We start from the raw sequence: 115,343 nt of genomic DNA, 5'->3' as shown, positions 1-115,343 counted from the left end.
TTCGTGCTTTCTTTGCTTGCAACCCTCGGCGCGATGACCGCGATTTATCAGAAGGGTTTTCTCGCTCAGGTATTTGCGGTGGATCACCCAAGTGCGATTATCGCCTTCCTGCCAATCATTGTGATCGGTATCCTGTTTGGTTTGGCGATGGATTACCAGCTCTTTATCGCTAGCGGTATGCGCGAAGCCTATGTGCACGGCACACCCGCAAGGCTTGCTGTGCAGAAGGGTTTGCGTCTGGGACGCTCGGTTGTGATCGCCGCAGCTCTGATTATGATGAGTGTTTTTGGCGGGTTTATCTTCAGTGCCACAACCATGATCCGTGCCGTTGGTTTCGGCCTCGCATTCGGAGTTCTTGTCGACGCCTTTGTGGTGCGACTCGTTCTGATGCCAGCACTGGTGCACCTTGTCGGTAGTAAAGCCTGGTGGTTGCCGAAGTGGCTGGATAGGTTGCTCCCAAATCTTGACGTTGAGGGCGAAACCTTAAACCGCCAACACACAGACGCGCAAATGCTTGAAAATACGCATAAAAGTGCGGTAAACTGAACCGTCACGTTTGTGGCAGTTTAACTATGTCCATTAGTTCTAATCGCAGTCCGCGCCTAGAACCCGATTTGTATCCATTCTGGAGAATAATTACATGACCAGCAAGACGACCAAGGCGAGCAACCAGGTAGCCGTGAACGATATCGGCTCTGCAGAGGATTTCCTCGCCGCCGTCGAGCAGACACTGAAGCATTTTAACGACGGTGACATGATCGAAGGCACCGTTGTTAAGATCGACCACGACGAGGTGCTCCTCGACGTTGGCTATAAGACCGAGGGTGTAATCCCTTCACGTGAGCTTTCTATCAAGCACGATGTTGATCCGAGCGAGGTCGTCGAAGTAGGCGACACCGTTGAGGCACTCGTTCTCCAGAAGGAAGACAAAGAAGGCCGCCTGCTCCTTTCAAAGAAGCGCGCACAGTACGAGCGCGCATGGGGCGATGTGGAAGGCATTAAGGAAGTTGACGGTGTTGTTACCGGCACCGTAATTGAAGTTGTTAAGGGTGGTCTGATTGTAGACATCGGTCTGCGCGGCTTCCTCCCAGCTTCACTGATCGAACTTCGTCGTGTGCGCGACCTCACCCCGTACCTCGGGCAGGAGATCGAAGCGAAGATTCTGGAACTCGATAAGAACCGCAACAATGTTGTGCTGTCACGTCGTGCTCTGCTTGAAGAGACACAGTCAGCAAGCCGTTCATCATTCCTGCAGGAGCTCAAGCCAGGTCAGGTGCGCAAGGGTGTTATCTCATCTATCGTCAACTTCGGTGCATTCGTTGACCTCGGTGGTGTAGACGGCCTCGTGCACGTTTCAGAGCTCAGCTGGAAGCACATTGAGCACGCTTCAGAGGTAGTTGAAGTTGGCCAGGAAGTTACTGTTGAAGTTCTTTCAGTAGAGATGGATCGTGAGCGCGTATCTCTCTCACTGAAGGCAACTCAGGAAGATCCATGGCAGGTGTTTGCACGCACCCACGCAATCGGTCAGATCACACCGGGCAAGGTTACAAAGCTTGTGCCATTCGGCGCATTCGTACGCGTCGCCGACGGCATCGAAGGTCTCGTGCACATCTCAGAGCTCTCAGCTGCTCACGTTGAGCTGGCAGAGCAGGTTGTGTCAGTGGGTCAAGAGGCATTCGTTAAGATCATCGACATCGACCTTGACCGTCGCCGTATCTCACTCAGCCTGAAGCAGGCAAACGAGGGTGTTGACCCAGAGGGCACCGAGTTTGATCCAGCTCTCTACGGTATGACCACTGAATACGACGAGAACGGTGAATACAAGTACCCAGAAGGCTTCGACCCTGAGACCCAGGAGTGGAAGGAAGGCTTCGAGGCAGAGCGCGAGGCTTGGGAGCAGGAGTACGCTGCTGCACAGGCACGTTGGGAAGCTCACAAGGCACAGGTTGCTGCCGCTAATGAGCTTGAGGCAAACGTCGCACCTGCAGGAGATGCCGCACCGGCTGCTGAATTTACTTCAGACACCGACGCAGCAGGCACTCTCGCTGACGACGAAGCACTCGCAGCGCTTAAAGAGCAGCTAGAGGGTAACTAATTCCCTAAGCTGTAAGTAGATTTCCCCGCGACTAATGAATTTTGGTCGCGGGGTTTTCTATTACAAGTAATCTAGAAACTATGGTTGTATTTGCATTAAGCGGGGGTATCGGCGCTGGAAAAAGCACCGTCGCTGACATGTTTACTAAGCTCGGCGCATACAGTGTTGATGCAGATGAACTCGCACGAGAGGCTGTCGCCCCCGGCTCCCGTGCGTTAGCTAATATTGCCAAAGCGTTTGGAGACGATCTGCTTTTACCCGACGGATCGTTAGACCGCGCTGCCCTCGGGCAGATCGTTTTTGCATCAGATAAAAAGTTAAAACAGCTTGAAGCAATTGTGCACCCCGAGGTGCAGCGTTTAGGCAGAGAACGCTTCAAAGCGATTGAGAAAAACGATCCGAACGCAATAATCGTGTATCAGGTGCCGCTGCTCGTTGAAGCGCAATTAGCGGGGAACTATGCTGGTAACATCATTCTCAGTGCGGATCCGCGAGTGCGGCTTTCTCGCCTGGTAGAAAACCGCGGTATGAGCGTTGCAGATGCGCAGCGCAGGATCGACGCGCAGGCGAGTGAAGCTGAGCGTCTCGCTGTCGCAGACTGGGTGATCCAAACAGATGTGACACAGGAAGAAACTGCAGCGCAGGTGGCTAGAGTGTTTGCAGAGTTAAAAAATTTGGCCGATCCAATTTAGATTTGCTTGCGCCATCACCGCAATAAGCAGGTAGCTTGCAAGAATCGCAACCCACGACCAGGAAGCTAGTCCCGGTAGTTTTCTGCCAAAAACTCCATGCTTTAAAGCGAAGCTGAGATTTATCCAGAACAGCGGAATAGTTGCGGTCCAGACCACCATGCACCACGGGCAGAGAGTGCCGATGATGAAAATAGACTGAAAGCTGAGCCAGAAAACAAAGCCAATGCCAAATGTGAGGCCGGCAAGGTAGAGCAGCCAGAAAAACCGGTTAAAGCGGGCGCCAGCTAAAAGAGCCGCACCAACAAAAATGGGTGCTGTAAACATCATCAGCCCGAGAATAGTATTTGAGAAACCAAAAACTGAGCCCTGCCATGACTCCATATTTGGGCCACAGGTCACCAAAATTGACAGATCACAGTTGGTCACATATTCAGGATTTTTTAGTTTCTTGATGTATTCAGTAGCCAGCTCAAATGCTGCGAAAAGACCTACTGCGCCAGCAATAATATTGAAAACCGCAAGGGTGCGGACACGTTCGCGAGTTGCCGGAAACTGGTTCATAATTTTAAGTTTATTGATGATTTTCATAAAGAAGGCTTAAGTAGGTGCAATAATAGATTTCAGGTCTTGCGCTACTTGCGTGAATCCGTAAGATTTTTGATCTACTGTGATCTACTAATTGCTACAGTGCGGCCGTTTCTCACACTGAGTAAGTGGGGCAGAGGCGCCGCCGGCAAAGATTTAAGTGCGCTGAAGAAATTTCAGCCGTATGAGGAGTGCACCCACGTGGTGAATAAAACAGAACAAGAAACCGAAACAACTAACTCGCAGTTAGATACTGAAGTCAAGAGCGAGAGCTTAGAAAATACTTCAGTTCCAACAACTGACGCCTTTGGGCAGCCGATCCATTTACCACTTGCAGAAATGAGCGCGGCAGAAAAGTTTTCTGCGACAAAACGACTGCTGTTTGTGGCACCAGATGTGCCGCCGGTGCCACCGCGGCCGAGACGCTCTGGCTTCCGCAAGCTGGATGATGTGCTCGGATCTATTCTGACCAAAACGCAGGACGCAGATTTTGAGCAGAAGAAATTTGAGCGTAATGAGGAGCGCAGCCGTAATCGCGGAGACAGTCAGGCTGCCGACGATGAAGAGAGCGAGACCGGTAATCGTCGCAAGCACCGCAGAGGTGACGCACGTGACCAGCGTAACGAAGAGAAAACACAGGTCAGTGAGCCCCAAAAGGTTAAGGGCTCAACCCGCCTAGAGGCAAAGAAGCAGCGCCGTCGTGAAAACCGCGACCAGGGTCGGCGCCGTTTGGTGGTTACCGAATCTGAATTTTTAGCGCGCCGTGAAGCAGTTGACAGGCGAATGGTCGTCAACACAAAACAGGATCGTATTCAAATTGGCGTGCTAGAGGACAAAGTTCTAGTTGAGCACTATGTTGCACGCTCGAGCGAAGCGTCAATAATCGGAAACGTATACCTCGGTCGCGTGCAGAATGTGCTTCCGAGCATGGAGGCTGCTTTCGTCGATATCGGCCGTGGGCGTAATGCTGTGCTCTACTCTGGCGAGGTTGATTGGTCTGACTACAGTGGCAGCAACAACTCACGCAAAATTGAGAAAGTGCTCAACCCCGGCGATACCGTCCTAGTGCAGGTTACTAAGGATCCGGTAGGGCATAAGGGTGCGCGACTGACGAGTCAAATATCTCTGCCCGGTCGTTTCCTCGTTTACGTGCCAGGCGGAGCAATGAACGGTATCTCGCGCAAACTCCCAGATACCGAACGCGCACGCTTAAAGAAGATCCTAAAAGAGATCGTGCCAGACGGATCGGGCGTGATTGTGCGCACCGCTGCTGAAGGTGCGACAGAAGAACAGCTAACCCGCGATGTGCAGCATCTCACTAAGCAGTGGGAAGAGATCCAAGCACGTGTTGCCAAGGGTGGCGGCCCTGCCGTGCTGCACTCAGAGCCCGATATGCTCATCAAAATTATTCGCGATGTCTTCAACGAAGACTTCGAAGAGCTCATCATCTCTGGCGCTGAAACACACAGCACAATCGCCGGCTATCTTGAGCAACTCGCGCCAGATCTGCTGTCTCGAGTAACACTCTACGACGGTGAACGTGACGTTTTCGATAAATACCGGATCACCGAGCAGATTCAAAAAGCGCTTGAGCGTAAGGTGTGGTTGCCCTCGGGTGGGTCGCTTGTTATTGACCGTACTGAGGCAATGACTGTTATCGATGTGAACACCGGCAAATTCGTTGGATCCGGCGGCAATCTCGAAGAGACGGTGACAAAGAACAATCTTGAAGCCGCTGAAGAGATTGTGCGACAGTTGCGACTTAGAGATATCGGCGGAATTGTCGTCATCGACTTTATCGATATGGTGCTTGAATCCAACCGTGATCTTGTGCTGCGCCGTCTAGTTGAGTGCCTTGGGCGTGATCGCACAAAACACCAGGTTGCTGAGGTTACCTCCCTGGGCCTTGTGCAGATGACCCGAAAGAAGCTCGGACTCGGTCTGCTTGAAACATTTAGCGAACCCTGTGAGGTTTGCGCTGGCCGAGGTGTTATCGTGCAACACGACCCAGTGCAGCACAGAAAACAGGATAATCAGGCTCGCCGGCGTAACGGCAGCAACGGTAACAATAAGTCAGCGCAGAATTCCTCAGAAACAAAGGCACACGCCCTCACCGAGGGTGCGAAGACGATGATTGCGCAAATCGCCGCATCAACAATTTCGCAGACCAGTGATGCTCAAGATCAGGCAGAAGCACAGACGGACGCGGTTGCTGCAGAACAGAGCAGTGATGCTGCTGGGCAGGGCAAAGAGCAGGCGAAGCAAACTGAAACAAGCCAGCCTGTGCAAAAGAAGCGTCGGGCAAAGCGCGTAGAGAAGTCAGACAACCTGATCGACGATCTTGTCGCTGATGTGCAGCAACTCGAAGAGCATAAAAGCAGCCGCAAGAGTGTGCGAGCAGATGCTGATCTTGCAACCCTGGATGCCATCTTTGAGGCCCTGCCAGAGCCTCCAGCGCCCGGCACACGCTCGCGCCGCGTCTCGCGTCGTCTGTCGCGCCCCGCTGACAGCGCTGAGTAACTAAGTGCGACACACGTTGCACGATGTTTGACCAAAAGTCGGGTTTAAGACTAAACTTGACACTTGGTTCTATCGTTAATTCGGTGGATTAGTGGTTTCCCAAAATACGTAGGTATTAAGGGTGTTGGTTCTAGGGCCGTCGAAGACTTAATTCGATTGGTTCATGTATTAAGAAATAGGTATCAAATGGTTTACGCAGTAGTGCGCGCCGGCGGCCGTCAGGAAAAGGTCGAGGTTGGCTCAACCATCGTCACCAACCGCATTGCCGGTGATGAAAAGGGCATTGTAGAGCTTCCAGCTGTGCTTTTGGTTGACGGAGACAAGATCACCACCGACGCTGACAAGCTCGCTAAGGTAAAGGTGACTGCTGAGGTTGTTGAAGATCTGCGCGGTCCGAAGATTGTGATCCAGCGTTACAAGAACAAGACTGGCTACAAGCGCCGTCAGGGTCACCGTCAGGATCTGACCCGTCTGAAGATTACTGGCATCAAGTAAGTTTAGTTTTTAAGGAGCTCATAATGGCACATAAGAAAGGCGCGGCATCTACCCGTAACGGCCGTGACTCAAACCCACAGTACCTCGGCGTAAAGCGTTTCGGTGGCCAGCAGGTAAACGCAGGTGAGATCCTGGTGCGTCAGCACGGCACCAAGTTCCACCCAGGCGCTAACGTTGGCCGCGGTGGCGACGACACTCTCTTTGCTCTCGCAGCTGGAGCCGTTGAGTTTGGCACCAAGGGCGGTCGCAAAGTTGTAAACGTAGTCGCTGCTTAAGAAGCTAGCGATACTCTAGAAGGACGAGCTGCGGCTCGTCCTTTTTAGTCGCAGCAGGCAGAATTTCAGGAGACGATAAGATGGTTACCTTCGTTGACCGAGTCCAGGTTTTTTTCAACGCAGGCAACGGCGGGAACGGTTGTGTCTCCGTAAAGCGGGAGAAGTTTAAACCGCTTGCCGGCCCTGACGGCGGGAACGGTGGTAACGGCGGTGATATTGTGCTCACCGCCACAGAGCAGGTGACCACACTCTTAGATTTTCACAGACGCCCACACCGTGCTGCGTCCAACGGAGCTTACGGCGCCGGAGACTGGCGCAATGGTGCGCACGGTGAATCCTTACAGCTTGAGGTTCCGCCAGGCACTGTTGTGAAATCTGAAACCGGTGCGGTGCTCGCTGATCTTACGGAGCCTGGGGATACCTTTGTTGTCGCACAGGGAGGCCAGGGCGGTTTAGGGAATGCAGCACTCGCCAGCACCAAACGTAAGGCTCCGGGCTTTGCGCTGCTGGGCATTGCGGGCGAAGAGGTGACGCTCACTCTTGAGCTGAAAACTATCGCGGATGTTGCTCTGGTTGGTTACCCGTCTGCAGGTAAATCAAGCCTTATTGCCGCAATGAGTGCGGCGAAACCGAAAATTGCTGACTATCCATTTACAACACTGCACCCCAACCTCGGTGTTGTGGAGCACGGCGGCCATCGCTTCACAATCGCCGATGTGCCCGGTCTGATTGAGGGGGCCAGTGAGGGTAAGGGGCTTGGTCTCGACTTCCTCCGTCACGTTGAGCGCTGTAGTGCGCTGCTGCATGTGCTTGATGCGGCGGCGCTTGAGCCGGAACGCGACCCGGTAAGTGATCTTGATGTAATTCTGCGCGAGCTTGCCGCCTATCCTGTGCCTGAGGGGCAGACGCCGCTGTTGGAGCGACCGCAGCTGGTCGCCCTTAATAAGGTCGATATTCCTGACGGGCGCGATATGGCGGAGTTCATGAAGGGTGAGCTTGAGGAGCGCGGTTATCGTGTGTTCCTAATCTCGACTGTGACCAGAGAAGGCCTGCAAGAGCTCGGTTATGCGCTCGGTGAGATTGTTGAGACCGATCGGGCAGCGAAACTTGCTGCAAAACAAGAGCAGCAGTCTGAGCGGATCGTGCTGCGCCCACAGCCGAAATCTCGCGAAGCCTCATTCACGATTACTGTGGAGGGGGGCAGCTACGGCCCGGTTTACAGGATCCTTGGAGCGAAGCCGGAACGCTGGGTAAAACAGTGCGACTTCACCAACGATGAAGCGATAGGGTATCTCGCAGACCGCCTGAACAAGATAGGCATTGAGGAAGGTCTTGTAAAGGCGGGCGCTGTCGCCGGTTCTACGGTTGTGATCGGCGAGGGTGAGGGCGTTGTTTTCGACTGGGAACCAACCCTAACTTCAGCAGCAGAGGTGCAGGTTGTGGGAGCCCGCGGCACTGACAGCCGCATTGACCAGAGCGATCGCCGCACAAACAAGGAGCGCCGCAAAGAATATCACGAGTGGATGGACGCTAAAGCCGCGATGCGTGAAGAGCTAGAGCGGGAGCGCGAAGCCGGACTGTGGAAGGAAGACTAGCTGTGGCCGATAACCGCAAGCTGCAACACGGAAACCGCATTGTAGTAAAGGTGGGTTCGTCGTCGGTCAGCGGCGAAAACAAACAGCAAATTCCGCAACTAGCTGCATCCTTGGCGCGGCTGCACGCTGCCGGCAGTGAGGTGATACTCGTCTCTTCAGGCGCGATCTCCAGCGGTGTGCCATTTCTGCAGCTGTCTGCAAGACCGGAAGATCTCGCAACTCAGCAGGCGGCAGCCGCTGTGGGGCAGAACGTTCTGATTAACCGCTACCAGCGGGCCTTCGGCTTTTATGACATAGTTATCGGACAGATTTTGCTCACCCCCTCAGACTTCGACTCAGCCGAACGCTCTGCTAACGCTCAAGCAACACTGAATCGTATGCTTGAGCTTGGCGCTATTCCGATCATCAACGAAAATGATTCGGTTGCAACGACAGAAATTCGCTTCGGAGACAACGACCGTCTTGCTTCACTAGTTGCGAAATTGGTAAAGGCGGATCAGCTTGTGCTGCTGAGTGACGTAGCTGCTCTTTACACAGCACCGCCTAATAACCCTGAAGCGCAACCGATACAGTTTGTGCCGTTTGGTGACGACTTAAGCGGTGTGCAGATTGGTGAAGCTAAATCGGGGTGGGGCACCGGGGGAGCGCTAACCAAGGTTGCGGCAGCCAAATACGCGGCAGCGCACGGTGTGCGCGTGGTGCTCACCGATACAAAACTTTTCGCCGCTCTTATAGACGGTGAGTCACACGGCACTTGGTTTGAACCACGTAAAATTTGAGTAGGATTAGGGCATGTGCGAGGAAGCCATCTATCAGAAGCTGTCAGCCGGACGTGAGGCAGCGAAAAAATTTGCAACTGCGTCAACAAACTCTAAAAATGAGGCGCTGAAAAATATTGCGCTCGGCTTGCGTAAACACACCGATGAAATTATCGCAGCCAACCAAAAAGATCTGGCTCGCGCTAAAGATAACGGTATGGCGCAGAGCATCCAGGATCGTCTTATGCTCAACGCTGAGCGGGTAACCGCGCTCAGTGATGCTATTGCTGAAGTAATTAGCCTGCGTGATCCGATCGGTGAAATTGTGCGCGGCTCAACCCTGCCAAACGGCCTGCGGCTCACCCAGGTGCGCGTGCCGTTCGGCGTGATTGGCGCGATTTATGAAGCACGCCCCAACGTCACAGTTGATATCGCCTCGCTAGCAATAAAAAGCGGTAATGCTGTTGTGCTGCGTGGCGGTAGTGCTGCAGAAGAGACAAACGCGGTTCTAATTGACATCATTCAGGACGCCTTAGAAATTTCAGGTTTTCCACGTGCAGCGGTGCAAACCGTTGATGAGTTTGGTCGTGCAGGTGCGACAGCTATGATGCGGGCGCGCGGTTATATTGATGTGCTCATTCCCCGCGGATCCGCAAACCTGATTGAAACAGTAGTGCGTGAGGCAAAGGTGCCGGTGATTGAGACTGGCGCTGGAGTTGTGCACATCTATATTGATAAGAGTGCGAATCTGGAGACAGTTCCGGCGATAGTTGAAAACGCAAAAGTGCAGCGCCCTGGCGTCTGCAACGCCGTAGACACTGTTTTAGTGCATGAGCAGGTTGCCCCTGAGGTTATTGCTGCGATTGAGAGCAGAATCGCTGACCGTGTTGAGCTCTTAGGCGATGCTGCAGCTGTTGCCCTTGGCAGCACAGTGTCTGCCGCCGATGACAGTATCTGGGGCACAGAGCACCTAGCGTTGCGACTTGGTATTCGGGTTGTTTCTGATGTTGACGAGGCGATCGCCCACATCGACCGATATTCGACGAGACACACTGAAGTTGTGCTCGCAGAAGACTACTCTGTCGTTGAAAAATTTATCGCAGAAGTTGATGCAGCAAGCGTGATCGTAAACGCATCTTCCAGATTTACAGACGGCGGTGTGTTTGGCTTTGGCGCAGAGGTTGGCATTTCAACACAGAAACTGCACGCGCGCGGGCCGATGGGAATTACCGAATTGACCAGCACGAAGTGGATTACGCGCGGAAACGGCGATATTCGCCACTGATAGCTGGTGGTTCCCTGATAACATGGGGGAGTTACTATTTACCGATTTCAGATAGGTGATAACTATGAACGCAGTTAGCTTCATTACTGCCGAGGGTGCTGCAGTTGTTAATGAACTCCCGATGCCAGCTATTGTTTTCGGGCTCATTGCTATTGTTGCTTTTATCGCTCTCGCAGTTGTAACTTTCAGCTTCCGCGACGTTGCTAACCGCCACGCAGAAAAGGCTGAGCAGTACAAGCAGAAGTTTGGTGGACAGGCTCCGCACCACCGTTAAGCACGATGGCACACTCGAGGCGGCGCATCGGTGTCATGGGTGGCACCTTTGACCCGATTCACCACGGTCACCTTGTCGCAGCAAGTGAGGTTGCTCACAGCTACGGGCTGGATGAGGTGATATTTGTGCCCACCGGCAGGCCCTGGCAAAAGTCAGGGGTCTCGCCTGGGGAGCATCGCTATCTAATGACTGTGATCGCAACCGCCAGCAACCCACAGTTCACTGTGAGCAGAGTAGACATCGATCGTGCGGGCCCAACATACACGGTTGATACTCTTCGCGATTTGCGTAAACAATTTCCCAATGATGAGCTCTTTTTTATTACCGGAGCTGATGCAATAGCTCAGATATTGAATTGGAAAGACGTCGAAGAAATCTGGGGTTTGGCCCACTTTATCGCAGTTTCAAGACCCGGACATGAACTGTCTTTGAGCGGATTATCCGGCGACAATGTTAGTTTATTAGAAGTACCAGCTATGGCTATCTCCTCAACAGACTGTCGTAGCCGAGTCAAACAGGGGCACCCTGTGTGGTACTTAGTCCCCGACGGTGTGGTGCAGTACATTGCAAAACACCGACTGTATATAGATGAAAAGGCAGATGATGACTGAGCAGAATCAAAACGGCCGTGGGGCGTCTAATGCCCCCAACGTTGGATTAGGTGACGCTTTCAATCCAGCTGCTACAGAGACCGGATCAATTCCAGTGCTGCTTGAGCAGGGCGCTGAGTTAACCCCTGAGCAGCTCGAGATTCTCGAGCAGCTTGAATCAAGCGTGCAGCTTCCAAGTAGCAACCCAGATGGCAGCCCGCTGACACGTCGTCAGCGACGTGAACTGCATACGCAGGAGTTGGATCGCATCATTAGCGAGTGGGAAGCCGAAAACGGGCCTATTCGTGAATACGGTGTGCAGGCTGCGGCAAGTGACGCACAGTTCGATGAAGACGCACTGCCAGCTACAGAAGCTCTCAGCCTGCAAGAGATGCTAGCTGAGGATCCAACCTCAACTGTTGACCCGCAAGATGCTGCGCAGCCTGCAAAAGAAACAGCTGTAGAAGAATCCGCCGTCGATGTGGATGCGGATAGTGCTGCGTCACGCAAAATCTCATTCTGGCCGTTTGGTGGTAAAAAAGAGTCTCACGAAACTGCAGAGGCTGCTGAGACGGAACCAGCGCAGACTGATTCTGTAGAGGTGGTTGCAGTAGAAAATTCTGAGGTCGCAGCAGCGGCTGATGATGCAGAGATCGTTTCTATTGAACAGTTAGACGATGTAACTGCTGCTGAGCTTGAGACAGCAGCAGAAGTGGAAGCTGCAGACACAGTTGAGCCTGCAGAGACTGCTGCTGGTGCAACAGCGCAACCTAAATCTGCGATTGTTGGCGGGGGCCACAGTTTCCCAGATATCGTGCCGTTTGAAGAAGAGTCTGTCTTTGACCCTGAGTCTGATCGCAAGATGTCAGATGCTCCTGAGACGAGCGGTTTTGACACCCTGATCTCCAGAGTTGTTTCTGATGAGAGCTCAGCAACCATCACAAGCGGCACCTCAGCTTTGATACTGCCGAGCATGCCGTCTGGCAGTGATCTTGTTGAGTCAATCAACTCAACCGGGGAGCTTTTTGCATCCGGATCAATTGACCTGCCGCAGGCGCTGGGCGAAACAGGTGCCCACCATTCGCTGCACGGTGTTGACGAAGATTTTGATGCGCTGCTCGATATTGAAGCAGCAGGCGATACCTCTTCGCGCCCGAAGAGCGCGCTATCTGCTGTGTCTTCACGACACGCGCAGGCAATGCCGGCCGTGGAGCAGACCAAAGCAGATTCGAGCAAAAAGCCGCTGGTGTTTGCAATCGGTACCGGCGTGCTCATCCTCGCTTCTATCGCCACTGTCGTGGCCGCATTTAATGGAGTCTTTAGCTAGTAATGCAAAACAGTTCAGCTTTAGCGATGTTAGACATCGCTGTTCCCGCCTCGCTCAAATCTGATGGGCAGGATCCGATCGCTCTTAACGTTTCTGAGGTGTTCGGCTACGCTGACATTTTTATGATCGTCTCCGGAGCTGTGGAACGCAATGTGCAGGCGATAGCGCGCGATATTGAAGACGAGCTTAATGCTGCGGGTTATAAAACTCTGCGGCGTGAGGGGCGCGAGTTAGGGCGCTGGATCTTGCTTGATTTCGGTGATCTGATTGTGCACGTCTTTCACGAAGAAGAGCGTGAATATTATGTGCTTGAGCGGCTCTGGTCTGACGGAGCTAAAATTGATCTCTCAAAGCATTTGCCGGCCGTGTAATTTGTTTTAACCTGCAAAAAGCACTAATATAAATATTTGTTGTTCTACACAGAACAAAAGGGCCTATGGCGCAGCTGGTAGCGCACCTGCATGGCATGCAGGGGGTCACGAGTTCGAGTCTCGTTAGGTCCACAAAATTCTCAAAACGTATAAGCTGTTTTCATGGCTGTGAAACTATCAACTATTCGCGCTTTCCTTGAAGAGCTCTATCCGCTCGACTGGGCTGAAGACTGGGATCGAGTTGGTTTAGTTGCTGGGGATCCGGATCAAACAATTTCGCATATTCGCCTTGCGGTGGATCCAACAGTTGCTGAAGCTAACGCAGCGGCTCAAAATACGGAAACCCTGCTGCTCACGCACCACCCACTGCTGCTGCGACCGGTAAGTTTTCTGACAACCGAAACCGGTAAGGGTGCGGTGATTACCAAACTCATACAGTCAGGGGGCGCGCTGTGGTGTGGCCACACCAACTCTGATCGCTCCCGTGCGGGCACGGTTGGCGCCTGGATTGATGCCCTGCAGCTTAAAAAGGCTGCACCGCTCGTCGCGCCGCAGACAAACGAGCAGGTGGGGGATTCCAAGCTTTTCGGAATGGGGGTTGTGGCAGATTTGCCCGCGAAAACCACGGTTGTTGGGCTTGCGAGGCAGATCGCAGATATTGTTCCTGCAACAGCGCAGGGTGTGCTTTATACCGGCTCGGGTGACCGTGAAGTGGGGCGGATCGCGGTCTGCCCGGGGGCTGGCGATTCACTGCTCGAGACTGTCTCTCAGCTTGATGTCGACGCATACATCACCTCAGATCTGCGCCACCACCCGACACTCGAGCATATCGAGTCGCGAGCTAATGCGCTTGCCGTGCCAGCACTGTTGGATCTGCCACACTATGCGAGTGAGTTTATATATCTTGAGTCGCTCGCAAAGATGCTAAGAAGTGAATTTCCAACTGTTACAACAGAGGTTTCTGCCATTTCGAGCAATCCATTCACCGGACGCGTGGATAAAAGCGTGAATTAAAGGCTATTAGAATTTTCACACAACCTACCTTGATACGAATGGAGAAGAGGAAATGGGTTATATAGGCCGTGATATCGAAAATGATCGCAGAGAGAATGTAGTATTGTTTGTACTCTCATTTTTGGTTGGGTTTGTGACAATTTTTTTGACAATAAAGAAACTAAGAACCGCTCGGAGAGAGCACAACCCGATTGATCCGTTCCTCACAGCAGCGTTTTGGATAAGTGCCGTCTATTGCATAGCAGCGGTATCAATCATCGTTGGTTCTGCCTATATCAGTTTCATAGAACCGCAAATAAGTTAATTGTCGCGCAGCGCATCAACCGGTTCGATTTTTGTTGCTTTCAGCGCTGGGTAGGTGCCAGCAATCAAACCCACCAGCGCACCAACAAGCACTCCGATAGGCGCAGCCCAGGCGGCCAAAATTGGTGTCCACTGCTGCACCACACACACCCCGATTAACGCAAGAATACCAACCACAACGCCGATCAGACCGCCCAGTAATCCGGTGGTGAGCGACTCCAACATGAACTGCGCAGCGATATCACGAGCCCTGGCGCCGAGAGCGCGGCGCAAACCAATCTCACCACGCCGTTCTGAAACCGACAGCAGTGTTACGTTCGCGATGCCTATTCCGCCACCAATCAGCGCAACAATACCAATAGCGACAAAGAGCACATTGATATCTGATTCAATGCCCTCCTGCACAGCGTTTGCAAGACGCGGCGCACCAACTTTGAAACCGTCGGGGGAGTTCGGGTTGAGTGCAATAGGGGCTTGCCGACCAACCACTTCGCCGGCACCAAGATCTATGCGAATGTCAAAGTTGCTTGGGGCACCCATATTGAAGTCATGACGAGCGGTTGTGAGCGGCACAATAACAGCGTTCTGCAGATTTTCCCGCACTTTTACGCTCTTCAAAATTCCGATGACAGTGTAGGCGTTGCCGTCAAGAAAAATCGCTGATTGATTGTTAACTCGGTTGATACCCAGCTGTTCAGCCGCTTTTGCCCCGAGCACAGCCACACGATCACCGCGTGCATCGTGACCGGCGTCAAAAAAACGACCGGTTTCTATTTCACCGGCAACCACATCTAAAAGTGACGGTGAGGCAGCTGTAATGCGTGGTGGAACACGCTGAAGTTCAGCGGGATCAGCAATTTCAACAGCTTTTACAGGAGTGTTTTCTGGCGCGTCGGTAATTATTGCAGATGTGGTTACCCCGGCAAGATCCGCAACTCTAGCCGGCGCATCCCAAGGAATTACAGCAGTTGCTTGCTTCGTGCCGCTACCGCCTGCAGAATTACTGTTAGAGCGCTTCGGCTCAATAGTGACGCGCGTTGCGCCGAGTGAATCAAACTGCTGCGCAATCTGACCGCTGGCTGTTTGCGCAAAACCGATTGTTGCCACTAATGAGGCAATACCGAGAACCGTGCCGAGCAGAGTTATAAACATTCGTGATGGGCGGGCACCAACACCCTCAAAACTCTCGTGAAATAAATCACGGGCACTAATGCGCGGCACAGTACGCCGAGGGGTCTTGGCTTTACGATCCCGTTTGAGGCGAATTTTTTTCATGTTAACTCCGTAAGCAGGCCATCGGCTATCCGAACCTGTTTTTGGGCGGCCTCAGCCACATGAGAATCGTGGGTAATCATGACTATTGTGAGCCCGGATGCCCCGAGCTCTGCAAACAGCTCCATGATGAGTTCAGAATTTCGCCGGTCGAGATTTCCTGTTGGCTCATCGGCTAGCAGCAAGCGCGGCTCATTGGCAATCGCACGGGCGATAGCCACTCTCTGGCGCTCACCGCCAGAGAGTGTTGTCGGGTAGAAATTTACACGGTGCTGTAAGCCGACGCGTTTCAAAGCCTGCCGGGCACGTTCTTCACGCTCTGCACGATTGCGCCCGGCATAGGTGCCTGCCAGCATTACATTTTCAAGCACCGTTCTTTTCGGCATCAGATGGAAAGACTGAAACACGAAACCAATTGCTTCACCACGCAGCGCCGCACGATCATCGTCGGCAAGCTCGGAGGTGTTAATCCCCTCGAAATAATAGGTGCCGGTGCTCGGGCGGTCAAGCAGCCCGAGCGTGTTCAACATCGTAGACTTGCCAGACCCGGAAGGGCCGATTATTGCCAGATAGTCACCGCGCTCAATGCGTAAATTAACTCCGCGCAGCGCGAGCACCTGCGGTGAACCGGCAAACAGTCGGGTGACATCGTCAAGCATCGCGATTGGCCCATCGTAGTCGGGGTTTCCAACCGTGCTCACGGTGTTCATTAGCGGCCCACCACAACCTTAGCGCCTTCTTTAACGCGCTTGTCTGTGCTTGAAATTTCTACAAATCCTTCAGCGGCGAGACCGGTGGTGACCTCGACTAAAGCGGTTTCCATCCCGCCTTTATCTTTCGAGATGAGCAGCTCGATGCGGTCTTCACCGCCTGATCCTGCTGTCACCGCCGCAACAGGCACTGCTAACACTTCAGACTCTGTGGCAGCGATGGGGATCGTAACGCGCACGTTGTTACCGCGCAGCTCGGTTACGTCTTCAGCAGACAAACCTTGCGGCTCTAGCACGACCTGATAGCGGCCGGAAGAGTCACCGCTGTTGGAGTTCTTATCGCCCTCTGATCCCTCATCTTTATTCTCGGTGTTTGCAGACCCCCTGCGCACTTCCTTCACAGTGGCTGTGTAGTCTTTACCGCGATGCACAAAAGTTGCGGTCGAGCCGACGGTGATTGACTCTGCATCCTGTTTGCTCACTGTGCCGGTGATTGACAGAGTCGCGCCTGAGACACTCATGGGGGAACCGCTCAAAACATCGCCACGCTTCACTCGCAGCTCATCGACACGACGCGGCAGATCAGTTAGATAGAGAACTTCCGAAGCCGGCAGGTAGACCATATTTGCTTCAACAGCAAGGCGGTACTGTTCCTCAATATCGCGCAGCAGCCCCTGGTCAACCGGCTCTACGTCCTGTGCTTCTGAATACTGCCGTTCGAGATCGCGGATAGTTTTGCGCCCCTCGAGCCCGCCGTCCGGTGCCTTATAACCGAGATCGCGGTACAGTGCGGCGACCGCTTCAGAAGTCGCAGCGTCGAACAGATTGCTAGTAACATCACCAACGCCATACCCGAGCGATGCAAGAGCCTGTTTCAGCTGCAGCACATCAGGCCCCTGCATCCCGACTTTGAGAGTGCGGTAAGCAGGCAGCTCGCCCGGTAACACTACGACCGGCCGACCCGCAACCTCAAGTGCGAGAGTGCCTGCTTCTAAGAGATCACCAACTTTGGGTAGATTTCCGGTTATGATAGGGCGTTCTTCGCTGCCGGCTGTGTCTAACTCGACAGCAACCGCATCAGCGAATGATATTTCACCGCGAGTGATGATCTTGTTCTCTATCTTCCGAAGTTCGATAGGCGCGCTGATCGGGCCGGCCTCGGGGGCTTCTTTGCGTGCAGCAAGCTCTGCAGGTGACACAATAAACTGCATTATGAGCACACCCGCCAGAAGTGAGGCAAGAGCTACGGCGGCAATTACTGCAACAAGTTTTGAACCGCTGAGACCTTTTTTAGATTTCGTGGTGGGCTCTGTGCTGGCATCCTCATCAGTGGTATTTGTATCTTCGTCAGTGGTGTTGGTATCCAGCTCAGGCGCTTGCTCGTTATCAATCATCAGAAATCTACCCTGTCGCGTTACTTGCTTTTCGAGTTCTTCTCGTTGACGAGAGCTGTTACACGGTTGAGAGTCGCCTTATTCTCGTTGACGAATTGGGTCTGCCGCTCAAACGTTATATCGTAGTGTTTTTTGTGATACCCGATCTTTTCCTTGCAATCCCACTCAGCAACGGCAACCTCTCGCTCGCGCTTTTTAAAGGCCTCTAACTCTTCCGGCGAAGCAGAACTGGTCTCGCCAGAATCATCAGATGCAGCAGCTAGCTCGTTGTATTCCTCCCAGAGAATATCTTGCGCACTTTGGTCACCTAAGTTGTCTAACCCAACATCCGCTTTTGCTAGACAGTCAGACAGCTCTCGGTCGAGATCGTGGAAGGGGTAGTCAGCGTGTGTTTTGTCATACTCAGAGTTAGCTAGTTCACCTATTTTCTCAAGCAGGTCTTTGATTTCAGGATCATCCTGCAGCGCACCAATAGGATCCTGTGACATTTCATCATGCCTTATGCTGCCGTAGCAGCCCTGGTCGTAATCATCCCAGCTTGCCTCGCCAGCTTCAATCGCAGCCATTTGCTCTTCAGTAAGCGAAGGGCCCTGCAGTGACTCGTAGTATGCGTCCCGTTCTGAGTCACTCAGACTGTTTACATAGTCTTGATTGGGATCTACCTGCTGGGCGCCGTCAATATCTTCGTCATTTAAGCCGCCCGGAACTTCGGTGATGCCGTAACCGTGTTTTTCCGCATACTCTCTTGAGTCGTACGATAAATCATCATCAGAAGAGCTGTAATCGTCACTGAAATCCTCACGCTTTGGTGGGTTCGGTGTGTAATCCCAACCCTGATCCTGCATACATGAGGCAATTTTTTCCTCCGCCTTAACCAGCGTTTCGTATGCCTTATCGGCATCGTAATCGTTGGCTGAGTAGATCTCGTTAAAAAACTGGTTTAAAGGTAGCTTGTCATAATCGAGATCGGCGGCGCTGCTAGCGTTGTTCTGTGAACCACAACCGCTGAGCACCAATAGTGATGAAGCGAGAATCGCGATTGTTGGCAGCGCTCTCTTTTTGAAGCTCATTGCTGTCTACTCCTTTGTACGGATGTAAGTGCGTACAGCTATACTAGAGCCGCAATCGTCGTAAATAACCGCAAATAATCAAATTGTTATTTAACATCTGACTTTTGGTTTCTAATCAAGCCCAGCACCAGCGGAATTACAATATATGCGGCCAAAACAACAATGTTGTACCACAGCGGAGCAGGCGAGTCGACGCTCCACCCAGGCTCTACAGCAGCGAAGTTGTCCACATAAGCAGCAATGTCTTGCGTTCGTGGGATCGCCAGCACCTTAGCAAGAGGGTGCAGCGCTTCTATGTAAACCGCAGCCGTGAACAGCAGACTCTCGATAACCATGTAGTAGACCAGCGTAATCGTCATGCCTGAAACAAGACTTCTGAACAGGGCAGAAAAGCCGAAACTTGCAGCCCACATCAAAACAATTGGCAAAATTGCGGCAAGTGCTTCGCCATAACCCCTATCAGCAAATCTAACGTTTGGGGCGATCCAAATAACCAGTAAGCTCAAGGCAACTCCGAGCAGCAGATTCAGTGTCAGAAACGTAAATCCAGTCACAGCTTTGGCGCACAACCACTGCCAACGTTTTTGCTGAGTCAGGAATGCATGAGCGTTAAGACCGGACGAAATATCGCCTCCAACGCTAGAAGCAGAAAACACCGCTGCGATGATCGCGAAGATAAAAGATGATGTGGTGAAGATAGATCCCCATGTTTCAACACTGTCTTCTCCGGCAAACACCGCCGAAAGCACCTGCGGCCCGTAGAGGCTACCAGTTAGCAAAACTGTATACAGAATGGTGGAGCGCAGAGACGCTAGTTTAATAACTTCAGCTTTAATTGCGTTCATTAGATTGTTCATTAGTTTTGGCCTCCGTCTACCTGCGCAGTTGAATACTCTTGGGAGGCGCCGGTTAGTTTTAGGAATGTTTCTTCAAGTCCGACCGTTTGTGTGTAGAGCTGTGTGATGGGAAGCCCATTTGCGAGTGCGAGGCCGGCGATATCTGCACGCGCTGCTGCTTCGTTTTGCTCTTCAGAGATTTCAACCTCAATTTGGGAAGCAGCTTTAGAGCTCGTATTAACTCGATATCCTGCATTTTGCAATAAGGCGGTTAGCCGCACGTGTTCTGGGCACTCGACAATAACCGCAGCGTTACCGGCGAGGAATTCTTGCATGGAATATTCTCCAAGCAGCTGCCCGCGGCCGATTACAACCAGTCGATCTGCGGTGAGCTGCATCTCATTCAGAAGATGCGAAGACACCAGCACAGCCCGCCCTTGGGAGGCGAGGAAGCGGATCGTATCACGCAGCCAGCGCACACCCTCGGGGTCGAGGCCGTTAACAGGTTCGTCCAAGAGCAGATGCTGCGGGTCTCCCAGCAGTGCAGCAGCGAAGTTGATGCGCTGTTTCATGCCAAGCGAGTAGCTTTTCATAGGTTTTTTCGCGACCGCTGTCATGCCTACGAGATCGAGGCACTCAGCAACCCGAGACTGCGGTATCCCGCCGCTCGCAGCCAGTACACTCAGATGCCCATACCCGGAGCGTTTGGGTGTGAACCAATTGGCGTCGAGAATAGCGCCGGCAACTCGCGATTTATTAGGCAACTTCGAGAAATCAGAATCGTAGCTTTTACCGTCAACTGCGCCCGTAAATCTGACAGAACCAGAGCTGGGGGTATCCAGCCCAAGCATGCAACGCATCGTTGTTGACTTGCCGGAGCCGTTTGGGCCGAGAAATCCAGTTACCTGCCCGTCCGGAACCGAAAAACTGAGATCGGCAATCGCCTTCTTGCTGCCGTACGTTTTAGTTAGATTTTCAACTTCGATCATTGTTTAAGAATAAGCGCAACAAGCCTTCCAGCGTAAGGGGGGGCGTGTCGAGGTTTTTGTAAAAATCTGTTACGCTTTCAACAGTTCAAGAGTTGCAGCCTTACAGTACCTGGCTGGCTGCACGACAACCCGAGCTCATTGTTCCGGGTGTCCCAGGGTAAGAACCGGCGCACACGGTGCAGCAAGACAATGAATATCTGCTCATCTCGTGCGTGCAAGCAATGAACAACCACGAAAGCGAGATGAAATGCAGCTCTTCACCTCCGAATCTGTCACCGCCGGTCACCCTGACAAACTGTGTGACCAGGTCAGTGACGCCATACTTGATGCCTACTTGGGTGCGGATCCCACAAGCCGTGTCGCTGTCGAAACGCTGGCCGGTAACGGTCGGATCGTGATCGCCGGCGAGGTGAGCTCTAACGCAGGTATCGACCTTGAGGCAATCGCGCGGAAAACTATTAGAGAGATCGGATACACGGATCCCGCATACGGCCTTGATGCTGCAAACTGTGAGGTGCAAATTTTTGTTGCGCCGCAGTCGCCTGAGATTGGCGAGGGCGTCTCAGTCTCTGCCGAACAACGCAGTGCGACAGCCGAGGATCCTTTCGACCTGCAGGGGGCCGGTGACCAGGGGATAATGTTCGGTTACGCAACAAACGAAACCCCGACACTAATGCCGCCAGCACTCACTATCGCGCACGCGCTTGCTGCGCGCCTGCAAGAGGTGCGTCAAACTGGAGTTCTAGAGTGGCTGCGACCAGACGGTAAAACCCAGGTGACTTTAGGGCTTGAAAATGGTGTGCCAAAGCTGGTTGACACTGTTGTGCTGTCAACCCAGCATGCTGAACATGTTTCCCAAGATGAGATCCGGGAAGCGGCTGCACATCACGTAGTTGCGCCGATCCTGCACGAAACCGGCCTAGATCTGGAGCAGTTAAAATTACACGTTAACCCCTCAGGCTCGTTTATTGTTGGTGGCCCGCAAGCAGACGCCGGTCTGACGGGACGTAAAATCATCATTGATACCTACGGGGGAGCGGCACGACACGGCGGCGGTGCGTTCAGCGGCAAAGATCCATCAAAGGTTGATCGCTCAGGCGCGTATGCGATGCGGTGGCTTGCAAAACATGTTGTTGCTGCGGGGCTTGCCGAGCGAGCAGAGCTGCAGGTGGCGTATGCGATCGGTAAGGCGCGGCCGGTTGGGCTTTACGTTGACACTTTTGGCACCGGTGTTATCTCTGATGAAGAGATTGCGAAAGCCCTGCAGCGCACATTCGATTTGCGGCCGGCTGCTCTGATTGATGAGCTAAAGCTGAAGCGCCCGATTTATGCAAAGACAGCCGCATACGGTCACTTTGGCAGAGAACTGCCCGAGTTCACGTGGGAGCACACCCCCAAAATAGCTGCGTTAAAACAGGCTGCCGCGTAATCTGGAGTTATGGAAACTATTGGGCGAGGTGCGGGGCGTTATGCGCCGAGTCCAAGCGGGCGCCTGCACATCGGTAATCTGAGCACGGCTCTTGTGGCGTGGCTTGCTGCTCGCTCTACCGGCCGTAAATTTTTAGTGCGGATCGATAACCTCGATCGCGATAGAGATGCCGGCGCAGGGCCAGCACAGCTGTCGGATTTAAAACTGCTTGGGCTTGACTGGGATGAGCCTGCTGTGTGGCAGGCGGATCGATCCGCAAGCTATGCTGCAGCGGTTGAGAAGCTTACCGCAGCCGGATTAGTGTTTGAGTGTTTCTGCTCGCGTAAGGATATTCTGCAAGCACCCACCGCGCCGCATGCACCGCCGGGAGCGTATCCGGGCACCTGCCGCAACCTGAGTGCAGCAGAGATCGCGAACAAGCAGGAGCAGTTTGGTGGGCGCAACCCGGCACTCCGTCTGCGCACACCAGCACCGGCCCAAGAGCGCTCGTTTACAGACGCGCTGCTCGGCAGAGTTACAGGCTCTGTTGATGATTTCGTATTGCGACGTGGTGACGGCACCTACGCCTATAATCTTGCAACCGTGGTTGATGATGCCGCAGCGGGAGTGGATCAGGTGGTGCGGGGAGAGGATCTTGCGCTGAGCACTCCGAGACAGCTCGTGCTTTATGATCTGCTCGGTCTAAAAGCTCCTGAATATGCACACGTGCCGCTGGTTTTAAACAAACAGGGTCAGCGCTTAGCTAAACGTGATGGCGCTGTCACCCTGGCAGAGCTGCTTGAGTTGGGGATCAACCCTAGTGAGGTGCTCTCTAAAATGGCAGAATCTTTGGGGCTTAGTAAACCCGGTGAAGTGGTTAGTGCCACACAACTAATTTCACGCTTCGAGTATGCGAAACTTCCGAAAAAGCCGTGGATCTTTGCGGGGTTATAAGCGAAAAGAATCAGCTTTGATTCAGAGTTTGAATAGGTGCTGTTGCAACACCTAAGTGACGCTGCACACGCTGCGCTAACAGCAGCGCCAATAACCCTAAAGCGGTAAACCCAATCGCTAAGAATGCGGGTGAGTTAAAGCCGAACCCGAGGCCGACCATGAGACCGCCGCCGGCGGCACCGAGAGCGTTCGCTGCGTTGAATGCTGAATGCATCAGAGAGCTGCCGATCACCGGTGATTCAGGAGTTATATCCATCATCCATACTGCAACCATCGGGCTGCAGGCGCCGCTAGAAAACGCCATCACGAAAACACCTGCGCCCAAGATGAGTGGATTGTGTGCGCCAAAAGCAACAATCGCGCAGCCGGTGAGGAAAGCAAGCAGTGCAATGCGCATCCAGAAGCGTTTATTGATATCGGCTAACCTGCCGCCGGTCAGGCTGCCGAGTGTTTGACCGAGGCCGACCAATACGAGGGTTGCCGAAACTAAGTGCGCGTCAAGCTGCGCGACATCTGTTACCAGCGGTGAAATATATGAGTACACCGCAAAAAACCCGGCGGTGCCCAACATCGCTGCGATAAAAGCAAGCCACAAAAGCGGTTTTGTAAGCACCCGGAATTGCGATGTGAGCGGCGCATGTGCCGGAGTTTCCTGCGCTGGCACAGTAACGGCGATAGCAATCACCGCGAGCAGAAAAACACCGGCTATTACGCCGAGCGCGATGCGCCAGCCGAAGGTTTGGCCAACAAGAGTTAGCACCGGCACCCCAGCGAGGGAGGCGAGCGGGAGCCCGAGCATGACGTAGCTGACGGCTCTGCCACGCTGGCCCGGCCCCATCATACGTGCTGCAACCAGCGGCGCAAGACCGAAATAGGAGCCGTGCGGTAAACCGGCGATAAAACGCATAACGACAGCGAGCGCAAAGTTATTAGTGAGCACGGTAGCAAGTGTGGTGAGCACGAAGCTAACCATAAAAATAAGCAGCACACGTTTTGGGTTAAAACGACCGGCCAGAATGGTGACAACCGGCGCTCCGATAATTACACCCATTGCGTATGCGCTAATAAACCAGCTGGAATTACCGAGCGCGAGATCGCGATTTGTGATGTATTGCGTCTCTAAAAGATCACTCGCGATCTCAGGCAGGATGCCCATCGGCAGAAATTCCGCAGCGCCTATACCAAAACTGCCTATCGCAAGCGCGATGATAGCGAGTAAAACTGTTTTCCTGTTATTCAACTGGACCAGGCTCCGGTCGCTTTGGCTCCACGTTATCGCCTGAGGAAACTCGGCGAATACGACGGATCACCCACGGCAGCAAATACTCGCGCGCCCATACGGCGTCTTCTTTTCGCGCCTCCCGCCAGGTGCGCACGGGAGCGGGTTCGGGTTTGCGTGCTTCAAGCGAGTGGGGCACGTTAAGGCTGTCAAGGATGCAGATAGCTACGGCATGGTGACCGAGCGGGTTGAGGTGCAGACGGTCTTCTGCCCAGTAGCGCGAGTCGGTAAGTTCGGTGCGCGCCCACAGGTTCACTATTATTGCGTCGTAGCGTTCAGCGACGGTGCGCTGATGCATAGAATACAGTGCGGCACGACTGTAGATAGCTTTAAAAACGCCCTCACTGCTGTCAAATGCGCTAAACAGAACAACAGTCGCTCCGGCTTCGGTGAAACGTTTAACGATGCTCTCTTGCTTTGCGATTATTTCGATAATGTTTGCTTTCGGCCGCAAAACATCATTACCGCCGGCAGAAATGAAAACAAGATCAGGCTTTAAAGCAAGTGCTTTATCAACCTGTTCAGCGATGACCTGATCAATCACTTTGCCACGCACTGCGAGGTTGGCGTATGCCAGATCAGGATTGTGCTTTGCGAGGACGGTTGCGACGCGATCTGCCCAGCCGCGCAAACCACCCGGGGCGGTGTCGTCAGGATCACCCACACCCTCGGCAAATGAATCTCCGATAACCACCATACGGTTCCAGGGGAGACGCAGACCTTCGTTAACCGCAGCTTTTTCTCTGGCGCGCAAAGCTGCTGCGTCCAGTTCTTCCTGATTCGGGATCCGCACCGAATCGGTCGCTGACTGTGTTTTATTATTCGACAAAGCGTCCTCCCAAAAGCACTTAAGATCTGCTTGTGCAGTTTTATTGCTCCCCGATTATTCTAGAGGGGTATGTCTGATCCAATCGACCGCCTGCATCTGCCTGGAACCAGCGCCGCAGAGCACCTTTCACCCTCTTATCCGGAGCGTGCCGCTTGGGGTACGGCGGGAACTCTTAGAGCCTGGCAGGAAGAAGCAATCAGCAAGTATCTAGCTTCTGAACCGCGTGACTTCCTCGTATCGGCGACCCCCGGCGCCGGTAAAACTACTTTTGCGCTGCGGCTGGCTGCGATCCTACGTGCGAAAAATACAGTTAATCAGGTTATCGTGGTTGCCCCCACAGAGCATCTAAAAGTGCAGTGGGCTGATGCGGCTGCCCGGGCCGGCATTAAACTAAACCCGCACTACTCCAATGGTGATGGCTTAAATTACGGAAGCGGCTATCACGGCATTGTTGTGACCTACGCGCAGGTTGCAATGAAGCCAATCCAGCATCAGATCATCTGTGAAGCCGCCGAGACTCTTGTCATTATGGATGAGGTGCATCACGGCGGTGATTCCCTGAGCTGGGGGGAGGGCATCATAACCGCCTACGCCGCAGCAAAACGGCGACTGGCGCTGACGGGCACTCCGTTTAGATCCGATGACGCACAAATACCGTTCCTGCGTTATGCGCGCATGCCCGACGGCACAAAAGTATCTGACACAGATTATGACTACGGCTACGGCCGAGCTCTGAACGACGGGGTTGTGCGCCCGGTAATTTTCATGATCTACGCCGGAAAAATGAAGTGGCAGTCAAGCGCTGGCGAGGTGATGGAAGCACGGTTAGGTGAGGGGAACCCTAAAGACATTACAAAACAGGCCTGGCGCACCGCACTAGATCCATACGGGGATTGGATGTTAAGCGTGCTTCGAGCAGCCGATAAGCGTCTTTCCGAAGTGCGACACCATGTTGAAGACGCCGGGGGGCTTGTAATAGCTGCGGATCACGCAACCGCAAAAGCATACGCCAAACTGTTGGCGGAGATAACCGGGGAAAAGCCGGCGCTAATTCTGTCTGACGACGCGGGAGCATCGCAGCGGATCGCAGATTTTGCAAAAGCCAACACACGGTGGATGGTCGCAGTGCGGATGGTGTCAGAGGGGGTGGATGTGCCGCGGCTAGCGGTCGGTGTCTATGCAACAAATTCTGCTACGCCACTGTTTTTTGCGCAGGCAATTGGGCGTTTTGTGCGCAGTCGGCGCCGGGGTGAAGTGGCAACTGTGTTTTTGCCAAACGTGCCAGATTTAATGCTGCTTGCAAGTCAATTAGAAAAAGAACGCAATCATGTGCTTGATCTAGCCAAAGGGGCTGAGGAGCTGCTTGATGCGGAACAGGTTTTGATAGATGAAGCCAACCGTGAAGAGCAGGCCAGCGCAGCGCTAACAGGCGAGTTTGTGTATAAAGCCTTAGGATCAGACGCGAACTTTGATATGGCGGTCTTTGACGGTCAAGAGTTCGGCGGGTATGCGACAGTCGGCAGTGAGGAAGAGCTGGACTTCCTCGGCCTGCCAGGTATTTTGGAGCCGACTGAGGTGCGCGCGCTATTGCTGCAACGACAGGCGAGACAAGCGCGCCGATCCGCAAGTAAACAGGGAATTAGCGAATTTGCGCCGGAGCGAGCTGAAGCCCCGGAGGCAATTCACAGAACAATTACTGAGCAGCGGAAACTTTTGCACCAGTTAGTCGGGTTGTATGCGCGCAGAACCGGTGATCCGCACGGCGCAGTGCACGCCTGGCTCAGGCGGGTGTGCGGTGGCCCGCAGGTGTCTAAAGCCTCTGTGTCACAGCTGCAGGATCGTATAAATATGCTGCGCCAGCGTTTAGAGGGGTAATCCCGGGTAGGATTTTGATGTGGTCGAAAATCAGGAGTTTGCAGCGGCAAAAGCGCGTGTTGAGGAGCTAACAAAACTGCTTGATGCGGCACGCAAGGCATACTACGCGGACGGCTCATCGCAGTTGTCTGACGCAGAATATGATGCACAGCTTGCCCAATTACGCGACCTTGAAAACACATGGCCTGTGTTGAAAAGTCAGGACAGCCCGACAGAAACAGTTGGTGCGAGCCCCGCAGGCAGCGGCTTCGCAACACACAAACACGCTGAACGCATGTACAGCCTCGACAATGTTTTTAGCATCGCAGAGTTTGAAAACTGGGCGCAAAAAACGAGTGCTGCCGCTGGGGAGCCGATTGCCTGGTTGAGCGAATTAAAAATTGACGGTCTCGCTATCAGCCTCACCTACCGAAACGGGGTGCTTGAAACCGCCGCGTCTCGCGGAGACGGCACCGTTGGCGAAGACATTACCGAGAATGCGCGATACATTTCTGCGATCCCGCAAAAACTTACCGGTGACAGTATCCCGGATTTTTTTGAAGTGCGTGGCGAGGTTTTCTTCACCACAGCAGATTTTAAGCACATTAACGAAAGACAGGAAGAGCTGCAAAAGGCCTATGAAGAAGAGTGGCAGCTTAAGCGAAAGCCGGGAGCAAAAATCCCGAAGGCACCACGCTTTCCACAGTTTGCTAATGCGCGCAACACCGCTGCCGGAACGCTGAGACAGTTAACGACTAACAAAAATGCAACAGAGCTTGCCCTAATGCGTGAGCGGCTTGCATCGCTCAGCATCTACGTGCACGGCATTGGAGCGTGGGAGGGTGAGGTCACCGAGCAGAGTCAGGTATATGAGCTGCTGCACGCATGGGGCTTCCCGGTATCGCCGCACAACCGTGTTTTTGAAAGCATCGCTGAGGTGTCAGAGTTTATTATCCAGACCGGGGAAAATCGACACGCTATTGAGCATGAAATCGACGGTGTAGTCGTTAAAGTAAATGATTTTGCTGTGCAGCGCCGTCTGGGACAGACCAGCAGAGCGCCGCGCTGGGCGATTGCATACAAGTATCCGCCGGAAGAAGTGCACACGAAACTGCTCGATATTCGAGTCGGTGTTGGGCGCACCGGTCGCGTCACCCCGTATGCTGTGTTAGACCCTGTCGAGGTGGCTGGCTCCAGAGTTTCGAGGGCAACACTGCACAATCAAGACGTGGTAAAAGCGAAAGATCTGCTGCTTGGAGACACCGTAGTGTTGCGGAAAGCCGGTGATGTGATCCCTGAAATTCTGGGGCCGGTCTATAGCTCTCGCACAGGGAACGAGCGTGAGTGGCAGATGCCGCAGCAGTGCCCAGAGTGTGACACCCCGCTGACGCAGATGAAAGCCGGTGATGTTGATCTACGGTGCCCGAACGACGAAACCTGCCCGGCGCAGTTGGCCGGTCGTATTGAGTACATCGGCAGCCGCAAAATTTTAGATATTGATGCGCTCGGTGAGGCAGCCGCTCAGGCGCTGACGCGGCCGCTCAACGGGAAACCTCCGCTCACCTCAGGAAAGCGCCTCTTTAGTTTGACCACGGCTGAGCTCTTACCGCTTGAGGTCGGTGTTGTAGACGCTGACACCGGTGCCCCGGTAGTGGATGAAGAAACCGGTGAGCAGCTAGTGCGCAGGCCGTTTGCGAGAATTGCCGGTAGCGGTGAAGAGCCCGAAATTAGCATCACTGCAGCAGGGACTACTTTCGTTCCTAACAAGACAGCCGAGAAATTAATAAAGGGGCTTGCAGCTGCAAAAACGCAGGAATTGTGGCGCTTATTGGCAGCGCTCGGAATCCGGCATGTTGGGCCGGTGACAGCGCGGCATATTAGCGACTATTTTGGTTCGTTTGCAGCGATTTTTTCGGCCACTGCTGCAGAACTGACAGCGGTGGATGGTGTCGCGGCTGAAACTGCGCAGACAATTATTAACTGGTGGGCGGTCGACTGGCATCGCGAGATAGTGACCGCTTGGGAGGCTGCCGGAGTGCAAACAGCAATCGCTGATCATCCGGGGCCTGGCACGCAGACGAAATTAACTGGTGTGCTGGCAGGGCTGACCGTTGTTGCAACTGGGACGCTGACCGGCTACACAAGAGATACCGCACAGGAGGCAATCATTGCAGCCGGCGGGAAGGCCGGCTCCAGTGTCTCAAAAAAGACCGACTTTGTTGCTGCCGGCCCTGGGGCGGGCTCGAAGCTTGCGAAAGCGGAGGAGCTTGGTATTCCCGTGCTTAACGCTGAACAGTTTCACACTCTCGTAACAGAAGGTCCTGCGGCACTCCAGCTGACTGTCGAAGAACTCAGAGACAGCGACGTTAGACTTTAAGTGTTATTTTTCAGAATATAAATCTCAAATAGACAGTGAGAAATATGGCAAACGATCCGGGCATTACCCGCGAAACCGTAGAGCACCTTGCGAGCCTTTCGCGAATTACGCTCACCGATGATGAAACCGAGATGTTCACCGCACAGCTTGGTCAGATCCTTGGCGCAATCGCCAAGGTTAGTGAGGTTGCTGGCGAGGATGTGCCAGCAACAAGCCACCCGGTACCACTGGTAAATGTGATGCGGGAAGACGAAGTGCGTGACGTGCTAACCCAAGAGCAGGCGCTGAAAAACGCGCCAGAATCGGCCGAGGGCAAGTTCCAAGTAACTGCGATTTTGGGGGAGGAACAGTAATGAGTTTAATAACCAACACCGCAGCTGAGCTTGCCGCAAAACTCGCAGCTAAAGAGGTTAGTGCCGTTGAGGTAACCCAGGCGCATTTGGATCAAATCACAGCAAGTGACGACACTTACAATGCGTTTCTTGCGCACAATGATTTAGCACTTCAGGTTGCTGCAGACATCGACAAGCAGCGCCTTAGTGGTGAAAACGTGCCCGCGCTTGCCGGTGTGCCGCTCGCGGTTAAAGACGTGCTGGTCACAACAGATATGCCATCAACCTCAGGCTCGAAAATTCTTGAAGGCTATATGTCGCCATTTGATGCGACTGTGGTTGCCAAGTCACGCACTGCCGGGCTGGTGCCGCTTGGAAAGACCAATATGGATGAGTTTGCGATGGGTTCGGCCAACGAAAACTCAGCCTACGGCCCAGTAAAAAACCCTTGGAACATCGATAAAGTTCCGGGCGGCTCTGGTGGTGGCTCAGCCGCTGCTGTTGCCGCATTCCAGGCACCGCTCGCGCTCGGCAGTGACACAGGTGGATCAATTCGCCAGCCAGCCGCACTCACCGGAACTGTCGGCGTAAAACCGACCTACGGTGCTGTGAGCCGGTACGGCGCAATCGCTATGGCCTCATCACTCGACCAGATTGGTCCGTGTGCTCGCACCGTTGCTGACGCCGCTCTTCTGCACGACGTAATCGCAGGTTACGACTGGCACGATTCAACCTCACTCAAGCACGACTGGCCGCTGATGGCTGACGCTGCTCGTGCCGGCGCAGACCCCACGAGCTTAAAGGGCGTGCGAATTGGCGTTGTGAAAGAACTGCTCAGCGACGCAACACAAGAGGGTGTGCGGCAGCAGTTTGAAGCATCTCTCGCACTCGCTGCAGCTGAGGGGGCAGAAATCATTGAGATTAGTGCGCCACACCTTGAATACGCTGTGGCGGCCTACTATCTGATCATGCCAGCTGAGGTCTCAAGCAATCTCGCTCGCTATGACTCAGTTCGTTTTGGTCTGCGTGTGACCCCTGAAAACGGTGGCACTGTCGAAGACGTTATGGGAGCAACCCGTGCTGCAGGTTTTGGCACAGAGGTAAAGCGCCGCATTATTCTCGGCACCTACGCTCTGTCGGCTGGTTACTACGATGCCTACTACGGCTCAGCTCAAAAGGTGCGCACCCTTGTGCAGCGTGATTTTGAAGCGGCTTTTGAAAAGGTTGATGTGCTCGCCTCGCCAACCTCTAACACCACCGCTTGGAATCTTGGCGATCGCGTTTCAGATCCGATGCTTAATTACCTTAACGATGCAACCACTATTCCAGCGAACCTTGCCGGCCTTGCGGGCATCAGCCTACCTGTTGGTCTCGCGGCGGAAGACGGTCTGCCGGTTGGCCTGCAGCTAATGGCGCCGCAATACGGCGATGATCGCCTGTACCGTGTGGGAGCTGCAATCGAATCGCTCATAACCGAACGTGATGGAAAGCCGTTTTGGCAGCACAATCCGGTGTTTGAGACCGCAAAGGCAGGTGCGTAACAGTGGCTAAAACAAAACTGATGGATTTTGATCGAGCACTCGAACTTTTTGAGCCTGTTATCGGTCTTGAGGTGCACGTCGAGCTCAATACGAAAACTAAAATGTTCTCGGCCGCCCCAAACTTTTTCGGTGGCGAACCAAACACCAACGTCACACCTGTTTGTCTCGGGCTTCCCGGAACTCTGCCGGTAGTCAATCAGGAGGCGGTGCGCTACTCAATCAGTCTCGGCCTCGCACTCGGGTGCGAGATCGCAGAGCACTCCGGTTTTGCGCGCAAAAATTACTTCTACCCGGATATGGCGAAGAACTATCAGATCTCGCAGTATGATGATCCGATCGCACACGACGGTTCGCTCGAGATTGAACTGGCAAATGGACGCGTAGTGCATGTGCCAATCGAGCGCGCTCACATGGAAGAAGACGCCGGTAAATTAACACACGGCGGAGACAGCGGGCGCATTCAGGGTGCCACCCACTCGGGGGTTGACTACAACCGTGGTGGTGTGCCGCTGGTAGAGATTGTGACCCGGCCAATTTTCGGCGGGGAAAAAGATACCCCTGAAATCGCTGCCGAGTATGTTGCAACCATTCGCGAAATAGTAAAAGCGCTCGGCATCTCCGACGCGCGTATGGAACGCGGCAATATTCGGTGCGATGCCAATGTTTCACTGCGGCCGCGCGGCACCGAGCAGCTCGGAACCCGCACCGAAACAAAAAACGTTAACTCACTACGCTCTATCGAACGCGCAGTGCGTTTCGAGATTCAGCGTCAGGCACAGATCCTGTCTGAGGGCGGATCGATAGTTCAAGAGACGCGCCACTGGCACGAAGACACAGGTGAGACCTCACCCGGTCGCCCGAAGAGCGATGCTGATGATTATCGCTACTTCCCAGAGCCGGATCTTGCGCCGCTTGCCCCCAGCCGGGAACTGGTTGCAGAACTCAAAGCTGCGCTGCCGGAACATCCAACCCTGCGTCGTCGTCGGCTGAAGCAAGAGTGGTCGTTCAGCCCGCTAGAGTTCCGTGACGTTCTAAACTCTGGGCTGCTTGACACTATTGAAGACGCTGTTGCAGCGGGTGTTCCCGCACAGACCGCACGAAAGTGGTATACCGGCGAAATTGCACGCATTGCAAACGAGCGCAACGCCGTTCCGGGCGAGCTCATTTCAGCCGCACAGCTCGGCGATGTTGTGCAGTTGGTTGATGCTGGCACCCTCAACGACAAACTTGCGCGCCAGGTTATTGCCGCGATTATCGACGGTGAGGGCAGCGCCGCAGAAATCGTGCAACAACGCAACCTGGCTATTGTCTCTGATGATGGCGCACTAATTAAGGCTGTTGATGAGGCGCTTGCAGCGCAACCGGATGTGCTCCAGAAGATCCGTGACGGTAAAGTGCAAGCGGCCGGCGCAATTATCGGTGCTGTTATGAAGGCTATGCGTGGCCAGGCCGACGCTGCCCGCGTGCGTGAGCTTGTGCTTGAACGCGCCGCCGGTTAAACGCAGCACCAGTAGTTTCGCTAGAGCGATGACAGGATCGACGCCGGCAAAGTCAAAACAGGCCGATAAGGCGTCGATCCTGCACATCGATATGGACGCCTTTTTCGTATCCGTCGAATTGCTTTCCCGCCCAGACCTGCGAAGCAAACCGGTTGCAGTTGCAACAGACACCGCTCGTTCGGTGATCTCAACGGCAAACTACACTGCCCGTAAATACGGGGTTGGCTCAGCAATGTCAGTAGCTGTTGCAAAACAGCGCTGCCCTAATTTAATATTCATACCGCCAGATATGAAGAAGTATCGCGACTTCAGCCGCAGAGTTTTTCATATTTTTGAACGCTACACACCTTTGGTTGAGCCTTTAAGCGTAGATGAGGCGTTTTTGGATGTATCCGGGGCGCAGAAACTGTTTGGCACCCCGCGCGAGGTCGCACAAAAAATCCTTGCTGATATATACCGGGAGACAGGATTAACCGCCTCTGTTGGAATCGCCGCAACTAAATTTGTTGCGAAGATAGCTTCCGGCATTAATAAGCCAAACGGAATAACCGAAGTGCCCGCTGACCGCACCCTTGAGTTTCTGCATCCGCTGCCCGTCTCCAAAATCTGGGGAGTGGGTGAAGTTACCCGTAAAAAGCTGGCCGATCGTGCGATCCACACTGTGGGTGAGCTGGCGGTGGCCGATCCAAAAAGCCTTGCAAACCTCATAGGGAAGGCGCAAGCGCAGCATCTTTTGAATCTTGCTAACGGTATTGATTTGCGTGCCGTGCAAACCGAACGGGTAGAGAAATCCGTCTCTGCCGAGCAAACTTTCGAGCGCGATTTAACGGATACGCGTGAGGTGGAGCGAGCCCTTATTGCGCTTTCCGCCAAGGTGGGCCGCCGTGCCCGCAGACAGGGCGTGACGGGCACCACAATCACGGTGAAACTACGCTGGAGTGATTTCAGCACATACTCGAAGTCGCATTCAATAAAAACCCCTATTAACAGCGGTATGTTAATCGCCCAAGAGGCGAAGCAGCTCGCGCATTCGATTATAGAAACACAGGAGCGGGCTGGTCGCAGCCTAGCGCTCAGGCTTCTCGGGGTGCGTCTGAGCAGTTTAACACCGGCGCATACAGCGCAACCCGCACTCTTTGAGAGCGAGCAGGATCGGTGGCAGAAACTGGATGAAACAGTTGATGAACTGCACGAAAAGTTTGCGCATCTTGGTGTGCAATCAGCGCGGTTACTCAGTGCGCCGCCGCGCTCGGGTGCGCAGCACATTCGAAAGACTGCTGATTAAATCAACCAGCCAGAGGAAAACAATTACCGTATCTCCAACCTCTTGATTAGTTGCCTGTTCGCGAAGTTCTAGCATTTCTTCTGGTGTTGTGACATCAAGTCGTGCAGCCAGGGTTAGAGTGAGGGCGGTGAGCACCCGCGACCACTGGAGCAGCTCTGCATCCGTGAGGGCGATCTGCACCGCACCCACAGCGCACCATTCCTCGAAGTTGCCTAGCTCATCTCTTAGCTCCGGCGGCATATTGACCAGATCTAAAAGCGCAGGATCGACTCGCACGGTCGGTTTTTCAAAGTCGCTGCTGCACTGGAGTTCAAGAGTGTCAGCACTGATAGTGGGGAAGCGATCTGCAAGCGCACTGTCGCTGAGCTGTGCAGCGGTTAGTTGCTGCTGCACCTCGTGTGACACTTGCGCCAACTGAGTTACAAGGCTGCGCTCTGTCTGCTGGCGAAAGCTACTGGCTAAAGCAGCATCGGAGGTGCTGACATCAGGAAATAGTCGGAGCAGGGCGGGATCCTCCGGCGGTTCCTCATTGCCGCCGAGAGCGTATTTTGCAAAAAATGGATCCGGGTCGCTGGGGGAATTTAAGTAGTGATCGAGCAGCAGCTCAAGCTGCGTGGTCAAGCTCGTTAGTGCCTCAACCTCCTGCGGTGTAAAGCCCAAAAGCACATGCCTGGTGCCACGATACATGCGCACTATGGGAGCTCCTGGAGTGTTGCGATGATGCCGTAACCGTGCAATCTCTCTGCAAGCAGCCACGCCTGCTCTTTATCGCCGGTATACAATTCACAGCTTCCGAAATTGTGAGCTTCATTAACGAAACCTGTTATCTCTTTCCGGGTAAACTCCGTTAGCTCTAGCAGCACAGAGAACACATAGCCGTAAACGAGCACAGGACAGTTGTGCATCACAACCCGCCACTGCTTTCCGGCTGCGCCACTCATGCTCTGCGAGCCCTAAACTTTTGCACCAACCAGATGATGAACAGCACCACAAGAACTGCTATAACCAGGTATTTAAAGCGATCCACCCAGATAATAACCGTTTCCCACTGATTGCCCAGCCAGAAGCCAGCGAGAATCCAAATAGTGTTCCAGAGGAGTGAACCGAGCAGTGTGAGCAGCGTAAATTTCATCAGGTGCATTCGCTCGATACCTGCTGGAATAGAAATCAGACTGCGAAACAGGGGCACCATGCGCCCAAAGAAAACAGCTTTATAACCGTGGCGGTTAAACCAAGCCACTGTTTTCTCGACGTCGTTACCGCTGACTAAGGGCAGTTTTTCAAAAATTGCGACGGTGCGATTATGGCCAATAACAGCGCCTATCCAATAGAGGGCTAAAGCACCTATAACCGATCCCGCGGTAGCCCAAATAATTGCTTCTAGGGGAGTGAACAGGGCACCAGGCTGGCTGGCAGTAAAACCGGCGAGAGGGAGCAGCACCTCACTTGGGATGGGGGGAAATAAATTTTCGAGCGCGATACCGATTCCCACCCCGGGGGCACCTATGAGATTCATAAGGTTTACAACCCAGTCAACAATCGGCTGCAACCAGCCGCCCTCGCTGTGCTGGGCAGCTAGCACTAGGAAATGCATAGTGACCTGCGACACTTAAACACCCACACGAATTTCAGCGAGCGTCTGCACGAGCTGATTATCCAGTTCCAGTTCGGCGTATGATCCGTCCGCAATTTTTGTGGCGATACGCTCTCCAATTTCAGAAGTGGTAAGACCCATCTCTTTGCCAGCTAACGCCGGTAGCTTAGCGATTACAGCGGCGGTTGCTCGCTCAATTGCGGCCGCGGCAGCCCCCTCACCAAGATGCCCGAGCATTAGTGCGAGCGCGAGGATCGCAGCCGACGGGTTAGCCAACTGCTGCCCTGCAATATCCGGTGCAGAACCGTGAATCGCCTCAAACATGCTTGGCGCGCTGCCGTCGAGGTTCAGGTTGGCGCTTGTCGCAACACCGAGACCGCCCTGCACAACCGCACCAAGATCGGTAATGATGTCGCCGAACAGGTTGTCTGTTACAACCACATCAAAACGTTCCGGTGTCAGGGGCAGGTGGAAGCACATCGCGTCGACATGCACGTAATCTACTGCAACCTCAGGAAACTCTTGGGCGACTTCATCTACCACCCGCTGCCAGAGCTTGCCTGCTGTCACAAGCACATTAGTTTTGTGACATAGGGTTAGTTTTTTACGCCGCTTGTTGGCCAGTTTGAACGCGTACTCAACCACTCTGCGTGTGCCTGCGTAGGTATTGAGCGACTCTTGCATTGCGGTTTCTTGCTTAGTGCCAGTGTGCACTGAAGAGCCCGCCGCGACGTAGGATCCTTCTGTGTTCTCGCGGACGATCACCAGCTCGCAGCGCTCCGGGTTAAGGTCAGCAATCGGGGTTGGCACGCCGGGGTAGAGGCGGATCGGGCGCACATTCGCCGCCTGATCAAAACGCTGGCGCATTTCGAGAATAATTCCGCGCTCTAGAATTCCGGGAGCTACCCTCGGGTCTCCCATCGCTCCGAAAAATATTGCGTCATAGCCGCGTAGTTCGTCTTCAAATTCATGAAAGAGTCTGCCGGTATTTAGATACTCTGTTGCGCCGATGTCATAGTGCTGTCGTGCTGTTTTAAATCCAAACTCTTTTTCAGCAGCATCTAGCACCGTAAGCGCTGCGCTAACAACTTCTGGGCCGATGCCGTCGCCCGGTAACAGAGCGATTTTATGCTCTCTCATGATTTCGCTTTCTAATCACTATCACTGACTTTTTAAATTTTACGCTTGTGCCCCAATGCCTTTGCGAGCGACAAAGAGAATGAACAGCAGATGACACGCTGCAATAATTAAGAAAACTAGCATTACGGCCGAGTAGCCGGTGACTGTCACGAGCCATCCCGCTAGCAACCCAGCCACAGCCCCTCCAAAAGTGAGCGCTGCGTCGCCCTTTGCTTGCAGCTGTGGGTTTTTTCCGAGATTGTTTGCGGCAAGGGTGGAGGCGCTGCCAGAGATTAGGCCGAAATTCCACCCAACGCCGAGAAGTGTGAGCGCGATCAGCAGCAGATATACGGAATCGCCCGGTGTAAAGAAAATGATGATGCAGCTTATAAGCGAAACACTCGCTGCAGCAAACGCGATTTTCTGCGCCCCAAATGTGTCTACCCAGCGGCCCGTGACTAAAGAAGTTAGGTACATTGCGGCGATGTGCAGGCTGATCAGAATCTGCACCGCTTCCGGATGCATTCCCGCCTCTGCCATATGAGAGGGTGTTACCGCCATAACCCCTGACAGCACAAACATAACTGCAAACATTGTTGTGCCGCCAAACAGCGCAAGCTTGCGGTCAAAGAGCTGTGATGTTGCAGAGGAACGTTTTGCGCCCGTAAACCTAGCAAGGTTCTGCGCTAAGACGTAAGGGTCAGGTCGCATCAGAAGCAGCACAATAATTGCTGCGAAGAGATAGGCTAGCGCGCTTAAAATAAATGGCCCTGCGTACGATGGCAGCTCAAGCGACTGGGTCGGCTCAGCTATCAGTTTAGAGAGGCTTGGGGCTGCAACTGCACCGATAGTGCTCGCAAAAAACGCAACTCGTATCGCTTTGCCACGGTTTGTCGGGTGCGCAAGGTCGCTGCCGGCGTACCTGGAATGCAAGCTTGCCGCGAATCCGGAGCCGTAAACGATTAAGCCGATAAAAAGCAGTGGTGTGCTGGCAAATTTGGCGGCGATGAGCACCAGCATTGCGCCAAGCCCGCCGAGCGCGTAACCGAGCCCGAGACTTAGCCTGCGGCCGCGCGCTTTAGCGAGCAGTCCCAGTAAATATGCGACAACTCCCGCACCCAACAGTGACAGCGCCGCGGGGATGCCAGGTGCGCTCTCTGCGCCGAACAGCTCAGTTGAAAGCAGCGAACCGCTCAAAATAGTTGTTGGCAGCCCGACACCGGAGACTAGCTGGCTCACCATGACCACTTTTAAGGTGTTATCTTGTGCAGCAGAGATTTTTTCTTGTGAGAGATGCTCGGGTCTGCGTTGTTTTGCCATCGGCTACTCCTTTAACCGGTGTATGTGCAAAAACCCCTGGCAGTTTTTACCGCCAGGGGTTTTAACTCGTGCGCGAGGGGGGACTTGAACCCCCACGCCCTAAATGCGGGCACTAGCACCTCAAGCTAGCGCGTCTACCTATTCCGCCACCCGCGCGAGTTGGGATGTGTTGAACACAACAGGTTTAAACATAGCATGATTTCTTCATTAGAGCGAAAAAAGTTTGTTTGTCCGGCGCGTCACAGTTTCCCTAGATAGGCTTAAAGAATGAATGAGCAGTATTCAGAGACCGTCAGGCTCGCGCAGCGGTTAATTCAGTTTGACACTTCTAATCGTGGCGGGGGAGACGCCAACCCCGAGCTACCGGCAGCCCAGTTTATTGCCGCATACCTTACTGACCTTGGTTTACAGCCGGAGATTTATGAGGCTGCGCCGGGTCGCGCAAATGTGATAGCTCAGATCCCCGGTGCCAACCCCGAACTGCCTGGGCTTGTTTTGCACGGCCATCTTGATGTTGTGCCCGCGGATCCAGCCAACTGGTCGGTAGATCCTTTCGCCGGTGAAATCCGCGACGGTATGCTCTGGGGGCGTGGCGCCGTCGATATGAAACAAATGGATGCGATGATGCTGACCGCGGTGGCTGAACTTTTGCGGGCTGGCGAAAAACCGCGCCGAAATATTACACTCACGTTCTTCGCTGACGAAGAAAACGGCGGTGTTTTTGGTTCGGAGTTTATGGTGCGCGAACACCCAGAGGTGTTTGCCGGCAACGGCTATGCGATCAGTGAGGTTGGCGGCTACTCAATATATCTTGGAGATAAGCGCGCCTACCTATTGCAAACAGGCGAAAAAGGAAACGCCTGGATCAAGCTGCGCGCACGCGGCGTTGCGCAGCACGGATCGCGTCTGCCGGTCGATAATCCGATCACAAAACTGGCTGCGGCAATCAGCCGACTTGCCGAAAAAGAGTGGCCGATCACACTCGGTGAAACCACCTCTAACCTGCTTGCTGAGATCGAAAAGCTAACCGGGCCAGGCTCGCCACAGGAGCTTGTGGCACGCACCGGAGCAGCCGCCACCTTCATTGACGCGACGCTGCAAAACACCTGCAACGTGACTCGCCTCAACGCTGGCTATATGCACAACGTCGTCCCAGATGTGGCCGAAGCAGTGATCGATGTGCGCACGCTACCTGGACAGAAGGAAGCAACTCTGGCAGAGATTCAAGAGATTCTCGGGCCGGATATTGAAATGGATGTGCAGTTTTCCGGCATCGATCTTGAGGTGCCGTTCGCTGGTGAGGCGGTCGACGCTATGATTAGCGCGCTGCAGAAGCACGATCCGGATGCGCTTGTGCTCCCGTATCTACTTAGCGGTGGCACCGACAATAAGGCGCTAGCAGAGCTGGGGATCTCAGGTTACGGATTCGCTCCGCTCCTGTTGCCACCTGAGCTTGATTTTCCAGCTATGTTCCACGGCGTCGACGAGCGTGTGCCGCTTGCCGCTTTAGACTTTGGTCACCGCGTGTTGGTAGATCTGCTGCGCGAGTTCTAGAGGCTGTTCCATGAGCATATTTGAGTCTATTATTCTCGGTTTGATCCAGGGTTTGACAGAGTTTTTGCCTATCTCCTCAAGCGCACACCTGCGGGTTGCCGGTCAGGTTATGGGTCTTGGCGACACCGGCAGTGCGTTTACCGCAATCACACAGCTTGGAACAGAGCTAGCGGTGATCCTCTTTTTTTGGCGTGACATCAAACAGATCATCGCAGCTTGGTTTGGCTCGCTGACCGGTCGCGTGCCGCGCGGCGACGCAAACGCGAAACTCGGTTGGTGGATCATTTTTGGATCACTTCCTATCGTGATCTGCGGCCTCCTTTTTGAAGAGCAGATCGACACCACGCTTCGGTCGCTTTGGATTGTTGGCGCAAACCTGATTATCTTCGGCATCATTCTCGGAATCGCTGACCGGATCGGGAAAAAACGGCGTGAGCTTAAGGATCTTAGTGCCGCGCACGGTTTAACATATGGTTTTGCGCAGGCTCTCGCGCTGATCCCCGGTGTCTCACGCTCAGGCGGCACGATCACAGCTGGGCTTTTAATGGGCTACAGTCGGGCTGCTGCTGCCAGATATTCTTTTCTTCTAGCGATCCCTGCAATCGTCGGATCCGGCGGCTATAAGTTAATTAAATCGTTTAGTGAAACTAGCCCGGTGGGAGCGCTTGAAACCTTTATTGCAACAGCTGTTGCTTTTGTTGTGGCGCTCATTATTATTAAGTGGTTTATGCACTTTATTTCGACCCGGTCATTTATGCCATTTGTCATCTATCGAGTAATTCTCGGTGTTGTGCTGTTGATTTTGGTTGCAACAGGGGTGCTTGATCCGGCCGGTGGCACAACTCTCTAGGAAGATATGCGTACTTGGACAGCTCCAGCATTAAGCAAACTGCCCGGTAAGGGTGATCTGCCGCGTCTTTTTAATACCGCTACAGGCCGGTTTGAACATACAACGCTGCCAAACGGTAGAGCAACCCTTTATGTGTGCGGTATCACCCCGTACGATGCCACACACCTTGGTCACGCCTTCACCTACCTAAGCTATGACCTGCTACAGCGCGCGTGGCTCGATGCGGGATACGCTGTCGAGTACGCACAAAACATCACCGACGTTGATGATCCGCTGCTGGAGCGAGCCGCACAAACTCATAAAAACTGGGAGGGGCTCGCAGCAGAACAGATTGGGCTTTTCCGCTCAGATATGTACCAGCTAAAAATGCTGCCACCTCAGCACTACGTTGCAGTTACCGAGGTGGTGCAGCCAATTGCCTACGCTGTTTTAAAACTGCTAAAGCACGGATTCGCGTATGAGGTTGACACCCCAGAAGCTGCGGCAAACGATATTTATTTTGACTATAAGGCTGTTACTGAGCAGGGAGTGTGGCAACTTGGTGATATTACGAAGCTGCTTCCTGCTGAGTATTTAACGCTGGCAGCTGAGCGCGGCGGCGATCCAGACCGCGCAGGCAAGCGTGATCCGCTCGATCCGCTACTGTGGCGGGCAGCGCGAGAGGGTGAACCTGCTTGGGAGTCACCGGTTGGCTACGGGCGACCCGGCTGGCATGTGGAGTGTGCTGTTATTGCCGCTGAGGCGTTGGGCACTCCGTTCAGCGTGCAGGGCGGGGGAGCGGATCTTCCCTTCCCGCACCATGAGTTTTCTGCGGCTACCGCAGCCGCCCTGTATCGCAATCCGCTTGCGCATCTCTACTCCCACACCGCACTAGTGAGCTACCAGGGGCATAAAATGAGTAAGTCCCGTGGCAACCTGGTGTTTGTGCACAAGCTGTTACAAGCAGGGTATAGCGGCTCAGAGATCCGGCTTGCGCTGGCCGCGCATCACTACCGCACAGAGTGGGAGTGGCAGGACGGTGAAATCGACAGGGCGCGTGCCAGACTAGCGCGCTGGGCAAAGGGATTTGCAACAGAGCGGGCGGATCAAACTTCTGCCGCCGCTGTCTTACTGCAGCTGCGCCAGGCACTTGCCAACGATCTAGACACTCCGGTGATGCTCGCCGTGCTCGATGCGGCTGCGGCTACCGGCGTAGATGATCCGCAGACTGTTGTGGCTGCGGTGCAAAACTTGCTCGGTATTGAAATCAACCTCGCTTCAGGAGAGTGAATGCAGAAAGAAAGAAAACCAGCTGCGCTGCTGTGGGATCTTGACGGGACGATTGTCGACTCCGAACAGTATTGGGTGCGGGCCGGTCATGAAATAGTTAGTCAGTACGGTGTTGCGCTGTCTGCCGAAGCTAAGCAGGGGCTGATCGGTAAAAGTTTGTGGGAATCAGCGCGAGTGCTGCGTGAACACGGGGTGACACTGCCAGCCGCAGATATCGTGCAGGGTAAAGCAAATCGTGTGGTTGAGCTTTATCAGACTGCGGGCGTAATTTGGCGGCCGGGAGCGCGCGAGCTGTTGCTGGCCGCACGTGAGGCTGGGATTCCGAACGTGTTGGTGACTATGGCACTGCGTAATGTTGCAGAGGCTGTTGCGGCCGAACTTCCAGAAGGCACATTTGCGGCTATTTTTGGCGGTGATGATTTCCCTCCGGGCGGCGGAAAACCGCTTCCTGCGCCATACCTTGCTGGTGCAGCTGCGGTGAGCGCTGACCCCGGAGACTGTGTTGTGTTTGAAGATTCTGACACGGGGCTCGCTGCTGCCACCAGCGCCGGGTGCGTCACAATTGGCGTCGAACACCTTCTAGACTTAAGCGGCTATCAGTCTCATTTGGTGCTTGATACGCTAGCAGACGTTGATATTGAAACAGTGTCAACATATTTCACAAAACTTCGTCATCTGCCACCAACCCGTGGCGGCCACAGTCTTTCAGAGGTATAAATTATGAGCGCAGTTCGTGGCCCCTTCGTTTTTGGTGACCGAGTGCAGCTCACCGGTCCACGCAATAAGCGATACAGCATCACACTCGTGCCCGAAGGGGAGTTTCACACCCACTGGGGAATGATCCCGCACAAAGATATTGTGGGGCGCGATGATGCGAGTGTTCTGACGATGGAGGGTGGTCAGGAGTTTTTAGCTATTCGCCCGCTGCTGGCCGATTTTGTGATGGCGATGCCGCGCGGTGCCGCAATTGTGTATCCAAAAGACGCCGCCCAGATTGTGTCACAGTGCGATATTGCGCCAGGGCTTAATGTTGTTGAAGCCGGTGTCGGCTCTGGTGCTCTCACCCTGCATCTCTTGCGCGCTCTTGCAGGCAGCGGCAGGCTGCACTCAATCGAACGTCGGCAAGAGTTCGCCGACATCGCTGCTGCAAACGTGACAGCATTCTATGGCGGCAAAGCTCCGAATTGGGAGCTATCTGTGGGTGATTTCCAGGATGTTTTGCCTAAGGTCGCAGAGCCGGGATCGATTGATCGTGTGGTTTTGGATATGCTTGCGCCCTGGGAGTGTGTTGACGCTGCTGCAACCGCGCTGGTTGGCGGCGGCGTATTCATCGCATACGTAGCGACTGTGACTCAGCTGTCGCGCACAGTAGAGGCGCTGCGCGCAAGCGGCGCCTTCACGCACCCCCAGTCATCTGAGACTCTCGTTCGGACATGGCATGTTGAGGGGCTTGCTGTGCGCCCAGATCACCGTATGGTGGGGCACACAGGTTTTCTTGTGACGGCTAGACGCCTTGCGCCGGGTGCTGTGCTGCCTGAGCTGAAGCGACGTGCATCAAAGTCAGAATTTAGTGATGCTGATGTTGATGCCTGGACACCGGGCATGGTTGGGCAGATGGTGAAGAGCGATAAAGTTTTGCGTAAAAAAGCACGTGCCGCCGAACGATTTGCCCAGCAGCGTCAAATAAACCCTGATCCAGAGGTTTGAGGCTAGACTGCAGAAGATGAGCCCCTCGCCACCTCACTCAAATGGTGCAGAGTCACCCGCTGCCGCCATTCTGTTTGCGTTTAAGAGTGACCCCAGGCCGCGCACTAAAGAGGAGATCATAACAGCCTTTCCGACCCAGTTTCTAAAGGGTGGTAAATCATCAGCCGAACAGAAATTTAGCGCTGCAAAGCGGGCGCTGAAAGAGAGCGGCATTGCTTTAAAACTTGATAAAAATAATCGCTACAGCTTAGAACTAGATTCAGCCTTTCTGGGCGAGGTAACTCAATCTTTCACAAACGTGGAAGCTATGGTGCTCTACGCTGCGGGCAACATGTGGTCTGCGCGCAGACGGGACAAAATTAACAGCACTCTGCTGTTTAAGCTCGCTACTTTAATTGGCATACATCAGCCGCGAGCACAGCTGTTGCGGCTGGATAGCGCGATAGATTCGTCTAAATTACAGCCCATACTTGACGCTCTGCAGCACGGCCTGCTGCTTGCGACAAATAGCAATAAGACCCTTATCGCACCGCTCGAGCTCGTAGAAATACTGGGGCGTTGGTGGTTGATAGGAGTGGATCAGGATTCTGCAAAGCTCGATATTTGGGCGGTTCATGAATTGGAGGGTATCGAACCTAACGATCGTGCACAGGCAGCAGAACTGCGCGTCACAGACCTCGAACTGACACAGTTTAAACAGAGTGAACTCTCTCGCCTCATCAATGCGGACCGTATCCACTTGAGTTTGAATCGGCATGATTCTGCTCATCTGCCACTCAGAGAACTAACTGAGAGATGGTATGGCCTAACCGGTCAGGCAAGACCCGTCGCCAATTCTGACGGCTGGACGGACGATAATCTGCCGCAGTTCGACCTGCCAGAGGTCGCGAGACTCATCATCAAAGCGCGTGGCGCGGCACGGGTTGACAGCGGCTCACCAATAGCCACCGCCGTTCAGACTGCACTAGAAAAGGTTGTGCAACAGCACACAGGAGCAGAGCCGGCCGCACCGGCTACCCGGGGCAGCGCATTTTCGCATCGCGCCTCAAGACTTGACGAGTTTGAGCGCATGACGCTTGCTACATCGATTGTGCAAATCGTGGGTCAGAGCGGGGAAATCTCTGTTACACAGCTTGCAAATTTTTTGCAGTTGAGCGAAGAAACAGTAACAAAAATTGCACTCGGTGTAAACTCGATCAGTTACGACGCGATTGACGCAGACACACCAACCGCCTGGTCGAGCGAACGATACCCACTATTTGATGAAACAGATCTCACTGAGAGAGGTATCGTCCGCGTTTCTGGTGAGTTGCTAGACGCCTCTTTAACATTTACAGCTGCCGAACTAGATCTGCTAATTACCGGTATTAAGACCGTGCTTATGCATCTTCCCGCACAGTTTAAAGCTGCGGGTGAGAGTGCGATTGAGAAAATTAGACTTATCTACGACAGCAGATACTCTGCAGCAGAGCGGGCCAATTTTCTATACAGCCTGTCAGAAAATAAGCGTCTTACTGCACTGTCCGCGCGCGAGACTGCACCCGAGCTGTCGCCGTTAAACCGCGATCCGCAGTATGCCAAAAAACTCAACACCGTATTAACCGCTTTGGTGGAAAAGCGCGGGCTCAATTTTAAATACCATAATGGGTCAGCGGTTAAAGACCGGACGGCTCTTATTAACTCGATGTCACTGATTGATGGTGACTGGTTAGCAGACGCCTACGATTTAGCTGCCGGTAAAACGCGTCACTTTTATCTCCATAAAATGAGTGATCCGCATTTCGGTGAGATACTATCCGACGATGATTTAACAGATATTGCAGCCTCTCTTGCCGCAACACGGCAACGAAAACACGCCACAGTGGATATCTTGGTGGCACCCCAAGCCCTGACTTTAATTAAAGAGTTCCAACCCCGGCAGTACAAAACCGTAAAAGGCCAAGAACCTGTCGGCTATGCTGACTGGATCCACTGCTCGGTTGATTTGTGGCGCCCAGAAAATCTTGAAAAACTCGTGTTCAGCGCTCCCGGCCAGATAATAGTGATCGGCAGTGCGGCTTCGCGTGAGCGGATTGCTATGGTTGCAGCGCAACTGCTGCAGACCGTTATTAGAGACGGCGACTAACCTGCGTTACAATCTAGGCGTGGCGAGATCGAAACGGCGAAGCAATCCAGAAGCGCGAATGCGGCTGATGGAGCACATTGCAGAGTTTCGACGACGGCTCATCATCTGCGCAATAACAGTTGCTGTTGCCGCTATCGCAGGTTGGTTTTTAAGCGATATGGTTTGGGATTTTCTGCGCCAACCGGTCAACCAAATAGCCGCCGAAAATGGGCGTCTCACAGCAATTACATTTCGTGATGTGACCGGCTCTTTTGACCTGAAGTTGCGCATCTCAATTTTTATCGCGATTTTTATCGGTTCCCCTATTTGGCTCTACCAAATCTGGGCGTTTTTCGCTCCGGGCCTCACCAAAAAAGAAAAAGCGACAACTATCGGTTTTATCTCTGCCGCAACCCCACTGTTCTTGAGCGGGGCTGTGTGCGGCTGGTACGTGCTGCCAAACATTGTAAAACTGCTCACCAGCTTTAGCTCTAGCGAAGATGCGCTGCTGCTGGATGCGCGCACCTACCTAGATTTTGCAACAAGACTGCTGCTCTCGGTCGGCGTTGGTTTTGTGCTGCCGGTGTTCGTCGTCCTGCTGAATTTTGCTGGTGTCTTAAGCTTCAAAACGATTATTGGAAGCTGGCGCTATGCGGTTATGGCTATTGTGCTTTTTGCCGCTATCACAACCCCCGCCGCCGAAGTTGTCAGCATGTTTGTGATCGCAATCCCGATGGTACTGCTCTATTTCACTGCAGCGCTCATAGCGTATCTGGTTGACCGCCGCAGGGCGAAGCGGTCGGCCGCCGAGTTCGCTGAGTATGAGGGTGTTTAAGAGTGGCGATCACAGAAACCACCGCTGACGCTCGAGATACTGTTGCTGCCTTTCAGCAGAGACTGGGATATCAACTCGATCCTTTTCAAACAGAGGCGTGTTTGCGTCTTGCGGGTGGCAAATCAGTGCTCGTGGCCGCCCCCACAGGCTCGGGAAAAACAACAGTTGCTGAGTTTGCAGTTGCACTATCGCGGCGAGAACACGATCTCGAGATAATTTACACCTCACCGATAAAAGCTCTCTCTAATCAAAAATATCGCGAGCTGTGTGTGACATACGGTGAGGATCAGGTTGCGCTGTTAACCGGCGATGTGACGGTTAACCCTGCGGCGCCAATTAAGGTAATGACAACCGAGGTGCTGCGCAATATTATTTACGCTGACGCTGACAGCCTTAATCGTCTTGCATTTGTTGTGCTTGATGAGGTGCACTATCTAGGAGACCCGTTTCGTGGTGCGGTGTGGGAAGAGATCATCCTGCATTTGCCGCTACACGTTAAGATTGTCGCACTCTCTGCAACAGTGTCTAATGTTGAAGAGTTGGGCGACTGGATTAACACAGTGCGCGGTGATACTGAAGTAATTATTTCCGAGCGACGACCTGTGCCGCTCTATCAGCATGTGCTCACTCCTGACGCTTTCGAACCGCTGTACGTGCACGGCAGGTTTAATCGTGCGCTCGTGCACAAGCTGCCTGCCAAACGAAAACGGAGCAGGGGAGCTGCGCCTAAAAAAATACGCGCAATTCGTCATGCAGATATTGTGCGCGGCTTGGATGAAACCAAGCTCACCCCTGCAATCGTTTTCATATTTAGTCGCCGCGGTTGTGATCAAGCGGTCACAAACTGTTTGTATGAGGGCGTATCGCTAACAACCAGGCAAGAACGAGAAGAAATACGCCGTGTTGCACTCGCTGCAACCGCAGACTTCTCTGAGGCCGAACGTCGTGTGTTGCGCATTCGCACCTGGATTAGGGGTCTTGAGCGGGGGATCGCAGCGCATCACGCGGGTCTGCTGCCACAGCTGAAAGCGGTGGTTGAGCTGCTTTTTCAACAGCGCCTTCTGAAAATAGTTTTTGCCACCGAAACACTCGCTTTGGGGCTGAACATGCCGGCTAAGGCGGTTGTGCTAGAAAAGCTTGTGAAGTTCAACGGTGAGGATCGTGTGCCGCTTACCAGCGGCGAGTACACGCAGCTCACCGGCCGTGCCGGGCGCAGGGGGATCGATGATGAGGGGCACGCGGTCGTGGTTTGGCACGATGGTCTCGATCTCGAAATGCTGCAGGGATTGGCGGGCAACCGCAGCTACCCGGTGAAGTCGAGCTTTAAGCCGACCTACAACATGGCGGTTAATCTTTTGTGCACGAGAACCCCCGATGAGGTTTATAAAACTCTTGAGCGTTCCTTCGCACAGTTTCAGGCGGATCGCGCAGTGGTCGGGAATGCAGCCGAAATACAAAAAATGCGCCAGTCGCTTACCGCATACGAAACAGCGATCGCTAAGGCAAAGACCGAGGCTGAAGCTGCCCGCTGGCGAGACCGGGCGAAAAAGCTGAGACGGCGCGTCTCACGCGAGCAAAACCGCATCTCTGGCAGGGTGAACAGCGTGCCGCGCCGCTTCAAAAAAGTTGTGCGCGTGCTAAGCGAACTGGGATACCTCACCGCATCAGAGAGGGATGATCTGCAGCCTAACGTGTGGGGGCATGCTCTCACTCATATTTATGGTGAGCGCTCTCTGCTTGTTGCCGAAGCGATCCGCAACGGAATCTGGAATGAGCTGAAACCCGCTGAGCTTGCAGCGCTAGTGGGTGCGCTCACCTATGAGCCGCGCCCAAACGACTGGGGAGATAATTACCCGCTAAGCCCCGCCTTTTATGCAGCAACTGATGCCACAGAGCGTCTGTGGGTGCGGATCGACAAACTAGAAGAGGCAGCTGGCCTGCCAGAGCAGTCAGTCCCCGCAGTGTATAAAGCTTGGGTGATGCACGCCTGGGCAGAGAAAAAACCGCTCGAAGAGATTCTTGAGCGCAGCAATCTTACGCCCGGAGACTTTTTGCGTTGGGCGAAGCAGACCGCAGACCTCTTGGGTCAGATAATTAGTGCTTGTGCGGCAGTCGATAGTGATCCAGCTGCCCCAGATATGTATGCACTGGAGGTGCTGGCGAAACAGGCGCGCGGTCTTGTGCTGTACGGCATAGTCGAAAGCGCGGGTCTCTAAGCTATGCGCACTGTGCTGCCAGCGGTTATCTGGGCGGCCATCGCTGGTGTCGGTGGTCTGCTGTTAGATCTCTCTCATGAGGGCACTGCGCTTTGGTGGTTAACCCCTGTCGCAATCTGCCTGCTGCTCTTACCGCTGTGGCAAAAATCTATTGGCGCGGTGCTGTTAGGCGGGTTTAGCGGGGCCGCAACTTTCTGGCTTTTGCACATTAACTGGCTGACTCTCTATCTCGGCCCGATTCCGTGGCTTGCGCTAGCCGGCGTTATGGTGCTGTGGCATTTACTCTTTAGTTTTTTTGCCTCCCGTCTTGTGCGTCTCACCTCCGCAATCGGGTTGCAGGCTGCCGGTGTTGCTGGTTTGTGGGTGGCTAAGGAGCTTGTTGAGGGATCCTTCCCCTACGGTGGTTTTTCTTGGGCGCGCATCTACGCAACGCAGGGGAGCAGCCCGCTGTTCGAAGCAGTCAGCTGGTTTGGGGTGGCCGGTTCGGGCTTTATACTCGTTTTCTGTAGTCTGCTACTGGCGCTCGGCCTGCGCGAGTATTACCTCTCCGGTAGACGCAGACGTAAAGCTTTTTTCTCGCTCGGAAGCGCACTCTGCGGCTTCTTGATATTGGCCTTACTCCCAGTATTTCCGCTTTCTAGCACAGGCTCTTTAAATATTGGTGCCGCCCAGGGTAATGCACGCGCTGGTATCTTTCAGGATCGCGAAAGCGGGGATGTGTTTCGAGATCATCTTGCTGCAAGCTACGGCCTCATCGCTGAGATGACTGGTGGCAACTCCGGCACAAAAGATTTTCGTAACAGTGTTTCAGACGGGCTTAAGCCGAAAGACCTCGACCTTTTGGTGTGGCCCGAAAACGCGGCGGAGTTTCAAGCAACCCGTCGCGTCCCTGTGAGAGCGGCTCTGGCTCAGCTCGCCTCTGAAATAGAAGCACCTGTGCTTGTGGGAAGCATTTTGCAGGAAGCCGATGCTGACTTAACTGTCACAAACTCGGCTGTGCTCTTTAACGAAAGAGGCTGGCAGATTGGGCGTTACGACAAGCTGAACCCTGTTCCTTTCGGCGAATATATGCCCAACAGAGAATTTTTTAATCTATTGGTGCCAGATTTAGTGTCTCTTGTGCAACTGGACTATAAACACGGAGATCTGCCGGCTGCTCTCAAGCTGCCAAACAGCCCCAACACAGCACTCGGCGTCGCGATTTGTTTTGACATGGTGTTCGACCGGCACAGCACGGCTATGCTCCAAGAAAAGGCGCAGGTCTTTATCGCGCTCACAAACAACGCTGATTTTGGAGACACGGATGAAAATGCGCAGCAGGTCGCGCTTATGCGGCTCCAGGCTGTTGCTGCCGGCCGTGCAATGGTTAACGTTTCAACAGTTGGCTATAGCGAGATTATCGACAAAGACGGCAGCGTGTTAGCTCACGTTCCTGCGCACACCGCTGGTGGTATGGCGGCGCAGGTGCCGCTATACGACGGGGCAACGCCGGCGATGATTTTCGGCGGGTTGTTTGCTCTCCTTAGTTGTTTGCTGCCCTGCGGTGTCTTCGGTGGGGCACTGTTCAAGAGAATCAAGAAGGCAGTATCGTAAGACTATTAATTATTTATCACTGTCAGGAGGACATATGAACCCGCTTGCACCAGGCAGCCTTAAAGGAAAGCGTGTTTTGGTTACCGGCTCGTCTCGTGGAGTTGGCGCTGACACCGTCAGCTATTTTGCTGAGGCCGGTGCCGATGTCGTGATTAACTACCGCAATAAGGCTGCGCGGGCTGAAAAACTAGCTCAAGAACTCAGTAAATTCGGTGGCAAGGTTATTACCGCTGGCGCCGACCTCACTGATGCTGAATCAGTGGCACAGCTTGCGAACACTATTAAAACTGAGCTTGGCGGTCTCGATATTCTCGTGCTTAATGCCTCTGGTGGCATGGAGCGCGGCATGGCCGAAGACTATGCGATGGTGCTAAACCGCGACTCGCAGGTGCGCATGCTCGAATCAATGCAGCCGCTGCTTGCAGAGGGTGGCCGTGTCGTCTTTGTGACCAGCCATCAGGCGCACTTTATTCGCACCACACCCACCATGCCTGAATATGAGCCGGTCGCGCTCTCAAAGCGTGCCGGTGAAGACGCCCTCCGTGAACGCATTCCGGCGCTCACTAAAGACGGTATCGAGTTTGTTGTTGTGTCGGGTGACATGATTGAAGGAACAATCACCGCAACCCTGCTTGAGCGCGCAAACCCTGGCGCAATCGAGGCGCGTCGCGAGGGGGCGGGCAAACTTTATAACGTTGCTGAATTTGCGGCAGAGGTTGCGGCGGCGGCTGTTGATCCGGTGCCCGCCGACAATACACGCCTTGTTGGTGACACATCTGATTTTAACGCTGCGTAATGTCGGCTGCGCTGACGCTCTCGCCTGCTCAAGTAACCGCACTGCGTGCAGCGCTTGACAGTGCCGACTATACGCTTGACAGTGTGACGGCGCTCCTTGGCGCAGAAGTATTGGAGTCGTTGCGTGCGGGATCTTTTGCCGGTGCGCTGCATCGCTTCGCCAAACTTCCTGCCTCACCACTCAAAACGCTCTGTGCACTGTTCTATCTCGGGGCACCTGTCACTCGTGATGAGCTGCAAACAACCTTCACACAGCTGACCCCGGAGGAGCTCACAGCGGCCGGGGTGCTCCGGGCAAATAACAGTTATTTTTCTGCCGCAGTATCTTTGAACCCGGTAACTATCGCTGACGGGCACAACCGCGAGTCGGGCGCCTACAGCTGGTGGTTATTCAGCGATTTAGACGATCATCTGCGCAAAGAGGCTGTTTCCGATGACCATGTTATGGGCGTTGGTGGCGCAACTCGATCCCTCATTTCACAGCTTCCACCCCTTAAAGTTGCCACCGCCGCAGATATTGGAACCGGGTGCGGGGTTGTCGCTTTCCACTTAGCAAAACGCGCTGCAAAGGTTGTTGCAACGGATCTTTCTTCACGTACGCTCAACTTTGCGCAGGTAAACGCACAGTTGAATGAGATAGTAAATATCGAGTTTCGTGCGGGGGATCTTTTTGCGCCGCTCGGGGCAGAGCGCTTCGACCTGCTGGCGAGCAATCCACCGTTTGTTATCAACCCCGCAGGGGAGAGCGCGCTCAGCTATCGCAGCACGCAAGAACCGGGAGATGCTCTGGTTGCACGCTTCACCAAGCAGCTTCCGGGTTATCTGAATAATGAGGGGCGAGCGGTTGCCCTCTTGAGTTGGGAAAACTACTGGGGTAAGAATTTTGCGGATCGCCCAACCGCTTGGCTTGAGCAGAGTGTTAAGCAGTTCGGGTCTGCATGGGTTATTGAGAGGGATCGCGTTAACCCACTTGCTTACGCAAAAATGTGGGCGCGCGATGGCGGTGTGCAGCTTGGCACAGCAGCCAGTGAAAAGCTGCAGCGCTCTTACCTTGACGACTTTGAAAAACGCGAAGTATCGACAGTTAGTTTTGGCTCCTTACATCTGCAAAACGGAGGTCAGAAACCCGTTCTGCATGTTGCAGAAGTGCGCTCACCCTACGGGGATCCGCAGAAATTGGGGAGCGCTATTGATGCAGCGTTTCGCACCGGTTCTCGCATTACAGGCTTAAGTGATTCAGAAATCCTCGAAAGTCGTCTGATGCTCGCCGCCGGTGTGAAAGAGCAGCGTTTACACAAGCCGGGGGAGGCAGATCCGCAAGAAATCTGGTTTGCGGCAACGCTGCCTTTTCTACAGCAGTATCCAGCGGGCACAGCAACCGCAGCAATGCTTGGAGCGAGCGACGGGGAGCTGAGTGTGGGGCAGATTGCTGGCGCGCTTGCCGATATTTTTGAGGTAGAGCCCGAAGCTTTAGCAACTGAGCTTTGCACGGTTGTGCGTGAGCTCGCCTACACCGGTCTTTTTACTGTCGCGCCTTAATTTTGCGCGGTAGAATTAGCTAATTATGCGATTTATAGATCTGACCGGAAAAACCGGTGATAAGCAGCGACTGCTCAACAGCGTACCACGTGCTGCACTGGGTGCAACTGAAGCGCAAGAGCAGGTTACTGCTTTGATAAATGCTGTGCGTCTCGAGGGTGAAAAAGCCCTGCGTGAACAGGCGGAACGGTTTGACGGTGTTGCAGGTCACGCTCTTAGAGTGCCTGAAAGTGAAATTACCGCTGCGCTTGACTCGCTCGATCCGGCACTACGGGATGCTTTAAAGACGATGGTGGAGCGCGTGCACGCTGCTTCTCTCGCGCAGATTCCTGCTGCACAAACAGTAAACTTTGGCACTGGAGCTGAGGTGTCGCTGCGGTGGCAGCCGGTTTCGCGTGTCGGCCTCTATGTGCCGGGCGGAAAAGCAGTCTATCCGTCTAGCGTCATAATGAATGCGGTGCCCGCGAAGGCCGCGAAGGTTGAGTCACTGGTTATCTGCTCACCTGTGCAGCCAGAAAACGGTTCTGTGCACCCGACAATCCTGGCGGCGGCGGCGCTCTGCGGTGTCGATGAGGTTTACGCTATTGGCGGCGCCGGTGCAATTGCGGCGATGGCGTATGGTGTGCCTGACATCGGCCTGGAGTCTGTCGATGTTATCACCGGCCCCGGAAACATCTTTGTTGCGGCGGCAAAACGCGCTGTTAACGGCGTTGTGGGGATCGACTCTGAGGCGGGCACAACTGAAATTATGGTGCTCGCAGACAGCACATCAGAGGCGCGTTTTGTGGCGGCTGATCTGCTCAGCCAGGCAGAGCATGACGAAGCTGCTGCTTCGGTGCTGGTGACCGACTCTCAAGAGTTTGCTGCAGCCTGTGCAGCCGAGCTGCAGCAGCAGTTGGCGATAACCGAGCATCGAGAGCGGGCCACCCGCGCTCTCGAAGGGCCGCAGTCCGGAGTGATACTGGTGCGCGACCGACAAGAGATGATCGCAGTAGCAGACGCTTATGCGGCAGAGCATCTCTCGATCCAAACCGCAGATGCTGAGGCACTTGCTTCTGAAATCAGCAACGCCGGCGCAATTTTCATCGGGCCTTACGCTCCTGTGTCTTTGGGTGACTACATGGCCGGCTCCAACCATGTTTTACCGACCGGCGGCACAGCACGCTTTAATTCTGGGCTTGGCGCACACACATTTCTGCGCCCGCAACAGGTAATTAACTACTCTAAAGCAGGGTTGCAGCACGTTCTCGATCCGCTGTTGACCATGTCTGACGCAGAGGGCTTGCCCGCCCACGGAGCAGCCGCAGCCGTTCGCTTTGGAGGCACCAGCTAATGAACTGCCCGTTTTGCCGCAACCCTGATTCGCGTGTGATAGACACCCGCACAACTGACGAGGGCACCCTAATCAGACGCCGGCGCGAGTGTCCAAACTGCGGGAAGCGGTTTACAACTTCAGAAACAGCTGCGCTCACAGTGTTAAAACGTGGGGGAGCGGTTGTGCCTTTTTTGCGCTCTAAAGTGATTGAAGGTGTTAAAAAGGCCTGTCAGGGGCGCCCGGTAACTGAAGCTGAGCTGTCACTTTTAGCGCAGCAGGTTGAAGACAATCTGCGTGCAACCGGTGCAGCGCAGGTTGAAGCAAAAGAGGTTGGGCTTGCGATCCTGCCTTTTCTCCGCAAACTCGATCAGATCGCCTACCTACGCTTTGCGAGCGTCTATGAAAACTTTGAAAGTTTAAGCGATTTTGAGTCTGCAATCGCTGGTCTACGGGCTGAAGAGGCTGCAGAGGGCGTTCAGAGCAGCAACAGTCATACAGAGGATCAACTGACCGAAAATAACAGTTAGAGTCGCACTATGTATCAGTTCATTTTTAATAATTTCTTCCGCCGCATTGACGCTGAAACAGCTCACAAACTGGTTTCTGGTGTGCTGAAAGCACTGCCGCCGTTTGCGCCTGTTTTGCGGCGTTTTACACAGCCGCATCCCGCACTGCGCGTGCGTGCTCTCGGAACTGTTTTTCCGTCACCGTTCGGCTTAGCCGCAGGCTTTGATAAAAACGCTGAAGAGATTATTGGTCTTGGAGCTTTGGGCTTCGGGCATGTTGAGGTGGGCACCCTCACCAAGCACCCACAGGAGGGCAACGAAAAACCGCGGCTATTCCGTCTGGTCGAAGATCGTGCGCTGATAAACAGGATGGGTTTTAACAACGGCGGGGCGGCGGCCGCTGCGCCACGGATTGCGAAAGCTCGACGCAATAAGCACCGTCCGGTAATTGGCGTCAATATTGGTAAGAGCCGCATCACGCCGGTTGCAGATGCGGTTGCTGACTATGTCGACTCAACACAACGGCTTAAGCATCTTGCAGATTACATCGCGGTTAATGTGTCATCACCAAACACTCCGGGGCTGCGCGGCCTGCAGGAGGAGAGCATGCTGCGTCCGCTACTCGAAGCAGTGCACGCCGCTGCAGAATCGGTTCCGGTGCTTGTCAAAATTGCGCCGGATCTAGATGACGAGCAGATTGACGGGATCGTTGCGCTTGCGGCCGAAATTGGGCTCGCCGGAATCATCACCCACAACACAACTATCGCGCGCACCGGCCTAAAGACATCAGATGCAGAGATAGAGCGTATCGGCGCGGGTGGCCTGTCTGGCAAACCCCTTGCGGATCGTTCTCTCGAAGTGCTCAAACGTGTGCGCAAAGCCGCACCGGAAAATGATTTTGTCATTATTTCGGTCGGCGGTGTCACAACCGCAGACGATGTAATTGCGCGTCTTAATGCGGGCGCAGATTTGGTGCAAGGATACACCGCATTTATCTACGAGGGCCCGCGCTGGGCCGCAAAAATTAACCGAGAGCTGTATAAGCGCGGCTGGCGCGGTAACGTCTAATTTAGGTTAGCGCGGGAAGTGACCGCGCTTTACCTGTGGCTTAGGCAGTCGCATGATACGCATTTGCATCGCACGGCTGATTGCGTACCAGCGGTAGCCGCGCTTTAGATTTTCGGCGCCAAATTTCTTGGTTAGGGCGCGCTTTATTTGGATACTCAAGAAAATAGCGTCAACAATAAAGAACGCAATCATGATCCAGAGCGCAAGAATTCCGTATGTTGCGATGTTAGTGGGGAAGAAAGTTAGCACAAGCACTACCAGCATGAACGGTAGTAACAGCTCACCAACCGTCCACCGCGCATCAACATAGTCACGAACGAATTTACGCTGCGGGCCTTTATCGCGCGGAGTGAGGTAGCGTTCGTCACCAGCGGCAACACCCGCACGCACCTTTTCACGCTCAAGGCTGACCGCTTCACGTCTAGCAGCACGAGCAGCTTTCGAGCGATCGCCAACAAGGGGGCGTGCCTTCAGAGCTTGAGCCTGTTTGCGCGTTGGGGTGGGGCGGCCCTTCCCCTGCTGTTTCTTTGCGTTTTCTGGCTTCGGTTCTGCGGCGTTCAAAACACGCTCCTTTGGCTTAGCTATTTTCAGACTTGCTGACTAAAACAGTTTATATAAAAGGACGCTAAATGAGTGCGCTAAATGCGCTCGCTGCGTAGAATTAACACCATGAGTGGCAATACATTAGGGCATCAGGTTGCGCTGACTGACGCAGCCCGCGAGAAGGTTTCCAGCTTGCTTGCGCAAGAGGGCCGTGAAGATCTGCGCTTGCGCATCGCCGTGCAGCCGGGCGGTTGTTCCGGTCTTATTTACCAGCTTTATTTTGATGAACGCCTGCTTGAAGACGACGCAATCGTAGACTACGACGGCGTTGAGGTGATTGTCGATAAAATGTCGGCCCCTTATTTAAACGGCGCAACAATTAGTTTTGAAGACACAATTGAGAAACAGGGCTTCACAATTGACAATCCAAACGCCCAGGGATCATGCGCCTGCGGCGACAGTTTTAGTTAAAAAACTCCCTAGATAAACATTAAACACGCCAATACGGGTAAACTTGTCCTGAAAATCCCCTGAAAGGCGGTAAGCTATCAGGGAGTAATCAGGTTTGAAGAATCTTTCAGCTTGTTCACATCTTGAAAGGTAAGCAGTGCGTTCTACACGTCTTAAGAAATGGGCAGCGGGTGCTGCGGTAGCCAGTGCGGGCATTCTCCTTGCTGGTTGTACACCGAACCAGACCCGGGGCTTCCTTCCTGAAGGATCAGAGGGAGCGACAAATCACACCGACAGCATTATCGGTCTCTGGACCACCTCATGGATCGTGCTGCTTGTTGTTGGTGTCATTGCGTGGTCGCTCGTGATTTGGGCTACCATTGCTTATCGCCGTCGCAAGGGTGAGACCGGTGTGCCTGTGCAGCTGCGCTACAACATGCCGATCGAAACACTCTTCACTGTGATCCCGGTGATTCTGATCATTGGCTTCTTTGCTTTTACCGCAAAAACCCAGTCTGCAATTGAAGAGCCTATTGCAAACCCAGATAACCGCATCGAGGTTATCGGTAAGCGCTGGGCTTGGGATTTCAACTACACCGATGAGAATGTTCACTTCTCCGGTGTGCAGGTGCAGACCGATCAGAACGGCTCACCAACTGCTGACACGATGCCGACTCTCTACCTGCCGGTAAATAAGAGCACCGAGGTAAAGCTCGAGTCGCGCGACGTGATCCACTCATTCTGGGTTGTTGAGTATCTCTACAAGAAGGACATGATTCCTGGTAAGACCAACTACATGTACTTCACTCCAACTAAGACCGGTACATTTGTTGGTAAGTGTGCAGAGCTCTGTGGTGAATATCACTCAAACATGCTTTTCCAGGTGAAGGTGGTCGAGCAGGACGAGTACGATGCATACATCGCGAGCCTTGCAGCGAATCCTGAGAATCAGGGTCTGCTCAGTGTCGACTACAACCCTAATCAGAACCTGCCCGGCACCAGCGCTCCTGAGGGCCACTAGGCATAAGAGGAAATACTGAAATGAAAAAAGGTAACGTAATCGTTTCGTGGTTGACGTCAACAGACCACAAAACAATCGGGTACATGTACCTGATTAGCTCCTTCGTGTACTTCCTAGTCGGCGGCCTGATGGCTCTGGTTATTCGTGCACAGCTGTGGGCACCGGGGCTCGAGGTTGTCGCCACACGTGAACAGTTCAACCAGCTGTTCACCATGCACGGCACAATCATGCTTCTGATGTTTGCAACACCACTGTTTGCAGGCTTCGCAAATGTGCTGCTGCCACTGCAGATCGGCGCACCTGATGTGGCTTTCCCGCGTCTTAACGCTTTCGCGTTCTGGCTCTACACCTTTGGTTCACTGATCGCTGTTGGTGGTTTCTTCACCCCGCAGGGTGCGGCCTCATTCGGTTGGTTTGCCTACGCACCGCTCTCAAGCGAAACCTTCTCACCTGGTATCGGTGGAAACCTGTGGGTGCTGGGCCTCGGCATCGGTGGTTTCGGCACCATTATGGGTGGTGTTAACTTCATCACCACTATCCTGACAATGCGTGCTCCTGGCATGACGATGTGGCGCATGTCGGTGTTCACATGGAACACCCTCATCACCTCAATCTTGATCCTTCTGATCTTCCCTGTGCTTGCCGCAGCTATGTTGGCACTCGCCTCAGACCGCATCTTCGGTTCGCACGTTTACGACGCAGCAACAGGCGGCGCAATTCTCTGGCAGCACCTGTTCTGGTTCTTCGGGCACCCAGAGGTTTACGTTATCGCGCTGCCATTCTTCGGCATCGTGTCTGAGATTTTCCCAACCTTTAGCCGCAAGCCTATCTTCGGTTACAAGACACTTATTTACGCAACAATCTCAATCTCTGCTCTGTCTATGACCGTGTGGGCGCACCACATGTTCGTAACCGGTTCGGTATTGCTGCCGTTCTTCGCGCTGATGACAATGCTTATTGCGGTGCCAACCGGTGTGAAGATCTTCAACTGGATCGGCACCATGTGGCGGGGTAGCATCACCTTCGAGACCCCAATGCTCTACGCTCTCGGGTTCTTGGTAACCTTCATCTTCGGTGGTCTCACCGGTGTTATCCTTGCCTCACCGGCACTCGACTTCCACCTGTCAGACTCATACTTCGTGGTTGCGCACTTCCACTACGTGATTTTCGGCACCGTGGTGTTCGCAATGTTCGCAGGGTTCTACTTCTGGTGGCCAAAGTTTACCGGTAAGCGTTTGAATGAGCGCCTCGGCAAGATTCAGTTCTGGATCCTGTTCATCGGCTTCCACGCTACGTTCCTCGTGCAGCACTGGATTGGTGTTAAGGTTCTGCCACGTCGTTACTACAGCTACCTGCCAGAGGACGGCGTCACCTGGATGAACCAGCTGTCAACTGTCGGATCAGTTTTGATCGCAGTTTCGATGCTGCCATTCCTGCTCAACGTTTACATCACCTGGCGCAATGGTAAGAAGGTCGAAGTTGACGACCCATGGGGTTACGGGCGTTCACTCGAGTGGGCAACAAGCTGCCCTCCACCACGTCACAACTTCAACTCAATCCCACGTATCCGCAGCGAGTCTCCTGCTTTCGACCTGCACCACCCAGAAGTGAGCGGGGTAGAGCAGCCTGCTCCACGACCAGCTGTCACAGCATCACACTAAGAGGTAGGTAAACAATGAAATCGAACATCGTAATTTATTCGGTGCTTGCCGTCTACTTCTTCGTGATTGCAACCCTGTACACCGTGTGGCATATGATCGCCTACAACGGTGAGGTTGAGTGGGCTGGTAGCCTCGCAGTTGCCGGCTCAGGGTTCCTCGCGCTGTTCTACGTTGGCTACCTGACCCTCAACTACCGCAAGCAGGGCGGTCAGCTTCTTGAGGATCAGGCTGAGGCAGATATCGATGACGCAGATCCTGAGATCGGCGAATTCAGCCCTTGGAGCTGGTGGCCGCTGCTTCTCGCATTCGGTATCGCGGTTGTTACTCTCGGTCTGTGCATTAACGGCTACTGGCTCGCATTCTACGGCGGCCCTATTGCACTGCTCGGCGTTGTCGGTCTTATCTTCGAATACTACAGAGGTAACTTCGCGCGCTAAGATGTCAGTATGACTATCACTATTCGCAGAGGCCAGTCTGAAGATGCTAAACAGCTCTTCGGGCTGGCCTCGCAGTATGTAACAGGCCGTGAACCAATCACCATTGACGAATTCACGGTGGCGCTTGATAATGTGCTGCGTTATCGTGAACAAGAAACCAACGTTCTTTTTGTGGCGGAGTATGAAGGCAGGGTTGCCGGATACTCCCTGATGACCGTCTCCCGACTGCTGCACGCACCGGGCCTCACAGCGCATCTGCAGGAGTTAATTGTTGATGAATCTGTGCGCGGTCACGGCATCGGAGATCGCCTTGTAGCGGCTAATGAGCACTACTGTATGGGTCGTGGCGTGCGTCAGCTGTCTGCAATGACTTCGCACATCGGGCGCTTCTACAATCACCGCGGGTTTGAGCCTATCGGGCAGCACTACCGTAAAATTCTGGAGCTCGGCTAAACGCACCACCCTTAAGGCGGGCATCTTCCACAGCATGCCTCAGTGTCTTCGCATGCCATCCAGCACGCAGCATGCTAGCGAGCCCAGCAGCAGCTGTCTCGAGTGAGGTAGGGCTGCCTCTTTGCAGCCCTATAAATACTCTGCACGCTGCCTGATGTCTCAGAGACTTTATGCCACGCCGGATCAAATGCGCGCAAACTACGATTTAGCCGCTTGATTGATTCATATTCAAGATTAGAGAGAAGAATCTTGTGACCTTTTAACCGCCCAGTGTTCCTGCCCGCTTGGGTACCCCTGTCCGGTGACGAGAGGTGGATGGTTGAGACCTTTTACCTAGGTGAAGACACCATGCAAACCGATGCCATCATTGCGATCTGCGACCGGCTTCGCGTTGAGCGCTCCATGGCCTACAAGCGTAGAGCTAAGGCGCTAGAGCATCTGTCCGCCCTTCTCTATGGACGCTAGATCTCTCTTGGGGCAGTCTCCTTCGCCGCATACCTTCGGGGTAGAATGGAGGTATGCGGCGAAGGAAAGGCCCTAAGTCATCGGTAGAAGAATGGTCAGATTTCAAGGGCAAATCTGATCTGTTGCGTTACGCCGTATATTGCGTTCAGGTAATAGCGATCATTTTTGGTGCACTCGGTACACTCTTAGTGGACGTGGCTGCAGTATTCACTTCACGATCGGTACTCGGATTAATCCTGATCACCATTTCTGCTATAACAGCTGTGGGTTTTCAAGTGTGGGTTGATGGACGCACAAGAGAACTCGAGAAACGCCGCAATAAGCACATCACCAACTTCAATGATCACCTTGACGGCATCATTACGCCTCTTTTAAATCTCGCATCCTCCGATGGGGGCATGAAGACTGCAGAAATTTTTACGGATGCAGTTCTAGCTGCAGGTGTTCACTTGTTTCCCGAGGATGGCCTGAGACTGTGCTTGTACCGGCTTGAAGACATCAGCGATGTGCCTCCAGGTGAAAACCTGGAAGGATCGGATCACTACTTGCAACTTATCGGATCCCGTGGTCGACTTGATGTGCCACGCAGGTACTTTATTCCGGGTGAAAAAGCGAGTAACCACGCGATTGAAATTGCACTTGGTCACTCAAGTAGGCCGTTTTCGCTAGTTCCAGAAGATGATGATCGTTTCTCTCGTTACGAAGGCTCGGTCTGGTGCTCGTACATGGAGTTTCCCCTAATCGGTAAGCATCGAAATCTCGGTGCCTTGATGGTGGATTCTCGTGAACGCGTGCTGTGGACACAGGAACATCAAGCGATCGGCCAAACGGTTGCGACGTTGCTCTCACACGGCCTTGACTTGCTGCCAAGTGCTGCCCGTGATGTTGTCCCTGAGTTAACTTCGCTCCAGGGTGTCGAAGGCATCTTGCCGAGCGGCTGGGTAAGCTGAAAGAACGAAGGGAGGACGACCATGGCTGATATTTTCGATGTCTCTAAGGAGATTCTTAAACACTATTCCTATGGTATCTCCACTCGCAAGCTCCAGAAGCTTGCTTATTTCTCTCAAGGATGGGTGCTAGCCTTGACTGGAAAGCCTCTTTTTGAGGAGGACTTCGAAGCGTGGCAGTTTGGCCCTGTGTCTCGCTCCTTGTATTGCCGCCATCGTGGCGCGTACAGCATTACTGACTCTGATCTTCCGCTTGGAGACGCCACCAATCTTAACCGCACGGAATCTGTCATAGTCGGAGCTGTTCTTCGGAACTATGGCTCACTCTCTGGTGACGAGTTGAGTGATATGACACATGCAGTTGGGACACCTTGGCAGCGGATTCGACAGGAGAAGGGGGTACAAGTTGGTAAGGGGTCCAGCGAAATTATCCCTAAAGACCTCATTCAGGCTTACTTCCGTAATATTCTCCGTGTTGAGAGTTAGGTGGACAAAACACGAACGCATTTGCGCTTGCAGGTCGTCTACACTGTAAGCAGTTGAAAATATGTCGAAATCCCCCGCAGTCACTATAGTTCGGGGGATTCAGTATCCCCGGCAGCGTGGGAGGTGATGGATCATGCCGCCTCGACCTGCTATTCCGTGCCGGTGGCTTGGCTGCCAAGCTCTCACCGACACCCGCTACTGCCCTGAACACGTGAAGAGAGGCCGACCGGAACTATCGCCGGTATGAGCGTGACCATGAGATCAACAAACTCTACAGCAGCCTGGCGAAAGATCCGTACCGCCTATGTCGTCCGCCATCTGCTCTGCGAATGCTGCGATGTCAATGGACGTTTGACGCCCCTGTCTCACGGTGGCACCCATGATGAAGACAACCTGATGTCGCTGCTCAACCCGCGCCACTAACGCCAAACTGCGAAAGATGGTGACCGGTGGCGAAACACGGGGGAGTGGTGTGAATCTCTGGAGCCTCTTTCTGTACGTGTAAAATCAGATCTTCGCACCTGATATACGGCATAAGTTATATAAAAGAAAAGGGGGTGTGAGATAACTCACACCCCCGAAATCTTTACCTATTAGTGGTGATCGTGCTTAGCAGCTTCGATCTCACCCTTAGTTGGTGGGACGATACGATCCTCGAAGAAGAACCGGCTAATAGCAGCACGCACACGACGCCCAAACGGAATCTTGCCGTTTGCGTCAGGACGCAGCACCAGCGGTGCGTAGTCGTGGTAGCTGACAAGCTCCCAGCGCTCTGCGTCAGAAACAGGCTCGTGCACCTCAGTGAACTTACCGCCCGGCAGACGCACGATGCGTGCAGATTCGTAACCGTGCAGCGCGATGCTACGGTCTTTCTTCTGCAAACCGAGGCAGATGCGCTTGGTGACAACGAAGGCGAGAATAGGGCCAACAATCAGTGACACCTGGAGCATGTGAATCATAAACTCCAGAGACTGCTGGAAGTGAGTCGCCATCAGGTCGGAGCTAGCACCAGCCCACAGCACAGCGTAGAAGGTAACACCGGCTGCACCGATTGCGGTACGGGTAGGTGCGTTGCGTGGACGGTCAAGGAGGTGGTGCTCGCGCTTATCACCGGTAACCCAAGCTTCAATAAATGGGTAGAGAGCCACAATTATGAAGAAGATACCGATAACGATAAGCGGTGCAAGCATGTTGAATGACCAGGTGTAACCGAACCATTCAGCTTCCCAGCCCGGTGGCACAAGACGTAGCGCACCGTCAGCGAATCCGATGTACCAGTCAGGCTGGGTACCAGCGGAAACCGGTGAAGGATCGTATGGGCCGTAGTTCCAGATCGGGTTGATGCTAAAGGTTGCAGAGATTAGCACCAAAACACCAAACACGATGAAGAAGAAGCCACCAGCTTTAGCTGCGTAAACAGGCAGCACTGGGAACCCTACAACGTTTTCCTGAGTGCGGCCGGCACCAGGGAACTGGGTGTGCTTGTGAATTACCACGAAGGTAAGGTGCAGTGCAATGAACAGAATCACCAGAGCAGGCAGCACCATAATGTGCAGCATGTAGAGGCGACCAATGATATCCATGCCCGGGAATTCGCCACCAAAAAAGAGGTAGCTGAGCCAGGTACCAACAACCGGAATTGCCTTCATAATGCCGTCAATAATGCGCAGACCGTTACCTGACAGCACATCGTCAGGGAGTGAGTAGCCTGTGAAGCCCTCAGCCATTGCAAGCACAAAGAGCACGAAGCCTACCACCCAGTTAAGCTCACGAGGCTTGCGGAATGCGCCGGTGAAGAATATACGCAGCATGTGCAGACCAATAGATGCTACGAACATTAGAGCGGCCCAGTGGTGGAGCTGTCGCACCAACAAACCACCGCGCACTGAGAAGCTGATATCGAGGGTCGACGCCATAGCGGCAGACATCTCAATACCCTTCATCGGTGCAAAGGGACCATCCCAGTGTGTCTCAACCATTGATGCCTGGAAGAAGAGCGTCAGGAATGTACCTGAAAGCAAGATTACAACGAAGCTGTAAAGCGCAACCTCACCGAGCAGGAAAGACCAGTGATCTGGGAATACCTTGCGGCCGAACTCCTTAACGGCGACGCCAACCTTGGTGCGCTCATCAAGATAGTTTGCTGCTTTTGCTGTAAAGCTGGTCTGGCCAGCCTTTTTTTCGAGAGTTACGTTACTCACTTCAGACGCTCCCAGTAGCTAGGGCCAACAGGTTCTTGGAAGTCACTCTGCGCGATGAGGTAACCCTCGTCGTCAACAGTGATAGGAAGCTGTGGCAGTGGACGCTTTGCAGGACCAAACACAACCTTTGCCTGATCAGAAACATCAAACTGTGACTGGTGGCACGGGCAGAGGAGGTGGTGGGTGTGCTGTTCGTAGAGTGCAACAGGGCAACCGACGTGGGTGCAAACCTTTGAGTAGGCGACGATACCGTCGTATGACCAAGACTTGCGATCTTCAGGCTCTTTTAATTCGTCCTTGTTGAGGCGCATAAGCAGCACGATTGCTTTTGCCTTCTCGTCAAGCGGGTGCTCTGCTTCGTACAGATTCTCTGGAATTACATGGAAAGCAGAACCAATGGTTACCTCTGATGCCTTGATTGGAACACCGCTCGGGTCGCGAGCCAAACGCACACCCTTGTCCCACATTGTGTGCTTCAAGAGATCGATCGGATCATACTCCTGTGGCGCCAAGCTGCGCAGCAGGGTAATACCGGGCAGCGGGAAAGCGATTAGAGCACCAATCAGGCTGTTGCGCACCAGGGTGCGGCGGCTGAAACCAGACTCTTCATCTGCGAGTGCAAAAATCTCAGCAGCGGTTTTGCGATCTTCCTCGTTAGTGGCTACCGGATGGCGGTAGTCGATCGATTCACCGTCATGCATTAAGGCCTTGCCCCAGTGCACAGCACCAATACCAATGCCGAGCAGACCGAGTGCCATACCCAAACCAACGAACAGGGTGTGCAGACGTATGTCAAACAGTTCACCTGATTCGATTGGGAAGAACATGTAGGCGAGAACTGCACCGAGGCTACCTGCAATTGAGAGGTAGAACAGTGAGAACACAATGCGCTCAGCTCGCTTAGCCTTCTTAGGGTCGAGATCGGTCACGCGCTTACGATGCGCTGGCAGACCAGGGTTCTCTACCGCGTCAGAGGAAATCACCGCGGTGCCACCATCTTGCGGGTAGGCATCGTGGCTCTGGCTGGCGACAACGGCGCCGTTAATGCCGTCTTTCGCTTCCTTTGCCAATTTAGCTCCTAATTATTTCGGTTAAAAGATTTTTCCAACAGGGGAGAGTTAGTTTGACTTAGAGGTCACCCACACAGTGAGTGCGACAAGCCCGCCAAGCCCAATCACCCAGATAAACAGACCTTCGGCTACAGGGCCGAGAGAGCCGAGCTTGAAGCCACCAACAGAAGTCTCGTTTTCGATGTACTTGAGGTAGCTGATGATGTCAGCTTTATCTTCAGCGGTCAGGTTTGCATCTGAGAACACCGGCATGTTTTGTGGGCCGGTTGCCATTGCCTCGTAAATGTGAGCAGCGTCAACACCCATCAGGCTTGGTGCAAACTTGCCCTGTGTCAGAGCACCACCGGCTGCAGCAACGTTGTGGCACATTGCGCAGTTAATGCGGAACAGTTCGCTACCGCGCGCTGCATCGCCGTCTGCCTGCAGGAATCGTGAGTCTGGAATCTCAGGCCCTGGAGCGAGTGACGCGATGTAAGCAGCCATCTGCAGTGTCTGTTCTTCTGTGAACTGCTTTGGCTTCACCATGCCCTGCGGACCCTGGAAGGCCAGTGGCATACGGCCGGTGCCAACCTGGAAGTGCACAGAAGCAGCGCCAACACCGATAAGTGACGGGCCGTCGTTTGGAGTGCCCTCAGCGTTCATGCCGTGGCATGTGCCGCAGTTTGCAGCAAACAGTTTGCGGCCCTCTTCAATAGTGCTAGCAGAGGTCATATCAACTTCAGCGGTTGCTGATACCTGGTTAATTCCAGCGTATGCGCCACCGGTGATGATTAGACCGATACCGAGAAGTGCCAACGTGGCAAGCGGATGCCGACGTCCTGTTTTCTTAAGCTTTTTTGACTTTGCCATAATCTATATCCCGATCTAAACTGCGCTTACTTAGCGATGTAGATGATCCAGAAGAGGATGATCCAAACGATGTCAACGAAGTGCCAGTAGTAAGAAACTACGACTGCGCTAGTTGCTTCTTTGTGGGTGAAGTTCTTTACTGCGTAAATACGGCCGATTACCAGCAGGAATGCAATAAGACCCAAAGAAACGTGGAGACCGTGGAACCCGGTGGTCAGATAGAAAGCAGCGCCGTATGCGTTGCTAGAAAGTGTCACACCGTGGGAAACAAATGTTGCATACTCAAACACCTGACCGGCAACGAAGATCGCGCCCATGAAGTAGGTCAGGTAGAACCATTCGACGGTGCCCCAGCGGCTGATCTGCAGCGGGCCGCCAAGACGGTATGGCTGGCTGCGCTCTGCCGCCCACACACCCATCTGGCAGGTGATAGACGATGCCACCAGGATCAGCGTGTTAATGAGCGCGAAAATGAAATTGTGCTTCGCTGTTTCTGCCGCCCACTGTTCAGGGGCCATAGCGCGTAGAGAGAAGTAAATTGCAAAAAGACCAGCGAAGAACATAACTTCACTGCCGAGCCAGATAATCGTGCCAGTGGCGACGATATTAGGCCGCTTCACTGCCTGCACGGCTGATTTGGTAGCCATCTTGTAACTTTTCACCTTTTCATATTGGTCGCTGCTGTTCCCGCAAGCCAAAGCAAGCGCTCACAACCGCAACTAAACGGTCTCTGCCATCTTACCTGAATAAATGCCGTGAGTGCAGCGCATTTGCAGGTGGTTTTAATGAAACATTTCAGATTTTGCGTAAAGCGACCCCGTTTAGCGGTGCAGAACTCCTAGAAGTACACCATTAATTAGCGGGTTTTCTGTAAAATTTAGGCATGTCAAACACCGTTGAATCATGGCCAAACATTCTCGAAACACTCCTCGCGGGGCGCGAGCTTGGCGTGTCGCAGGCCGAGTGGGTAATGTCCCAGTTCGTGACGGGGGAGGCGACTCCAGCACAGATCGGCGGCACTCTCGTAGCTCTGCGAAGTAAGGGCGTGACAGCTAGTGAGCTGCTTGGATTCAGCGACGCAGCTCTTGCGCACGCGACACAAACAAAGCTCGGCAGTGACGCTGTAGATATTGTGGGCACCGGTGGTGACAAGGTTGGCACTGTCAATATTTCAACAAGCGCTGCAATGGTTATAGCTGCGGCGGGCGTCCCGGTTATCAAACACGGAGCTAGGGGAGTATCGAGCAAATCGGGCGCGTCAGATGTGCTGGCAGCACTCGGCGGCAGCCACGGCTTAAGCGCCCAGGCGCAGCTTAGTGTTTTTAAAACAGCAAACATCGCCTTCTTAAATGCACCCAATATGCACCCAGGTTTTGCGCACGTTGCGCCTGTGCGCAAAGAGTTAGGGATCCCAACCGTATTTAACTACTTAGGGCCGCTCTGCAACCCGGCAAAACCGATCGCATCTGCGATTGGTGTAGCAAATGCAGAACTTGCACCAAAAATAGCTGAGGTGTTTGCGCTGCGAAAGCAAACGGCTTTGGTGTTCCACGGCGGTGACGGGCTCGATGAACTAACGACAACAACCACCTCGACTGTTTATCAAGTTGCGGGGGGCAAAATTACATCTCTCGAGTTTGATCCGCAAAATGTTGGCATCGGGCGTGCAACAATTGCAGAGCTTCAAGGTGGGGATCCAGCAGAAAATGCACAAATCATGCGAGACACCTTCAACGGCGCGCAGGGCCCTGTGCGAGAAATAGTTGCACTCAATGCAGCTGCGGGGCTAACAGCGTATGAGCTTGCAACAGATGAAAATCTGGGCAGCGCTGATTTCAACGAGCGTATAGCAAGGAATTTGCAGCGAGCCTATGAGGCAATTGATTCAGGCGCCGCACTCAGCACAGTTGACGCTTGGGTGAAAGCAACTCAGGAAAACGATTAAGCGCTCTAAGTCGGTAATCTGCCGCGTCACCGCGAGGGGAGTTGATTTCACTCGCGGTGATAAGCGAACAGCTCCTCAGAATACTTAAACTGACATAATATGTATTATCAACGTAATAGCAGAGTGGCGCGATTAGCAACCCAGATGCAGGCTGCAATTACCGCCGTGTATGCGCCGACCATGATTGCCGCGTCGCTTCTTGTAAAGGCGGCAAAAATTAAAAAGATCAGCGCAACCAATGTGGCAAGGCCAAATAATACGCGCAACAGAAAACGCACCAAGGAGCCAAGCAGCGCAATTTTATTGTCGCCGTGCGCAATTATTAAGCTCCAGAGCGCGTAGCTTCCGATTGTGAGCGCCAGCGCGCCAACCATGTCACTCGGACGATGCCATCCGGCGGTCATCACCTGCAGCGCAACTATGCTCAGACCAAAACCAACTAAAGCTGACATAAAACCACGAATCGCGGCCGGCACAGCAAATATCAGCGCTATCCCGAGCACCGCAATAGCCGTCATATGCCCGCTTGGAAAGGAATTGTGCGTCAGCGCCGCGTCTATTAACACCGGCCTGTCTAGCAGCACATTCTTTAACAGCTGTGACCCAAACAGTGCTGTGAGTGACGCCAGCAGCACCACCAGCGCACGGCGGATACTCCACACCGCTAGTGTGAGCACAACAAGCACACCAAGGCTTAGAAAAACCGATAAGGGTGACACCATATTTATCGGAAAACCGGGATCGGTCTTGTAGTTAGCCGTTTCTAGCACACTCGCCTCGGCCAACTGTCCGGTTCTTGTGAGCACGCCAACATAGTAAGCTGCAAACCCCGCAACACCCGCGATCAACAGGGTGAACGAAGCGGCTAAACGTGACCTGTTAAGCATATTCGTCAAAATCCTATTGCCTTTCGTTGTTGCTGGCGTCGCCCTTACCAAACTAGCCGGATTAGCTTTGATTTAACTGCGACACTGCGCGCAACGACCACAAGCTAAGGCTGGCGGCGTGTGCGACATTGAGTGAATCAACACCGTTTTGCATCGGAATTTTGACAAGCACATCAGAGGCTCCAAGGGCCTTTCTAGATAGACCCGGCCCCTCAGAGCCGAGTAAAAACGCCACTTTCTCAGGCGGATTACTTGCAAACTCCAGAAGATCCACTGCGTTTTCTCTTAGTGCGAGACCGGCGAGCGTAAATCCCATCTTCCGCAGCAGCGGACCCGCCTCCTCCCACCGTGGCAGATGCGCCCATGCGACGTTAAACACGCTCCCCATACTCACTTTTATTGCGCGTCGATAGAGCGGATCCGCACACCCCTCTGTTAGTAATACTGCGTCTGCGCCGAGACCTGCAGCAGCTCGAAATATCGCCCCCACATTTGCATGGTCTACAAGCTGATCCAGCACAACCACAGTCTTTGCATTTTGCAACAGCGGTGTGATCTCAGCAGGTCTGGGGCGATTAAACGTTGCCAATGCTCCCCTGTGCACGTTATAACCGGTAACAGCGGCAAGCTGCTCGCTCGTTCCAAGCACTATCGGAACTTTAGGATACTGCTTTATTAGAGGGGTTAAAGTATCTAGATGTTTTTCCTGCAGCAGCGCAGCGCGCGGTGTCAGCCCAGCCTGCAGCGCACGATTAATAATCTTTTCTGATTCAGCGACAAACACACCGTGCGCGACCTCTGATTTAGAGCGCAACTGCACTTCGGTGAGGTGCACAAAATCTGCAAGCACCGCCTGCGGCGCATCTTCCCATGTCAGAATCGTCATTATTTCAGACTCTGTATGAATTTAATCGCAAGCTGCGCGGCCTCCAGAGGTGCTTCGTAGTGCACCAGGTGCCCGACTCCCCCAACAATATGAATTTGCGCTTTTGGCAGTTTATTAGCCAAGGCTAGCTGCTCAGGCAGTGCAGTAATATCATCTTTTTCACCGACGATGAGCTGTATTGGGAGCGCAGTAGCGCCAAGCTCTTCTCCAACGGTGGTGCTAACGCTCGCTTGAAAGGCTTCAAGCAGCGAGTTTGTGTCGGCGAAATTACTGAAATAAAGGCTGTGCTGCCGGTGTATCCAACCGCGCAGTTGCCGGTCGCGAGTTTTTGCCATAATTTCGCTCATACCGCGCACAATGATGCCATTGCTCAAAAGTTTGTGCGCAATTTTCTGCGGTAGCACAGCTCCAGCCCTGTAATAGGCGATAGCGAGCTTGGTTGCTAGGGCGCGCGGCCCTTCAAGCGCCGGCGCCGAAATCGGGTTAATGAGGGTCAGCGACAGTGGCTGCAACCCCCCACCAACAGCTGCAGCAGAGACCAGTGTGCCAAACGAATGGGCAATTATGTGTGCGCCAGCGGGCGCCACAGCGTGACAGAACTGCTGCAACCAAGCGGCAAACCCAGCTATATCATGGGTGGCGTTCATAGTTGGAGTCTGACCGAACCCGGGCAGATCAGGAACAATAATGCGGTATTCACTCGCCTGTGAGCCGAGTGTTTTGAGTATTCCGTCGACTATCAAATTAAGGCCGTGGTGATCACCGCGGAAACCGTGCACAAGCACTATTGGCACCCCAGTATCAGGGCCGGTTACCCAGGCCGCAGTGGCGCCAGCCCCTGCCATCGGCACATACAAAACTTCAGTTTCCATAACCCTCTCAGTCTAGTAAGTGCGGCTTAGAGCTTTTAAGAGCGAGATAAAGTCATACACCCCCGCGTTACCATAAGTACATGTCACAAAAAGACCTAACAGCGTTTAAAAATTTCATTGCATTCGATACTGAGACAACCGGAATAGACACTGCCGCATCGCGAATTGTGAGCGCCTCAGCAACTGTTTTTGCAGCGGGCGAGGCGCAAACTACCTACGATTGGCTTATCAATCCAGGAGTTCCAATCCCGGAGCAGGCATCCAGGGTGCACGGCATAACAACTGAAATTGCCGAGCGTGACGGGCAGCACCCGGCTGAGGCAATCACAGAGATTGTGGCGCTCCTAAACTCACACGCTGATAAGGGGTATGCGATTCTGGCTTACAATGCGCCGTTTGATCTATCGATCCTTAAAAGCGAAACAAAACGCTACGGCCTTTTACCAGTCAAAGAAAACAGCACAGTTTTTGATCCGCTCGTGCTCGATAAACACTTTTGGAAGTATCGCAAAGGCAAACGCACACTCGAGGTCACCTGCGAGCACTACGGGATTACACTCAGTGCAGCTCACACAGCAGATGCTGATGCGCTCGCGGCGGGCCTGCTGATGCTGGCGATGCTGGAGAAGTTCGGTGACGCAGACGACTTCCCTAAAACACCAGCTGAACTCCATACCGCACAGGTGCGGTGGGCTGTAGAGCAGGCAGCCGATTTTGAGGCCTACCTGCACCGCATAGGCAAAACCGACGCAGTCATATCAGGCACTTGGCCGGTTAAATAAAAAGGTGCGGCGCTCAAACTCTTTGAGCGCCGCACCTGCAACAGCAGCAATAAACTGCTGTCAGCAAAAAGACTTACTGCCCGAAGCCAGCAAAACGCTGGTTGAACTTCTCAACACGACCTGCAGAGTCAAGAATGCGCTGCTTACCGGTGTAGAACGGGTGTGATGCGCTTGAGATTTCAACGTCGATAACCGGGTAGGTTTCACCGTCGAGCTCAATGGTCTTGTCGCTGGTGAGGGTTGAGCGAGTCAAAAAGGTTTCACCTGAAGCCAGATCGCGAAATACGATTGCTTCGTAGCTAGGGTGAGTTTCTTTCTTCATGATGATCCTTCTAAAGTTTGAGTTTGCGCGTGTTTACGCGAAAGTCTAAATAGCGAAGCTAATCGCACCAATAGATTAATATAGCATTTAAATTCGAGTTATGCTGCAGCAACAGCGAAATAACGGTCTGATTCGCTGCTAATTTTTAGCTCAACCCCGAATGCGGCTGACAGATTTTCTGAAGTGAGCACCTCAGAAATAGCTCCCTGCGCCTTGGGCTTGCCGTCTCGACCCAAGAGCAGCATGTGTGTGAAGCCCGGCGGGATCTCTTCCACGTGATGCGTCACCATAATCATGGCTGGGCTGTCGGGCGACTTTGCAAACCCGGAGAGCATCTGCAACAGCTGCTCACGCCCGCCCAGATCAATATTTGCGGCAGGTTCATCGAGCAACAGCAGCTCTGGATCGGTCATTACGGCGCGCGCGAGCATGACACGTTTGCGCTCACCGTCACTGAGGGTGCCGAAAGTGCGCTCTGCGAGATCGGTCAGGTGCCACTCAGCGAGCACACGGTGTGCCCGCTTTTCATCAAGCTCGTCATACTGTTCATGCCAACGGCCAGCCACGCTGTAGGCCGCAGTCAAAACAACATTAAAAACGGTCTCGTCTAGCGGAATGCGTCGCTCGTGTGCGCGGGTCACGATACCGATAGCTGTGCGCAGCTCAAAAATATCTACCCGCCCCAAGCGCTCCCCAAGCACATCTACTGTGCCTGAGGTTGGGTAGTCGCTCACACCGGCAATCTTCAGCATCGTAGATTTACCCGCACCGTTTGGACCGAGAATCACCCACCGCTGTGAGCTGTCTACCGTCCAATTAATACCGTTCAGAATCGCCCGGCCACCGCGCACGTAACGGACGTCGTCAAAATTAATGACTTTAACCATGCAATTTAGCCTACTCTGGCATTCTTAAAGAACCGTGCGGCACGCCTTAGCGTTGAACGCAAATACAATGTTAGATATGAACAAAAACGCGCCACTGGTAGTGCTCGACTGTGATTCAACCTCGATCCGCGAAGAGGTGATTGAGATTATCGCCAAGACCGCGGGATCTTATGAGGAAGTAAAAACTATCACCGATGCCGCAATGCGCGGTGAGTACGATTTTGCTGAAAGCCTGAAAGCGCGTGTCGCAACCCTTAAAGGTGTGCCAGAAAGTGTTTTCGAGCAGACCGCAAAACAGCTTAATTTCAACCCCGGTTTTACCGAGCTTGTCGAAGCAGTGCACGCGCGTAACGGGCATATTGCTGTTGTCTCTGGCGGGTTTCTAGAGGTGCTTGATCTCGTTATGCCAGCGCAAAAGGTCGACGTCTGGCATGCGAATCGGCTGACGGTTGCAGACGGCAAACTCACCGGCACTGTCAGCGGGGAGATTGTGACCGCAGCAACTAAGGCTGACTACCTGAAAAAATGGGCGGCAGAGTTTGGCACTCCCCTGTCTCACACCATTGCGGTTGGTGACGGCGCCAACGATATTGAAATGATGCGGATCGCGGCAATTAGCGTCGGCTATCAAGCAAAACCAGCTGTGCGCGAGGTCGCCGACTACTGTTTCGACGACACTCTCGCACACATTATTCCGCTGCTTGATCGCCTCGGCTAACCGCACAGCTACTAATAGCTAGTGACCCATCCCGAGACCGCCGTCGACAGGGATGACAGCGCCTGAAATGTAGGCTGCGTCGGGGCCTGCGAGGAATGATGCAACACCGGCGATTTCAGAGGCATCACCAAAACGAGCCGCAGGAATGTTTGCTAGATACTGTTTCTGCTGCGCCTCTGGCAGCACCGCAGTCATTTCAGTGTCAATAAAGCCCGGTGCGATCACGTTTGCGGTAATGTTGCGCCCGCCTAGTTCGCGAGTGAGTGAGCGCGCAAACCCGACAAGCGCAGCCTTAGATGCGGCGTAGTTTGTTTGCCCCGGCGATCCGTAGAGACCGACAACACTTGAGATCAGGATCACACGGCCAAATTTTGCGCGCAAGAATCCCATTGAGGCGCGCTTCACGACACGGAAAGCGCCGGTTAGGTTGGTGTCAATCACACCGGTAAATTCTTCTTCGCTCATGCGCATCAGCAGAGTGTCTTTAGTGATGCCGGCGTTGGCCACCACCACCTCAACCGGCCCCCATTTTTCTTCAACCTGTTTAAATGCTGCGTCAACGCTTGCAGAGTCAGTAACGTCAGCTTGCACGGTAAATGCGCCCTCGGGCCCTCCCTCACCGGAGCGTGAGGTAACCGCAACACGATGACCGTCAGCGATCAGACGCTCAGCAATAGCGCACCCAATGCCGCGATTTCCACCGGTGATTAGAACTACTCGGCCAGTCTCTTGAGCCACATTTCCTCCTCTTGTGGGATCAACCATTTTCATTAATGCTAGCTGTTCAAGGAAGGCGTACACTGAATGTGGGAGGTGGTCGTGTCGGAGTCGGTAAATATCACGAGTGTGGGCGTTGATCCTGCCGCAGATCGGGCACGACGCCAGCGTTTTTACCTGCTTTCGATGGCGATCCGCTTTGTGTGCGTTGCGTCGCTGTTTTTTCTGCCGCTGCAGCTGTCATGGTTTGCAATTGTGGGGGCGGTTGTGCTGCCCTATTTCGCGGTTATGATCGCCAACGCTGTCGCGCCAACAGTCGATGATGCTAAATTTCAGACGGTGACGCCAGCTGCGATCACCCCGGAGGCACCCAGTGCCCCAGCAGCGAGCACCCCGCACACTATTGTTGTTGATGCTTTTGCGGATCGGAAAAGCTCAGGTGAACGCATTTATGGGGAGTCTTAAGCGCTGTGATCCGCAATCTGTTTGATGAGAGTCTGCCGCGCTACACCTGTTCGCGCACGAACTGCCTCGCGCACGCAACGGCAAAGCTCCTGTGGCGCAATCCAAAAATTCACAGCAACGGTAAAACCAAAATATGGCTTGCCTGCCCTAAACACCGCGAGTATCTGTTTAACTTTTTAGCGGCAAGAGATTTCCCAGTCGAGATTGAGGAAATTACAGAACTGTGAATCGCGAACAAAATAAGTATGTCGGGTGGCGTTTTCTGTATTCACCACGGTGGATCGGCTATTACGCGATGCTGGTTATTTTCGCGGTTGCCTGTGTGCTGCTCAGTGACTGGCAGTTCAACCGTCGCGAAGAGGCGCGCGCTGAAATAGCCAGAATCGTCAATAACTATGACGCACCCGCAAAAAACCTGTCAGAGGTTTTGCGCCCCGGTGACAGCTTCGACACCGATGACATGAAGTGGTTGCCGGTTACTGTGACCGGTGAATTTGTTGGCGAGCCGCTGCTCGCACGCAATCGCCCCGGCGCTGGCGGCTCTGGCTCTGACGTGGTGCGCGCTTTTCAAGCGACCGACGGCACAGTTATTTTTGTCGATCTCGGTTGGGTCGACTATTCATTAGACGGTGACACCGCAGCCGATTTTGCCGCGCTGCCTACTCCCCCAACGGGTAAAACGCACGATTTAACAATTCGACTGCGCGCGAGTGAACCGCAAATTAAAGACCGGGTTTCAACCACTGAAACTGTTGGCACGCTCAACGTCTCTGACATGTTAGAGGTGGCAAACCGCAAGGGCCCTGCCATTAGTGAGCAACAACTGATAACCGCTGCGTATGGCATGTTTATTGCTGCTCAACCGACTGTAGAGCACGGCGCACTGCCCGACAAACCCGCGCTAGATGAGGGGCCGCATCTGTCTTACGCACTGCAGTGGATAGTTTTCATTGCGATCGCGGGATCCGGGGTGTGGTACGCGGCACGGCAGGAGTTTAAAAACTTTAACCGCGGATCCGCAAGGGTTAAACAGATGGAAGAAAAAGCGCAGGCCAAACAGCGTGCCCGTGAGGCAAAACGCGGTAAGAGCGACGCCGATATCGAAGACGAACTGTTAGACGGTTAAGCAAGCTCGATCAGATCGAGATAGTCTGCAGACCAGATGTCTTCGGTAGCTTCGGGCATAATCAGCACCCGCTCTGGGTTGAGGGCTGCAACCGCGCCCGGATCGTGCGAGACCAGCACCACTGCCCCGGTGAATGTCGCAAGCGCGTTTAGGATCTCTTCGCGGCTGGCCGGATCCAGGTTGTTTGTTGGCTCATCCAGCAGCAACACGTTTGCACTGGAAACAACCAGCGTTGCAAGCGCAAGCCTAGTTTTTTCACCGCCTGAGAGCACCCCAGCCGGCTTATGCACGTCATCGCCGGTGAAGAGGAACGAGCCGAGCACTTTGCGCGCCTCTGTTTCGGTTAAATGCGGCGAGGCAGACACCATGTTTTCAAGCACAGAGCGCTTAACATCGAGTGTTTCATGCTCTTGCGCATAGTATCCAACCTTTAAACCGTGCCCTGCTATCAGTTTGCCGGTGTCTGGCTTATCAACACCGGCGAGGATGCGCAGCAGTGTGGTTTTACCCGCGCCGTTAAAGCCGAGCACAACAACTTTGCTGCCCTTATCGATAGCCAGATCAACGCCGGCAAAAATCTCCAGCGAACCGTAAGACTTTGAGATGCTCTCAGCCATGAGCGGTGTTTTCCCGCAGGGTTGCGGATCGGGGAAACGCAGTTTTGCCACTTGGTCAACCTGCCGCACAGCCTCAAGCCCGGAGAGCATTTTCTCGGCTCTGGCGACCATCTGGTGTGCTGCGGCAGCTTTTGAGGCTTTCGCCCCAAAGCGAGCAGCCTGTTCTTTTAGCGCGCTGGCTTTCTTTTCAACATTGGCCCGCTCTTTACGGCGTCGCTCCTCGTCGGCGGCACGCTGGCGCAGATAGTGCTTCCACCCCATGTTGTAGATGTCGATAACCTGCCGGTTAGCGTCAAGATAGAAGACACGGTTTACGGTTTCGTCTACCAGCTCTACGTCGTGGCTGATGATTATGACCCCGCCTTTATAGCTGCGCAGAAACTGCCTGAGCCAGGCAATAGAGTCGGCGTCGAGGTGGTTTGTGGGCTCGTCAAGGATCATCGTGTCGGCGTCGGAAAAAAGGATCCGCGCTAATTCGATGCGTCGCCGCTGCCCACCCGACAGCTCGCCCAGTGGTTGTTCGAGCACACGATCAGGCAGCCCGAGATTGTGGGCGATCGTCGCCGCTTCGCTCTCTGCCGCATAACCGCCGAGTGTGTGCAGCTGATCCTGCAGCCGACCGAAGCGTTTCATCGCGCGTTCGGCAACCGTCGTATCGCTGCTCGACATTTGCTCTGTGGCTACCGCGAGCTGTTCGTGCAGTGTGCCCAAACCGCGCGCGTCTAAAATGCGGTTGCGTGCTATCTGTTCGGGGTCTGCGGATCGCGGATCCTGCGGCAAAAACCCGAGCTTGCCGCGCACACTCACCCGCCCCTCGCTCGCCTGTTTGTCACCGGCGAGAACTTTAGTGAGGGTGGTTTTGCCCGCACCGTTTCGGCCAACCAAGCCGATTTTGTCACCGGGGTTGACCGTGAACGAGACGTCGCTCATTAACCGTCTGGCGCCAACATCAATCGCCAGACTCTCTACTGAAATCACTAGATTGAAAAACCTAGGGCGCGCATCATGTCGCGGCCGTCATCGGTGATGCGCTGCGGAGTCCACGGCGGCATCCACACCCAGTTGATGCGGAATGCGGCAACAAGGCCGTCGAGTGCTTCAGCAATATCGTTTTCGATAACGTCAGTGAGCGGGCAGCCGGCGCTCGTCAGCGTCATTGACACAACAAGCGCGTCATTTGCTTCATCGTAGGCGAGGTCGTAAATGAGACCGAGGTCGACGATGTTTACCCCGAGTTCTGGGTCAGAAACATTTTTCAGCGCTTCAAGCGCCTGCTCTTTAAAGGCAGGATCCATATTGGCAAACTGCGGCTGAGTCAAAAAAATGCCTTTCTGTTTAATGAACTCGCTGGAGACTGATTTTACTCTGACTCCAGCGAGTTGTGAAGCACTGCTTCTTTAATCAGGTTATGCAGCAGCCTTAAGGTAGCGATCGTAGCCCTCTTCTTCAAGCTGCTCTGCAAGCTCTGGGCCGCCCTGCTCTACCATCTTGCCGTCAACAAAAACGTGCACGTAGTCGGGTTTAATGTAGCGCAGGATGCGAGTGTAGTGGGTGATCAACAGCACGCCAAGGTCGTTGCTCTCGTGCGCGCGGTTCACACCCTCTGACACGATGCGCAGCGCATCAACGTCAAGGCCGGAGTCGGTTTCGTCGAGCAGCGCAAACTTTGGCTTTAGCAGTTCGAGCTGCAGAATCTCAGCGCGCTTCTTTTCACCGCCTGAGAATCCTTCGTTCACGTTGCGCTCGAGGAATTCACCACCCATGCGCAGGTTTTCCATCGCACCCTTCACGTCTTTCATCCAGTCGCGGATCGCCGGTGCGTTACCGTCGATAGCGGTTTTCGCGGTGCGCAGGAAGTTTGACATGGTGACGCCCGGAATTTCTACCGGATACTGCATTGCGAGGAAGAGACCGGCTTTAGCGCGCTCGTCAACCTCCATTTCAAGCACGTCTTCACCGTCGAGGGTGATTGAGCCGCTGGTCACCTCATAGTCTGGGTGACCTGCGATGGTGGAGGCAAGGGTTGATTTGCCTGAGCCGTTTGGCCCCATGATTGCGTGGATCTCACCCGAGTTAATTGTGAGATTCACACCCTTAAGAATTTCTTTCGCACCGTTGTCAGTTTCGATTGAAACATGCAGGTCTTTAATTTCAAGAGTTGCCATTAGTCGTTTTTCTCCCTGTAAATCGGAGTTGGATCAATAAGAATTTGGTTGTTTTCGATCTTCACATCAAAGACCGGGACCGGCTCATAGGCCGGCAGGTTTTGCGGCCAGCCGGTGCGCAACGAAAACTGTGAGCCGTGCGCCCAGCATTCGAGAGTGTCGTCCTCTACGAAACCTTCGCTCAATGAGATATCACCGTGGGTGCATCTGTCACCAATAGCGAAGACGTTGCCGTCGCTGTCGCGCACAACTGCGATGTGCTGGCCGGAAAGCTCAACTTTTTTGGGCGTGTTCACCTGCACCTCATCGGCTGCGCACACTGCTTCAAAGCTCATGCTTAGCGCTCCATGCTCGCAGCGATCGCAGCGTCTGAACGCGCAAGTTCAGCGTCGAGTCGCTCAGCAACTTGCGCAGCGATTTCAGCGTTGTCGATCTGTTGCACAACCTCGTTCAGGAAGCCGTGCACAACCAGGCGACGAGCTGTTAGTTCGTCGATGCCACGCGCCATCAGATAAAACAGATGCTCCTCATCGAAACGGCCGGTTGCTGATGCGTGACCGGCACCTTCAATATCGCCGCACTCAATTTCAAGATTTGGAACAGAGTCGGCGATTGGGCCGCTTCCGAGCACCAAGTTCCGGTTTTCTTCATATGAGTCGGTGCCAACAGCTTCAGGGCCGATAAGCACGTCACCGATCCACACTGTGTGCGATCCGCGCCCCTGCAGCGCACCCTTATAGCTGACGCGTGAGCGACAGTTGGGCGCCTGGTGGTTCACCCAAACCTGGTGTTCGAGGTGCTGGCCGGGATCGGCAAAGTAGAGGCCGTGCAGCTCGACGTCTGCGCCCTTGTGCACAAGGTGTGCCGACGGGTTGATGCGCACGATCTTGCCACTCAGGTTGATAACAACGTGCTTTAAGAAAGCATCACGGCCAACCTCAGCATGGTGGGCTGAAACATGAATCGCATCTTCATCCCACTCACCAATCGTGATGAGGTTGAGTTTTGCGCCGTCTCCCACTTTCACTTCAACTGTTTCGGTGAGTTTCGCGCTGCCGCTGTAAACGAGAGTGAGCACAGCCTGTGCGTGCGGTTTCACATCAATAAAAATATGGCCGCCGCTTGCTGCGGTGCCGTAATCAGACAGCCGCACAACACCCTGTTTTTCTTCTTCGCCGCTGATCTCGATGACGAGTGCTTCTTCGAAAGCGTTGTGCGCGCGCACTGCCGCACGGTCTTCTGGTTTGTAGACCGAAGCGATGCGAGCATCGTCGCGGCTTACGAATTTAGCGTCAATTCCGGCTGTTTCTCCGGCGTCTACGGTTGGTTTAGCTGCTGCCAGCTCACCGTTCAAGATTGCGTCGAGCTCTTTCACGGGAGTGTAGCGCCACTCAGCCTCACGACCGGTAACCTCCGGGAAATCAGCGAGGTCGGTTGAGCTGGGGCGCTCTGAGCGAGTTTGGATTGGTACGAACTTTTCGTCGTTGTGGTTAATACCCATTACTTAGCCGACCGATCCTTCCATATTCATTTCGATAAGTTTATTCAGCTCGAGTGCGTACTCCATTGGCAGTTCGCGTGCGATCGGCTCAATAAAGCCGCGCACAATCATCGACATTGCTTCAGTTTCGGTAAGACCCCGGCTCATCAGGTAGAACAGCTGCGCTTCGCTCACCTTGGTGACGGTTGCCTCATGGCCGAGCTGCACGTCATCAACCCGAATATCGATTGCGGGATAGGTGTCTGAGCGTGAAATACGGTCTACCAGCAGCGCATCACAGATAACGGAGTTTGCTGAATGGTGCGCATTTTCAGCGATCTTGACCTCACCGCGATAGCCGGCCCGGCCACCGCCACGCGCAATCGACTTTGACACGATTGATGACTGCGTGTGCGGCGCTAAGTGAATCATCTTTGCGCCAGCATCCTGGTGCTGACCGGGGCCTGCAAAGGCGACTGAGAGAGTCTCACCCTTGGCGTGCGCACCGGTTAAGAAGATTGACGGATACTTCATCGTCACTTTTGAGCCGATATTGCCGTCAACCCATTCCATAGTTGCGCCCTCTTCAGCGATTGCACGCTTCGTGACGAGGTTGTACACATTGGTAGACCAGTTCTGAATTGTGGTGTAACGCACACGGGCGTTTTTCTTCACAATAATCTCAACAACAGCAGAGTGCAGTGAGTCGGTCTTATAGATTGGTGCGGTGCAGCCTTCGATGTAGTGCACGTAGCTACCCTCATCGGCAATAATCAGGGTGCGCTCAAACTGCCCCATGTTCTCAGTATTAATGCGGAAGTATGCCTGCAGCGGAATCTCAACGTGCACGCCCTTCGGAACATAAACAAAGGATCCACCAGACCACACTGCGGTATTTAGGGCAGCGAATTTGTTGTCTCCGGCAGGAATAACGGTGCCGAAATACTCTTCGAAAATTTCTGGGTGTTCTTTTAGCGCGGTGTCAGTGTCGAGGAAGATAACCCCCTGCTGTTCGAGATCTTCACGAATCTGATGGTAGACAACCTCTGACTCATACTGTGCTGCAACACCGGCAACCAGACGCTGACGCTCAGCCTCTGGGATGCCGAGGCGCTCGTAGGTGTTTTTAATATCTTCTGGCAGATCTTCCCAGGTTTGCGCCTGCTCTTCTGTCGAGCGCACAAAGTATTTGATGTTGTCAAAATCAATCTCTGAAAGATCTGCGCCCCACTGCGGCATTGGTTTGCGATCAAACAGCTGCAGTGCTTTGAGGCGACGCTGAAGCATCCATTCAGGTTCACCCTTTAAACGAGAAATATCGCGCACAACATCTTCGCTCAGGCCGCGCTTGGCGCTTGCCCCGGCTGCGTCAGAGTCGTGCCACCCAAACTCGTACTTACCTAGCTCTTGCAGTTCGGGACGATCAATTAATACGTCTGTCATTACACCTTCCTTGCGGGCTTTTAGTCGCGGTTGCGCATAGAATAGGCACTGTTAGCGACCACGCCTTCTACTCTACCGAGCGCTGCCTGAATTTTAGGTAGGCTTGAATCAGGTTAGGCTTACCTTGCCAGACACGCGCCTAAAGGAGTTTTTCGATGTCACCTGCCACCGCCCCTGCCTCTCTTGCGGATCACGGCAATCAAGGCATCAAAAGCCCGTGGCTGAGGCGCATGGCCTGGGCTTCAATGCTTGCCAATATCGTGATTATCGGCACCGGTGGTGCTGTGCGCCTAACCGGTTCGGGGCTGGGCTGCCCGACTTGGCCGTTGTGCACTCCCGGCTCTCTGCTGCCGACAGAAGAGCTCACATGGCATTCAGCGGTTGAGTTTGGCAACCGTCTCATGACCGGGGTGCTCAGTGTGTTAGCGCTTGCTGTGCTGATTCTTGTGTGGCGTTACCGGAAGCAGCGCCCAGATCTTTTCGCGCTTGCCTGGGTCATGCTCGCGGGTGTGTTAGCGCAGGCGGTTGTGGGTGGCATTATTGTGATTACCGGGCTCAACCCGCTGATCGTCGGGTTCCACTATTTTGCCTCCATTTTGATGGTGACTGTCGGCACGGTTTTTGTGATGCGCATGACCCAAGCGCCCGGCCCGCGAGTGAAGGTTGTGAAAGACTCTATTTGGCTCACCACGACCCTGATCGCAGTGCTTAGTGTTGCGACTATTTTCGTTGGGATCATCACCACCGGGGTTGGCCCCCACTCTGGTGATGCTAACGTGCAGCGCACCGGCATTGATGCACAGCTGCTCGCGCACATGCACGCTTGGCCGGGTTATGCGCTGCTTAGCGTCACAGTTATTGGTTTGATTCTTGCCTATGCAACGAACGCTAGCACCCGCAAGTTTTTTGCCGCGCTTTTGGTGCTGCAGCTTGTGCAGGTGGCTATCGGAATTTATCAGGCTAACTTTGGGCTGCCACCGATCGCGGTTGGGGCACACATGGTGCTGGCAGCGATCCTCGCATCGATCACCACCGCAATGATTGTGCGTTCGAGCAAGCCACACTCTCTTGCAGACTGACCTAGGTTAGTTCCACTAGCGGATTCTTCTTCGAGTCCGTTGGGTTATCTCTCCCGGCTAACGCAGGCACGAATCCACCACCGCTATCACCCATACTGTTTCATGGCTTTTACCTGATCCGCACGGTATGCGCAATCTTGGTTGTGTATCATTCATGCAGTGGTATAAAATGGGTAACGATAGATCCCCGGTCAGGCCTCTCACCCATCGCGGGTGATGCACAAATGGCCGGGGCCTTTCATATCGTGGAGGCAAACCCAATGCCGAAAGAATGGTTGAGCTACGAGCAACAAGTAGAACTGCTCGGCCAGCGCGGCATGTGCTTTGATGACACAGCAGCTGCAATTAAGTTCCTTGCGAGAGTCAATTACTACCGCTTCTCAGGGTACTTCCGGTACTGGCAGCATGATCCAGCAGGCGGCAACAACCGATTCTTTGACGGCACCTCATTCGAAACTATTTGTGCACTCTATAACGCTGAGCAAGAACTTGTGAGTGTCTGCGATGAACTGCTGCACCCTCTGGAGGTTCTTCTTCGCACCCGGTTCGCTTATGCCTATGGTCGCCATGTTGGGGTAACGGGGAAGTTTGCACGCGGTGAGGGTTTCACCCAATCACCCCACCAGGATGCGATACGTGTCGAAGAACATGCGCTTTCCAATCTTGACCGCAGTAAAGAAGATTTCGTCGCTCATTACCGTGGTGAGGTCAAGCAAGGCCGTGTCTACAAGCCTGAAGCCTATGACCGCATGCCAATCTGGGTTGCAGTGGAAGCCTTCTCTTTCGGCAGCCTGTCTCGTCTCATCGAAGCTTCCAGTGCCTCCGGCGTGCTTGATGATATCGCAGAATCGATGGGCACGTCGCGCAAATTACTGCCCGGTCAAGTCAAATCATTCGTATATTTACGTAACCGAGTAGCCCATTGCGCTCAGCTGTGGAACCACCGGGTGCTCGATGTTCCCGGTCTACAACCGAAGACCGCCAGACAAATCAAGCGGAATTACCGCACCTTTTCAGATCATTCAATATACAAAATTTTTGTCGCGCTTGACGATGTCGCTACCCGTTCTGGAATATCTAGCGCGTGGTTGACAGACACTATCGAGCCCATATTAAACAAGCATCCGTTGCTAGCGAAAGGGATAGCCGAGCCGGCACGCTACGGAGAACTATCTCGCGATACCCTTATCAATTAGATTTTGTGGCAGAGCTGTCGTAGCTGAAGAGATCTCTGTTGCACGGATTCAAACCATTTATCGATCTTTACACCGCAACCGGTCGTTAAGATGAATACCTAAACATCGTTTCGCAAGCCACAAGACCGGAAAGAAGGCTAATGAAAACCGCCCAGCTATTAAAGTACAACAAGAAGTCGATACAGCTTTCACTCGAGGAGGCTCCAAAGCCGACACCCGCCCCTCACCAGGCTCTGCTGCGTGTGCTGACAGCGGGTGTGAACCCTCTTGACAACATGGTCTCCCGGGGCGAAGTAAAGCTCATCACGCCATACTCTCTGCCGCTTATTGCCGGCCATGAAGTGGTTGGCATCATCGAGGAAGTAGCAACACCACACACCAGGTTTCAGCCGGGCGACAGGGTTTTTGCGAGACTCCCGCTAGATAACATAGGTGCCTTTGCTGAATATGTTGCCGTAGATGTTGACGCGCTCGCGCATGTGCCTGATGTTTTCAACGATGTGGAGGCTGCCGCGATCCCGCTCACGGCGCTGACCGCCGTGCAGTCTCTGCAGCTGATGGATCCGCAACCGGGCGAGACAATCTTCATTTCAGGCGGCACCGGCGCTCTGGGTGCAATGGCCATCCCCCTAGCTAAAGCCAAAGGGTTAACAGTCATCACAAACGGCTCTGCCAGTAACAGGGAGCGGGTGCTAGAGCTGGGTGCTGACCTTTTCTTCGACTATCGCACCCAAGACTACGCCACCGAGCTAGAAAATATAGATTATGTGCTCGACAGTGTAGGCGGCAAAGAGACTGAGCGCCAGATGGGAATCTTAAAACCCGGCGGGCACATAGTTTCTCTGCGCGCTCTGCCAAACGGCGCTTTTGCAAAGCGTATGGGCCTTCCTCTGTTCAAGCAGATGCTATTCACTCTGGCCGGCAGGAAGTTTGATGCGCTAGCCAAACGTCACAAGGTCACCTATGATTTCCTCTTTGTAGAATCCAATGGTGCTCAGCTGCAAGATGCCGCAGCCGTGCTCGCCGAGCGCAGCATCTCCCCCGCTGTTGACGCGGTTTACGATCTTGCCGATATTAATCAGGCACTTGAGAAGGTGGCGAACGGCCGCTCTAAGGGAAAGACGGTCTTAAACATCTCTAAGCAGAGTACCGGAGGAAATCGCGGCTAGTCGGCAAAGCGGATTATGTCGCGCGCTACTTCCTCGGCAATAATCGGGATCCCGTAAACACGCGCCTTCTTAGCTTTTAATGACTGTGAGTCTGGATCCCCCGCAATTAGCACTCGGGTCTTTTTCGCGATGCCGGCCAACTCTACACCGTGTGCTGCCAGGTACGCAGTCCAGTCTGCTCTACTAAACTTCTTTTCACCCGTCACGGTCACCCGATCACCGGCGTGCAACAGAATTCCCTGCAAAGGGCCCACTTGCTCAGAAACAGGACGGCCGGCAGCACTCCCCTGCGACTGTGACCGAGCTGCGGCAGATAGGCTAGACCGGTTAGAAGCGAGAGCAGCCTCCGTAGCAGCTTCGGAAACACCTAAGGCGCTAGCAACAGTCAACACGATGTTGCGCTCTTGCTCGGTAATAACTCCATCAGCCCAGGCTTGTTCGATCAACTGAGAAACATAACTCTCATGCAGCTCTCGCAGACCGTCACGGCCCACTCTATTATTATTAGCGAAAGATACTAACTGAGTCTGCTCAGTTAGCGACAGCTGCTGATCCAACAACACCAGATCTAACAGTTTGAAATATTCCTCAAACGCCACGCTCGCCACAGGCGCACGGTCACGAACCAGCCCAGCAAACCAGCCACCATCACGCGCAGCGGCACGAGCCTCAGCAACAAGTTTTCGACTCAAAAGCACCGGCTGCTGCGGTGACGAAAGACCGGGTGTCGATCGCACACCGGTTAAATCTGTAACCTGTGCGCACAGAGCGCTAATCATGTGGTCAAAAGCGGGAGTGTTTTTTAAGAGGTACTGAAAAAGCTTTGCGGTTGCGATGGCATCAGCAACAGCCGCATGCGCCTGCTCATTAGTGATGCCGAGATACTCACAGCAGGCACCCAGTTTTACGCTCGGCAGATTTAAATATTTCTTCGCAAGCCTGACCGTGTCAATCACAGGCAGATCCTGTGCGGGGCCGCGCCCGCATCGCCGCAGCTCGTGATGAATAAAACCGCTATCAAACCGTGCGTTGTGTGCGACGAGAATGCGCCCATCGAGCGAGGACAACAACCTGTCAGCGATATCTGAAAAAATAGGGGCACCGCACACATCAGCGGCAGTAATTTTATGCACCTCTGTAGCGCTCACATGCCGTTGCGGGTTCACCAGGGTTTCCCATGAGCTTTCAATCTCGCCAGCAGGGCTCAGCTCGACAACACCAATTTCTATAATCCGGTGCCCGTGGTTAAACGAAAAACCGGTCGTTTCTATATCTACAACTGCGTAGCCGCGCATCCTCAACTCTCGCTTTCCAAGGATGGTGGATAGAGTGCCTTTCGGCTGCCATACTGCTTTTTATATTACTCTACGGGCAATTGAGTGATCAGCTCTTGTGAGTTGTGAAACATGACCACCTTCCGGGTCGTCCACGCCTCAGTTTTCCGTCATCACCCGTTTAGCGGCCTCTGCGGTATCTCGCCATGCTTGACGCACTTCCTCATCATTCATCCCCGGTTTCCAAGCCCGCAGTAAGACAACAAATACCAGCTCCACAGCTATTGCGATAAGCACTATGATTCCTGCTGATGACAGAGAACCAGTTAGCACGTAAGACGCTGCAAAATAGATGCTTGCTAACAGAAAAAGCTTTGCAAATATGGGTAGCCAACCACCTGGAGAATTATGCTTCTTTTTTCTTGCATAATTCAGATCAAACGTGGTCGATAGTGTTTCGCAAATAACCACGCTTAATCCCACAATAATTATCAATAGATGCACAGGCATCTTGTATGGCAATAGCCAAAACACAACGGCAGAGGCTATAAGAACACATACACCGACAATAAAACCAGTGATTAGATGCCCCCACCAGGCGTATGAAAACGAGACAGGCTTCCAAGAAGTATCCATGCCACTTCTCCGTTCTCACCAACGCTAGCAGCAGCTACACCGCTACCTGCCAACCCGAGTGCCAAACTTACAGAGGTTCCAATAATTATATTGCTTGCGAATCTTTATTAGTTGGACGGAGACAGCAGTTTCTGGCTGGTGGGTAGCAGTGCACAAGTGCCGAATGGAGTTACTGTCACCGATCCGGTTCAGTCTTTGCGGTTGAGGCGCTCGTGAATCAGGGGTAAGAGCACGCGGTCAATATCAGCTTTGAACTGTGGATCGGCAAGATATTTAATCGCAAAATCCTGATTCTGGTTCATGCGGTCGAGCACGATATCTTGGATCCGCTCAGCGTAAACGATGGAGAACATGTCCATCGAGTTGTGCGCACGCGATTTAACCTCGGGATCTTCCACCATATCTTCGGTGAGCTGTTCGATGACCTTATCCATGTGGGTGAACTCGGTGCCCCAACGGTCGTTGAGCTTAGAAATGATATTAGACAGTGTGTCTTTGTCGTCTTCCTTAACGCCGCCAGTGTCGGGATTGTTTGACAGTTGCCCTTGCTCATCTGCCAGGGCGATGGATCCTTCATACACCTGCTGCAGGCGGTAATACTGCAATGTGACTTCATCATCGAGGCTCGGGGCGGGGTCGCCGTCGATGCGGAGCTTGCGCACCAAAAGTTTTGCGTAAGCGGCAAAACGATGCAGGGTCGCATCATCGTAGCGGATGATGTGGGTCAAGAAATCATAGTTGCGGGTGAACTTATTCATTCGCGCCCGCACTTTGAGCTTGTCTTCGTCACTAAGCTCATTGAATCGACCCACCGCCGGGTCTAGGTAGGCGTTGAGCCTACTGAAGTCGAGGTTTGTTTGTTTCTTCTGCGCGGTGAAGAACACCCGATTAAAGCCTTCAAGCTCTTTGTCTGTCCACAAATGGTATGACGCGAGGAAGTGGTACAGATCGTAGACGATGTTGGGGTCGGTTTCGGCTGTGATGCCTGTCGAAATGTAATAGTCTTGGAATGATTTTTGAATATCTTCTGCGCTGTTGACGAAATCGAGCACGAATGTGTCGGTTTTGCCCGGGTGCATCCGGTTGATCCGCGACAGGGTTTGCACTGCTTTCACGCCGTGCAGTTTTTTATCGACATACATTGTGTGCAGGAGCGGCTGATCGAAACCGGTCTGGTATTTCTCTGCAACCAGCAGCAGCTGATATTCCCCCGTTGCGAACCGTTCCGGGAGCTCTTCTTCCGGGATCTGGTTGAGCTGCTGCTCAGTGTATTCCGCGCCCTTATCGTCTACTGTGCCAGAGAAGGCAACCAGCACACCCAGGTCGGTGTAGCCCATGCGTTCGATGTAGTCACGGAATGCAAAAAAATAGCGCACCGCGTGCAGACGCGAGCCGGTAACCAGCATCGCTTTAGCGTTTCCACCAATCTTGTGAGCGACGTTGGCACGAAAGTGCTCGATGATGATCTCTGCTTTTTGCCGCAGGTTGTACGGGTGCAGGCTTAAATATTTCCCCAGCGCTTTGTTGGCTTGTTTCGTCGAATATTCTGGATCTTCGGCAGTGGTTTTACCCACTTTGTAATACGTTTGATATGTGGTGTAGTTTTGCAGCACATCGAGGATGAATCCCTCTTCGATCGCTTGCCGCATTGAGTAGACGTGGAAGGGCTCTGGTGTGCTATCTGGCACGGGGGTGCCGAACATTTCTAGCGTTTTTTGCTTCGGTGTGGCTGTGAAAGCGAAGAAGGATAGGTTCTTTTGCCGGCCTTGGGTTAGAAGTTCTTGCGCGATCTGCTCATCAATTTCGAGCTGCTCTTCTTCGACCTGCGCTTCAGCTGCCGCGTAACGCTCGAGGAGGTCTTCTTCTGAGTCTTTCCCCTCTGTTGCCGTATCTGCCAGCACCTGCTTTAACCGTTCAGATGTCTCACCTGTTTGTGAGGAGTGCGCCTCATCAACGATCACCGCAAATCGTTTACCGGCTGTGGCGATAGCGCTCACGTCTACAAACGGAAACTTTTGCAGGGTGGAAATAATGATTTTCGCCCCGTCGGTTAAAGCTTCGGTCAACTGCCGGGCGCTTTTATCTACCCGCACTACCACACCGGCTGTGTGATCCATTGCGTAGATCGTATCTTGGAGTTGCTTGTCTAGCACCCGCCTGTCGGTGATGACGATGATTGAATCAAACACTGCCCGCTGCTGACTGTCGTGCAGGTTGGAGAGATGGTGCGCAAGCCAGGCTATCGTGTTTGATTTACCGGAGCCGGCAGAGTGCTGCACCAGATAGTTTGTGCCCGCGCCATGCGTTTTTGCGTCGGCAACTAGAGCGCGCACGGCGTCAAGCTGGTGGTAGCGCGGGAAGATCAGTTTATTTTTCCGCGCATCAGTTTTATTTGGGATGAATTGCACGAAGCGGTGCAGAATATCGAGCAGTGAATCTCTTGCCAGCACCTGCTCCCACAGGTAGGAAGTTTTGTATTTTTCGGGGACGGGCGGGTTGCCGGCACCGTTGTTAAAACCACGGTTAAACGGTAAGAACACTGTGTTTAAGCCGTTCAGTTTGGTGGTCATCCACACTTCGTCAGTATCGAGCGCAAAATGCACTACTGCGCGGCGGTTCAGGCCGAACAGCACCTCTGAGGCAGGCCGTGAGCGCTTGTATTGCTCAATCGCATCACGATAGGTCTGGCCGGTGAGTTGGTTTTTTAACTCCAAGGTCACCACAGGAATGCCGTTGACGAACAGCACTGTATCAACAGAGTTGTTGTTTTTCGTCGTGTAGCGCAGCTGGCGCACGAGAGTCATGCGGTTGGCCCAGTATTTTTCTGCCAGCATCTCGTTTAGGTCTGAGCCGGGCGCAAAATACACTAGCTTGAATCTGGCGCCGAGGTCTTCCACACCCTGGCGCAAAACCTCAACCACGCCGCGCTGATCAAGTTCACGCGCCACACGTTTGCAGAATTTTTCTGCGGCTTTAGTGCCGTGGATGCGCTCTAGGCGCTCCCACTGCTGCGGCTGGGTTTCTTGCACGAATTCGAGGAGATCCTGCGGATACAAGTCCAGCTGCTTGTCGTAGCCGGCCGACGGCCTCGACTCGTAGCGGTCAAACTTGGAAGAGCCAACGTTAGTCAGCCAGTGTTCTATTTCTTCTTCAAACCTGCGCTCAGAAGTATCCATCACGCGACCTCCCCCACACGAATTTTGCCCGTCACCGCATCGTTAATAACCTGTTTGCGATAGTCGCCCAGCAGCTCGATCTGCCGTTTGATGCCAGCTACAGCTGAATCGATGTCACGGGTTTTTCGATCAAGATAAGCTGCAATTTGCCTCTGCTCTTCATAAGGTGGGATTGCAACCAAAAGAGTAGCGAGTGTCTTAAACCTGAAGTCGACAGTGCGTTGTCTAATGCCGCGGGCAAGAGATTCAATAAATCCAGAACGTGCCATGTATCTAAGTAGATATGCAAAGAAATGCGGGCTTCCCTCACCTTGCATGCTACAAACGGAATATACGGGCGTCGATTTCCCTGAAGAATCAGACACTCCGATCGCACCAGCAAATGCGTCCATCTCGTGAATGACTAGGTCACCTATTTCAACACCCTGATATCCGATTTCTTGCAGAGACTCAGTAAATCCGTCAATTCTTCGGTTTCGTCGCAGCGTAACAGTGCCGTCTCTAAAACAGGTAACAGTCTCAGCGCCATCTTTAACAGGTCTTTGCAGCTTGATGAAAACGCGCTTACCCGGAGCTACCTCCCAATGGGATGGAACACTAGGCAACCATTCAATTCCACTGTCTTTCATCGGCGCGTGGGGGTCGAGGCCGCGGGTCACCGTGTGGGCGATCAGCTCACGCCGATACCGCTCCAGCAGCTCAACCTGCCGCCTAAGCTTCCCAACAACCCCATCAACCTCACCAGTCTTATCATCCAGATAATCGGCAATAAGCTGCTGCATTGTTGCGTCATCAGAGAACGGAACTATCATGTTTCCGAAGTTCGACACTGTTAACTGATTAATAGTGGTTGTTAGGTAGGTTGGTAGGTAATAATTAAATAAGTCGGAGTTAAGCAAGTAGTAGAAATACCTGCTGTTGCAGTAAGGCCTAGCGATCATCATGAAGGCTCCAAAAGCCATTCCATCTTCATCTATGACAGCGCTTTTACCAATCAGTTTTTTACTGCCGTTAGCAGAGCATATTAAAACGTCTCCTCGGGCTGCTTTAGCCTTATCTGGAATATCTAAGTCAACGTAAATCAGATCGGTTTTGTCTAATTTTCCGTTGCGAATATTGTTTGACCTGAGCACAGGAGTCCCATGGTCAGATAGGTTTTCTGGAGAGTATGTTAACCCATTATTAATATCAGCAAGCCTTTTAATTCTGATAGCACTCCATCCCTCTGGTAATTCACCGAACCAAACCTCCTTATCTTCAAGATGAGGCATCATCTCACCTGCTCACTGAAGAGTTTGGCGATGTCAGCTTGAATGCTCGCTGAGAGAGCTTGAATTTCGGCGAGGGTTTTTACCGGGTCACCCAGCTCCTCATATTTATAGAAGTAGCGGGTGAAGGGAATCTCGTAGCCGACCTTGGTTTTCGCACGGTCAATCCATGCGTCCGGTGCATAGGGGATAACCTCCCGCTGAAAGTAGGCGTCGATATCTTCTCGCAAAGGTATCTGCTCGGTGTCGCGCAGATCAGGGTCGGCCTCAATGTTGCCCTTCGCGTCACGGCACATATCAGCCTCAGGGTTTTTAGTGCCAAGCTCAGCCACAATCTTCCGCAAGGCGGCAACGCTGATCTTCTCACCCCGGGCTTTAACACCCTCGCTGAGCAGATCGGTAAACTCATCACGGTTGAGGTAAACCCGCTCAGGGTTAAGCCCCGCTAGCGTCTCAAGAATTGCCCGCTGCAACTGCTCCCCCGCCTGAATCTGCTCACTGCGGGCGGGCTCAGTTTTCTTCTTCGAGACAGCAAGATCGGCAAAAACCCTAGTCTGCTGCAGCCGGTCAAGCGCCTCAGCAGTGGCCTGAAAACTTAACCGCAGCGGGCTTTCAACGGTGATCTCGTGGTAGCCAAAATCTGCAGTGTCAAAAATTTTAGAGTGTTCAGTCTCTGCAAACGCCCCGTAAAGCTTCGTAATGGCACTAATGTGCTCTGGGGTGAGCTCTTTCCGCTTCTCGCCGAGGGGTTTGCGCATGCGCTGAAAATAACTCGTGGCATCAATCAGCTGCACCCTGTTCTGACGCTTACGCTCTTTACGGTTAGACAGCACCCAAACATAGGTGAGAATCCCCGTGTTATAAAACATCTGATCTGGCAGCGCGATAATCGCTTCCAACCAGTCATTTTCGAGAATCCAGCGGCGAATCTCCGATTCACCTCCCCCAGCACCGCCCGTAAACAGCGGGGAGCCGTTAAAAACAATCGCGATCCGGGTGCCCGGCGCGTTCACCGGATCTTTCGGGTCATAGGGCCGCATCTTCGAGATCATATGCTGCAAAAACAGAAACGACCCATCAGAGACGCGCGGAGTGCCCGCACCAAAACGGCCCTGCCAGCCCTTACGTTTCGCTTCATCAAGAATCGGGTCGGCATACTTCTTCCAATTCACCCCAAAAGGTGGGTTACACAGCATATAGTCAAACCGCTTACCTGCGGTTTGGTCGTTGGTTAGAGAATTACCCTGATAGATGCGCTCCTGACGCTCACCCTTAATCATGATGTCTGACTTAGCGACCGCATAGGTTTGCGGGTTGAGCTCCTGCCCGAAAACCTCAAGACGCGCGGTGCTGTTCAACCCGGCAACGTGCTGCGCGGCGGTCGAAAGCATGCCGCCGGTGCCAACACCCGGATCATAGAGCGAAACCATCGCACCAGGTGCGCAGATCCTGTCAATATCTGCGTCTGGGTTAAACAAAATATTGACCATCAGCGTGATAACCTCACGCGGTGTGAAGTGCTCACCAGCAGTCTCGTTAGAAAGCTCAGAAAACCTGCGGATGAGCTCCTCGAAAATGTAACCCATCTGAGAGTTACTGACTACATCCGGGTGCAGATTAACATTCGCGGAGGTAAACTCAGCGAGCACCTGGTAAAGCAGGCCCGCCTTATCGAGACGCTCGATCACGTTATAGAAGTTATAAGACTCCATCACCTCACGTGCTGCCGGGGCAAAAGACTGCACATAGTAAGACAGGTTTTGTTCCAGGTTGTCTGGGTCATTAAGCAGCGTCTTGAGCGTAAAGTTTGAGGTATTCCAAAACGGGTAGCCCGTGGCCTTCGCATACTGCAGCTCCTTCACCTGAGACGGCAGCGAGGTGGCTTTAATATCTAAAACAGCCTGCTTCGTGTCAACCAGCACTGAATCTAAACGGGTGAGCACCGTGAAAGGCAGCACAACGTCGCCATACTCGTGCTCTTTGTAGTCACCGCGCAGAAGCTCTGCGATGCTCCAGATCAAAGAGACGTGGCTGGTTAGTTTCTCAGCGCTCACTAAGATCGATCCCTTCATTCATTAGCCGTTTGCGTCCGTCATGCAAAATAAGTTCGGGCAAACACACTCATTAAAAGACTATCGCCCGAGCGCCGTCTTAAGCTGCTCAAGCAGCGCCTTAGAGACGCGCGCACCAAACAGCTCATTATTGACGTGCGACCCGTCAGGGCGAATATACCCCTGATCGCCGACCGCGTCATCGCACAGACCACCGGGGCCGGGGCCTGGGCCCGGCGCACAAAACAGACTGTCACCGTCAAGCACCACAACACTGTCGCGTTGCGCAGCCACCTGCTTCACAATCTCGTTAAACCGCTGCCGGTATTCATCGTGATAGATCATGTTTTGCAGCAGCGGCAGCTCGAGCGTCTCTGCCGGGCGGCTCAGCATGCCAAGCCCCGGGCGCTCAGTTAGTACAACGGCCAGAGTTGCACCGTCTGCGGTGAAACGATCCGCCGCTAATTTGAACGCTTTTTCCTGCTCCCGCCAAAACTCTTCAGAGTCCGGGCTGATCAGCCTACCCGAATCCGTATAGCGATCGATCACCTCATAGCGCGACCACCACAGCACAACCCCCGGCTGATACTGCTGCAGCGTCTCATCCTGCACCGGGCGCACACTCGGGCACTGCGCGCCGGTTTGGTCAACCGGCCCCAACTCCATGTGATACGCCATCGGGCTGCAGCCGCCGCGCGCCGCACTCACCAGCTCAAAACCATAGTCGCCGACATACTTTGACAGCTCAGGTGTGAGACGCTTCGGCACAGAATCACCAACCAGCATCACCACATTCTCGTTCAGGCTAGAGCCGGCGATAAGCGGCCGCACGGTTTTACTCAGCGGGGTGCCACCAACCAGTGTGGCAAGCAGAGCAGTAACAATGATGGTGCCCGCAGCGGCAAACAGAGTCTTGCGTGTTGAAAGCCACTTCGAGAGCGCGCCCTGGCGAATCGGCATCTCAATAAGATGGTATGACAGCGCCGCGCACACAACTGTGATGACAATAACCAGCAGCGCTTTCAGCGGCTGAAACTCTTTCACATCACCGAGGATCCACTGCGCCCACGGCCAGTGCCACAGATACAGCCCGTAAGAGATGCGGCCGAGATAGCTGACCGGCGCAAAAGCGAGAATGCGGGCTTCAAAGCCGTTAAGCTTGTGCGCGACACCAAGCAAGAGTGCCGCGGTCGCGATGCTAAAGAGCGCAGCACCGCCTTTAAAATAGAACGGTGCCGGGCCGTCTAGCACAGCAAATAAGGCAAGCATCACTATGCCGCCACCCCAAATGAGCGGGCGCGCCCAGCGGGCCACCCACGCCGCAAAAGCAGGACGCGCCACAAACAGTGCAGCAAGCGCGCCAAGCAGCAGCTCAAAAGCTTTAGTATCGGTGCCCATATAGGCGCGGTCGGTTGAAACGTGCGCGGCAAGCTGCCACATGAGTATCACCGACGCTACGACACCAACCCCGGTAGCAACGGTGAGTGCACCGAGTGCGCGATCCGCCCCGCTGGTGCTGCCGCGTTTGCGCCGCAAAACAGCCCACGCAATTAGCGTCACTAGCAGCGGCCAGAAAACATAAAACTGCTCTTCAACCGCGAGCGACCACATATGCAGGAGCGGTGACTCGGTGCCGTCTGCCGCAAAATATGAGGTGGAGCCGATAAAGCGCCAGTTTGCGAGATAAAAAACCGTCCACCAGGCGTCGGCACCAATCTCTTGGCGTCGGTAAATTGGCGCAAACCACTGCGCCCACACGAGCACAGCGAGCAGCACGAGAATAGCTGCCGGCATCAGCCGTTTAATGCGGCGCACCCAGAAATTAGCGAGACTTATTTTGCCGTCGCGGCGAATGCTGCGGATCAAACCGCCGGTGATGAAATACCCCGACAGCACAAAGAAAATGTCAACACCGAGGTAGCCAGCGGCCATCGTTGGCGCAGAGACGTGAAACAGAATAACGAGAAAAACCGCGACCGTGCGCAGGCCATCCAGCGCGTCAAGCCGGTTATCGTGTTTGGCAATAGTTTGAGCAGACATATTTGAAAATTATGATAGCGGCTTCGCCGCGCTCTCCCCGATAACCGCGCCCTTCGCGTTTTAACGTCTCAGCTAGCCAATAAAGCCGAAATAGAAGATAGGATCGAGCGCCATTGCCAGCGAGATAACCGTCAGATAGCTAATTGAGCCGTGGAAGACGCGCATCGGGCGCCCCTCCTTGCCGCGAATCGCGTGATTATAGAGCGCGTGACTCTCAATAATAAAGTATGCGCCAGAAACCACTGCGGTAATCGTGTAGATAAGACCCATCGGGGCAACCGGCACCAGCAGCAGCGACGCTGCAACAGTCGCCCACGCATAGAGAATAATCTGCAGGCTAACCGTGCTGCGGGCGCGCACAACCCCGAGCATCGGAACATTGGCGGCTGCGTAATCCTCTTTATATTTGATCGACAGCGGCCAATAGTGTGGCGGCGTCCAGAGGAAAATAACCAGGAAGAAGATCCACGGCTCCCAGCTTAAACTTTCTGTCACCGCAGCCCAGCCGATAAGCACCGGGAAGCACCCTGCGATGCCGCCCCAGATAATGTTTTGCTCACTGTGTCGCTTCAGAATCAGCGTGTAAATAACAACGTAAAAGAAAATCGCCACAAGCGACAGCAGCGCTGCAAGCCAGTTTGTGGTGATGTAAAGCCAGACGATTGACATAAGACCCAACACCCATGAGAAAATCAAGGCGTTACGGTCAGAGATTTCACCGGTTACCAGCGGCCGGTTTTTGGTGCGCCGCATCTTGCGATCCATGTCGCGATCGATATAGCAGTTGAACGCACCGGCACTGCCCGCGCTCATAGCACCGCCGATGAGCGTTGCGATAACAAGCCAGAAAGACGGTAGGCCCCGCTCAGCGAGGATCATCGCCGGCACTGTCACAACAAGCAGCAGCTCCATCACCCGCGGTTTTGTGAGGGCAAAATAGGCACGAACCGTTGAGCCTAGCGTGCGCGGCCTTTCGGGTGTTGCCTCGGCAGTAACTGACGCTATTTGAGTAGACATTACCTTAAATTATAGGCCCTTCATCTGATGGTTTTGGGAAGGATCGCCCGTCACAACCGTGCGGCGACAGAAAGCACTAAACTTAAGAGAGTTGTCGTGTGCCCCCTACACGAAGCAAGCAGCTTAGTTTTCAGCACTAAATCCAAGAAAGACTCGTAATGCAGCCATTGGAGTGGACAGAAGCCGACGACCTCGCCGTAGATACCGCCCGTATCCTCGCGGCAGACGCAGTAGAAAAGGTCGGTAACGGCCACCCGGGAAGCGCGATCAGCCTTGCGCCCGTTGCCTATCTGCTCTATCAGAAGGTCATGCGCCACGATCCGACAAACACTGACTGGGTGGGGCGCGACCGCTTTATTCTGTCGATCGGTCACTCATCGCTCACCCAGTATGTGCAGCTCTATCTGGGCGGTTTCGGGCTTGAGCTTGAAGATCTCAAAGCGCTGCGCACCTGGGGCGCAAAAACCCCCGGCCACCCAGAATACGGGCACACCGCTGGCGTCGAAATCACCACCGGCCCGCTCGGGCAGGGGCTCGCCTCAGCGACCGGTTTTGCCTATGCGCAGCGGTATGAGCGCGGCCTTTTCGACCCGGATGCTGCCGCAGGCGACAGCCCCTTCGACCACTACACCTATGTGCTCGCCGGTGACGGTGACATTCAGGAGGGTGTCACCAGCGAGGCAGCCTCGCTGGCCGGTCACCAGCAGCTTGGCAATCTCATCGCAATCTATGATGCAAACCAGATCTCTATCGAAGACGATATTGATGTTGCCTTTAGCGAAGACGTTGCAAAACGCTATGAGGCCTACGGCTGGCAGGTGCTCGACGTTGATTGGCGTGCTGGCGGCGCATACAAAGAAGACGTGCACGCTCTCTATGACGCGATTGCGGCAGCGCAGACAGAAACCAGCAAGCCGACCCTAATTATTTTGCACACGATTATCGGGTGGCCGAGCCCCAGCAAGCAAAACACCGGCGGCATTCACGGCGCGAAACTCGGCGGTGATGAGCTTGCAGGTTTGAAGCGCGCGGTTGGGTTTGACCCCGAGCAGACCTTTGTGGTGTCAGAGGCCACAATCGCACACACCCGTGCGCTGACAGAGCGCGCCGCAGAGGATGTTGCCGTCTGGCAAGAAAAGTTTGATGCGTGGGCGGCTAAGAACCCGGAGCGCTATCAGCTGTTTAAACGGCTTGAGGCGCGAGAGCTGCCTGCAGGCGCATTGGAAGCTCTGCCCAAATTTGAGGCTGGCACTGCGGTGGCGACACGCGCCGCATCCGGCAAAGTGCTTGGTGCACTAGGTGCAATTATGCCGGAGTTGTGGGGCGGATCGGCGGATCTCGCCGGCTCAAACAACACCACGATCGCAGGCGCAGCCTCGTTCATTCCGGCAGAACACTCAACCGGCACCTGGCAGGGTAACGAGTACGGCCGCACCCTGCACTTCGGCATTCGCGAACACGCCATGGGGGCGATCCTCAACGGCATTCAACTGCACGGCAAAACCCGCGCCTACGGTGGCACCTTCCTGCAGTTCGCCGACTACATGCGCCCCGCTGTGCGGCTTGCCGCCCTCATGAACATTCCGAGCGTCTTTGTCTGGACGCACGACTCGCTTGCACTCGGTGAAGACGGCCCAACCCACCAACCTGTTGAGCACCTCACAGCGCTGCGCGCAATTCCGAACCTAGCAATTGTGCGCCCGGCAGACGCCAACGAGGTTGCAATCGCCTGGCATGAAACTCTGCTGCGGCATGCGGGGCCTGTGGGTCTCGCATTGAGCCGCCAAAACCTGCCGGTGTTTGAGCGTGGTGCTACAGAGGCAAGCGACACCGAACTCGCTTCCGCTGAGGGCGTGCGACGCGGCGCATACGTGCTCGCTGAAGCGCAGGGCGGCACACCAGAGCTGATCCTGATAGCGACCGGATCCGAGGTAGAAATCGCGCTCGGTGCGCGTGAGCGTCTGCAGAGTGAAGGCATCCCAACCCGCGTTGTGTCAGCGCCGTGCCTTGAATGGTTTGAAGAGCAGGATGCCGCATACCGTGAGAGTGTGCTGCCTAAAGACGTCACCGCTCGCGTCTCTGTTGAGGCCGGTCTTGCGCTCAGCTGGTATAAGTACCTCGGTGTGCGCGGGCGCGCGGTCTCTGTTGAAGAGTTTGGTGCGTCAGCAGACAATGTCACACTCTTTGAAAAATACGGCTTGACCGTTGACAATGTTGTGGCAAAGGCGAAGGAGAGCCTTGATGCCTAACCCCAACACTTCTGCTTTAAGCGCAGCGGGTGTTAGTGTCTGGCTCGACGATCTCAGCCGCACGAGCTTAGCTGACGGCACCCTCGCCCGGCTAATCGCCGACACGAATGTTGTGGGTGTGACCACCAACCCCGCAATATTTGCGGCGGCTATTGGAAAAGACGACAGCTACAGCGACTCGATTGCCTCAGCTGCCGCGCAAGGGCTCACCGCCAACGAGACTGTTTTACAGACTGCTTGCGCTGATGTTGCAGCAGCCTGCGATCTGCTGCTTCCCGTCTATAACGCGACACAGGGCCGCGATGGCCGGGTTTCGATCGAAGTTGAGCCGCAGCATGCGCACGATCGTGACGCCACAGTTGCGCAAGCTAAGGAGCTGTGGCGCAACATCAACCGCGAGAACCTCATGATTAAAGTGCCCGCAACCCCTGCGGGTATGCTCGCGGTGGCCGACCTGATTGCTTCGGGCATCAGCGTTAACGTGACGCTTATTTTCAGTGTTACGCAATACCGTGAGGTAATTAACGCCTACCTAGTCGGCATCGAGCGGGCACTTGATGCCGGTCTAGACATCTCGAAAATTCACAGCGTCGCCTCCGTTTTCATTTCACGCCTCGACACAGCCACCGCCGACACACTCGCAGCAGCAGACGCTGCGGGCGCAGAGCTATACGGCAAACTCGGCGTTGCAAACGCGCGCCTTATCTACGAGGTGTTTCAGCAGGTGTCTGCATCTGAACGCTGGCAGCTGCTCGCCTCACAGGGTGCGCAACCCCAGCGTCCACTGTGGGCATCCACAGGTGTGAAAGATCCGGCACTGCCGGCCACCCTCTACGTCGATGAGCTGATAGCCGCCGACACAGTAACAACCCTCCCCCGCGCCACTCTCGCAGCCTTCGCAGAATCGGGCACCGTGCAGAGTGACACCATCACCCCAAACATTGACGGCGCACATCGCGTGCTCAACGCAGCCGCACAGCTCGGTGTCGACTATACAGCTGTGACCGCAGAGCTCGCCCGCGATGGACTCGAAAAATTCGAGATTGCTTGGAACGAGCTCATCGCTACCGTCGCCGGCAAAATGTCTTAGCAGAAGAGCAATAATTTGGCTAAATTTCGCGTATTCACCCCAGACAAAGACAGCAGCTACCGGGCGGCTTTACAGCTTTTAGTAGATAAAGGTTTTGCCGGTCGGCTGCAGCAGCAGGACGCCACCCTCTGGCTAGCGCAGGACCGCGCAGAGGCGGCCGAACGCATGGGGTGGGTTGCTTTCCAAGAAGCCGCAGACGAAACCCTCGCACGCGCAGCTGAACACCGCGCTAAATTGCGCGATCTTGGGTGTGAGCGGATCGTGCTGTGCGGTGTTGGCGGATCCTCACTAGCGGCAGCTTTGATTGCAGACTGGGAAAATGTTGAGCTGACGGTGCTCGACTCAACCCATCCCGCGCAGGTCGCTGAGGTGCTCGCCGCCGATCTTCACCACACCGCGGTTATCATCGCCTCAAAATCAGGCACCACGCTAGAGACTCAGGCACAGCTTCAGAGTTTTGAGCAGGCATACGCCGCAGCTGGTATCAGTGCCCGGGAACGGGTCACAGTCATCACAGACCCCGCCACCCCGCTAGAATCGCACGCGACCCAACACGGATACACCATATTTAATGCGGATCCCAAGGTTGGGGGTCGCTTTTCAGCGCTCACCGCGTTCGGCCTCGTGCCACCCACGCTAGCCGGCGCAGAGCTCGGCCCGCTGTTAGTTGATGCTAATGCTGCAGTCGCCAAGCTCTTCGCAGACTCAGCTGAGAATCCAGCGCTGCAGCTTGCCGCTGCCCTATTCTCGCGTATCAAAACAGAGTTTGCCGGGTACGTTATTCCAACAGCGGATGAGGCCACCCAGCTTGGTGACTGGATCGAACAGCTTGTTGCAGAATCAACCGGTAAGCACGGTAAGGGTTTCTTACCCATCGGCATTCCGTTTGAGCAGGTCACTGACTTAGATTTAAAAGCCGCACACACAACAACTGTGTATGTGCCAGAAGAGCCGGATGCTGCGCAAACTCGCGGTTATGCGGTGAGCGGAAACCTCGCGGAGCAGTTTCTGACATGGGAGATTGCGACCGCAGCACTCGGCTGGCTGTTAGAAATCAATCCCTTTAACCAGCCCGATGTTGAGGCGGCGAAGAGCGCTGCACGGCAAATAATTGAGAGCACAGAGCCGCCATCCATCAGCTGTTCTGATTCTGAAAACCTAAACGCCGCCGATATTAGCACGGCTATTGCAACCGCTGACTATGTCGCGCTTAACGTATATGCACCACAAAACGAGCACAGCCGGGCACTGCTAGAGCCGCTGCGCGCGCAGTTAATGGCCACCGCACAAGCACCGGTAGCGCTAAACTACGGGCCACGCTACCTGCACTCAACAGGGCAATTCCATAAGGGCAGCGCGAAACGCGGCTTCTTTATCTCGCTGCTTGCGCTAGCAGCACCGGAAAACTCAGCGACAACAGCTGGGTCGGTAACAGCTGCGACTGCCGCGCAAAGCGGCGAGCGGAACACCACCGAGCCTGACTATGCAAAAATTATTGCAGCGCAGGCAAGCGGTGACGCCAAGGTGCTCAGAGAGCGCGGGCATCGGGTGCTGGAGCTGAGCGGCGCAGATCTTGCGCAGCTCGTTTCGCAGGTCGCGGCGGTAATCAGCCATTAGCTGCAGTGAGCACGCGCGAGAAAAGTTTACTGTTCCTGATTTTTCTTTAGATCACCGCGACGCTGCCGCAGCTTCTTTAACGCATCTTCGAGCAGCTGCTCTGCCTCTTCTTCAGTGCGGCGCTCCTTCACGTAGGCTAAGTGCGTTTTGTAAGGCTCATTCTTCTGCGCCACCGGAGGGTTTTCACGGTCACGCCCCGCTGGCAGACCGGTCTTAGGCGAGTCGATCTGGTCGGGAATCTCTGCCGGATCTACGTCTGCAGAAAAATAGCGCACTGTTTCATTACCCTCAGCATCCCAGTATGAAACAGCGATACGTGCCGAGCGCATCCCGTGATCAATTTCGCCCATCGGGCCTGATCCAACACGGGCACCACGGATAGCATTATTTCCGCTCAAAGTTCTATGCTCCCCTTCTAGAAGGCGAAACGCTGCAGGATACCCAGCGCAACAACGCTGAAGAACCACACAAGCGCGATGATTATGGTTATGCGGTTGAGGTTGCGTTCAGCAACACCGGAGCTACCCAAGTTTGAGGTAATTCCACCACCGAACATATCTGACAGGCCACCACCGCGACCCTTGTGCAGCAGGATAAACAGGGTCAGCAAAAGACTGGTGATAACCAGAATAGCGATCAGAATAATCTGAATAACTGTCACAATGGCCTTTCTAACAGCCGATAAACACTATGCACCAGTATAACCGCAAAAGTTATTACGGCTCACAAAGCCTGAGTGCAAAGCATAACTTTATTGTTTAGAACTTCACAATGTTGGTGAACTCATCAACCTTAAGGCTGGCACCGCCAACGAGCGCACCGTCTATATCTGGCTCTGCCATGAAACCTGCGATGTTCTCTGCCTTCACCGAGCCGCCATAAAGGATGCGCGTCGCTTCCGCAAAGTCAGCACCGCGTAGTTCCGTCAGCTTCTCGCGCAGCGCCTTGCACACCTCCTGCGCCTGCTCAGGGGTTGCTGCCGATCCTGATCCGATCGCCCAGACCGGCTCATAAGCAACCACCAGCTCTGCCTCAGCGGGAATTTCAGCTAAGGCGTTTTCGAGCTGAGAGACAGGAACCGCAGCAGCGCCGTGCTGCTTAAGATCCTCTGCTGTCTCTCCGATGCAGAGCACCGGCACCAAACCGGCCGCTGCAGCAGCCGCTGCCTTCCGGCCAACGATCTCGTCGGTCTCGTGATGCCCCTCGCGACGCTCAGAGTGCCCTACAATCGCGTAACTGCAGCCGAGCTTGGTGAGAAACTTGGCGCTGATATCTCCCGTGTAGGCACCCGACTCGTGCTCAGAAACATCTTGCGCGCCGGTCTTTAGTGAGAGCTTTTCCGCTTCAGTAATAACCTGCACCGAACGCAGATCGGTAAAGGGCGGGAAGATTGCGACCTCAACCTCAGCCGGATCGTATTTCGCGTCTCTCAGGCTCCAGGCAAGTTTCTGTGTGAATGCAGTCGCCTCAAGATGATTAAGATTCATCTTCCAGTTGCCTGCGATTAACGGTAAACGTGTTGCGCTCATGCGAGCACCTCCAAACCTGGCAGCTGCTTGCCCTCAAGGAACTCAAGGCTCGCACCACCGCCTGTAGAAATGTGTCCAAAATCAGAATCTGCAAAACCGAGGGCGCGCACAGCGGCAGCGCTGTCTCCACCGCCAACCACAGCGAGACCGGATACTTCCGTCAGAGCCTTGGCAACTGCGCGCGTGCCTGCGGCAAAGTTTTCCATCTCAAAGACACCCATAGGGCCGTTCCAAAAGACAGTTTTAGCGGCACGAATTTTTTCGGCGAACAGTTTCGCAGACTCAGGGCCGATATCAAGGCCGATCCCGCTTGCTCCGAATGAGCTTTCTTCGATAGCGTCCGCTGCGACCACTTCGTATGCTGCATCAGCATCAAACTTTTCGGCAACAACAATGTCGCTTGGCAGCACCAGCTCAACACCCAACTCAGTTGCACGCTTAAGATAGCCGCGCACGGTTTCGATCTGATCCTCTTCAAGCAGGCTCGCACCAACCTTATGCCCCTTAGCTGCCAGGAACGTAAAGAGCATTCCGCCGCCGATAATCAGGGTATCCACACGCTCAATCAAATGATCGATAACACCAAGCTTATCTGACACTTTCGAGCCGCCGAGCACAACCGTGTATGGCCGCTTAAGGTCTTCCGTCAGCTGCTTTAACACCGCAACCTCGTCAGCGACAAGCAAACCCGCCGCACTCGGAAGCGCTTTTGCAAGCTCAGTCACACTCGCCTGACTGCGATGCACAACACCAAAACCGTCGAGCACGAAAGCGTCAGCAAACTCGGCCAGGCGGGCTGCAAACTGGCCGCGCTCCGCCGCCTCTTTAGATGTTTCCTGCGAGTTAAAACGCAAGTTTTCAAGCATTAAAACAGCGCCGTCTTTCAGCTCTTTCACCGCTGCAGCAGCTTCTGCGCCGACCGTGTCAGCAACAAAACTAACAGGCGCATCAATTATCTCGCCGAGTCGCTGCGCGACAGGCTTAAGTGACAGGCTGTTATCAACCTCACCCTTTGGGCGGCCAAGGTGGCTGATAACGATCACCCGGGCATTTTCTGCCGTGAGCTTCTCAATGGTTGCAGCAGCCGCACGCACACGGCCGTCGTCGGTTATTACACCGTCTTTCAGCGGAACGTTAAGATCAGACCGCACTAAAACAGTCTTGCCGCTCAGGTTGCCGAGTGTTTCTAGAGCTCGCATCTCACCCTCCATAGAGTTAGTTAAACCGCAAAAGGCGGCACCAGATTAATGGTACCGCCCCTCACATTAGTTTTTGCGCAGAAAACCCTAAAGTTTCTCGCCTACGAGCTTGGTGAAGCTCACAAGCTGGTTAGTGTAACCCCACTCGTTGTCATACCAAGAAGAAATCTTTACCAGCTTGCCCGACACTGCGGTAAGCCCTGAGTCAAACACTGACGGATGTGGATCACCGACAATGTCGCTAGACACAAGCGGCTCTTCTGAGTAGGCGAGGATACCCTTTAAACGCCCCTCACTGGCAGCACGCTGAAACGCAGCGTTAATCTCGTCGACGGTGAGATCATCGCGCTTCGCAATAATGTTGAGGTCAACGATTGACGCCACAGGCACCGGAACACGGTATGAAGAACCGTCCAGGCGGCCATCGAGCTCTGGAATAACCTTGCCAATAGCTTTCGCCGCACCGGTTGAGGTTGGCACAATGTTTTCAGCTGCAGCACGGGCGCGACGCAGATCACTGTGCGGTGCGTCCTGCAGACGCTGATCAGCGGTGTATGCGTGCGCGGTCATCATGAAGCCCTGCTCGATGCCAAACTCGTCATTAAACACCTTGGCGATTGGTGCCAGGCAGTTGGTTGTGCAAGATGCAGCAGAGATAACATGCTGGGTCTCAGCGTCATACTCTTCTTCGTTCACGCCAACAACGAACATTGGCACGCCCGCCTTGCCCGGTGCTGAAATAACCACCTTCTTAGCGCCCGCGTCGAGGTGCTGTTTTGCAGCGTCGTATTCGGTGAAGCGACCGGTTGATTCGATTACGATATCAACGTCAAGCTCGCTCCACGGCAGTTTAGCTGGCTCTTTTTCGCTCAGCACCTTAATGCGGTCACCGTTTACGGTGATGCTGTCTTCGTCGTGCGTTACCTCAGCGTTAAAACGACCGGCGACGGTGTCGCGACGCAGCAGGTGCGCGAGAGTCGCAGTATCGGTGAGGTCGTTCACTGCAACAATGTCAAAGTCGAGACCGCGCTCAACTGCTGCCCTTACAAAGTTGCGACCGATCCGGCCAAATCCATTAATAGCAATACGTGTGCCCAATTTCACGTGCCTTTCTAAATTGAGAGTGCCTAGTGCGTTGCCATAACGCACCGGCGAGAGGGTGTGTAAGTCTTAGATCAGACCTGCGGTCTGAGTGCGCGCACGCTCAAAGCGCTCAGCGACATTCTCCCAGTTCACAATGTTCCAGAAAGCGTCAACATAGTCTGCCTTCACGTTCACATAGTCGAGATAGAACGCGTGCTCCCACATATCCAGCATTAACAGCGGGGTGCTGCCTGCTGGGAAGTTTGCCTGCTGATCGAAGAACTGCTGAATGTTCAGACGCTGACCGAGCGCATCCCAGGTGAGCACCGACCAACCCGAGCCCTGAATGCTGAGCGCGGTAGCGTTAAAGTGCTTTTGGAAGCCATCGAAAGAGCCGAAAAATTCGTCAACCGCAGACGCCAGCTCACCCTCTGGTTTGCCGCCACCATTTGGCGAGAGATTCGTCCAGAAAATTGAGTGGTTAACGTGGCCGCCGAGGTTAAACGCGAGATCTTTTTCCAGTTTGCTAACGTTTGCAAAATTACCGTTTTCGCGCGCCTCAGCCAGTGCCTCAAGAGCAGCATTTGCGCCGGTCACATATGCTGCATGGTGCTTGCTGTGGTGCAGCTCCATAATGCGGGCGCTAATAGAAGGCTCAAGTGCGCTGTAGTCGTAGCTGAGCTCAGGAAGTGAGTAAACCAATTTAATTCTCCTTTGTTTCTACGCTTCTAAGCTCAATTTTAGCGCTTACGCAAAAACAAACTCTGAGAGTGGTTTTAGAGCACACCGCTTATGCGGTTTATGATTCACGCGGAATTGCTGCCTCAGTGCCGGGAATGCCAAGCTGCTTCGCAACCTTATCGGCCATGCCGAGCAGGCGCCTGATGCGCCCGGCGATCGCGTCTTTCGTAAGCGGTGGCTCAGCCTTGCTGCCAAGCTCATCAAGGCTCGCTTCGCGATGTGTTAAACGCAGCTGGCCGGCAACTTTTAGATGCTCAGGCACATCATCACCGAGAATCTCCAGCGCACGCTCAACACGCGCACAAGCTGCAGCGGAGGCTTGCGCAGACCGCCTGAGATTCGCGTCATCAAAGTTCACAAGGCGGTTTGCTGTTGCCCGCTTTTCACGATCCTGGCGCTGATTGTTCCAAAACTCAGCGCTCTTAGTTGCTCCCATCTTCGAGAGCATCTCAGCAATTGCTTCAGGATCGCGGATTAACACCTTCACCTGCCCACGAATCTCGCGGCTTTTAGCCTGGATTCCCAAACGTCCGGCAGCGCCAACCAGCGCCATCGCCGCTTCATTTGTGGGGCTGGTTAGCTCAAGGCTCGCTGACCGTCCGGGAGCGGTTAGCATGCCGCGCGCCATAAATGCGCCGCGCCAGGCAGCGGCCAGCTCATCCGGTGAGCCTGTGGCCACCCGATTTGGCAGGCCACGCACCTGCTGTCTGCGGCTATCGAGCAAGCCGAGACGACGTGCGATTGCTTCGCCATCACTGGTGCGGAAAAGAAACATCGGCTGCCCCGGTTTGGTTGAGTTAACCGGCAGCTGCTTTGCCTCCGTGACAACACCGTACATTTCAAACAGAGCCTTACGCATGCGCTGCAGAATATAGGGTGAGTGAAATTCTGCCTCAAGCGCTACCCGGCCGGAGATGTTGTGCAGCCCGCCGGCAAAGCGCAGCGCGGTGATCAACTCCGCATTGCGCACCCCCTGATCACAAACCTCAATTTGACGCAGTTCTTCACGAACAACAGAGGTCTGCGAGGCAGGCATAGCGTTAGACACTGAACGATCCTTCCGACTCAATTTGGCGTTGCGGCAGATAGTTATTTTACGGCAGAAATTAGGCGCGCGTAAACATGTATTATGTTCGGTTAAATTTAGGCGCCGCTCACTTACTCACGCCCGAGGTCGCGGTGCCGCACAGACACCTGCACCCCGGCTAAATCAGCCAATCTGCCGGCAATTTCGTTGGTCACCGCAACAGAGCGATGTTTACCGCCGGTGCAGCCGACAGCCAGCATTACGTGCCGTTTGTTCTCGCGTTGGTATCCCGCAAAGACCGGCTCTAACGCCGCAACATAGTTTGCGATAAACTCGTGCACCCCCTCTTGGGCGAGCACAAACTCGCTCACCTCTGCATCGTTACCGGTGAGCGGGCGCAGCTCAGGTAACCAGAACGGGTTTGGCACAAAACGCATATCGATCATCAGATCGGCATCACTTGGCGCCCCGTATTTGAAGCCGAAACTCTGCACAACCAGCTGCAGTTTTGGCGCATCAGCCTCAGAAAAGAGCTCACGGATGCGACTCGTCAGCTCATGCACGTTATAGCGCGAAGTATCGATAACAAAATCGCTTAACGCACGCAGCTCAAGCAATCGGTCACGCTCTTTTTGGATCCCGTCGAGCAGGCTACCTGCACCCATCAGCGGGTGTGGCCTGCGCACAGCCTCATAGCGGCGCACCAGCACATCATCACTCGCATCGAGGAAGAGAATGCGCGGGGCGCCTTTCTCAGAAATTTCAGCCAGCGTTTCCCGCAGCGTCTCATCGAGGTCGCGGCCGCGCGCATCTACAACAGCAGCAATTTTTTTAATCGCCCCGTCTGAGAGCTCAGCCATATCAGCCACGGTGGTCAAAAGCTTTAGCGGCAGATTATCAACGACATACCACCCCATGTCTTCGAGGGTGTTTGCAGCGGTGCTCCGACCGGCGCCAGACATTCCGGCAACGATTAAAATATCTCGCTTAGCTATCTGCGTATCACTCATTACTGCCCAACTTCATCGTTCTCTGATCCCGCTGTGTCAATGCTATCTAACCCCTTCGCCTTGGCGCTAGGTGTGTGCAGATGTTCGTAAATAACCGAGGCAAGGCTCTCTCCCACACCGGGCACCGCGCCAAGCTCAGCGATGCTTGCCGAACGCACCCTTTTCACCGATCCAAAAGTGCGCAACAGAGCCTTCACTCGAGCTTGGCCGACACCGGGAATTTCTGACAGCTCGGTTGCTAACGCTTTCGATCTGCGCTGTTTTTGGAAGGTGATTGCAAATCGGTGCGCCTCATCACGCAGCCGCTGCACAAGAAACAGCGCCTCTGAATTGCGCGGCAGAATCACCGGAAAATCATCCTCTGGCAGCCACAGCTCTTCAAGTCGCTTCGCGATGCCCGCAACAGCGATATCTGTGATGCCGGCTTCCTCAAGTGCAGCCGCTGCGGCGGCCACCTGCGGTTGACCGCCGTCGATCAACAGCAGCTGCGGCCGGGCACGATACAACCCCACCTCAGGCGCCAGCTCATCTGCTTTGCCGAGCACCGCAGCCCGACGGGCCACCACCTGCCGAATTGAGTCAACGTCGTTGTTTGCTTCAACCACCTTGTATTTCCGGTATGCGCCTTTCGCGGGCAGGCCGTCTTCAAACACCACAAGAGAGGCCACCACGTTCGTGCCCTGCAGATGCGATACGTCGATAGCCTCAATGCGTAGCGGGGGTTCTGCAAGCCCGAGATACTGCTGCAACTCTGCCAGTGCGTCTGTGCGTGCGGTGATGTCGTTGGTGCGACGCAGACTGTTGCGCAGCAAGTGCTCGCCCGCATTCTTTACTGCACTCTCTAATAGCCGGGCTTTCTCGCCGCGTTCGGCAACCTTAATTTGTGGGAGAGAGCGCAGACCGTGCCGCTGTTTGAGCACTTCGCTCAGATCGGCAGCGTTTTCTGGCAGCGCTGAAGTAATAATCCGCTTCGGGGGTGCTTCTCTCTCGTAGACACTCTGCAGCACCTGCTCGAGCACCGTGCCAGCTGAATCATCCGGCCCGACTTCCACGATCCAACTGCGTTCACCGCGAATGCGGCCCGCTCGCACTTTAAACTGGTGCACAGCACCCAAAAGTTCGTTGGCGTAGTAGCCAAAAAAGTCTGCGTTTACCTCGCTAGCAAACACCACTGCTTGCTTTTCGAGAATATGCTCGAGCGCCTGCAGCCGGTCGCGCAGTTTTGCGGCCTCTTCAAAACGCTGTGCGGCTGCTGCATCCCGCATTTGGCTCTCCACCTGCCGCACAAACCGGCGGTCGAGTGACCGCAAGAATCGCACCATCTCTTTTGCGCGTTCGCGATGCTCGGCAATCGAAACCCGCATCGAACACGGCCCGTGGCAGCGGCCTATTTGGCTGGCTAAACACGGTCTGCCGGAGCGCATCGCGCGAGAGTAGTCTGCGTCGTTACAGGTGCGCAGCGGGAATGCCTGCTGCACGAGATCAAGGGTTTCACGCAGCGCCCAAACTTTCGGGTACGGGCCAAAATACTTTGCTTTTTTAATGCCCTCTTTGCGAGAAATGATTGCGCGGGGTGCTTCATCCCCCATTAAAACAACCAGATAGGGATAGCTTTTATCATCTTTAAACTGGACATTAAAAGGCGGCCGGAATTCGTTGATCCAGCTGTGCTCGAGCACCAAAGACTCAGTGTCGCTAGCAACAACCGTCCAGTCAACCTTAGCCGCCAACTGCACCATTAATTGTGTGCGCGGTTGCAGCGTGTGCAGCGGCTGAAAATAGTTTGCCAAGCGGTTGCGCAAGTTTTTTGCTTTGCCGATATACAGCACACGACCGTGGCGATCCGAAAAGCGATAAACACCCGGCCCTGTTGGCACCTCCCCCGACTGCGGTTTAAATGCCTTCCGGTTATCGACGGTGCGCATTATTTACCGGCTGGGTGAGCTGCTAGCGCTTCTTTAAGGAAGCGACCGGTGTGACTTTCAGCTACCTGCGCAACCTCTTCAGGGGTGCCCGCAGCAACCAGCGTGCCACCGCCTGAGCCGCCCTCAGGGCCGAGGTCAATTACCCAGTCTGCAGAGCGAATCATATCGAGATTGTGCTCAATAGTGATTACTGTGTTGCCCTTATCAACCAGAGTGTTGAGCACCTTTAAGAGCTTGCGCACATCTTCAAAATGCAGACCCGTGGTCGGCTCATCAAGCACATAGACTGTGCGGCCGGTCGAACGCTTCTGCAGTTCAGTTGCAAGCTTCACCCGCTGTGCCTCACCACCGGACAAAGTTGTGGCCGCCTGCCCAAGCTGCACATAACCAAGCCCCACATCAACAAGAGTTTGCAGGTAGCGATAAATCGAGCTGATCGGCTGGAAGAACTCCGCCGCCTCTGAGATCGGCATTTCTAGCACTTCAGAGATGTTCTTACCCTTGTATTTAATCTGCAGGGTTTCACGGTTGTAGCGTTTGCCGTCACACACCTCACACGGCACATACACATCGGGCAGGAAGTTCATCTCGATCTTCAACGTGCCATCACCCGAGCAAGCCTCACAACGCCCGCCCTTCACGTTGAAACTGAAGCGACCGGCAAGATAGCCGCGCACCTTAGCCTCTTGTGTTTCAGCAAACAGCGCACGAATTTTGTCAAACACACCGGTATAGGTTGCCGGGTTTGAGCGCGGAGTGCGCCCAATTGGCGCCTGGTCAACGTGCACGACCTTATCTAAATGCTCAAGCCCGTGCACCCGCTTATGCTTGCCCGGCAGCTGGTGTGCGCCGTTTAGTTTATTGGCGAGCACCCGGTAGAGGATATCGTTAACCAGCGTAGATTTGCCGGATCCGCTCACACCCGTCACCGCAGTAAACACACCGAGCGGGAATTTCACACTCAGCTCTTTAAGGTTGTTTGAGCGCGCACCAACAACCTCTAGCTGCCGTTTCTTATCTACCTTGCGACGTGTCTCGGGCGTCGCAATTACCTCGCGGCCAGAGATAAACGCACCGGTTATCGACCGTTTATTTGCGCGTAAGTCGGCGACGGTGCCGGAATGAACAACTTCGCCGCCCTCAACACCGGCGCCCGGCCCAATATCAACGATCCAGTCTGCAGCGTCGATAGTTTCTTCGTCGTGCTCAACAACGATTAGCGTATTGCCGAGATCTCTCAGCCGTATCAGAGTGTCTATCAGACGGCGGTTGTCGCGCTGATGCAAACCGATAGAGGGTTCGTCAAGCACATACAGCACGCCGGTCAGACCAGAGCCGATTTGCGTTGCCAGTCGAATCCGCTGCGCCTCACCGCCGGAGAGTGTGCCAGCAGCACGACCCAGAGTAAGGTAATTCAGCCCGACTTCAATGAGGAAGCTAAAACGCGCCCGAATCTCGCGCAGCACCTGTGCCGCAATCTTTGCCTCACGCTCGCTCAGAGTGAGCTCGTCAAAAAAGACCTGCGCCTCACCGAGACTGAGGTCAGCAACCTCAGAGATAGAAAGATCGTTCACCGTCACCGCAAGCACCTCAGGTTTGAGACGCGCACCCTTACAGCTTGCGCACGGCACAGCGCGCAGCAGCTCAGCCCACTTTGCGCGCACATTATCGCTTTCTGCCTCCATATATTTGCGTTCAACATAGGAGATTGCGCCCTCAAAACCAGAGCGATACTTCACCTCACGGCCGTGACGGTTGCGATAGGCGACCTGCACTTTAAAGTTTTTGCCGTAGAGCAGCATCTCTTGCACACGTGCAGGCAGATCTTCCCACGGTGTCTTAAGAGAGAAGTCGTGCTCAGCAGCTAAAGCCTGCAGCTGGTTTTGGAAGTAACTATAAAGCCCGCTGCCCTGCGTGCTCCACGGAATAATCACTCCCTCAGCGAGCGACAGCGTGGTGTCAGCCAAAACAAGGTCGGGGTCTGCCTGCAGGGAGGTGCCAAGCCCTGAGCAGGTTTCACACGCGCCAAAAGGTGCGTTAAACGAGAAGGTGCGCGGCTCAATTTCGCTGATCTGCACCGGGTGGTTGTTCGGGCAGCTGCGATGCTCACTAAAGCGGCGCACAGGCAACTCAGGCTCACCCGCACGAGCCGGGAAACTCACCTCAACAACTCCCCCGGTTAGTCGCAGCGAGGTCTCAATCGCGTCAGTGAGGCGACCAAGAATTGAATCTTTGCGCACCAGCCGGTCAACAACAACAGAAATGTAGTGCCAGTCACTCTTTTTCAAGGTCGGTGGTTCGCTCAAATGATGAGCCTGACCGTCAACGATAATGCGTGAGAAACCGTCAGCTGCTAATTCAGCAAAATAGTCAACAAATTCGCCCTTCTTCTTTTCAACCACGGGAGCCAAAACCTGAAAGCGTGTGCCCTCTGGCATCTCCATGAGTGTGTCGGCAATCTGCTGCACGGTTTGTGATTGAATCAGCTCGCCACAAACCGGACAGTGCGGGATCCCGATGCGCGCCCATAAAAGACGCATATAGTCGTAAATCTCGGTAATCGTGCCAACCGTTGAACGCGGGTTGCGGTTGGTTGACTTCTGATCTATTGAAACTGCCGGGCTCAAGCCCTCAATAAAATCAACATCGGGCCTGTCAACCTGCCCCAAAAACTGGCGCGCATATGCGCTGAGCGACTCAACGTAGCGGCGCTGACCCTCAGCAAAAACAGTGTCGAAAGCAAGGCTCGATTTACCGCTGCCGCTCAGGCCGGTAAAAACCACCAGGCTGTCGCGCGGAATGCTCACATCAACATTCTTCAGGTTGTGCACTCTGGCACCCTGCACTTTAATTTTTGCTTGCGCCAACGACTTTACAACCGGTTTTTTCACACTCTGCCTAGCTTTAGTCACCTATTAATTATATGGCAACAGCAAGAAGAAATAGAACATTCGTTCGAGAAAGCTGAATCACGTCGTTAGTGCGCTTTCCGCACCTGGCGCAACTCCTTTTTCAAATCCTGAATTTCGTCACGCAGCCGCGCCGCCAACTCAAACTTCAGCTCATCAGAGGCAGCCAGCATCTGCGCAGTGAGCTCAGCTATCAGCTCTTCAAGCTCAACACCGTCACCACTCTGGGCGCTAGTTTTTGCGCTCGACTTACGCGCTGTCGCAGGCCGAGCGCGATCCGCAAGCAATTCTTCGCTGTCAGCTGCTTCCCGCGCCAGCATCTCGGTAATATCACCGATTTTTTTGCGCAGTGGTTGCGGATCGATACCGTGTTCCTGATTGTATGCCTGCTGAATTTCACGGCGGCGGTTGGTCTCGTCAATCGCCTCTTGCATTGAGTGCGTAATATTGTCTGCATACATATGCACTTCACCGCTGACGTTGCGCGCCGCACGACCAATCGTCTGAATAAGCGAAGTGCGAGACCTTAAGAAGCCCTCTTTGTCTGCGTCAAGGATCGCAACCAGCGACACCTCAGGCAGGTCGAGACCCTCACGCAGCAGGTTAATTCCGACAAGCACGTCAAACACGCCCGCGCGCAACTCGCTGAGCAGCTCCACGCGCTTCAGGGTGTCAACATCCGAGTGCAGATAGCGCACCCGCACGCCAGCTTCTTCCATAAAGGCGGTTAGCTGCTCAGCCATTTTTTTGGTCAGCGTGGTCACCAGCACGCGCTCATCACGTGCGGTGCGCACCCGCACCTGCTCGAGGAGGTCATCAATCTGCCCGGCCGATGGCTTCACGATTATCTCGGGATCCACCAAACCTGTTGGGCGAATAATCTGCTCCACAACACCGTCTGCGCGATCCAGCTCATATTTACCGGGTGTTGCAGACAGATACACAACCTGCCCGACACGCTCTTGAAACTCAGCAAACTTCAGCGGCCGGTTGTCGAGCGCGCTCGGAAGGCGAAAACCGTGCTCAACCAGTGTGCGCTTGCGCGATGCGTCGCCCTCATACATTGCACCAATCTGCGGCACAGTCACGTGCGACTCATCGATAACAACAAGCAGGTCGTCTGGAAAATAGTCGAGCAGACAGTGCGGCGCCTCCCCCGGTGCACGCCCGTCCATATGCCGTGAATAGTTTTCAATGCCCGAGCAGAAACCGATCTGCTCCATCATCTCCAGGTCAAAGGTTGTGCGCATACGTAGGCGCTGCTCTTCAACAAGCTTGTTCTGCTTTTTCAGCTGCGCGCTGCGTTCTTCGAGCTCTGCTGCGATGTCTTTCATCGCTCTTTGCATCACATCGTGACTTGCGACATAGTGTGATCCCGGAAAAATCGAGACCGTCTCAACTTCACGGATCAAATCTCCGGTCACCGGGTGCAAGAAGCTCAAAGCTTCAATCTCGTCACCGAAAAGCTCGATTCTAACGGCGAGCTCTTCATACATTGGAATGACTTCGATGGTGTCACCGCGCACACGGAAGTTGCCGCGCACAAACTCTATGTCGTTGCGCTGGTACTGCATATCGACGAGGCGTCTGGTGAGCACATCACGGTCGATAACATCGCCAACAGCAAGCGGGAGCATCGCCTCATAGTATTCCTCAGGCTTACCGAGGCCGTAGATGCAGGAAACGGTTGACACCACCACAACATCGCGTCTGCTCAAGAGCGCATTAGTGGTTGAGTGACGCAGACGCTCAACCTCAGCGTTAACGCTGGAGTCTTTCTCAATAAATGTGTCAGTCTGCGGCACATACGCCTCAGGCTGATAGTAGTCGTAGTAGCTGACGAAATACTCGACCGCGTTGTTTGGCAGCAGCTGCCGAAACTCATTCGCGAGCTGCGCTGCAAGTGTTTTGTTGTGCGCGAGCACGAGCGTGGGTCGCTGCACCTGCTCGATCAGCCATGCGGTGGTTGCAGATTTTCCCGTTCCGGTCGCGCCGAGCAGCACAACATCGGTTTCACCCGCGTTGATCCGGGCAGCAAGCTCAGCGATTGCCTTGGGCTGATCACCGCTTGGGGTGTATTCCGAGACAACCTGAAAGGGTCGAACGCTGCGAGTAAGCTCCACTTTATGCGAACCAGAGAGCTATTTCGCGTGCGGCTGATTCTTCGCTATCGCTGCCGTGCACAAGATTCTGCTGCACTTTTAAGCCCCAGTCGCGGCCGAGATCACCGCGGATGGTGCCTGGTGCGGCGGTGGTTGGATCGGTGGTACCGGCCAGGGCACGGAACCCTTCAATGACGCGGTCGCCGGTCAGGCGGATAGCAACCGTTGGGCCGCTTGTCATAAACTCCAGCAGCGGCTCATAAAACGACTTCCCCGCGTGCTCAGCATAGTGCTCTGCGAGAAGTTCACGGTTTGGCTGCACAAATCGCAAATCTGCAATAACGTAGCCCTTCGCCTCGATACGACGCAAAATTTCGCCTGTCAGCTGACGTTTCACCCCGTCTGGCTTGACAAGCACGAGCGTTTCTTGAGACATCTCTCCCCCAATAATTTAAAAACTTAGAGCTAGGTTAAATTGTATGCTTTAGCGCTGGAATTTTTCTGGGTTTGCCGCCCATGCTGCGCGCATTCGGTCAATCTGCTTGCCCTTAATCATCGCGAAGACCCACAGCCCGCCAAACAGGACTGCCACAATCAGCGTTGCTGGCAGGAAAAAAGCGGCAGCGAAAAGAATAATTTGCACTAGCCAGCCGACGGTGATACCAATCGGTGTGCGCATGACGAGAAGCGCAACAACGCACAGCGCACAGAGAATAAGACCTGCGTAAATTCCAATTTGTGGCGGATCAAAAACGTTAAGCCCGTACATCGTCATGCCCACCAGGAAAATGATAATAATTTCAAACCCGAGCGCGATTGACGCAAGGGCTTTCTGGGTTGAGCCACGGCCGTGGTGCCCGCCAGAGAGC

Annotated in this window: 107 protein-coding genes, 2 tRNA genes and 1 riboswitch (2 of these 110 only partly in view); of the genes, 57 read left to right on the top strand and 52 right to left on the bottom strand. The window is 54.1% G+C overall.

Annotation, left to right across the window (positions count from 1 at the left end):
• From HCQ99_RS01615 to coaE, 3 genes are all read left to right on the top strand, one after another.
• Positions 1-546, top strand: the 3' portion of a protein-coding gene (locus tag HCQ99_RS01615; protein WP_166984890.1) for an MMPL family transporter. 2,016 nt of this gene lie to the left of the window's left edge; only the last 546 of its 2,562 coding nucleotides appear in the window; its start codon lies beyond the left edge, outside the window; its stop codon occupies positions 544-546.
• A 94-nt stretch (positions 547-640) separates the two neighbouring features.
• Positions 641-2,095, top strand: a complete 1,455-nt coding sequence (rpsA, locus tag HCQ99_RS01610; protein ID WP_166984888.1) for a 30S ribosomal protein S1 — start codon at positions 641-643, stop codon at positions 2,093-2,095.
• 80 nt (positions 2,096-2,175) lie between these two features.
• Positions 2,176-2,787, top strand: coding sequence for a dephospho-CoA kinase (gene coaE, locus HCQ99_RS01605; RefSeq protein WP_166984886.1), 612 nt, complete (start codon positions 2,176-2,178; stop codon positions 2,785-2,787).
• On the opposite strand, the gene HCQ99_RS01600 is transcribed toward coaE, so the two are convergent.
• Positions 2,761-3,348, bottom strand: a complete 588-nt coding sequence (locus tag HCQ99_RS01600) for a vitamin K epoxide reductase family protein (protein ID WP_166984884.1) — start codon at positions 3,346-3,348, stop codon at positions 2,761-2,763. The genes coaE and HCQ99_RS01600 overlap by 27 nt on opposite strands.
• Positions 3,349-3,576: 228 nt before the next feature.
• Between HCQ99_RS01600 and HCQ99_RS01595 the strand changes: the two genes are divergently transcribed.
• From HCQ99_RS01595 to HCQ99_RS01540, 12 genes are all read left to right on the top strand, one after another.
• Entirely contained in the window at positions 3,577-5,892 is a 2,316-nt protein-coding gene (locus HCQ99_RS01595) for an Rne/Rng family ribonuclease (RefSeq protein ID WP_243854760.1), read from the top strand.
• A gap of 186 nt (positions 5,893-6,078) precedes the next feature.
• The gene (gene rplU, locus HCQ99_RS01590; RefSeq protein WP_166984882.1) at positions 6,079-6,387 is read left to right on the top strand and encodes a 50S ribosomal protein L21; all 309 of its coding nucleotides are present in this window, start codon (positions 6,079-6,081) and stop codon (positions 6,385-6,387) included.
• 23 nt (positions 6,388-6,410) lie between these two features.
• A complete protein-coding gene (gene rpmA, locus HCQ99_RS01585; protein WP_166984880.1) occupies positions 6,411-6,662 on the top strand; it encodes a 50S ribosomal protein L27 in 252 nt (83 codons plus the stop codon).
• 80 nt (positions 6,663-6,742) lie between these two features.
• Complete coding sequence (gene obgE / locus HCQ99_RS01580; protein WP_166984878.1) at positions 6,743-8,257, top strand: GTPase ObgE; 1,515 nt, start codon at positions 6,743-6,745, stop codon at positions 8,255-8,257.
• 2 nt (positions 8,258-8,259) lie between these two features.
• A complete protein-coding gene (gene proB / locus HCQ99_RS01575; protein ID WP_166984876.1) occupies positions 8,260-9,036 on the top strand; it encodes a glutamate 5-kinase in 777 nt (258 codons plus the stop codon).
• 13 nt (positions 9,037-9,049) lie between these two features.
• On the top strand, positions 9,050-10,300 hold the full coding sequence (locus tag HCQ99_RS01570; protein ID WP_166984874.1) for a glutamate-5-semialdehyde dehydrogenase: 1,251 nt from the start codon (positions 9,050-9,052) through the stop codon (positions 10,298-10,300).
• Positions 10,301-10,364: 64 nt separating this feature from the next.
• A complete protein-coding gene (locus tag HCQ99_RS01565) occupies positions 10,365-10,574 on the top strand; it encodes a hypothetical protein (RefSeq protein WP_166984872.1) in 210 nt (69 codons plus the stop codon).
• Positions 10,575-10,579: 5 nt separating this feature from the next.
• Complete coding sequence (gene nadD / locus HCQ99_RS01560; RefSeq protein ID WP_166984870.1) at positions 10,580-11,185, top strand: nicotinate-nucleotide adenylyltransferase; 606 nt, start codon at positions 10,580-10,582, stop codon at positions 11,183-11,185.
• Positions 11,178-12,491 (top strand): hypothetical protein, encoded by a 1,314-nt coding sequence (locus HCQ99_RS01555; protein ID WP_166984868.1) that lies wholly within the window; start codon positions 11,178-11,180, stop codon positions 12,489-12,491. Before nadD ends, HCQ99_RS01555 begins: the two co-directional genes overlap by 8 nt.
• A 2-nt stretch (positions 12,492-12,493) precedes the next feature.
• Positions 12,494-12,862 carry a ribosome silencing factor gene (rsfS, locus tag HCQ99_RS01550; protein WP_424945186.1) on the top strand — a complete coding sequence of 123 codons (369 nt, stop codon included), beginning with the start codon at positions 12,494-12,496 and terminating at the stop codon, positions 12,860-12,862.
• 59 nt (positions 12,863-12,921) lie between these two features.
• Positions 12,922-12,994 (top strand) — tRNA-Ala (locus tag HCQ99_RS01545).
• Between the two features lie 30 nt (positions 12,995-13,024).
• On the top strand, positions 13,025-13,876 hold the full coding sequence (locus HCQ99_RS01540; protein ID WP_166984866.1) for a Nif3-like dinuclear metal center hexameric protein: 852 nt from the start codon (positions 13,025-13,027) through the stop codon (positions 13,874-13,876).
• A gap of 300 nt (positions 13,877-14,176) precedes the next feature.
• Here HCQ99_RS01540 and HCQ99_RS01535 read toward each other — a convergent pair whose 3' ends face one another.
• The 6 genes from HCQ99_RS01535 to HCQ99_RS01510 all read right to left on the bottom strand — a co-directional run bounded on the left by HCQ99_RS01535 (position 14,177) and on the right by HCQ99_RS01510 (position 20,450).
• Positions 14,177-15,454, bottom strand: a complete 1,278-nt coding sequence (locus tag HCQ99_RS01535; RefSeq protein WP_166984864.1) for an ABC transporter permease — start codon at positions 15,452-15,454, stop codon at positions 14,177-14,179.
• Positions 15,451-16,161: an ABC transporter ATP-binding protein gene (locus tag HCQ99_RS01530; RefSeq protein WP_208317139.1), complete on the bottom strand. Its 711-nt coding sequence runs from the start codon at positions 16,159-16,161 to the stop codon at positions 15,451-15,453. Before HCQ99_RS01530 ends, HCQ99_RS01535 begins: the two co-directional genes overlap by 4 nt.
• Positions 16,161-17,555: a peptidoglycan-binding protein gene (locus tag HCQ99_RS01525; RefSeq protein WP_243854759.1), complete on the bottom strand. Its 1,395-nt coding sequence runs from the start codon at positions 17,553-17,555 to the stop codon at positions 16,161-16,163. Before HCQ99_RS01525 ends, HCQ99_RS01530 begins: the two co-directional genes overlap by 1 nt.
• Positions 17,556-17,575: 20 nt before the next feature.
• Complete coding sequence (locus tag HCQ99_RS01520; protein ID WP_166984862.1) at positions 17,576-18,625, bottom strand: hypothetical protein; 1,050 nt, start codon at positions 18,623-18,625, stop codon at positions 17,576-17,578.
• A gap of 86 nt (positions 18,626-18,711) precedes the next feature.
• A complete protein-coding gene (locus HCQ99_RS01515) occupies positions 18,712-19,470 on the bottom strand; it encodes an ABC transporter permease subunit (RefSeq protein ID WP_166984860.1) in 759 nt (252 codons plus the stop codon).
• A gap of 11 nt (positions 19,471-19,481) precedes the next feature.
• Entirely contained in the window at positions 19,482-20,450 is a 969-nt protein-coding gene (locus HCQ99_RS01510) for an ABC transporter ATP-binding protein (RefSeq protein WP_166984858.1), read from the bottom strand.
• An 83-nt stretch (positions 20,451-20,533) separates the two neighbouring features.
• Positions 20,534-20,677, top strand: a riboswitch (SAM riboswitch).
• 20 nt (positions 20,678-20,697) lie between these two features.
• On the opposite strand from HCQ99_RS01510, the gene metK reads away from it, so the two are divergent.
• A complete protein-coding gene (gene metK / locus HCQ99_RS01505) occupies positions 20,698-21,879 on the top strand; it encodes a methionine adenosyltransferase (protein WP_166984856.1) in 1,182 nt (393 codons plus the stop codon).
• 9 nt (positions 21,880-21,888) lie between these two features.
• The gene (gene gluQRS, locus HCQ99_RS01500; protein WP_166984854.1) at positions 21,889-22,812 is read left to right on the top strand and encodes a tRNA glutamyl-Q(34) synthetase GluQRS; all 924 of its coding nucleotides are present in this window, start codon (positions 21,889-21,891) and stop codon (positions 22,810-22,812) included.
• Positions 22,813-22,822: 10 nt separating this feature from the next.
• Here the strand turns inward: gluQRS and HCQ99_RS01495 are convergent, their stop codons facing one another.
• Together HCQ99_RS01495 and HCQ99_RS01490 are read right to left on the bottom strand one after the other, a co-directional pair.
• Positions 22,823-24,052 (bottom strand): MFS transporter, encoded by a 1,230-nt coding sequence (locus HCQ99_RS01495; RefSeq protein ID WP_166984852.1) that lies wholly within the window; start codon positions 24,050-24,052, stop codon positions 22,823-22,825.
• Positions 24,045-24,920, bottom strand: coding sequence for an SGNH/GDSL hydrolase family protein (locus tag HCQ99_RS01490; RefSeq protein WP_243854491.1), 876 nt, complete (start codon positions 24,918-24,920; stop codon positions 24,045-24,047). The genes HCQ99_RS01495 and HCQ99_RS01490 overlap by 8 nt, the downstream gene beginning before the upstream one ends.
• Positions 24,921-24,989: 69 nt before the next feature.
• Here HCQ99_RS01490 and HCQ99_RS01485 point away from each other — a divergent pair, with 69 nt between their 5' ends.
• Genes HCQ99_RS01485 through dinB form a run of 6 tightly spaced genes read left to right on the top strand, consistent with a single transcriptional unit; the run spans position 24,990 to position 33,808 of the window.
• Positions 24,990-26,795 carry a DEAD/DEAH box helicase gene (locus HCQ99_RS01485; RefSeq protein WP_166984850.1) on the top strand — a complete coding sequence of 602 codons (1,806 nt, stop codon included), beginning with the start codon at positions 24,990-24,992 and terminating at the stop codon, positions 26,793-26,795.
• 19 nt (positions 26,796-26,814) lie between these two features.
• Positions 26,815-29,151: an NAD-dependent DNA ligase LigA gene (gene ligA / locus HCQ99_RS01480; protein WP_166984848.1), complete on the top strand. Its 2,337-nt coding sequence runs from the start codon at positions 26,815-26,817 to the stop codon at positions 29,149-29,151.
• A 44-nt stretch (positions 29,152-29,195) separates the two neighbouring features.
• Entirely contained in the window at positions 29,196-29,504 is a 309-nt protein-coding gene (gene gatC, locus HCQ99_RS01475) for an Asp-tRNA(Asn)/Glu-tRNA(Gln) amidotransferase subunit GatC (protein ID WP_166984846.1), read from the top strand.
• Complete coding sequence (gene gatA, locus HCQ99_RS01470; protein ID WP_166984844.1) at positions 29,504-31,024, top strand: Asp-tRNA(Asn)/Glu-tRNA(Gln) amidotransferase subunit GatA; 1,521 nt, start codon at positions 29,504-29,506, stop codon at positions 31,022-31,024. The genes gatC and gatA overlap by 1 nt, the downstream gene beginning before the upstream one ends.
• 2 nt (positions 31,025-31,026) lie before the next feature.
• Positions 31,027-32,523, top strand: coding sequence for an Asp-tRNA(Asn)/Glu-tRNA(Gln) amidotransferase subunit GatB (gatB, locus tag HCQ99_RS01465; protein WP_166984842.1), 1,497 nt, complete (start codon positions 31,027-31,029; stop codon positions 32,521-32,523).
• Between the two features lie 28 nt (positions 32,524-32,551).
• The gene (dinB, locus tag HCQ99_RS01460) at positions 32,552-33,808 is read left to right on the top strand and encodes a DNA polymerase IV (protein ID WP_166984840.1); all 1,257 of its coding nucleotides are present in this window, start codon (positions 32,552-32,554) and stop codon (positions 33,806-33,808) included.
• On the opposite strand, the gene HCQ99_RS01455 is transcribed toward dinB, so the two are convergent.
• From HCQ99_RS01455 to HCQ99_RS01430, 6 genes are all read right to left on the bottom strand, one after another.
• Positions 33,752-34,564 carry a DUF2017 family protein gene (locus HCQ99_RS01455; protein ID WP_166984838.1) on the bottom strand — a complete coding sequence of 271 codons (813 nt, stop codon included), beginning with the start codon at positions 34,562-34,564 and terminating at the stop codon, positions 33,752-33,754. The two genes, dinB and HCQ99_RS01455, sit on opposite strands and share 57 nt — an antisense overlap.
• Entirely contained in the window at positions 34,501-34,749 is a 249-nt protein-coding gene (locus HCQ99_RS01450) for an ATP-dependent Clp protease adaptor ClpS (protein WP_166984836.1), read from the bottom strand. The genes HCQ99_RS01455 and HCQ99_RS01450 overlap by 64 nt, the downstream gene beginning before the upstream one ends.
• Positions 34,746-35,417 carry a DedA family protein gene (locus HCQ99_RS01445; RefSeq protein WP_243854492.1) on the bottom strand — a complete coding sequence of 224 codons (672 nt, stop codon included), beginning with the start codon at positions 35,415-35,417 and terminating at the stop codon, positions 34,746-34,748. The genes HCQ99_RS01450 and HCQ99_RS01445 overlap by 4 nt, the downstream gene beginning before the upstream one ends.
• The gene (locus HCQ99_RS01440) at positions 35,418-36,542 is read right to left on the bottom strand and encodes a 3-isopropylmalate dehydrogenase (RefSeq protein ID WP_166984834.1); all 1,125 of its coding nucleotides are present in this window, start codon (positions 36,540-36,542) and stop codon (positions 35,418-35,420) included.
• A gap of 39 nt (positions 36,543-36,581) precedes the next feature.
• Complete coding sequence (locus tag HCQ99_RS01435; protein ID WP_166984832.1) at positions 36,582-37,841, bottom strand: MFS transporter; 1,260 nt, start codon at positions 37,839-37,841, stop codon at positions 36,582-36,584.
• A 69-nt stretch (positions 37,842-37,910) separates the two neighbouring features.
• Positions 37,911-37,997: transfer RNA gene (locus HCQ99_RS01430), tRNA-Leu, on the bottom strand.
• A 111-nt stretch (positions 37,998-38,108) separates the two neighbouring features.
• Between HCQ99_RS01430 and HCQ99_RS01425 the strand changes: the two genes are divergently transcribed.
• From HCQ99_RS01425 to HCQ99_RS01360, 14 genes are read left to right on the top strand one after another with little or no spacing between them, the layout of a single operon-like run.
• Entirely contained in the window at positions 38,109-39,395 is a 1,287-nt protein-coding gene (locus HCQ99_RS01425; RefSeq protein ID WP_166984830.1) for a M20/M25/M40 family metallo-hydrolase, read from the top strand.
• Between the two features lie 10 nt (positions 39,396-39,405).
• On the top strand, positions 39,406-40,245 hold the full coding sequence (locus HCQ99_RS01420; RefSeq protein ID WP_166984828.1) for an undecaprenyl-diphosphate phosphatase: 840 nt from the start codon (positions 39,406-39,408) through the stop codon (positions 40,243-40,245).
• 6 nt (positions 40,246-40,251) lie between these two features.
• The gene (gene mshC, locus HCQ99_RS01415; protein WP_166984826.1) at positions 40,252-41,514 is read left to right on the top strand and encodes a cysteine--1-D-myo-inosityl 2-amino-2-deoxy-alpha-D-glucopyranoside ligase; all 1,263 of its coding nucleotides are present in this window, start codon (positions 40,252-40,254) and stop codon (positions 41,512-41,514) included.
• A complete protein-coding gene (locus tag HCQ99_RS01410) occupies positions 41,515-42,231 on the top strand; it encodes an HAD family hydrolase (RefSeq protein ID WP_166984824.1) in 717 nt (238 codons plus the stop codon). It begins immediately after the preceding gene.
• Between the two features lie 3 nt (positions 42,232-42,234).
• Complete coding sequence (locus tag HCQ99_RS01405; protein WP_166984822.1) at positions 42,235-43,221, top strand: tRNA (adenine-N1)-methyltransferase; 987 nt, start codon at positions 42,235-42,237, stop codon at positions 43,219-43,221.
• Between the two features lie 16 nt (positions 43,222-43,237).
• Positions 43,238-45,346: a WYL domain-containing protein gene (locus HCQ99_RS01400; protein ID WP_166984820.1), complete on the top strand. Its 2,109-nt coding sequence runs from the start codon at positions 43,238-43,240 to the stop codon at positions 45,344-45,346.
• A 19-nt stretch (positions 45,347-45,365) separates the two neighbouring features.
• Positions 45,366-46,160, top strand: coding sequence for a twin-arginine translocase subunit TatC (tatC, locus tag HCQ99_RS01395; protein WP_243854493.1), 795 nt, complete (start codon positions 45,366-45,368; stop codon positions 46,158-46,160).
• 2 nt (positions 46,161-46,162) lie between these two features.
• Positions 46,163-48,376, top strand: a complete 2,214-nt coding sequence (locus tag HCQ99_RS01390) for a DEAD/DEAH box helicase (RefSeq protein ID WP_166984818.1) — start codon at positions 46,163-46,165, stop codon at positions 48,374-48,376.
• A 3-nt stretch (positions 48,377-48,379) separates the two neighbouring features.
• A complete protein-coding gene (gene lnt, locus HCQ99_RS01385; protein WP_166984816.1) occupies positions 48,380-49,969 on the top strand; it encodes an apolipoprotein N-acyltransferase in 1,590 nt (529 codons plus the stop codon).
• Positions 49,970-50,003: 34 nt separating this feature from the next.
• On the top strand, positions 50,004-50,765 hold the full coding sequence (locus HCQ99_RS01380; protein ID WP_166984814.1) for an SDR family oxidoreductase: 762 nt from the start codon (positions 50,004-50,006) through the stop codon (positions 50,763-50,765).
• Positions 50,765-52,303, top strand: coding sequence for a methyltransferase (locus tag HCQ99_RS01375; RefSeq protein WP_166984812.1), 1,539 nt, complete (start codon positions 50,765-50,767; stop codon positions 52,301-52,303). The genes HCQ99_RS01380 and HCQ99_RS01375 overlap by 1 nt, the downstream gene beginning before the upstream one ends.
• Positions 52,304-52,328: 25 nt before the next feature.
• Positions 52,329-53,636: a histidinol dehydrogenase gene (gene hisD / locus HCQ99_RS01370; RefSeq protein ID WP_166984810.1), complete on the top strand. Its 1,308-nt coding sequence runs from the start codon at positions 52,329-52,331 to the stop codon at positions 53,634-53,636.
• The gene (nrdR, locus tag HCQ99_RS01365) at positions 53,636-54,145 is read left to right on the top strand and encodes a transcriptional regulator NrdR (protein ID WP_166984808.1); all 510 of its coding nucleotides are present in this window, start codon (positions 53,636-53,638) and stop codon (positions 54,143-54,145) included. Before hisD ends, nrdR begins: the two co-directional genes overlap by 1 nt.
• Before the next feature lie 9 nt (positions 54,146-54,154).
• The gene (locus HCQ99_RS01360) at positions 54,155-55,192 is read left to right on the top strand and encodes a quinone-dependent dihydroorotate dehydrogenase (protein ID WP_166984806.1); all 1,038 of its coding nucleotides are present in this window, start codon (positions 54,155-54,157) and stop codon (positions 55,190-55,192) included.
• 6 nt (positions 55,193-55,198) lie between these two features.
• Here HCQ99_RS01360 and HCQ99_RS01355 read toward each other — a convergent pair whose 3' ends face one another.
• Positions 55,199-55,753, bottom strand: a complete 555-nt coding sequence (locus HCQ99_RS01355) for a DUF3043 domain-containing protein (protein ID WP_166984804.1) — start codon at positions 55,751-55,753, stop codon at positions 55,199-55,201.
• 108 nt (positions 55,754-55,861) lie between these two features.
• On the opposite strand from HCQ99_RS01355, the gene erpA reads away from it, so the two are divergent.
• From erpA to HCQ99_RS06980, 8 genes are all read left to right on the top strand, one after another.
• Positions 55,862-56,206, top strand: coding sequence for an iron-sulfur cluster insertion protein ErpA (gene erpA / locus HCQ99_RS01350; RefSeq protein ID WP_208317138.1), 345 nt, complete (start codon positions 55,862-55,864; stop codon positions 56,204-56,206).
• Positions 56,207-56,342: 136 nt separating this feature from the next.
• On the top strand, positions 56,343-57,206 hold the full coding sequence (ctaC, locus tag HCQ99_RS01345) for an aa3-type cytochrome oxidase subunit II (RefSeq protein WP_166984800.1): 864 nt from the start codon (positions 56,343-56,345) through the stop codon (positions 57,204-57,206).
• Positions 57,207-57,226: 20 nt separating this feature from the next.
• Entirely contained in the window at positions 57,227-58,867 is a 1,641-nt protein-coding gene (ctaD, locus tag HCQ99_RS01340; protein ID WP_166984798.1) for an aa3-type cytochrome oxidase subunit I, read from the top strand.
• A 14-nt stretch (positions 58,868-58,881) separates the two neighbouring features.
• Entirely contained in the window at positions 58,882-59,304 is a 423-nt protein-coding gene (gene ctaF, locus HCQ99_RS01335) for an aa3-type cytochrome oxidase subunit IV (protein WP_166984796.1), read from the top strand.
• Positions 59,305-59,313: 9 nt separating this feature from the next.
• Positions 59,314-59,757: a GNAT family N-acetyltransferase gene (locus HCQ99_RS01330; protein ID WP_166984794.1), complete on the top strand. Its 444-nt coding sequence runs from the start codon at positions 59,314-59,316 to the stop codon at positions 59,755-59,757.
• A 518-nt stretch (positions 59,758-60,275) separates the two neighbouring features.
• Complete coding sequence (locus tag HCQ99_RS01325; RefSeq protein WP_166984792.1) at positions 60,276-61,172, top strand: hypothetical protein; 897 nt, start codon at positions 60,276-60,278, stop codon at positions 61,170-61,172.
• 21 nt (positions 61,173-61,193) lie between these two features.
• On the top strand, positions 61,194-61,655 hold the full coding sequence (locus HCQ99_RS01320; RefSeq protein ID WP_166984790.1) for a Panacea domain-containing protein: 462 nt from the start codon (positions 61,194-61,196) through the stop codon (positions 61,653-61,655).
• Positions 61,656-61,910: 255 nt separating this feature from the next.
• Positions 61,911-62,078 (top strand): hypothetical protein, encoded by a 168-nt coding sequence (locus tag HCQ99_RS06980; protein ID WP_243854758.1) that lies wholly within the window; start codon positions 61,911-61,913, stop codon positions 62,076-62,078.
• Between the two features lie 170 nt (positions 62,079-62,248).
• Here the strand turns inward: HCQ99_RS06980 and qcrB are convergent, their stop codons facing one another.
• Genes qcrB through ctaE form a run of 4 tightly spaced genes read right to left on the bottom strand, consistent with a single transcriptional unit; the run spans position 62,249 to position 66,422 of the window.
• Positions 62,249-63,856: a cytochrome bc1 complex cytochrome b subunit gene (qcrB, locus tag HCQ99_RS01310; protein ID WP_166984788.1), complete on the bottom strand. Its 1,608-nt coding sequence runs from the start codon at positions 63,854-63,856 to the stop codon at positions 62,249-62,251.
• Positions 63,853-64,926 (bottom strand): cytochrome bc1 complex Rieske iron-sulfur subunit, encoded by a 1,074-nt coding sequence (qcrA, locus tag HCQ99_RS01305; protein WP_166984786.1) that lies wholly within the window; start codon positions 64,924-64,926, stop codon positions 63,853-63,855. The genes qcrB and qcrA overlap by 4 nt, the downstream gene beginning before the upstream one ends.
• A gap of 48 nt (positions 64,927-64,974) precedes the next feature.
• Positions 64,975-65,775 carry a cytochrome bc1 complex diheme cytochrome c subunit gene (qcrC, locus tag HCQ99_RS01300; protein WP_166984784.1) on the bottom strand — a complete coding sequence of 267 codons (801 nt, stop codon included), beginning with the start codon at positions 65,773-65,775 and terminating at the stop codon, positions 64,975-64,977.
• 26 nt (positions 65,776-65,801) lie between these two features.
• Positions 65,802-66,422, bottom strand: coding sequence for an aa3-type cytochrome oxidase subunit III (gene ctaE, locus HCQ99_RS01295; protein WP_166984782.1), 621 nt, complete (start codon positions 66,420-66,422; stop codon positions 65,802-65,804).
• A 236-nt stretch (positions 66,423-66,658) separates the two neighbouring features.
• On the opposite strand from ctaE, the gene trpD reads away from it, so the two are divergent.
• Positions 66,659-67,720 (top strand): anthranilate phosphoribosyltransferase, encoded by a 1,062-nt coding sequence (gene trpD, locus HCQ99_RS01290; protein ID WP_166984780.1) that lies wholly within the window; start codon positions 66,659-66,661, stop codon positions 67,718-67,720.
• Between the two features lie 107 nt (positions 67,721-67,827).
• Here trpD and HCQ99_RS01285 read toward each other — a convergent pair whose 3' ends face one another.
• From HCQ99_RS01285 to HCQ99_RS01275, 3 genes are all read right to left on the bottom strand, one after another.
• A complete protein-coding gene (locus HCQ99_RS01285; protein WP_166984778.1) occupies positions 67,828-68,607 on the bottom strand; it encodes a phosphatase PAP2 family protein in 780 nt (259 codons plus the stop codon).
• Between the two features lie 61 nt (positions 68,608-68,668).
• Entirely contained in the window at positions 68,669-69,493 is an 825-nt protein-coding gene (locus HCQ99_RS01280) for a TrmH family RNA methyltransferase (protein WP_166984776.1), read from the bottom strand.
• On the bottom strand, positions 69,493-70,365 hold the full coding sequence (locus HCQ99_RS01275) for an alpha/beta fold hydrolase (RefSeq protein ID WP_166984774.1): 873 nt from the start codon (positions 70,363-70,365) through the stop codon (positions 69,493-69,495). Before HCQ99_RS01275 ends, HCQ99_RS01280 begins: the two co-directional genes overlap by 1 nt.
• Before the next feature lie 80 nt (positions 70,366-70,445).
• Here HCQ99_RS01275 and HCQ99_RS01270 point away from each other — a divergent pair, with 80 nt between their 5' ends.
• A complete protein-coding gene (locus HCQ99_RS01270) occupies positions 70,446-71,147 on the top strand; it encodes an exonuclease domain-containing protein (protein WP_166984772.1) in 702 nt (233 codons plus the stop codon).
• 73 nt (positions 71,148-71,220) lie between these two features.
• Here HCQ99_RS01270 and HCQ99_RS01265 read toward each other — a convergent pair whose 3' ends face one another.
• Complete coding sequence (locus HCQ99_RS01265; RefSeq protein ID WP_166984769.1) at positions 71,221-71,469, bottom strand: type B 50S ribosomal protein L31; 249 nt, start codon at positions 71,467-71,469, stop codon at positions 71,221-71,223.
• A 98-nt stretch (positions 71,470-71,567) separates the two neighbouring features.
• Complete coding sequence (locus HCQ99_RS01260; protein ID WP_166984767.1) at positions 71,568-72,356, bottom strand: ABC transporter ATP-binding protein; 789 nt, start codon at positions 72,354-72,356, stop codon at positions 71,568-71,570.
• A gap of 76 nt (positions 72,357-72,432) precedes the next feature.
• On the opposite strand from HCQ99_RS01260, the gene serB reads away from it, so the two are divergent.
• Entirely contained in the window at positions 72,433-73,074 is a 642-nt protein-coding gene (serB, locus tag HCQ99_RS01255) for a phosphoserine phosphatase SerB (RefSeq protein WP_166984765.1), read from the top strand.
• Between the two features lie 18 nt (positions 73,075-73,092).
• Here serB and fabG read toward each other — a convergent pair whose 3' ends face one another.
• Positions 73,093-73,812, bottom strand: coding sequence for a 3-oxoacyl-ACP reductase FabG (gene fabG, locus HCQ99_RS01250; protein WP_243854495.1), 720 nt, complete (start codon positions 73,810-73,812; stop codon positions 73,093-73,095).
• Between the two features lie 81 nt (positions 73,813-73,893).
• Between fabG and HCQ99_RS01245 the strand changes: the two genes are divergently transcribed.
• From HCQ99_RS01245 to HCQ99_RS01235, 3 genes are read left to right on the top strand one after another with little or no spacing between them, the layout of a single operon-like run.
• A complete protein-coding gene (locus HCQ99_RS01245) occupies positions 73,894-74,256 on the top strand; it encodes a DUF3099 domain-containing protein (protein ID WP_166984761.1) in 363 nt (120 codons plus the stop codon).
• A gap of 5 nt (positions 74,257-74,261) precedes the next feature.
• Positions 74,262-74,483, top strand: coding sequence for a hypothetical protein (locus HCQ99_RS01240; protein WP_243854496.1), 222 nt, complete (start codon positions 74,262-74,264; stop codon positions 74,481-74,483).
• Entirely contained in the window at positions 74,480-75,382 is a 903-nt protein-coding gene (locus tag HCQ99_RS01235; protein WP_243854497.1) for an SURF1 family cytochrome oxidase biogenesis protein, read from the top strand. The genes HCQ99_RS01240 and HCQ99_RS01235 overlap by 4 nt, the downstream gene beginning before the upstream one ends.
• Here HCQ99_RS01235 and abc-f read toward each other — a convergent pair.
• The 6 genes from abc-f to sufB all read right to left on the bottom strand — a co-directional run bounded on the left by abc-f (position 75,379) and on the right by sufB (position 81,087).
• On the bottom strand, positions 75,379-76,929 hold the full coding sequence (gene abc-f, locus HCQ99_RS01230; protein WP_424945195.1) for a ribosomal protection-like ABC-F family protein: 1,551 nt from the start codon (positions 76,927-76,929) through the stop codon (positions 75,379-75,381). The two genes, HCQ99_RS01235 and abc-f, sit on opposite strands and share 4 nt — an antisense overlap.
• A gap of 47 nt (positions 76,930-76,976) precedes the next feature.
• A complete protein-coding gene (locus HCQ99_RS01225; RefSeq protein WP_166986415.1) occupies positions 76,977-77,294 on the bottom strand; it encodes a metal-sulfur cluster assembly factor in 318 nt (105 codons plus the stop codon).
• A 111-nt stretch (positions 77,295-77,405) separates the two neighbouring features.
• Positions 77,406-78,164, bottom strand: a complete 759-nt coding sequence (sufC, locus tag HCQ99_RS01220; RefSeq protein ID WP_166984757.1) for a Fe-S cluster assembly ATPase SufC — start codon at positions 78,162-78,164, stop codon at positions 77,406-77,408.
• Complete coding sequence (locus HCQ99_RS01215) at positions 78,164-78,499, bottom strand: Rieske (2Fe-2S) protein (RefSeq protein WP_166984755.1); 336 nt, start codon at positions 78,497-78,499, stop codon at positions 78,164-78,166. The genes sufC and HCQ99_RS01215 overlap by 1 nt, the downstream gene beginning before the upstream one ends.
• Before the next feature lie 2 nt (positions 78,500-78,501).
• Positions 78,502-79,665 (bottom strand): Fe-S cluster assembly protein SufD, encoded by a 1,164-nt coding sequence (gene sufD, locus HCQ99_RS01210; RefSeq protein ID WP_166984753.1) that lies wholly within the window; start codon positions 79,663-79,665, stop codon positions 78,502-78,504.
• 3 nt (positions 79,666-79,668) lie between these two features.
• On the bottom strand, positions 79,669-81,087 hold the full coding sequence (sufB, locus tag HCQ99_RS01205; protein WP_166984751.1) for a Fe-S cluster assembly protein SufB: 1,419 nt from the start codon (positions 81,085-81,087) through the stop codon (positions 79,669-79,671).
• Positions 81,088-81,242: 155 nt separating this feature from the next.
• Between sufB and HCQ99_RS01200 the strand changes: the two genes are divergently transcribed.
• From HCQ99_RS01200 to HCQ99_RS01190, 3 genes are all read left to right on the top strand, one after another.
• Positions 81,243-82,166 carry a COX15/CtaA family protein gene (locus HCQ99_RS01200; protein WP_166984749.1) on the top strand — a complete coding sequence of 308 codons (924 nt, stop codon included), beginning with the start codon at positions 81,243-81,245 and terminating at the stop codon, positions 82,164-82,166.
• A 260-nt stretch (positions 82,167-82,426) separates the two neighbouring features.
• Complete coding sequence (locus tag HCQ99_RS01195) at positions 82,427-83,362, top strand: Abi family protein (protein ID WP_166984747.1); 936 nt, start codon at positions 82,427-82,429, stop codon at positions 83,360-83,362.
• Positions 83,363-83,502: 140 nt separating this feature from the next.
• Positions 83,503-84,531 carry an NADP-dependent oxidoreductase gene (locus tag HCQ99_RS01190; RefSeq protein ID WP_166984745.1) on the top strand — a complete coding sequence of 343 codons (1,029 nt, stop codon included), beginning with the start codon at positions 83,503-83,505 and terminating at the stop codon, positions 84,529-84,531.
• On the opposite strand, the gene HCQ99_RS01185 is transcribed toward HCQ99_RS01190, so the two are convergent.
• The 7 genes from HCQ99_RS01185 to HCQ99_RS01155 form a co-directional block, all read right to left on the bottom strand.
• Positions 84,528-85,826, bottom strand: coding sequence for an exonuclease domain-containing protein (locus HCQ99_RS01185; RefSeq protein WP_166984743.1), 1,299 nt, complete (start codon positions 85,824-85,826; stop codon positions 84,528-84,530). The two genes, HCQ99_RS01190 and HCQ99_RS01185, sit on opposite strands and share 4 nt — an antisense overlap.
• 138 nt (positions 85,827-85,964) lie before the next feature.
• A complete protein-coding gene (locus HCQ99_RS01180; protein ID WP_166984741.1) occupies positions 85,965-86,441 on the bottom strand; it encodes a hypothetical protein in 477 nt (158 codons plus the stop codon).
• Between the two features lie 188 nt (positions 86,442-86,629).
• Entirely contained in the window at positions 86,630-89,617 is a 2,988-nt protein-coding gene (locus tag HCQ99_RS01175; RefSeq protein WP_208317137.1) for a type I restriction endonuclease subunit R, read from the bottom strand.
• Complete coding sequence (locus HCQ99_RS01170; protein ID WP_166984737.1) at positions 89,617-90,888, bottom strand: restriction endonuclease subunit S; 1,272 nt, start codon at positions 90,886-90,888, stop codon at positions 89,617-89,619. Before HCQ99_RS01170 ends, HCQ99_RS01175 begins: the two co-directional genes overlap by 1 nt.
• The gene (locus tag HCQ99_RS01165; protein ID WP_166984735.1) at positions 90,888-92,939 is read right to left on the bottom strand and encodes a type I restriction-modification system subunit M; all 2,052 of its coding nucleotides are present in this window, start codon (positions 92,937-92,939) and stop codon (positions 90,888-90,890) included. The genes HCQ99_RS01170 and HCQ99_RS01165 overlap by 1 nt, the downstream gene beginning before the upstream one ends.
• Before the next feature lie 78 nt (positions 92,940-93,017).
• A complete protein-coding gene (locus HCQ99_RS01160; protein WP_166984733.1) occupies positions 93,018-94,976 on the bottom strand; it encodes an acyltransferase family protein in 1,959 nt (652 codons plus the stop codon).
• Between the two features lie 72 nt (positions 94,977-95,048).
• Complete coding sequence (locus HCQ99_RS01155; RefSeq protein WP_166984731.1) at positions 95,049-95,993, bottom strand: heme o synthase; 945 nt, start codon at positions 95,991-95,993, stop codon at positions 95,049-95,051.
• Positions 95,994-96,151: 158 nt separating this feature from the next.
• On the opposite strand from HCQ99_RS01155, the gene tkt reads away from it, so the two are divergent.
• From tkt to HCQ99_RS01140, 3 genes are read left to right on the top strand one after another with little or no spacing between them, the layout of a single operon-like run.
• A complete protein-coding gene (gene tkt / locus HCQ99_RS01150; protein WP_166984729.1) occupies positions 96,152-98,242 on the top strand; it encodes a transketolase in 2,091 nt (696 codons plus the stop codon).
• Entirely contained in the window at positions 98,235-99,332 is a 1,098-nt protein-coding gene (gene tal, locus HCQ99_RS01145) for a transaldolase (RefSeq protein WP_166984727.1), read from the top strand. The genes tkt and tal overlap by 8 nt, the downstream gene beginning before the upstream one ends.
• A 15-nt stretch (positions 99,333-99,347) precedes the next feature.
• Positions 99,348-100,949 carry a glucose-6-phosphate isomerase gene (locus HCQ99_RS01140; protein WP_166984726.1) on the top strand — a complete coding sequence of 534 codons (1,602 nt, stop codon included), beginning with the start codon at positions 99,348-99,350 and terminating at the stop codon, positions 100,947-100,949.
• A gap of 26 nt (positions 100,950-100,975) precedes the next feature.
• Here the strand turns inward: HCQ99_RS01140 and HCQ99_RS01135 are convergent, their stop codons facing one another.
• From HCQ99_RS01135 to HCQ99_RS01075, 13 genes are all read right to left on the bottom strand, one after another.
• The gene (locus tag HCQ99_RS01135; protein ID WP_166984725.1) at positions 100,976-101,347 is read right to left on the bottom strand and encodes an RNA polymerase-binding protein RbpA; all 372 of its coding nucleotides are present in this window, start codon (positions 101,345-101,347) and stop codon (positions 100,976-100,978) included.
• Positions 101,348-101,364: 17 nt separating this feature from the next.
• A complete protein-coding gene (gene secG / locus HCQ99_RS01130) occupies positions 101,365-101,610 on the bottom strand; it encodes a preprotein translocase subunit SecG (RefSeq protein WP_166984724.1) in 246 nt (81 codons plus the stop codon).
• 97 nt (positions 101,611-101,707) lie between these two features.
• Positions 101,708-102,478, bottom strand: coding sequence for a triose-phosphate isomerase (gene tpiA / locus HCQ99_RS01125; RefSeq protein WP_166984723.1), 771 nt, complete (start codon positions 102,476-102,478; stop codon positions 101,708-101,710).
• Positions 102,475-103,677, bottom strand: coding sequence for a phosphoglycerate kinase (locus HCQ99_RS01120; protein ID WP_166984722.1), 1,203 nt, complete (start codon positions 103,675-103,677; stop codon positions 102,475-102,477). Before HCQ99_RS01120 ends, tpiA begins: the two co-directional genes overlap by 4 nt.
• 87 nt (positions 103,678-103,764) lie before the next feature.
• Positions 103,765-104,775, bottom strand: coding sequence for a type I glyceraldehyde-3-phosphate dehydrogenase (gene gap / locus HCQ99_RS01115; protein ID WP_166986412.1), 1,011 nt, complete (start codon positions 104,773-104,775; stop codon positions 103,765-103,767).
• A 72-nt stretch (positions 104,776-104,847) separates the two neighbouring features.
• On the bottom strand, positions 104,848-105,462 hold the full coding sequence (locus HCQ99_RS01110; protein WP_424945187.1) for a superoxide dismutase: 615 nt from the start codon (positions 105,460-105,462) through the stop codon (positions 104,848-104,850).
• Between the two features lie 97 nt (positions 105,463-105,559).
• On the bottom strand, positions 105,560-106,537 hold the full coding sequence (gene whiA / locus HCQ99_RS01105) for a DNA-binding protein WhiA (RefSeq protein WP_166986405.1): 978 nt from the start codon (positions 106,535-106,537) through the stop codon (positions 105,560-105,562).
• A gap of 122 nt (positions 106,538-106,659) precedes the next feature.
• A complete protein-coding gene (gene rapZ / locus HCQ99_RS01100) occupies positions 106,660-107,538 on the bottom strand; it encodes an RNase adapter RapZ (protein ID WP_166984721.1) in 879 nt (292 codons plus the stop codon).
• Positions 107,538-109,463, bottom strand: a complete 1,926-nt coding sequence (uvrC, locus tag HCQ99_RS01095; RefSeq protein WP_166984720.1) for an excinuclease ABC subunit UvrC — start codon at positions 109,461-109,463, stop codon at positions 107,538-107,540. The genes rapZ and uvrC overlap by 1 nt, the downstream gene beginning before the upstream one ends.
• On the bottom strand, positions 109,463-112,354 hold the full coding sequence (gene uvrA, locus HCQ99_RS01090) for an excinuclease ABC subunit UvrA (protein ID WP_166986402.1): 2,892 nt from the start codon (positions 112,352-112,354) through the stop codon (positions 109,463-109,465). The genes uvrC and uvrA overlap by 1 nt, the downstream gene beginning before the upstream one ends.
• Before the next feature lie 86 nt (positions 112,355-112,440).
• The gene (uvrB, locus tag HCQ99_RS01085) at positions 112,441-114,495 is read right to left on the bottom strand and encodes an excinuclease ABC subunit UvrB (protein ID WP_166984719.1); all 2,055 of its coding nucleotides are present in this window, start codon (positions 114,493-114,495) and stop codon (positions 112,441-112,443) included.
• Position 114,496: 1 nt separating this feature from the next.
• Positions 114,497-114,910, bottom strand: coding sequence for a nucleoside-diphosphate kinase (gene ndk / locus HCQ99_RS01080; RefSeq protein WP_166984718.1), 414 nt, complete (start codon positions 114,908-114,910; stop codon positions 114,497-114,499).
• Between the two features lie 48 nt (positions 114,911-114,958).
• Positions 114,959-115,343 carry the 3' portion of a DUF4233 domain-containing protein gene (locus HCQ99_RS01075; RefSeq protein ID WP_166984717.1) on the bottom strand. The gene runs 59 nt beyond the window's last position, so only the last 385 of its 444 coding nucleotides appear in the window; its start codon lies off the right edge, out of view; its stop codon occupies positions 114,959-114,961.

The organism is Canibacter zhoujuaniae (assembly GCF_011752015.1).
Lineage (GTDB): Bacteria > Actinomycetota > Actinomycetes > Actinomycetales > Microbacteriaceae > Canibacter > Canibacter zhoujuaniae.
This window is presented reverse-complemented; position numbering and strand designations above follow the sequence as displayed.

Bases quoted from the DNA above. Each gene is read 5' to 3' on its own strand.
- HCQ99_RS01535 (WP_166984864.1), bottom strand. From the start codon at position 15,454: ATGAAAAAAATTCGCCTCAAACGGGATCGTAAAGCCAAGACCCCTCGG.
- rsfS (WP_424945186.1), top strand. From the start codon at position 12,494: ATGCAAAACAGTTCAGCTTTAGCGATGTTAGACATCGCTGTTCCCGCC.
- HCQ99_RS01170 (WP_166984737.1), bottom strand. From the start codon at position 90,888: ATGCCTCATCTTGAAGATAAGGAGGTTTGGTTCGGTGAATTACCAGAG.
- HCQ99_RS01565 (WP_166984872.1), top strand. From the start codon at position 10,365: ATGAACGCAGTTAGCTTCATTACTGCCGAGGGTGCTGCAGTTGTTAAT.
- obgE (WP_166984878.1), top strand. From the start codon at position 6,743: ATGGTTACCTTCGTTGACCGAGTCCAGGTTTTTTTCAACGCAGGCAAC.
- HCQ99_RS01260 (WP_166984767.1), bottom strand. From the start codon at position 72,356: ATGGTTAAAGTCATTAATTTTGACGACGTCCGTTACGTGCGCGGTGGC.
- rplU (WP_166984882.1), top strand. From the start codon at position 6,079: ATGGTTTACGCAGTAGTGCGCGCCGGCGGCCGTCAGGAAAAGGTCGAG.
- HCQ99_RS01400 (WP_166984820.1), top strand. From the start codon at position 43,238: ATGAGCCCCTCGCCACCTCACTCAAATGGTGCAGAGTCACCCGCTGCC.
- HCQ99_RS01425 (WP_166984830.1), top strand. From the start codon at position 38,109: ATGAATGAGCAGTATTCAGAGACCGTCAGGCTCGCGCAGCGGTTAATT.
- HCQ99_RS01420 (WP_166984828.1), top strand. From the start codon at position 39,406: ATGAGCATATTTGAGTCTATTATTCTCGGTTTGATCCAGGGTTTGACA.
- abc-f (WP_424945195.1), bottom strand. From the start codon at position 76,929: ATGAGCGACGTCTCGTTCACGGTCAACCCCGGTGACAAAATCGGCTTG.
- HCQ99_RS06980 (WP_243854758.1), top strand. From the start codon at position 61,911: ATGAGATCAACAAACTCTACAGCAGCCTGGCGAAAGATCCGTACCGCC.
- HCQ99_RS01555 (WP_166984868.1), top strand. From the start codon at position 11,178: ATGACTGAGCAGAATCAAAACGGCCGTGGGGCGTCTAATGCCCCCAAC.
- HCQ99_RS01190 (WP_166984745.1), top strand. From the start codon at position 83,503: ATGAAAACCGCCCAGCTATTAAAGTACAACAAGAAGTCGATACAGCTT.
- HCQ99_RS01155 (WP_166984731.1), bottom strand. From the start codon at position 95,993: ATGTCTACTCAAATAGCGTCAGTTACTGCCGAGGCAACACCCGAAAGG.
- HCQ99_RS01185 (WP_166984743.1), bottom strand. From the start codon at position 85,826: ATGCGCGGCTACGCAGTTGTAGATATAGAAACGACCGGTTTTTCGTTT.
- HCQ99_RS01320 (WP_166984790.1), top strand. From the start codon at position 61,194: ATGGCTGATATTTTCGATGTCTCTAAGGAGATTCTTAAACACTATTCC.
- HCQ99_RS01450 (WP_166984836.1), bottom strand. From the start codon at position 34,749: ATGAGTGGCGCAGCCGGAAAGCAGTGGCGGGTTGTGATGCACAACTGT.
- HCQ99_RS01265 (WP_166984769.1), bottom strand. From the start codon at position 71,469: ATGAAGAAAGAAACTCACCCTAGCTACGAAGCAATCGTATTTCGCGAT.
- gluQRS (WP_166984854.1), top strand. From the start codon at position 21,889: ATGGAAACTATTGGGCGAGGTGCGGGGCGTTATGCGCCGAGTCCAAGC.
- HCQ99_RS01520 (WP_166984862.1), bottom strand. From the start codon at position 18,625: ATGAGCTTCAAAAAGAGAGCGCTGCCAACAATCGCGATTCTCGCTTCA.
- HCQ99_RS01510 (WP_166984858.1), bottom strand. From the start codon at position 20,450: ATGATCGAAGTTGAAAATCTAACTAAAACGTACGGCAGCAAGAAGGCG.
- tkt (WP_166984729.1), top strand. From the start codon at position 96,152: ATGCAGCCATTGGAGTGGACAGAAGCCGACGACCTCGCCGTAGATACC.
- ctaF (WP_166984796.1), top strand. From the start codon at position 58,882: ATGAAATCGAACATCGTAATTTATTCGGTGCTTGCCGTCTACTTCTTC.
- HCQ99_RS01405 (WP_166984822.1), top strand. From the start codon at position 42,235: ATGAGCGCAGTTCGTGGCCCCTTCGTTTTTGGTGACCGAGTGCAGCTC.
- HCQ99_RS01215 (WP_166984755.1), bottom strand. From the start codon at position 78,499: ATGAGCTTTGAAGCAGTGTGCGCAGCCGATGAGGTGCAGGTGAACACG.
- sufD (WP_166984753.1), bottom strand. From the start codon at position 79,665: ATGGGTATTAACCACAACGACGAAAAGTTCGTACCAATCCAAACTCGC.
- HCQ99_RS01180 (WP_166984741.1), bottom strand. From the start codon at position 86,441: ATGGATACTTCTTGGAAGCCTGTCTCGTTTTCATACGCCTGGTGGGGG.
- sufC (WP_166984757.1), bottom strand. From the start codon at position 78,164: ATGGCAACTCTTGAAATTAAAGACCTGCATGTTTCAATCGAAACTGAC.
- rpsA (WP_166984888.1), top strand. From the start codon at position 641: ATGACCAGCAAGACGACCAAGGCGAGCAACCAGGTAGCCGTGAACGAT.
- HCQ99_RS01200 (WP_166984749.1), top strand. From the start codon at position 81,243: ATGTCACCTGCCACCGCCCCTGCCTCTCTTGCGGATCACGGCAATCAA.
- ctaE (WP_166984782.1), bottom strand. From the start codon at position 66,422: ATGGCTACCAAATCAGCCGTGCAGGCAGTGAAGCGGCCTAATATCGTC.
- HCQ99_RS01485 (WP_166984850.1), top strand. From the start codon at position 24,990: ATGTCTGATCCAATCGACCGCCTGCATCTGCCTGGAACCAGCGCCGCA.
- trpD (WP_166984780.1), top strand. From the start codon at position 66,659: ATGTCAAACACCGTTGAATCATGGCCAAACATTCTCGAAACACTCCTC.
- HCQ99_RS01525 (WP_243854759.1), bottom strand. From the start codon at position 17,555: ATGATTGATAACGAGCAAGCGCCTGAGCTGGATACCAACACCACTGAC.
- qcrC (WP_166984784.1), bottom strand. From the start codon at position 65,775: ATGGCAAAGTCAAAAAAGCTTAAGAAAACAGGACGTCGGCATCCGCTT.
- gatC (WP_166984846.1), top strand. From the start codon at position 29,196: ATGGCAAACGATCCGGGCATTACCCGCGAAACCGTAGAGCACCTTGCG.
- whiA (WP_166986405.1), bottom strand. From the start codon at position 106,537: ATGCCTGCCTCGCAGACCTCTGTTGTTCGTGAAGAACTGCGTCAAATT.
- HCQ99_RS01195 (WP_166984747.1), top strand. From the start codon at position 82,427: ATGCCGAAAGAATGGTTGAGCTACGAGCAACAAGTAGAACTGCTCGGC.
- hisD (WP_166984810.1), top strand. From the start codon at position 52,329: ATGCGATTTATAGATCTGACCGGAAAAACCGGTGATAAGCAGCGACTG.
- nrdR (WP_166984808.1), top strand. From the start codon at position 53,636: ATGAACTGCCCGTTTTGCCGCAACCCTGATTCGCGTGTGATAGACACC.
- HCQ99_RS01160 (WP_166984733.1), bottom strand. From the start codon at position 94,976: ATGTCTGCTCAAACTATTGCCAAACACGATAACCGGCTTGACGCGCTG.
- HCQ99_RS01515 (WP_166984860.1), bottom strand. From the start codon at position 19,470: ATGAACGCAATTAAAGCTGAAGTTATTAAACTAGCGTCTCTGCGCTCC.
- HCQ99_RS01225 (WP_166986415.1), bottom strand. From the start codon at position 77,294: ATGGATCCTGCCTTTAAAGAGCAGGCGCTTGAAGCGCTGAAAAATGTT.
- ndk (WP_166984718.1), bottom strand. From the start codon at position 114,910: ATGTCTCAAGAAACGCTCGTGCTTGTCAAGCCAGACGGGGTGAAACGT.
- HCQ99_RS01530 (WP_208317139.1), bottom strand. From the start codon at position 16,161: ATGAACACCGTGAGCACGGTTGGAAACCCCGACTACGATGGGCCAATC.
- mshC (WP_166984826.1), top strand. From the start codon at position 40,252: ATGCGTACTTGGACAGCTCCAGCATTAAGCAAACTGCCCGGTAAGGGT.
- uvrC (WP_166984720.1), bottom strand. From the start codon at position 109,463: ATGCGCACCGTCGATAACCGGAAGGCATTTAAACCGCAGTCGGGGGAG.
- ctaD (WP_166984798.1), top strand. From the start codon at position 57,227: ATGAAAAAAGGTAACGTAATCGTTTCGTGGTTGACGTCAACAGACCAC.
- HCQ99_RS01435 (WP_166984832.1), bottom strand. From the start codon at position 37,841: ATGGCAAAACAACGCAGACCCGAGCATCTCTCACAAGAAAAAATCTCT.
- HCQ99_RS01330 (WP_166984794.1), top strand. From the start codon at position 59,314: ATGACTATCACTATTCGCAGAGGCCAGTCTGAAGATGCTAAACAGCTC.
- HCQ99_RS01275 (WP_166984774.1), bottom strand. From the start codon at position 70,365: ATGGAAACTGAAGTTTTGTATGTGCCGATGGCAGGGGCTGGCGCCACT.
- coaE (WP_166984886.1), top strand. From the start codon at position 2,176: ATGGTTGTATTTGCATTAAGCGGGGGTATCGGCGCTGGAAAAAGCACC.
- HCQ99_RS01325 (WP_166984792.1), top strand. From the start codon at position 60,276: ATGCGGCGAAGGAAAGGCCCTAAGTCATCGGTAGAAGAATGGTCAGAT.
- tal (WP_166984727.1), top strand. From the start codon at position 98,235: ATGCCTAACCCCAACACTTCTGCTTTAAGCGCAGCGGGTGTTAGTGTC.
- HCQ99_RS01600 (WP_166984884.1), bottom strand. From the start codon at position 3,348: ATGAACCAGTTTCCGGCAACTCGCGAACGTGTCCGCACCCTTGCGGTT.
- HCQ99_RS01380 (WP_166984814.1), top strand. From the start codon at position 50,004: ATGAACCCGCTTGCACCAGGCAGCCTTAAAGGAAAGCGTGTTTTGGTT.
- erpA (WP_208317138.1), top strand. From the start codon at position 55,862: ATGAGTGGCAATACATTAGGGCATCAGGTTGCGCTGACTGACGCAGCC.
- HCQ99_RS01375 (WP_166984812.1), top strand. From the start codon at position 50,765: ATGTCGGCTGCGCTGACGCTCTCGCCTGCTCAAGTAACCGCACTGCGT.
- HCQ99_RS01120 (WP_166984722.1), bottom strand. From the start codon at position 103,677: ATGCGAGCTCTAGAAACACTCGGCAACCTGAGCGGCAAGACTGTTTTA.
- HCQ99_RS01440 (WP_166984834.1), bottom strand. From the start codon at position 36,542: ATGAGAGAGCATAAAATCGCTCTGTTACCGGGCGACGGCATCGGCCCA.
- rpmA (WP_166984880.1), top strand. From the start codon at position 6,411: ATGGCACATAAGAAAGGCGCGGCATCTACCCGTAACGGCCGTGACTCA.
- rapZ (WP_166984721.1), bottom strand. From the start codon at position 107,538: ATGAGTGATACGCAGATAGCTAAGCGAGATATTTTAATCGTTGCCGGA.
- HCQ99_RS01175 (WP_208317137.1), bottom strand. From the start codon at position 89,617: ATGGATACTTCTGAGCGCAGGTTTGAAGAAGAAATAGAACACTGGCTG.
- tpiA (WP_166984723.1), bottom strand. From the start codon at position 102,478: ATGAGCGCAACACGTTTACCGTTAATCGCAGGCAACTGGAAGATGAAT.
- HCQ99_RS01280 (WP_166984776.1), bottom strand. From the start codon at position 69,493: ATGACGATTCTGACATGGGAAGATGCGCCGCAGGCGGTGCTTGCAGAT.
- gatA (WP_166984844.1), top strand. From the start codon at position 29,504: ATGAGTTTAATAACCAACACCGCAGCTGAGCTTGCCGCAAAACTCGCA.
- HCQ99_RS01570 (WP_166984874.1), top strand. From the start codon at position 9,050: ATGTGCGAGGAAGCCATCTATCAGAAGCTGTCAGCCGGACGTGAGGCA.
- HCQ99_RS01540 (WP_166984866.1), top strand. From the start codon at position 13,025: ATGGCTGTGAAACTATCAACTATTCGCGCTTTCCTTGAAGAGCTCTAT.
- HCQ99_RS01285 (WP_166984778.1), bottom strand. From the start codon at position 68,607: ATGCTTAACAGGTCACGTTTAGCCGCTTCGTTCACCCTGTTGATCGCG.
- metK (WP_166984856.1), top strand. From the start codon at position 20,698: ATGCAGCTCTTCACCTCCGAATCTGTCACCGCCGGTCACCCTGACAAA.
- HCQ99_RS01360 (WP_166984806.1), top strand. From the start codon at position 54,155: ATGTATCAGTTCATTTTTAATAATTTCTTCCGCCGCATTGACGCTGAA.
- HCQ99_RS01270 (WP_166984772.1), top strand. From the start codon at position 70,446: ATGTCACAAAAAGACCTAACAGCGTTTAAAAATTTCATTGCATTCGAT.
- serB (WP_166984765.1), top strand. From the start codon at position 72,433: ATGAACAAAAACGCGCCACTGGTAGTGCTCGACTGTGATTCAACCTCG.
- sufB (WP_166984751.1), bottom strand. From the start codon at position 81,087: ATGACAGACGTATTAATTGATCGTCCCGAACTGCAAGAGCTAGGTAAG.
- dinB (WP_166984840.1), top strand. From the start codon at position 32,552: ATGACAGGATCGACGCCGGCAAAGTCAAAACAGGCCGATAAGGCGTCG.
- lnt (WP_166984816.1), top strand. From the start codon at position 48,380: ATGCGCACTGTGCTGCCAGCGGTTATCTGGGCGGCCATCGCTGGTGTC.
- HCQ99_RS01410 (WP_166984824.1), top strand. From the start codon at position 41,515: ATGCAGAAAGAAAGAAAACCAGCTGCGCTGCTGTGGGATCTTGACGGG.
- nadD (WP_166984870.1), top strand. From the start codon at position 10,580: ATGGCACACTCGAGGCGGCGCATCGGTGTCATGGGTGGCACCTTTGAC.